This is a genomic window from Halanaerobium polyolivorans (assembly GCF_020711195.1).
GTDB classification, from domain to species: Bacteria; Bacillota; Halanaerobiia; order Halanaerobiales; family Halanaerobiaceae; genus Halanaerobium; species Halanaerobium polyolivorans.
This window is the reverse complement of sequence record NZ_JAJFAT010000010.1, coordinates 1-115,343: the sequence shown is the minus strand read 5'-3', so window position 1 is coordinate 115,343 and position 115,343 is coordinate 1. Positions and strand designations below refer to the sequence as shown.

The 115,343-nt window shown below is 35.3% G+C and carries 118 protein-coding genes, 2 tRNA genes, 1 other RNA gene, 1 riboswitch and 1 other annotated feature (1 of these 123 running past the window's edge); of the genes, 110 read left to right on the top strand and 11 right to left on the bottom strand.

All coding sequences use genetic code 11. The features are described 5' to 3' along the window. The 17 genes from LJ207_RS08415 to LJ207_RS08335 form a co-directional block, all read left to right on the top strand. A protein-coding gene (locus LJ207_RS08415; protein WP_229346002.1) for a plasmid pRiA4b ORF-3 family protein crosses the window boundary here: on the top strand, window positions 1–196 show its final stretch. It extends 962 nt beyond the left edge of the window; 196 of the gene's 1,158 nt are visible here — the last part of the coding sequence; its start codon lies beyond the left edge, outside the window; its stop codon occupies window positions 194–196. 45 nt (window positions 197–241) lie between these two features. Then, entirely contained in the window at window positions 242–823 is a 582-nt protein-coding gene (locus LJ207_RS08410; RefSeq protein ID WP_229346000.1) for a histidine phosphatase family protein, read from the top strand. Between the two features lie 25 nt (window positions 824–848). Continuing rightward, window positions 849–1,874 (top strand): branched-chain amino acid aminotransferase, encoded by a 1,026-nt coding sequence (locus tag LJ207_RS08405; protein WP_229345999.1) that lies wholly within the window; start codon window positions 849–851, stop codon window positions 1,872–1,874. Window positions 1,875–2,006: 132 nt separating this feature from the next. Then, window positions 2,007–3,107 carry a chorismate synthase gene (gene aroC, locus LJ207_RS08400; protein ID WP_229345997.1) on the top strand — a complete coding sequence of 367 codons (1,101 nt, stop codon included), beginning with the start codon at window positions 2,007–2,009 and terminating at the stop codon, window positions 3,105–3,107. Window positions 3,108–3,195: 88 nt separating this feature from the next. After that, window positions 3,196–3,426: riboswitch (cobalamin riboswitch) on the top strand. Between the two features lie 110 nt (window positions 3,427–3,536). Continuing rightward, a complete protein-coding gene (locus LJ207_RS08395) occupies window positions 3,537–4,568 on the top strand; it encodes an alcohol dehydrogenase catalytic domain-containing protein (protein ID WP_229345995.1) in 1,032 nt (343 codons plus the stop codon). Between the two features lie 16 nt (window positions 4,569–4,584). Then, window positions 4,585–5,697: an anthranilate phosphoribosyltransferase gene (trpD, locus tag LJ207_RS08390; RefSeq protein ID WP_229345994.1), complete on the top strand. Its 1,113-nt coding sequence runs from the start codon at window positions 4,585–4,587 to the stop codon at window positions 5,695–5,697. A 12-nt stretch (window positions 5,698–5,709) separates the two neighbouring features. Next, window positions 5,710–5,913, top strand: a complete 204-nt coding sequence (locus LJ207_RS08385) for a hypothetical protein (protein WP_229345992.1) — start codon at window positions 5,710–5,712, stop codon at window positions 5,911–5,913. Window positions 5,914–6,000: 87 nt separating this feature from the next. Then, window positions 6,001–6,867, top strand: a complete 867-nt coding sequence (locus LJ207_RS08380; protein ID WP_229345991.1) for an ADP-ribosylglycohydrolase family protein — start codon at window positions 6,001–6,003, stop codon at window positions 6,865–6,867. A gap of 198 nt (window positions 6,868–7,065) precedes the next feature. Further along, window positions 7,066–9,675, top strand: coding sequence for a PD-(D/E)XK nuclease family protein (locus LJ207_RS08375; RefSeq protein ID WP_229345989.1), 2,610 nt, complete (start codon window positions 7,066–7,068; stop codon window positions 9,673–9,675). After that, entirely contained in the window at window positions 9,672–12,791 is a 3,120-nt protein-coding gene (locus tag LJ207_RS08370; protein WP_229345988.1) for a UvrD-helicase domain-containing protein, read from the top strand. Before LJ207_RS08375 ends, LJ207_RS08370 begins: the two co-directional genes overlap by 4 nt. Before the next feature lie 181 nt (window positions 12,792–12,972). Then, a complete protein-coding gene (locus tag LJ207_RS08365) occupies window positions 12,973–14,037 on the top strand; it encodes a metal ABC transporter substrate-binding protein (RefSeq protein ID WP_229345986.1) in 1,065 nt (354 codons plus the stop codon). Window positions 14,038–14,176: 139 nt separating this feature from the next. Then, window positions 14,177–14,923: a metal ABC transporter ATP-binding protein gene (locus LJ207_RS08360; protein WP_229345980.1), complete on the top strand. Its 747-nt coding sequence runs from the start codon at window positions 14,177–14,179 to the stop codon at window positions 14,921–14,923. Between the two features lie 4 nt (window positions 14,924–14,927). Continuing rightward, entirely contained in the window at window positions 14,928–15,740 is an 813-nt protein-coding gene (locus LJ207_RS08355; RefSeq protein WP_229346005.1) for a metal ABC transporter permease, read from the top strand. Window positions 15,741–15,801: 61 nt separating this feature from the next. Beyond that, on the top strand, window positions 15,802–16,560 hold the full coding sequence (locus LJ207_RS08350) for a cryptochrome/photolyase family protein (protein WP_229345978.1): 759 nt from the start codon (window positions 15,802–15,804) through the stop codon (window positions 16,558–16,560). After that, entirely contained in the window at window positions 16,517–16,798 is a 282-nt protein-coding gene (locus tag LJ207_RS08345; protein ID WP_229345977.1) for a hypothetical protein, read from the top strand. The genes LJ207_RS08350 and LJ207_RS08345 overlap by 44 nt, the downstream gene beginning before the upstream one ends. 99 nt (window positions 16,799–16,897) lie before the next feature. Continuing rightward, window positions 16,898–17,044: a hypothetical protein gene (locus LJ207_RS08340; RefSeq protein WP_013404861.1), complete on the top strand. Its 147-nt coding sequence runs from the start codon at window positions 16,898–16,900 to the stop codon at window positions 17,042–17,044. A 10-nt stretch (window positions 17,045–17,054) separates the two neighbouring features. After that, window positions 17,055–17,240, top strand: a complete 186-nt coding sequence (locus tag LJ207_RS08335) for a hypothetical protein (RefSeq protein ID WP_229345975.1) — start codon at window positions 17,055–17,057, stop codon at window positions 17,238–17,240. 30 nt (window positions 17,241–17,270) lie between these two features. Here the strand turns inward: LJ207_RS08335 and LJ207_RS08330 are convergent, their stop codons facing one another. Continuing rightward, complete coding sequence (locus tag LJ207_RS08330; RefSeq protein ID WP_229345973.1) at window positions 17,271–17,831, bottom strand: HD domain-containing protein; 561 nt, start codon at window positions 17,829–17,831, stop codon at window positions 17,271–17,273. A gap of 211 nt (window positions 17,832–18,042) precedes the next feature. Here LJ207_RS08330 and LJ207_RS08325 point away from each other — a divergent pair, with 211 nt between their 5' ends. The 5 genes from LJ207_RS08325 (at window position 18,043) to LJ207_RS08305 (ending at window position 20,933) form a co-directional block, all read left to right on the top strand. Then, window positions 18,043–18,525 (top strand): cation:proton antiporter regulatory subunit, encoded by a 483-nt coding sequence (locus LJ207_RS08325; protein ID WP_229345972.1) that lies wholly within the window; start codon window positions 18,043–18,045, stop codon window positions 18,523–18,525. A gap of 2 nt (window positions 18,526–18,527) precedes the next feature. After that, window positions 18,528–19,676 (top strand): cation:proton antiporter, encoded by a 1,149-nt coding sequence (locus tag LJ207_RS08320; RefSeq protein ID WP_229345970.1) that lies wholly within the window; start codon window positions 18,528–18,530, stop codon window positions 19,674–19,676. A 145-nt stretch (window positions 19,677–19,821) separates the two neighbouring features. Next, complete coding sequence (locus LJ207_RS08315) at window positions 19,822–20,220, top strand: molybdenum cofactor biosynthesis protein MoaE (protein WP_229345968.1); 399 nt, start codon at window positions 19,822–19,824, stop codon at window positions 20,218–20,220. A gap of 28 nt (window positions 20,221–20,248) precedes the next feature. After that, entirely contained in the window at window positions 20,249–20,608 is a 360-nt protein-coding gene (locus tag LJ207_RS08310; RefSeq protein ID WP_229345966.1) for a putative signal transducing protein, read from the top strand. Between the two features lie 22 nt (window positions 20,609–20,630). Beyond that, window positions 20,631–20,933 (top strand): MTH1187 family thiamine-binding protein, encoded by a 303-nt coding sequence (locus LJ207_RS08305; protein WP_229345965.1) that lies wholly within the window; start codon window positions 20,631–20,633, stop codon window positions 20,931–20,933. Window positions 20,934–21,006: 73 nt separating this feature from the next. Here the strand turns inward: LJ207_RS08305 and LJ207_RS08300 are convergent, their stop codons facing one another. Next, complete coding sequence (locus tag LJ207_RS08300) at window positions 21,007–21,354, bottom strand: hypothetical protein (protein WP_229345963.1); 348 nt, start codon at window positions 21,352–21,354, stop codon at window positions 21,007–21,009. Between the two features lie 204 nt (window positions 21,355–21,558). Here LJ207_RS08300 and LJ207_RS08295 point away from each other — a divergent pair, with 204 nt between their 5' ends. The 4 genes from LJ207_RS08295 to LJ207_RS08280 are packed head-to-tail and all read left to right on the top strand — an operon-like array spanning window position 21,559 to window position 26,019. Further along, a complete protein-coding gene (locus LJ207_RS08295; RefSeq protein ID WP_229345961.1) occupies window positions 21,559–22,803 on the top strand; it encodes an ABC transporter permease in 1,245 nt (414 codons plus the stop codon). A gap of 20 nt (window positions 22,804–22,823) precedes the next feature. Next, window positions 22,824–24,086: an ABC transporter permease gene (locus tag LJ207_RS08290; RefSeq protein ID WP_229345956.1), complete on the top strand. Its 1,263-nt coding sequence runs from the start codon at window positions 22,824–22,826 to the stop codon at window positions 24,084–24,086. A 17-nt stretch (window positions 24,087–24,103) separates the two neighbouring features. After that, the gene (locus LJ207_RS08285) at window positions 24,104–24,871 is read left to right on the top strand and encodes an outer membrane lipoprotein-sorting protein (RefSeq protein WP_229345954.1); all 768 of its coding nucleotides are present in this window, start codon (window positions 24,104–24,106) and stop codon (window positions 24,869–24,871) included. 11 nt (window positions 24,872–24,882) lie between these two features. Beyond that, the gene (locus LJ207_RS08280; RefSeq protein ID WP_229345953.1) at window positions 24,883–26,019 is read left to right on the top strand and encodes a hypothetical protein; all 1,137 of its coding nucleotides are present in this window, start codon (window positions 24,883–24,885) and stop codon (window positions 26,017–26,019) included. A 79-nt stretch (window positions 26,020–26,098) separates the two neighbouring features. Here the strand turns inward: LJ207_RS08280 and LJ207_RS08275 are convergent, their stop codons facing one another. Genes LJ207_RS08275 through LJ207_RS08265 form a run of 3 tightly spaced genes read right to left on the bottom strand, consistent with a single transcriptional unit; the run spans window position 26,099 to window position 27,909 of the window. Further along, complete coding sequence (locus LJ207_RS08275) at window positions 26,099–27,052, bottom strand: aminopeptidase (protein WP_229345951.1); 954 nt, start codon at window positions 27,050–27,052, stop codon at window positions 26,099–26,101. 19 nt (window positions 27,053–27,071) lie between these two features. Continuing rightward, window positions 27,072–27,380, bottom strand: coding sequence for a DUF6092 family protein (locus tag LJ207_RS08270; RefSeq protein WP_229345949.1), 309 nt, complete (start codon window positions 27,378–27,380; stop codon window positions 27,072–27,074). Further along, window positions 27,373–27,909 carry a nitroreductase family protein gene (locus LJ207_RS08265; protein WP_229345948.1) on the bottom strand — a complete coding sequence of 179 codons (537 nt, stop codon included), beginning with the start codon at window positions 27,907–27,909 and terminating at the stop codon, window positions 27,373–27,375. Before LJ207_RS08265 ends, LJ207_RS08270 begins: the two co-directional genes overlap by 8 nt. A gap of 196 nt (window positions 27,910–28,105) precedes the next feature. Between LJ207_RS08265 and LJ207_RS08260 the strand changes: the two genes are divergently transcribed. The 21 genes from LJ207_RS08260 to LJ207_RS08160 all read left to right on the top strand — a co-directional run bounded on the left by LJ207_RS08260 (window position 28,106) and on the right by LJ207_RS08160 (window position 48,868). Further along, window positions 28,106–29,737 carry a PucR family transcriptional regulator gene (locus LJ207_RS08260; RefSeq protein WP_229345946.1) on the top strand — a complete coding sequence of 544 codons (1,632 nt, stop codon included), beginning with the start codon at window positions 28,106–28,108 and terminating at the stop codon, window positions 29,735–29,737. 132 nt (window positions 29,738–29,869) lie between these two features. Then, window positions 29,870–30,547, top strand: coding sequence for an aspartate/glutamate racemase family protein (locus tag LJ207_RS08255; protein ID WP_229345944.1), 678 nt, complete (start codon window positions 29,870–29,872; stop codon window positions 30,545–30,547). Continuing rightward, complete coding sequence (locus LJ207_RS08250; protein WP_229345943.1) at window positions 30,544–31,464, top strand: DUF1177 domain-containing protein; 921 nt, start codon at window positions 30,544–30,546, stop codon at window positions 31,462–31,464. Before LJ207_RS08255 ends, LJ207_RS08250 begins: the two co-directional genes overlap by 4 nt. A 102-nt stretch (window positions 31,465–31,566) precedes the next feature. After that, window positions 31,567–33,129 (top strand): ABC transporter substrate-binding protein, encoded by a 1,563-nt coding sequence (locus LJ207_RS08245; protein ID WP_229345941.1) that lies wholly within the window; start codon window positions 31,567–31,569, stop codon window positions 33,127–33,129. Between the two features lie 133 nt (window positions 33,130–33,262). After that, window positions 33,263–34,285, top strand: a complete 1,023-nt coding sequence (locus LJ207_RS08240) for an ABC transporter permease (RefSeq protein WP_229345939.1) — start codon at window positions 33,263–33,265, stop codon at window positions 34,283–34,285. A gap of 1 nt (window position 34,286) precedes the next feature. After that, window positions 34,287–35,144: an ABC transporter permease gene (locus LJ207_RS08235; protein WP_229345938.1), complete on the top strand. Its 858-nt coding sequence runs from the start codon at window positions 34,287–34,289 to the stop codon at window positions 35,142–35,144. 19 nt (window positions 35,145–35,163) lie between these two features. Next, complete coding sequence (locus tag LJ207_RS08230; RefSeq protein WP_229345936.1) at window positions 35,164–36,192, top strand: ABC transporter ATP-binding protein; 1,029 nt, start codon at window positions 35,164–35,166, stop codon at window positions 36,190–36,192. Next, window positions 36,185–37,180, top strand: coding sequence for an ABC transporter ATP-binding protein (locus LJ207_RS08225; RefSeq protein ID WP_229345935.1), 996 nt, complete (start codon window positions 36,185–36,187; stop codon window positions 37,178–37,180). Before LJ207_RS08230 ends, LJ207_RS08225 begins: the two co-directional genes overlap by 8 nt. After that, on the top strand, window positions 37,177–37,998 hold the full coding sequence (locus tag LJ207_RS08220; protein WP_229345933.1) for a nitrilase-related carbon-nitrogen hydrolase: 822 nt from the start codon (window positions 37,177–37,179) through the stop codon (window positions 37,996–37,998). The genes LJ207_RS08225 and LJ207_RS08220 overlap by 4 nt, the downstream gene beginning before the upstream one ends. 214 nt (window positions 37,999–38,212) lie before the next feature. Next, window positions 38,213–38,590, top strand: coding sequence for a RidA family protein (locus LJ207_RS08215; RefSeq protein WP_229345932.1), 378 nt, complete (start codon window positions 38,213–38,215; stop codon window positions 38,588–38,590). Between the two features lie 54 nt (window positions 38,591–38,644). Next, entirely contained in the window at window positions 38,645–40,027 is a 1,383-nt protein-coding gene (locus LJ207_RS08210) for a tryptophanase (protein WP_229345930.1), read from the top strand. A gap of 129 nt (window positions 40,028–40,156) precedes the next feature. Then, window positions 40,157–41,473: a sodium-dependent transporter gene (locus LJ207_RS08205; protein WP_229345928.1), complete on the top strand. Its 1,317-nt coding sequence runs from the start codon at window positions 40,157–40,159 to the stop codon at window positions 41,471–41,473. 154 nt (window positions 41,474–41,627) lie between these two features. Then, window positions 41,628–42,275 (top strand): helix-turn-helix transcriptional regulator, encoded by a 648-nt coding sequence (locus LJ207_RS08200; protein WP_229345927.1) that lies wholly within the window; start codon window positions 41,628–41,630, stop codon window positions 42,273–42,275. A 133-nt stretch (window positions 42,276–42,408) separates the two neighbouring features. Beyond that, a complete protein-coding gene (locus tag LJ207_RS08195; protein ID WP_229345926.1) occupies window positions 42,409–42,843 on the top strand; it encodes an NUDIX domain-containing protein in 435 nt (144 codons plus the stop codon). A gap of 200 nt (window positions 42,844–43,043) precedes the next feature. After that, the gene (locus tag LJ207_RS08190; protein WP_229345924.1) at window positions 43,044–44,270 is read left to right on the top strand and encodes a 6-phosphofructokinase; all 1,227 of its coding nucleotides are present in this window, start codon (window positions 43,044–43,046) and stop codon (window positions 44,268–44,270) included. A gap of 96 nt (window positions 44,271–44,366) precedes the next feature. Next, window positions 44,367–45,254 (top strand): fructose bisphosphate aldolase, encoded by an 888-nt coding sequence (locus tag LJ207_RS08185; RefSeq protein WP_229345923.1) that lies wholly within the window; start codon window positions 44,367–44,369, stop codon window positions 45,252–45,254. 203 nt (window positions 45,255–45,457) lie between these two features. Continuing rightward, window positions 45,458–46,216, top strand: coding sequence for an epoxyqueuosine reductase (locus tag LJ207_RS08180; protein WP_229345921.1), 759 nt, complete (start codon window positions 45,458–45,460; stop codon window positions 46,214–46,216). A 13-nt stretch (window positions 46,217–46,229) separates the two neighbouring features. Then, a complete protein-coding gene (locus LJ207_RS08175) occupies window positions 46,230–47,057 on the top strand; it encodes an arginase family protein (protein WP_229345920.1) in 828 nt (275 codons plus the stop codon). A gap of 7 nt (window positions 47,058–47,064) precedes the next feature. Next, entirely contained in the window at window positions 47,065–47,601 is a 537-nt protein-coding gene (locus tag LJ207_RS08170; protein WP_229345918.1) for a hypothetical protein, read from the top strand. A gap of 16 nt (window positions 47,602–47,617) precedes the next feature. Beyond that, window positions 47,618–47,869, top strand: coding sequence for an SDR family oxidoreductase (locus tag LJ207_RS08165; RefSeq protein WP_229345917.1), 252 nt, complete (start codon window positions 47,618–47,620; stop codon window positions 47,867–47,869). Between the two features lie 111 nt (window positions 47,870–47,980). Beyond that, window positions 47,981–48,868 (top strand): fructose bisphosphate aldolase, encoded by an 888-nt coding sequence (locus tag LJ207_RS08160; RefSeq protein ID WP_229345915.1) that lies wholly within the window; start codon window positions 47,981–47,983, stop codon window positions 48,866–48,868. 66 nt (window positions 48,869–48,934) lie between these two features. On the opposite strand, the gene LJ207_RS08155 is transcribed toward LJ207_RS08160, so the two are convergent. Together LJ207_RS08155 and LJ207_RS08150 are read right to left on the bottom strand one after the other, a co-directional pair. Further along, complete coding sequence (locus LJ207_RS08155; RefSeq protein WP_229345914.1) at window positions 48,935–49,261, bottom strand: DUF5684 domain-containing protein; 327 nt, start codon at window positions 49,259–49,261, stop codon at window positions 48,935–48,937. 38 nt (window positions 49,262–49,299) lie between these two features. After that, entirely contained in the window at window positions 49,300–51,120 is a 1,821-nt protein-coding gene (locus LJ207_RS08150; protein ID WP_229345912.1) for a helix-turn-helix domain-containing protein, read from the bottom strand. Between the two features lie 212 nt (window positions 51,121–51,332). Between LJ207_RS08150 and LJ207_RS08145 the strand changes: the two genes are divergently transcribed. From LJ207_RS08145 to LJ207_RS08120, 6 genes are all read left to right on the top strand, one after another. Beyond that, window positions 51,333–52,514, top strand: coding sequence for a hypothetical protein (locus tag LJ207_RS08145; protein WP_229345910.1), 1,182 nt, complete (start codon window positions 51,333–51,335; stop codon window positions 52,512–52,514). A 53-nt stretch (window positions 52,515–52,567) separates the two neighbouring features. After that, complete coding sequence (locus tag LJ207_RS08140; protein WP_229345908.1) at window positions 52,568–53,818, top strand: Zn-dependent hydrolase; 1,251 nt, start codon at window positions 52,568–52,570, stop codon at window positions 53,816–53,818. Further along, on the top strand, window positions 53,811–54,977 hold the full coding sequence (locus LJ207_RS08135; protein WP_229345907.1) for a M20 family metallopeptidase: 1,167 nt from the start codon (window positions 53,811–53,813) through the stop codon (window positions 54,975–54,977). Before LJ207_RS08140 ends, LJ207_RS08135 begins: the two co-directional genes overlap by 8 nt. Before the next feature lie 14 nt (window positions 54,978–54,991). Further along, window positions 54,992–56,155, top strand: coding sequence for a M20 family metallopeptidase (locus tag LJ207_RS08130; protein ID WP_229345905.1), 1,164 nt, complete (start codon window positions 54,992–54,994; stop codon window positions 56,153–56,155). Between the two features lie 314 nt (window positions 56,156–56,469). After that, the gene (locus LJ207_RS08125; protein ID WP_229345904.1) at window positions 56,470–56,661 is read left to right on the top strand and encodes a hypothetical protein; all 192 of its coding nucleotides are present in this window, start codon (window positions 56,470–56,472) and stop codon (window positions 56,659–56,661) included. Between the two features lie 20 nt (window positions 56,662–56,681). Continuing rightward, window positions 56,682–57,356, top strand: coding sequence for a CDGSH iron-sulfur domain-containing protein (locus LJ207_RS08120; protein ID WP_229345902.1), 675 nt, complete (start codon window positions 56,682–56,684; stop codon window positions 57,354–57,356). A 95-nt stretch (window positions 57,357–57,451) separates the two neighbouring features. On the opposite strand, the gene LJ207_RS08115 is transcribed toward LJ207_RS08120, so the two are convergent. Further along, complete coding sequence (locus LJ207_RS08115) at window positions 57,452–57,727, bottom strand: hypothetical protein (protein WP_229345900.1); 276 nt, start codon at window positions 57,725–57,727, stop codon at window positions 57,452–57,454. 150 nt (window positions 57,728–57,877) lie between these two features. On the opposite strand from LJ207_RS08115, the gene LJ207_RS08110 reads away from it, so the two are divergent. After that, window positions 57,878–58,606, top strand: coding sequence for a pirin family protein (locus tag LJ207_RS08110; protein ID WP_229345899.1), 729 nt, complete (start codon window positions 57,878–57,880; stop codon window positions 58,604–58,606). A 275-nt stretch (window positions 58,607–58,881) separates the two neighbouring features. Next, window positions 58,882–62,205 carry a PAS domain S-box protein gene (locus LJ207_RS08105; protein ID WP_229345897.1) on the top strand — a complete coding sequence of 1,108 codons (3,324 nt, stop codon included), beginning with the start codon at window positions 58,882–58,884 and terminating at the stop codon, window positions 62,203–62,205. Between the two features lie 133 nt (window positions 62,206–62,338). On the opposite strand, the gene LJ207_RS08100 is transcribed toward LJ207_RS08105, so the two are convergent. Continuing rightward, a complete protein-coding gene (locus tag LJ207_RS08100) occupies window positions 62,339–62,716 on the bottom strand; it encodes a CoA-binding protein (RefSeq protein WP_229345895.1) in 378 nt (125 codons plus the stop codon). An 87-nt stretch (window positions 62,717–62,803) separates the two neighbouring features. Further along, a complete protein-coding gene (gene htpX, locus LJ207_RS08095; RefSeq protein WP_229345893.1) occupies window positions 62,804–63,634 on the bottom strand; it encodes a zinc metalloprotease HtpX in 831 nt (276 codons plus the stop codon). A 235-nt stretch (window positions 63,635–63,869) separates the two neighbouring features. Here htpX and LJ207_RS08090 point away from each other — a divergent pair, with 235 nt between their 5' ends. The 28 genes from LJ207_RS08090 (at window position 63,870) to LJ207_RS07955 (ending at window position 86,953) form a co-directional block, all read left to right on the top strand. Continuing rightward, on the top strand, window positions 63,870–64,835 hold the full coding sequence (locus LJ207_RS08090; protein WP_229345892.1) for a Gfo/Idh/MocA family protein: 966 nt from the start codon (window positions 63,870–63,872) through the stop codon (window positions 64,833–64,835). 6 nt (window positions 64,836–64,841) lie between these two features. Continuing rightward, entirely contained in the window at window positions 64,842–65,927 is a 1,086-nt protein-coding gene (locus LJ207_RS08085) for a DegT/DnrJ/EryC1/StrS family aminotransferase (RefSeq protein WP_229345890.1), read from the top strand. Between the two features lie 289 nt (window positions 65,928–66,216). Continuing rightward, a complete protein-coding gene (locus LJ207_RS08080; protein WP_229345889.1) occupies window positions 66,217–66,483 on the top strand; it encodes a cysteine hydrolase family protein in 267 nt (88 codons plus the stop codon). 480 nt (window positions 66,484–66,963) lie between these two features. Next, entirely contained in the window at window positions 66,964–67,707 is a 744-nt protein-coding gene (locus tag LJ207_RS08075; RefSeq protein ID WP_229345887.1) for a SagB/ThcOx family dehydrogenase, read from the top strand. 102 nt (window positions 67,708–67,809) lie between these two features. Next, the gene (tadA, locus tag LJ207_RS08070) at window positions 67,810–68,274 is read left to right on the top strand and encodes a tRNA adenosine(34) deaminase TadA (RefSeq protein WP_229345886.1); all 465 of its coding nucleotides are present in this window, start codon (window positions 67,810–67,812) and stop codon (window positions 68,272–68,274) included. Continuing rightward, a tRNA-Ser gene (locus LJ207_RS08065) sits at window positions 68,261–68,351 on the top strand. The genes tadA and LJ207_RS08065 overlap by 14 nt, the downstream gene beginning before the upstream one ends. A 60-nt stretch (window positions 68,352–68,411) precedes the next feature. Then, window positions 68,412–68,503 (top strand) — tRNA-Ser (locus LJ207_RS08060). Window positions 68,504–68,532: 29 nt separating this feature from the next. Then, an RNA gene (gene ffs, locus LJ207_RS08055) (signal recognition particle sRNA large type) lies at window positions 68,533–68,798 on the top strand. A gap of 66 nt (window positions 68,799–68,864) precedes the next feature. Further along, window positions 68,865–70,655 carry a DNA polymerase III subunit gamma/tau gene (dnaX, locus tag LJ207_RS08050; protein WP_229345884.1) on the top strand — a complete coding sequence of 597 codons (1,791 nt, stop codon included), beginning with the start codon at window positions 68,865–68,867 and terminating at the stop codon, window positions 70,653–70,655. Between the two features lies 1 nt (window position 70,656). Then, complete coding sequence (locus tag LJ207_RS08045; RefSeq protein ID WP_229345882.1) at window positions 70,657–70,965, top strand: YbaB/EbfC family nucleoid-associated protein; 309 nt, start codon at window positions 70,657–70,659, stop codon at window positions 70,963–70,965. After that, on the top strand, window positions 70,965–71,564 hold the full coding sequence (recR, locus tag LJ207_RS08040) for a recombination mediator RecR (RefSeq protein WP_229345881.1): 600 nt from the start codon (window positions 70,965–70,967) through the stop codon (window positions 71,562–71,564). The genes LJ207_RS08045 and recR overlap by 1 nt, the downstream gene beginning before the upstream one ends. 249 nt (window positions 71,565–71,813) lie before the next feature. Next, window positions 71,814–73,280 (top strand): IMP dehydrogenase, encoded by a 1,467-nt coding sequence (gene guaB / locus LJ207_RS08035; RefSeq protein ID WP_229345880.1) that lies wholly within the window; start codon window positions 71,814–71,816, stop codon window positions 73,278–73,280. A 111-nt stretch (window positions 73,281–73,391) separates the two neighbouring features. Next, entirely contained in the window at window positions 73,392–74,342 is a 951-nt protein-coding gene (gene trxB / locus LJ207_RS08030) for a thioredoxin-disulfide reductase (RefSeq protein ID WP_229345877.1), read from the top strand. Between the two features lie 152 nt (window positions 74,343–74,494). Next, complete coding sequence (gene tmk, locus LJ207_RS08025) at window positions 74,495–75,121, top strand: dTMP kinase (protein WP_229345875.1); 627 nt, start codon at window positions 74,495–74,497, stop codon at window positions 75,119–75,121. Beyond that, on the top strand, window positions 75,121–75,480 hold the full coding sequence (locus LJ207_RS08020; RefSeq protein WP_229345874.1) for a cyclic-di-AMP receptor: 360 nt from the start codon (window positions 75,121–75,123) through the stop codon (window positions 75,478–75,480). The genes tmk and LJ207_RS08020 overlap by 1 nt, the downstream gene beginning before the upstream one ends. Window positions 75,481–75,492: 12 nt before the next feature. Further along, window positions 75,493–76,482, top strand: coding sequence for a DNA polymerase III subunit delta' (holB, locus tag LJ207_RS08015; RefSeq protein ID WP_229345872.1), 990 nt, complete (start codon window positions 75,493–75,495; stop codon window positions 76,480–76,482). Window positions 76,483–76,506: 24 nt separating this feature from the next. After that, complete coding sequence (locus LJ207_RS08010) at window positions 76,507–77,313, top strand: PSP1 domain-containing protein (RefSeq protein WP_229345870.1); 807 nt, start codon at window positions 76,507–76,509, stop codon at window positions 77,311–77,313. Between the two features lie 15 nt (window positions 77,314–77,328). Beyond that, window positions 77,329–77,649, top strand: coding sequence for an initiation control protein YabA (locus LJ207_RS08005; RefSeq protein WP_229345869.1), 321 nt, complete (start codon window positions 77,329–77,331; stop codon window positions 77,647–77,649). Window positions 77,650–77,654: 5 nt separating this feature from the next. Then, window positions 77,655–78,380, top strand: coding sequence for a tRNA1(Val) (adenine(37)-N6)-methyltransferase (locus LJ207_RS08000; RefSeq protein ID WP_229345867.1), 726 nt, complete (start codon window positions 77,655–77,657; stop codon window positions 78,378–78,380). Next, the gene (rsmI, locus tag LJ207_RS07995) at window positions 78,381–79,241 is read left to right on the top strand and encodes a 16S rRNA (cytidine(1402)-2'-O)-methyltransferase (protein ID WP_229345865.1); all 861 of its coding nucleotides are present in this window, start codon (window positions 78,381–78,383) and stop codon (window positions 79,239–79,241) included. A 30-nt stretch (window positions 79,242–79,271) separates the two neighbouring features. Beyond that, window positions 79,272–81,227: a methionine--tRNA ligase gene (gene metG / locus LJ207_RS07990; RefSeq protein WP_229345864.1), complete on the top strand. Its 1,956-nt coding sequence runs from the start codon at window positions 79,272–79,274 to the stop codon at window positions 81,225–81,227. A 47-nt stretch (window positions 81,228–81,274) separates the two neighbouring features. Beyond that, complete coding sequence (locus LJ207_RS07985) at window positions 81,275–81,922, top strand: redox-sensing transcriptional repressor Rex (protein WP_229345862.1); 648 nt, start codon at window positions 81,275–81,277, stop codon at window positions 81,920–81,922. 3 nt (window positions 81,923–81,925) lie between these two features. Continuing rightward, complete coding sequence (locus LJ207_RS07980; protein WP_229345860.1) at window positions 81,926–82,765, top strand: MBL fold metallo-hydrolase; 840 nt, start codon at window positions 81,926–81,928, stop codon at window positions 82,763–82,765. Then, on the top strand, window positions 82,762–83,241 hold the full coding sequence (rlmH, locus tag LJ207_RS07975) for a 23S rRNA (pseudouridine(1915)-N(3))-methyltransferase RlmH (protein WP_229345858.1): 480 nt from the start codon (window positions 82,762–82,764) through the stop codon (window positions 83,239–83,241). The genes LJ207_RS07980 and rlmH overlap by 4 nt, the downstream gene beginning before the upstream one ends. A gap of 229 nt (window positions 83,242–83,470) precedes the next feature. After that, window positions 83,471–84,595 (top strand): alanine dehydrogenase, encoded by a 1,125-nt coding sequence (gene ald / locus LJ207_RS07970; protein ID WP_229345856.1) that lies wholly within the window; start codon window positions 83,471–83,473, stop codon window positions 84,593–84,595. 39 nt (window positions 84,596–84,634) lie between these two features. Continuing rightward, window positions 84,635–85,768, top strand: coding sequence for an alanine racemase (gene alr, locus LJ207_RS07965; RefSeq protein ID WP_229345850.1), 1,134 nt, complete (start codon window positions 84,635–84,637; stop codon window positions 85,766–85,768). A gap of 85 nt (window positions 85,769–85,853) precedes the next feature. After that, on the top strand, window positions 85,854–86,489 hold the full coding sequence (locus LJ207_RS07960; protein ID WP_229345849.1) for a class I SAM-dependent methyltransferase: 636 nt from the start codon (window positions 85,854–85,856) through the stop codon (window positions 86,487–86,489). 50 nt (window positions 86,490–86,539) lie between these two features. Continuing rightward, complete coding sequence (locus LJ207_RS07955; protein ID WP_229345848.1) at window positions 86,540–86,953, top strand: hypothetical protein; 414 nt, start codon at window positions 86,540–86,542, stop codon at window positions 86,951–86,953. A 91-nt stretch (window positions 86,954–87,044) separates the two neighbouring features. Here the strand turns inward: LJ207_RS07955 and LJ207_RS07950 are convergent, their stop codons facing one another. Continuing rightward, window positions 87,045–87,482 carry an OsmC family protein gene (locus tag LJ207_RS07950; RefSeq protein ID WP_229345847.1) on the bottom strand — a complete coding sequence of 146 codons (438 nt, stop codon included), beginning with the start codon at window positions 87,480–87,482 and terminating at the stop codon, window positions 87,045–87,047. Window positions 87,483–87,643: 161 nt separating this feature from the next. Here LJ207_RS07950 and LJ207_RS07945 point away from each other — a divergent pair, with 161 nt between their 5' ends. The 27 genes from LJ207_RS07945 to LJ207_RS07815 form a co-directional block, all read left to right on the top strand. Further along, complete coding sequence (locus LJ207_RS07945) at window positions 87,644–88,177, top strand: transcription repressor NadR (RefSeq protein ID WP_369414176.1); 534 nt, start codon at window positions 87,644–87,646, stop codon at window positions 88,175–88,177. A 95-nt stretch (window positions 88,178–88,272) separates the two neighbouring features. Then, window positions 88,273–88,470 carry a hypothetical protein gene (locus LJ207_RS07940; RefSeq protein ID WP_229345845.1) on the top strand — a complete coding sequence of 66 codons (198 nt, stop codon included), beginning with the start codon at window positions 88,273–88,275 and terminating at the stop codon, window positions 88,468–88,470. A gap of 3 nt (window positions 88,471–88,473) precedes the next feature. Beyond that, on the top strand, window positions 88,474–89,949 hold the full coding sequence (locus tag LJ207_RS07935) for a sodium:solute symporter family protein (RefSeq protein ID WP_229345844.1): 1,476 nt from the start codon (window positions 88,474–88,476) through the stop codon (window positions 89,947–89,949). 32 nt (window positions 89,950–89,981) lie between these two features. Next, complete coding sequence (nadA, locus tag LJ207_RS07930) at window positions 89,982–90,887, top strand: quinolinate synthase NadA (protein WP_229345843.1); 906 nt, start codon at window positions 89,982–89,984, stop codon at window positions 90,885–90,887. 2 nt (window positions 90,888–90,889) lie between these two features. Next, a complete protein-coding gene (gene nadB / locus LJ207_RS07925; protein ID WP_229345842.1) occupies window positions 90,890–92,554 on the top strand; it encodes an L-aspartate oxidase in 1,665 nt (554 codons plus the stop codon). Then, the gene (nadC, locus tag LJ207_RS07920) at window positions 92,541–93,377 is read left to right on the top strand and encodes a carboxylating nicotinate-nucleotide diphosphorylase (RefSeq protein WP_229345841.1); all 837 of its coding nucleotides are present in this window, start codon (window positions 92,541–92,543) and stop codon (window positions 93,375–93,377) included. The genes nadB and nadC overlap by 14 nt, the downstream gene beginning before the upstream one ends. A gap of 93 nt (window positions 93,378–93,470) precedes the next feature. After that, the gene (gene nadA / locus LJ207_RS07915; protein ID WP_229345840.1) at window positions 93,471–94,382 is read left to right on the top strand and encodes a quinolinate synthase NadA; all 912 of its coding nucleotides are present in this window, start codon (window positions 93,471–93,473) and stop codon (window positions 94,380–94,382) included. A gap of 318 nt (window positions 94,383–94,700) precedes the next feature. Further along, window positions 94,701–94,948 (top strand) — a binding site (T-box leader). 59 nt (window positions 94,949–95,007) lie between these two features. Next, a complete protein-coding gene (gene pheA / locus LJ207_RS07910) occupies window positions 95,008–95,874 on the top strand; it encodes a prephenate dehydratase (RefSeq protein WP_229345839.1) in 867 nt (288 codons plus the stop codon). Window positions 95,875–96,306: 432 nt separating this feature from the next. Continuing rightward, window positions 96,307–97,356, top strand: coding sequence for a 3-deoxy-7-phosphoheptulonate synthase (gene aroF / locus LJ207_RS07905; protein WP_229345838.1), 1,050 nt, complete (start codon window positions 96,307–96,309; stop codon window positions 97,354–97,356). After that, window positions 97,349–98,266 (top strand): prephenate dehydrogenase, encoded by a 918-nt coding sequence (locus tag LJ207_RS07900; RefSeq protein WP_229345837.1) that lies wholly within the window; start codon window positions 97,349–97,351, stop codon window positions 98,264–98,266. Before aroF (LJ207_RS07905) ends, LJ207_RS07900 begins: the two co-directional genes overlap by 8 nt. 9 nt (window positions 98,267–98,275) lie before the next feature. After that, window positions 98,276–99,562 carry a 3-phosphoshikimate 1-carboxyvinyltransferase gene (gene aroA / locus LJ207_RS07895; protein WP_229345836.1) on the top strand — a complete coding sequence of 429 codons (1,287 nt, stop codon included), beginning with the start codon at window positions 98,276–98,278 and terminating at the stop codon, window positions 99,560–99,562. A gap of 47 nt (window positions 99,563–99,609) precedes the next feature. Continuing rightward, window positions 99,610–100,725: a histidinol-phosphate transaminase gene (gene hisC / locus LJ207_RS07890; protein ID WP_229345835.1), complete on the top strand. Its 1,116-nt coding sequence runs from the start codon at window positions 99,610–99,612 to the stop codon at window positions 100,723–100,725. Beyond that, window positions 100,722–101,771, top strand: coding sequence for a 3-deoxy-7-phosphoheptulonate synthase (gene aroF / locus LJ207_RS07885; RefSeq protein WP_229345834.1), 1,050 nt, complete (start codon window positions 100,722–100,724; stop codon window positions 101,769–101,771). The genes hisC and aroF (LJ207_RS07885) overlap by 4 nt, the downstream gene beginning before the upstream one ends. Window positions 101,772–101,885: 114 nt before the next feature. After that, complete coding sequence (gene aroC, locus LJ207_RS07880; protein WP_229345833.1) at window positions 101,886–103,085, top strand: chorismate synthase; 1,200 nt, start codon at window positions 101,886–101,888, stop codon at window positions 103,083–103,085. A 94-nt stretch (window positions 103,086–103,179) separates the two neighbouring features. After that, on the top strand, window positions 103,180–103,935 hold the full coding sequence (locus tag LJ207_RS07875) for a SurA N-terminal domain-containing protein (protein WP_229345832.1): 756 nt from the start codon (window positions 103,180–103,182) through the stop codon (window positions 103,933–103,935). A 131-nt stretch (window positions 103,936–104,066) separates the two neighbouring features. Further along, window positions 104,067–104,762 (top strand): response regulator transcription factor, encoded by a 696-nt coding sequence (locus tag LJ207_RS07870; RefSeq protein ID WP_229345831.1) that lies wholly within the window; start codon window positions 104,067–104,069, stop codon window positions 104,760–104,762. Continuing rightward, on the top strand, window positions 104,734–106,539 hold the full coding sequence (locus LJ207_RS07865; protein WP_229345830.1) for a sensor histidine kinase: 1,806 nt from the start codon (window positions 104,734–104,736) through the stop codon (window positions 106,537–106,539). The genes LJ207_RS07870 and LJ207_RS07865 overlap by 29 nt, the downstream gene beginning before the upstream one ends. 93 nt (window positions 106,540–106,632) lie before the next feature. Further along, the gene (locus LJ207_RS07860) at window positions 106,633–108,039 is read left to right on the top strand and encodes an aminopeptidase (protein WP_229345829.1); all 1,407 of its coding nucleotides are present in this window, start codon (window positions 106,633–106,635) and stop codon (window positions 108,037–108,039) included. Window positions 108,040–108,159: 120 nt separating this feature from the next. Then, a complete protein-coding gene (gene pdo / locus LJ207_RS07855) occupies window positions 108,160–108,831 on the top strand; it encodes a protein disulfide oxidoreductase (protein WP_229345828.1) in 672 nt (223 codons plus the stop codon). A 25-nt stretch (window positions 108,832–108,856) separates the two neighbouring features. Then, window positions 108,857–109,177 (top strand): thioredoxin, encoded by a 321-nt coding sequence (gene trxA / locus LJ207_RS07850; protein WP_229345827.1) that lies wholly within the window; start codon window positions 108,857–108,859, stop codon window positions 109,175–109,177. A 158-nt stretch (window positions 109,178–109,335) separates the two neighbouring features. Next, window positions 109,336–109,743 carry an NADPH-dependent FMN reductase family protein gene (locus tag LJ207_RS07845; RefSeq protein WP_229345826.1) on the top strand — a complete coding sequence of 136 codons (408 nt, stop codon included), beginning with the start codon at window positions 109,336–109,338 and terminating at the stop codon, window positions 109,741–109,743. Between the two features lie 92 nt (window positions 109,744–109,835). After that, window positions 109,836–110,276: a YwiB family protein gene (locus LJ207_RS07840; protein WP_229345825.1), complete on the top strand. Its 441-nt coding sequence runs from the start codon at window positions 109,836–109,838 to the stop codon at window positions 110,274–110,276. Window positions 110,277–110,331: 55 nt separating this feature from the next. Continuing rightward, window positions 110,332–111,993, top strand: coding sequence for an arginine--tRNA ligase (argS, locus tag LJ207_RS07835; RefSeq protein WP_229345824.1), 1,662 nt, complete (start codon window positions 110,332–110,334; stop codon window positions 111,991–111,993). 27 nt (window positions 111,994–112,020) lie between these two features. Then, window positions 112,021–113,631: a CTP synthase gene (gene pyrG / locus LJ207_RS07830; RefSeq protein ID WP_229345823.1), complete on the top strand. Its 1,611-nt coding sequence runs from the start codon at window positions 112,021–112,023 to the stop codon at window positions 113,629–113,631. A gap of 10 nt (window positions 113,632–113,641) precedes the next feature. Next, a complete protein-coding gene (locus LJ207_RS07825; protein WP_229345822.1) occupies window positions 113,642–114,415 on the top strand; it encodes an enoyl-CoA hydratase/isomerase family protein in 774 nt (257 codons plus the stop codon). A gap of 117 nt (window positions 114,416–114,532) precedes the next feature. Then, entirely contained in the window at window positions 114,533–115,153 is a 621-nt protein-coding gene (locus tag LJ207_RS07820) for a hypothetical protein (protein WP_229345821.1), read from the top strand. 47 nt (window positions 115,154–115,200) lie between these two features. Next, a partial coding sequence (locus LJ207_RS07815; RefSeq protein WP_369414175.1) for a class II fructose-bisphosphate aldolase occupies window positions 115,201–115,343 on the top strand: 143 nt, incomplete at its 3' end.

Here is a 115,343-nt window from a genome sequence, read left to right as displayed (position 1 = left end):
GTCAGAATTTTTAGAAGGAGCAGGTACTGCTCCACCTGAAGATGTAGGAGGAGTTCCAGGATTTAGCCGGTTTATGGAGATAATTTCTGATCCTGAGCATGAAGAACATGAGATGATGTCTGAGTGGGCAAAAAGTCAGGGCTTTGAAGAATATGATCCTGAGCAAATAAAAAGGAATTTAAGAATTCACCTGTAGTATTAAAAATTCCAAAGGAGTGTAAGGATTATCAAGCAGAAAAATTTGATAGATAACAATAAAAAATCTATAATCCAGGGCCAGACAGATACAGAGTTAAATGACACAGGTATCCAAAAAACTGTAGAAACAGCTTTATTTCTAGAAGATTACAGATTTGATCATATTTACAGCAGTAATCTTAAGCGGGCCAGAAAGACAGCATCATTTATTGCTGATAAACTGGATATTGAAATTATGGAGAGTAAAAAATTAAGAGAAATAGATTTTGCTGAATGGGAAGGTTTAAATTTCGAAGAAATAGCTGCTCAATATCCTGATAATATGGAAGTCTGGAAAAATGACCCGCTGAAAAATGGAGCACCTGGAGGAGAAAATATTAGCGAGTTTGCAGCCAGAATAAATTCTTTTTTCGATCAGCTCTTAGAAGAACATAAAGGAGAAAAACTAATAGTTGTGACCCATGGTGGAGTTATAAAAATGTACTTAAGAGAAATTCTAGCAGTACAATCAAAAAGTTTTAAACAATTCCAGATAGATAACACCTCTCTTACAGAAATCAAATTTTATGATGATTATGCTATTTTAACAAAAATGAACTATCTGGTTGGAGATAACTTTAAATAATTATATTATACGAGGAGAATTAAAGATGAAAAAGAAGAATCTAGATTGGGAAAACCTTGGTTTTGATTATCGGGCTATAGATAAAAGATATGTGGCAAATTATAAAAATGGAGAATGGGAAAAAGGAACTTTAAGTTCTGATTCGGATATTGTAATTAATGAGAGTGCAGGTGTCTTGCAGTATTGTCAGCAGGTATTTGAAGGATTAAAAGCTTTTACTACAAAAGATGGAAGTATTGTTACATTCAGGCCTGATTTGAATGCAGAAAGAATGATCGATTCTGCAGAGGTGCTTCAAATACCACCCTTTCCCAAAGAACGATTTTTGGAGGCAGTTGATAAGGTGGTAGAGGCTAATGCTGAATGGGTTCCTCCTTATGGAACCGGTGCAGCATTATATTTACGTCCCTTTATTTTTGCTTCAAAACCTGTGATCAGTATTGAGCCTGCAGCGGGATATCAGTTTAGACTTTTTGGAACACCGGTTGGACCCTATTTTAAAGGAGGGGTCAATCCACTAACTCTTTGTGTGAGTGAATATGATAGAGCTGCTCCCCGGGGCACAGGAAACATTAAAGCAGGTTTGAACTATGCAATGAGCTTAAGAGCACATATTGAAGCACATGAAAATGGATTTGATGAAAATCTATATTTAGATGCTGAAAGTAGAACATCCGTAGAAGAAACAGGTGGAGCTAACTTTATTTTTATAACAAAGGATAACGAACTTCTAACACCAAAGTCAGAATCTATTCTTCCTTCTATAACAAAGCGGTCAATCCTGTACATAGCTGAAAATAGGCTTGGTCTAAAGGTCATTGAAAGACCGGTTAAACTTGAAGAATTAGAAAACTTTGCCGAATGTGGGGTTTGTGGAACTGCAGCAGTTATCTCACCTGTGGGTAAGGTAGTAAATGGAGATCAAGAAATTATTTTCCCTAGTGGGATGGATAAAATGGGAGAAATTACAAAAAAATTATATGATAGCTTAACCAAAATACAGCTGGGAGATTTAGAAGCTCCTGAGGGCTGGATCAGAAAAATACTTTGATAAAGCTTGGCAAGAGTTTAAAAGCAGGTGAAAATATGTTGACAATAAAATGTGCTAGATGCAAAACTAAACTTTTTAAATACCAAAAGATTGCTAATTTAAATATAATAATTTCATAAGAGGTGTTTTAAGATGTCGGGTTCAATATTAGGTGATTTATTTAAAATATCAACTTGGGGTGAATCTCATGGTAAAGGACTGGGAGTAGTCATAGATGGCTGTCCTGCCGGGCTGGAATTGAGTGAAGAAGATATACAGTCTGATTTAGATAGAAGAAAACCTGGTCAATCTCCTTTTACAACCCCCAGAAAAGAAGGTGACAAGGTAGAGCTATTATCCGGAATATTTAAGGGGAAAACAACTGGCACCCCAATTTCTCTGATAATATTTAATAAAGATCAACGTTCAAAAGACTATTCTAAACTTAAAGATCTTTATCGACCTGGTCATTCTGATTATAGTTATGATCTAAAATATGGTTTTAGAGATTACCGTGGTAGTGGTCGTGCTTCAGGTAGAGAAACTGCAGCCAGGGTTGCAGCAGGAGCTGTAGCCAGGAAACTGCTTGCTGAATTGGGAGTTAAAATCAGAGCTTACACTGCATCTATAGGTCCTGTTAAAATAGAAGCTGAAAATACAAAAATTGAAACAAGGATGGATAATTTTCTTTATATGCCTGATCAAAAAGCTGCCAAAAAAGCTGAAGAATATTTAACAAAACTGATGGAAGAAAATAATTCTTCAGGTGGAACTATCGAATGTAGGGTTGATAATATCCCAAAAGGATTGGGAGAACCTGTATTTGATAAAAGTGATGCCTTATTAGCCAGGGCAATAATGTCGATTGGGGCAGTCAAAGGTGTTGAAATAGGCAGTGGTTTTAAAGCTGCAGAAATGACAGGTCATCAGCATAATGACTTTTTCCAGTTTAATGGGGATGGAAAAATAACTAAGCTGACAAATCATGCCGGAGGAACTTTAGGTGGAATAACTGATGGTAGTGAGTTGGTCTTAAGGGCTGCGGTTAAACCAACCCCTTCAATAGAAAAAACACAATCTACAGTCAATAAATCTGGGGAAAATATTGAAATTAATATCCAGGGCCGTCATGATCCTGTCATAGTGCCGAGAGCTGTTGTTGTGGTAGAAGCTATGACTGCTCTAATTTTAGTTGATCTGCTCTTAAAACAGATGACAACTAGATTAGATTATATTAAAAAAGTATTTGGCTAAGCAATTATGTCCTTTAAAAAGCTAAAGGTTATTGTAATACACTTTAAAATATGATAATATTTTCTTAGAATAAAATTATTTTTTGAAAATTAAATATAATTAAATAGGTGAGCAGTTAATTTAAAAAGAAAATTTTTCGATTGACTGCTTTAAAAGGGAAATCTGCATGAGTTAAGGCTGAGTTCTACTTGTGACAGTGCGGTCCCGCCACTGTAAGCGATAAAAGTTTCTTTCAATAACCACTTGATTATTAAAATAATCGGGGAAGGTGAAAGATGAAGTCGTGAGCCAGGAAACCTGCCTATTTAAACTGCAGTTTATTTAAATTGCTAGTGAATTATGGAAAAGTTCACGACTCCTTCGGGAGTTGTGGACTTTTTTTGCTTTTATTTTTGCTTTTATTAAACAAACTAAATGAGGAGGCTATTTATGCAAGCAGCAATTTTAAATGAAGAAAAGAAATTAGAACTTAGAGAGTTAGCCAAGCCAAAGATTTCTGCCGGGGGAATATTAATTAAAGTGGCAGCAAGTGGAATTTGTAATGCAGATTTAAAAATGATTGATAAAGGGCATCAAGCTCTAGACTACCCCAGAGTTTTAGGCCATGAGATCACAGGGATTATAGTTGAAAGTGAGAATGATAAATTCAAAAAGGGGGATAGAGTACAAGTAGCTCCAGGAATTGTTTGTGGAGAATGTAATTTTTGTCAGCAGGGAATTACAAATCACTGTCAGGAGATAGATATTTTTGGTTTTACTGTAGATGGTGGATTTACAGAATACATAGCTATTTCCGAAAAAGCTCTTAAAGCAAATATTTTAAATCCAATTCCAGCTAATTTGAGTTTTGCAGAAGCAGTATTTGCTGAACCATTAGCCTGTTGTATTAATGGGATGGAAATAGCTAACTTTTCTCCAAATGAGAGTATCTTGATTATTGGGGCTGGTCCAATCGGTTGTCTGCAGGCTATGCTGGCCAAAAGCTATGGAGCCAAAAAGATAATTTTAGTAGATAAATTAAAGCAGAGACTGGAATTTGCTGCTTCTTTAGGAGTGGATACCTTAGTTAAAAGTGAGCAGGAATCCTGGCAACAATTCTTAACAAACTATACTGCTGCTCAGGGGATAGATTTGATATTTTTAGCCTCAAGACAGATAAAGGTTGATCATTCTTTAATAGCAAGCTTAAACAAGAGGGGGCGGCTTTTATTATTTTCAGGTTTTGCTGAGGGAAAAGAAAAATTTGAAATTGATGCTAACCTACTTCATTATGGTGAGCGGGCTTTAATTGGAGCTTATGGATGTACATCTGAACAAAATAGAAAAGCATTACAGCTGATTGCAGAGCAAAAAGTAGTTGTGAAAAGATTGATAACAGAGCGGATATCCTTAAAAGAAATATTTGCAGGTATAGAAAAAGTCAGAAATAAAACAGCACTTAAAATAATTATTGAAAATTGAGAGGGAGGAATTAATTATGAGTAAATTAGCAGCAGGCAAAGAATTTGGTCAAAATATCAGCAGATTAATCGCAGGCAATAACTTTAGGCGGGCTGAAATGGAAGAGCTCTTTTCACAAGTCTTATTAGATCAACAATCAGAAATGCAGCAGGGAGCTTTTCTGGCGGCCCTAAAAGCTAAAGGAGAAACAGTAGAGGAAATAGCAGGCAGTTGGGATGCTATATATAATTTAGATACCATAAAGCTCTCTCCTCAACTAAAACAGCCTTTAGTAGAAAATTGTGGGACCGGAATGGATAAGGTTAATACTTTTAATATCAGCACCTCAGCTTCCATTGTTGCTGCAGCTGCAGGTGTAGCCATGGCCAGACATGGTTCAAGAGCAATAAGCTCTAACTGTGGGACAATCGATATTTTAGAGGAATTGGGGGTAGGAGTTGAGTGCCCACCAGAACTTATAGTAAAAAGTATTGAGGAGGTTGGAATTGGAGTCTTAAATGGTATGGATTCAAAAATTCATCCTACTGCTTTAGGCAGGATACTTGCTAAGATTTCTTTTGGCAGCACTTTAAATATTGCAGCCTCTTTGGCCAACCCTGTTTATCCTAAATATGGGGTTCGGGGTGTTTACAGCAGAGATCTATTAATACCTGTGGCAAAGGTGATGCATAAAATAGGCTATAAAAAGGCTATAGTTGTACATGGTTTAGCCGAAGATGGCATAAGCGGCATGGATGAAGCGTCAACTCTGGGCAGAAATTATCTTGTGGAAATTGATGAAAGTGCCCAGCTTAAAGAGTATTCTTTTGATCCCAGCAGTCTGGGGATAGAAAAAGCCAGCAGCAAAGATATACTTCCCTTTAAAGATAGAGAAAGTGAGGCTTTAGAGCTGCTTAGAAATCTCAAAGGAAAAGGGAAAAAGGCTCGAGTAGATATTATAGCTCTCAATACTGCTTTGATCCTCTATTTAATGGATTATCATAATCAGCTGCAAAGCTCTTATCAAGCTGCCCAGGAAATTATAAATTCTGGGAAAGCAATTGCTAAGCTTAAAGAATGGGTGCAGGTTCAAAATACAAAGCCGGGAGAGGGATTAAATAAATTAGAAGGATTATTAGCAAAAATTTAAAGGAGGTAGACAATGTATTTATATGCTCTTAAATCTGAAAATGGCTATTTGAAAAGAGCTAAAAAAGGTGGTTATCAGTTGGTTGGCTTAAACAAGGCTTCAGTATTTTCCAGTCTTGCTTCAGAACAACTAATTCAGCTTCATCAAAAAGCTAAAAGCGATAAATTAGCTAACTTGAGGGTGGTCGAATTAGAGATTAAAGAAAAAGAGCTTTAAATTGTAAAAAGCTTTATTTAACTTTATCTCTTAGCAGAGTATAATTCTATCTGAAAGAGCATAATTATTTAAGAGGAGGGTCCGAAAATGGATAAAAATAGATCAGCAGTATATCTAAGTTTAATTGGAGATGCAATCTCTTTAGGCTCACACTGGGTTTATGATACAGATAAAGTTAAAAAACATTTTCCGGGAGTAGTAAGTGAATATAGAGCACCTGAAATTGCAAAATTTCATCAAGGCAAAAAAGCCGGAGACTTTACTCAATATGGAGAACAAGCTTTTGCTTTACTGAAGTCTATTTACAATAACGGGGGTTTTGACTTAAAAAAATTTAGAGATGATTGGATGAAATATATAGAAGAAAATGAAATGTATATGGATCATTCGATGAAAGATTCCCTGCAGAAATTCAAAGAAAGTGAAAGTCTAATTGGCACCGAAAATGTAGAACTGGGTGGATTGGCCCGTAGTGCCCCGATGTTTATTGATAGCAGTATTACTAAAGATGATTTTCTAGCTCAAATTCATCTAACCCATAATGGGGAGATAGTAGATCAAAGTGCAGAATATATCTATCAAGTTATGCAGGACATCTTAGGTGCTAAAGATTATAGGAAGGCCTTAGTTGATAATAAAGATCTAAATGATTATATTAGTGGTCTTTTTGAAAATATAAGTTCAAAAGGTGAGGTTCTAGAAAGAGCAGATGAAAGAGGACAGGGCTGTTCTACAGCCCAGGGTTTTCCGATCGTATTAGATGTGCTCTTAAACTACTCTGATCCCTTAGAAGCATTTTCGGTAAATATCAGGGCAGGTGGCGATAATGCTGCCCGGGCAATGATAATTGGAATGGTTCTGGGAGCTGATCAGGGTTTGAAAAATCTGCCTAATAATTTAATTGATGGTTTTAACAAGGCTGAAGAGCTGAAAAATATGATAGGAGAATTATAACTTAGGCCAAAATAAGAGCAATTTAAAGAGCTTCTGCTGCTGGATTTTCTCCAGTAGTTGGGGCTCTATTTTAATTTAAAGAAATAAATTATAAGCTCTGACACCATGCTGTCAGAAGAATATGGTATAATATTATTAAATATAATTTTTTTCTTCAAAAACTAAGGGAATATAAGCTAAAAAAGGGAGATGTTTAGTTTGGAATTTAACTATTTAGACTATGGAGAAAATTTAATAGAGCAGAGTGTTTCTCTTAACAAAGCAGAGCTTTATGTTTTTACTAACTTTGCCAGTATGGTTGAAGCCCAGAACTATTATGATCGGAATAAGGAGCTTTTTAGTTCTGAAAGTTTATTCATAATGAAAGAAGATTTATGGGATAAATTATTTTTGAGTGATAAAACTTTAATCAAAGAAGATAAACTTAAACTTATATTTTACGGAGTTTTAAGCCAGTCAGATAAAGATTTTTTTAAGATAGATAATTATGCTGAAAGCATAGACACAGCTTACGAATTTTTCCACTTTTATGAGCTGATAAGTCAAAATAGGCTGGCTTTATCTGAGTTTGAGTTAAGGGTAAAATGGCAGCAGCAGAGATTAGAAAGGTTTGAAGCGATCAGAAAAAAGTATGAGAGCTATTTGAGAAATAATAATTTGGTCGATAGAAATCTCAAAAGAGATTTCAAGAACTTTTCTCCAGAATATGCAGCTGATTTTGATAGTATTAACTTTATCAACTGCCTTCATTTTAATGATTTTGATAAAGAAGTTTTAAAAAGATTAGAGGCAGCAGAGAAAAAAGTAAAAATCAAGCTGCAGCTAAAAGAGAATGATTTTGATGAAAGCAATTTAAGGATAAAATCTTTCACTTTTCCTGACTATCTTAATTCTGAGCTAAGAATTTATCAAAGCAAGGAAAAAATACTACAGCTCTTTAATCTTTTAGCAAAAATTAATAAGCAGAAAGAGACAACAGAGATAATAGATTTAAGTGAGCAGGAAAATGGGATAGAAAATATACTCTCTCCAGAATTGATTAAATTTGAAAAAAGTATTGCTTTTCAAGAGACTGCTATCTACAGTTTTTTAGAAGAGATCTTTAAAAACATGCTTAACTTTCAGTTCAATAGAGAAGGATTTAGACTTGATTTAAATCAACTGCTCAAGAGCAGCTATAGGCAAAATTTTCAGCTTTATTATAATTTAAAAGCTGAGGATCTGCAGCAGTTAAAATCTTTTGCTAATTATGAATATGTTTACCTTGATCAGGAGAAAATAAATAATTTAGCTAATCATAAGTTTGAGCGGATCATCTCTGATCTCAAGCACTTAAAAAATATCAAAGATATAGAGTCCCTTCTCAACTTCTTAAAAGATTTAGATATAAAGGTTCTGCAAGAAGATAAATATCAGAATGGCGATCTAGAGCAGTTTTATGATGCACTGCTTGAGCTTAATACTATCTCACTTTTAGAGCTTGATAATAATTTAAAGCAGGAGCGAGCTAAGTCAGAACAGATATTTAAATTGCTGTTAAATTATCTAGGCTTTAAAAAGCTTAGAAAAAATAGTAAAAAAGAAAATTTGCAGGCTGTGGTTAAAGACTTAGAAAAAGCCCCTTATAAAAAACGAGAGCAGCTGCTGATGATCAATGCTAATCAGGCTAACCTACCTAAAGAGTATAGAAGTAATAGCTTTTTGAGTGAGGCTGATTTAAAACGCTTAGGCCTGGAATTGAAAGAAGTTAATTATCTGAAACAGAAATATGATTTTTTCTCAACTATTTTTAATACAGCTCAGTGTGATTTATTCTACATTGAAAATGTAGATAATAATATTACTTCCAGTCCTTTTATCGAAGAACTTAAATTAAGATATGAGCTAGAAGATAGTGAGGTAGAATATCAGACTAAAGATCAAAAAAATCTTTTGGCAGAATTATTTATAGCAGCTAGTTCTAAAAAAGAGCAGGATCTGCTGGGTGAAGACTTAGTAAAAGAAGATCAAATGCTTTTAGAGAAAGAAGATTTTCCCCAAGCTAAACTTTCTCTGAGCCATTATCGATTTGAAAATTTAAAGCGCTGCCCTTTTAAGTTTTATATGAGTAATATCGCCAATATAGAATCAGAAAAACTTGAAATTGATAAAGAGCTGAGTATGTTGATGATCGGTTCTATTGCCCATGAATTTTTCGAGGAGTGTATAGAAAAATTTGCTATACCTTTAGAGAATTGCAGCAGAAGTATATTAGAAACAATCTTAAAAGAAAAGCTAGAAGAATATGAGCTGCAGATCCATGATTATTATAAAAAATATTATCATGCCATCTTATTTGAGAACTTAATTGATTCTCTTTTTAGTTTGGATAAAAGCATCCAAAAATTAGTTGATAAGATAGTTAAAGTTGAAACTGAAGTCAGCTTAAGAAAACATGATATTTTTAAAAGTGAAGAAGGTATCTCAGCCTATATAAATGGTCGTCCCGATATATTGATTGAGGCAGAAGCTGGCAGCAATTATATCATAGATCTTAAAACAGGGAGTGGGAGTATGGAACAGCTGGCCCTCTATTCCTTGATGTTGAACTTTGAAGACAGGGATTTTTCAAATACCATAAAAGCTATTTATAAGATTATGGAAAATGATCTGGATATCGACAACAGAGATCGCGAAGAAAAATTAGAGCTTAAAATAAAAGAAGAGCTTACTCAACTATTTGAAGAAAAAAGATATAAGACCATCTATAAATCTGACTGCAAGAAAAAGTGTGATTACTATGAAATATGTAGGGTTGTGGTAAAATGAATAAAATATTAAAAGCAAGTGCAGGTACCGGAAAAACATACAGGCTTTCTTTAGAATACCTTAATGCTGTCTTTCAAGGCGAAGATTTCAGGAATATCGTTGTGATGACCTTTACCCGTAAGGCAACAGCTGAGATCAGGGAAAGGATAATCGAGCATCTGAAAGAGCTAAAAAAGAAGAGAGTAGATTCTGAGCTTTATCAAGAACTTAATAAGCTCAGTCCTCTTGCAGGAGAAAAAATAATAGAACAGGTAGATGCTATCTATGAAGAAATACTAAGCAGCAAAGAAAAAATTAATGTTTTTACTATAGATAGTTTTGTTAATAGAATCTTTAAGCGTTCTATAGCTCCTTATTTAGGTATTAAAGCTTATGAGCTTAGTGATACAGATGAAGAAAGTGCAGAAAAGGTATTTAAAAAGATTTTAGAGGATGAAGCGGTTTTTGCCCAGATGGAAAATTTCCTAGCAGAAAATAGGAGCAGGAAGATAAAAGACTATACTGATCTTATTGCTGACATAATAAATCAACGCTGGAAATTCGAATTAATAGATTATCAAAGCAGAAAAGCAAAAGAAAACACTGATTTTATCAGTAAACTTGATAATTCTCTGCAGATTATTCAAGATATAGCAAGCAAAAAAGCTAAAGAATTTAATAGTAATTATTTTAGAAAAGATTATAAAAGAATTTTAGAAAAATATTTGGCTTTAAAATCTGAAGCCGAGAAAAAAGAACTGATCTATAATAACTATAAGCAATTTTTATCAACTCATTTTTGGAATGGGGGTAAATTAAGGGGCAAGTCTGTGGAAGAATTAAAATTTGCCTTAGAAGAGGAATATGCTCTGATGCAGGAAGCGCTGGCAAATGAAGCCTTTAATCAAGAAATTATTGCTTATGAAGATGAAATTTTTCGCTTTACAAAAAAGATTTTCGAATTCTATGATCAAATTAAATTTAAAGAAAAAACATTCACTTATAGTGATATCAGCAATTATACTTATCAATATTTAAGAGAAGAAGAGTTAAATCTTTTAGAAGGCAGAAAAACATCCCAGTATTTTAATGATTTATTGGGAATTGAGATAGAATATCTTTTGATAGATGAGTTTCAAGATACAAGTGTTCTGCAGTGGAAACTCTTAAAACCGATCATCAATAATACTGATCATAAGATTATTGTTGGTGATGAAAAACAGTCTATTTATGGTTGGCGAGGTGGAGAAAAAGAACTATTTGCAAATTTAGAAAATATCATAGCTGCTGAAGTTGATAACTTAAATATCTGTTACAGAAGTGATGGCAAAATACTTGATTTTGTCAATGCTTTTTTTAGCGATCTTCATCCAGATTGGGAATATGAAGCTGTAGACGTTCTTCCAGCAAGAACAGAGCTTGGCTATTTAAAGCTTTTGCTTGGTGGGAAAAGCAGTTTAAGTAATTTTAATAAAGATATTGAAAAAGCCAAATCTGCAGAAGAAAAGAGCCGCTTAGAATATATCCAAAATACAGTGGTTGAAGATCTTAAAGCTGAGATAGCCTCTCAAATTGCAGAAGATAGAGGTGATTTAGCCAATGTAGCGGTAATAGCTCGTAAAGGTGATGATTTAGAAGAAATAGCTGAAGAACTTGATAAGAGAAATATTAAATATATTCGGGGAAGTTCAAACAGCATCATAGAACATGAGGCTGTAAAACCTATCTATAATCTCTTTAAATATCTTTATACAGCAGACTATCTCAGCCTACTTAAATTTTTAAGAAGCGATCTTTTACAGCTTAATCACCAAAGTTTAAAATATCTGCTGAAAAATAAAGTGAAAATAGAAGCGGCCCTAGATTCTGAAAAAGTAATAGAAGCTCAGGCTATTAGAGAACTGCTCAGCTTGATTAAAAAGTTGAAAAAGATGAGCTATGCAGAACTTGTTCATCATTTATTTAATGAGATGGGCTTGTTTAGTATTTATGAGGATCAGGCTTCAGCTCTGAAAAACATCTATTTCTTTTATGAATTATTAAATCAGTTTAAGAGCTTAAGTTCACTGATGCAGTATATTGAAGAAAAGAAAGAATCAGAAGAGCTGCAGCAGCTGGGAATAGAAGCTGAAGATGCGGTACAATTATCAACTATTCATAAAGCAAAAGGACTAAGTTTTGAAAGTGTATTTTATTATTTTTCACCCAAACTTTCAAAAGGAAACAATTATAATAGTATTAAAATATACCTTGATTTTGATCAAAACTATGATGAGGTTAATGATTATCTCTTAACAAATACAAAATATAATTTTATTTTAGAAAGCTTAGCCTATAATTTCATAGAGGACGAAAAGCAAAAAGAACTAATGGAAGAAATTAATAATGATTATGTTGCTCTAACAAGGGCGGCAAAGAATCTTTTCGTTTATGTAGAAAACCCCCGCAAATTTAGATTAGATGAAGATTTATTCTGGTCTGGCAGTAATTATCAATTTTATGAAAAAGCTCTACTTAGGGCAGCTCAAAGTGATAATCTATTAGAGCTAATTAAAGCCAAAGAATTTGGTGAACTGCAGAGTGATGGTAGAGAAAGTTCTGAAAGCAAAGTTGATTTAAATGACTTAGCTAAATACTTTAAATATGAAGTTGAGCCAGAGAAAAAAGAAAAAAAGAGCTTAAATTATGAACAGCATAAATATAGATTATTGGGAACAATAGTTCATGATTATCTTCAGTATATTAAATATGATAGAAAAAAAGAACATCAATTAGCAGCAGCGATTATCAGAGATAAATATCTAAATATAGTCGGGAAAAAAGTAATCGATAAACTGATAAATTTACTGCAGGTATTCACAGCAGCCAAAAAAGACTTATTTGCTGACAAATATGAGGTATTTACGGAATACACCATTTTTGCTGGAGAAGAAATGAAAAGAATAGATAGATTAATGATAGATAAGAAAGCCAAAAAAATTAAAATTATAGATTATAAAACTGGAGATAAATATCAGTCTGAACAATTAGAAGCCTATGCTGAATTAATTGAGAGTAAAAGCAAAACAGGTTATGATATTGAAACAGAATTTATCGACGTTAAAATAGGCAAAGATTTAAAAGTTAAAGATCTGTAAGATATTTTACTGATAAATCAACTTATATATAATAAATTTGGACTATATTTGCAATTTAAATTAAAATATTCAAATAAAATGAATTAATCTACATTATTTGACAAAAATAATTTATTAGTATAAAATGGAAATAATAAATATTTTAACAAAAAAAATAATTATTGAAAGAGGAGCAGATAATATGAAAAAAATTATACTTTTTCTTTTCATTTTTTCAATGGCTGTTTTGCCTTTATTTAATACTGTTCAGGCAGCAGAGGCTGATGTACACATAAGTATTTATCCGATTTTTGAAATAGCAGAAAGGGTTGGAGGGGAAAGATTAAATATCAATCAGCTTACTCCTGATGGAGTAGAGGTACATGGATTTGAACCTTCACCTAGGGTCTTAGCCCAGCTGGAAAATTCTGATTTATTTATTTATATTGGTCAGCAGCTGCAGGGATGGACTGATAATGCAGCCGCTAATTTAAGAGAAGAAGGAATCAGGGTCATTGATTTAACTGAACATGTAGATTTAATTGAATATGATGGACACCACCATGATCACCATCATGACGACCACCATCATGAACATGAAGAAGACGGCCACCATCCTGACGACCACCATCACGAACATGAAGAAGACGGACACCATCATGAACATGAAGAAGACGGCCACCATCATGACGACCACCATCATGAACACGAAGAAGATGTACACCACCATGATCATGCTCATGGAGAATATGATAATCACATCTGGTTAGATTTTAATAATATGATATTGATAACCGAATTAATGATAGAAGAATTTTCTCAATTAGATCCCGCAGGTGAAGAAATATATAGAGCTAATGGAGATGAAGTCATTGCAGAACTTAAAGCATTAGATGAAGCCTACAAAGAGGGTCTTCAAGATTTAGAACATGATACTATTATTGTTTCACATGCTGCTTTTGGTTATTTAGCAGAAAATTATGGTTTAAGACAGGTAGCAGTAACAGGTTTGGATCCTCACTCAGAACCTTCATCACAAACAATTAGAGAGTTAATTGATCTTTCTCAGCAAACAGGGCTAGACTATATTTTCTTAGAAGTTCTTGCCAGCCCTAGGGCGGTAAATGTTATTGCTGAAGAAGCAGGTTTAGAAATATTAACTTTAAATCCTGCTGCTGGTTTAAGAGAAGAAGATCTTGAAAATGAGGAAAATTACTTTACAATAATGTATAGTAACCTTGAAAACTTGAAAAAAGCACTAAAATAATTTAATTATAAAGCCTGACTTGCTTTTTATAAGGTGAGTCAGGCGATTTTTTGTCATAAAGGAAAGCTTTTTTAAAGGAATGCAGCTAAGTTTATCGAAATTTAGATATAGCAGCTAAAGAAAATCTGGGGGAGATCATGTGAAAGTTCTTGAAATAAATAATGTTAGCTTTTCTTATGAAAAAGAAGTGGTGATCAATAATGTTTCACTAGAATTTGAGAAAAGTGATTTTGCAGCTTTTGTGGGGCCAAATGGCTCAGGTAAAAGCACTTTGATCAAAATGATAACCGGTAATTTAAAGCCTGATCAAGGGGAGATAAAGATTTTTGGTAAATCGATCAATAATTATAGTGATTGGAGTAGGATTGGTTATATATCCCAACAGGTTAGGGATTTTAATCAGAGTTTTCCTGCTACAGTAAGAGAAATAATTGCCAGCAATCTTTATAATAAAATGGGTTTTTTAAAAATAATGAATTCAAAATTAGAAGCAAAAATTATTAAAGCTTTAGAGTTGGTAGATATGAAAAACTATTTAAATAGAAAAATTGGTAACTTATCTGGTGGTCAGCAGCAGAGAGTTTTTATTGCTAGAATGATGGTTAATGATCCAGATTTAATTTTGCTTGATGAACCTCTGGTTGGGGTCGATATAAGGGCTCAAGATGATTTTTATCAGATCATTGGCGAGATTAACAATAATCTTCAAAAGACAGTTATTATGGTATCTCATGATGTTAATCTGATCAGCAAACAGGCAAATAAGGTCATCTGTTTTGATAATGGTGAAGCATATCCTCATGATTCAGGTGATTTTAGCTACCAAAATTATATAGAAGGATTAAGAGATACATCGATAAGAATAATTCCAGAACATGGTCATTAAGGAGGTGTTGTTGCTGGAGTTTTTAAATTATAGATTTATGAAAAGAGCTTTACTGGCTGGTAACCTTGTCGGCATAGTAGCTCCACTAGTGGGAGTCTTTTTGAACCTAAGAAGGCTTTCTTTAATCGGTCATGCTCTATCCCATGTAGCATTGGCAGGAGTAGCTATAGGACTTTTTGCAGGGTTTTTTCCTATTTATTCAGCAATTATTGTCTCTATAATCGCTGCCTTAGCAATAGAAAAATTACGCCGGGATTATGCTGATTATGCCGAATTATCACTTGCAATAATTTTGGCTGCTGGTTTGGGGATTGCAACAATTTTAATCAATCTTTCGCAAAGAAGTGCCGGTATTCAGAGTTATTTGTTTGGCAGTATTTCTCTGGTTGGTAGTAGAGATATATATATTATATTATTTTTAACTTTAATAATAATCGCAATTATAGTTAAGTATTATTATGGCTTTTTCTTTTTAGCATTTAATGAAGATGAAGCCAGGCTGGCTGGAGTTCCAGCAAAACCATTAAATATCATTTTTATGATTGTTACCTCACTTACAGTAGCATTATCAATTCAAATTGTGGGTACTTTATTAATCGCGTCTTTAATTACAATCCCTGTTGCAACAGGGATGCTTTTGGGTAAAAGCTTTAAAATGACCATTTTTTACAGTATCTTTTTTAGCCTGATTTCTGTAAATTCTGGTATAATATTATCTTTTTATTATGATCTTGCTTCAGGTGGAACTATTATTTTATTTAGTGTTCTACTTTTGCTAGTAGTGATTTTTATCAAAAAAGTTTTTAATATAAATTAGATCTTGATAATTTATTCTGTAGAGAGTGGGAAGAAAATATTCACTAAATAGGAGATTTAAAATGAGAGAATTAAAGCAAAATTTTTTGGTGCTCCCCAATCAGCTTTTTCAAGCTTTAAAAGAGCTTAAAATAAAGAATATTATTTTATATGAAGCTGAAGAATATTTTTGCAAATACAAATTTAATAAAAAGAAACTGCTCTTACATAGGGCTTCTATGCAGAATTTTGCTGAAGAACTAAAAGATGAATCTAAGTTCGCAAAAATTAAATATTTTGGTTATCAGGCTGATTTAAATGAAGTTCTTAAAGATATCAAAAAGCTTAGTCTCTTTGATCCTCCTGATAAAGAGATTAAAAAGCGAATTAAGCAGACTGCTGAACAAAAAGGAATAGAACTAGAGTTTTTAGAAAGCCCCAATTTTTTGAACAGCAGAAGTGAAAATAGAAGTTATTTTGCTGATAATGATTTTTTTCAGCATAAATATTATATTAGGCAGCGCAAAAAGCTTAATATTTTAGTTGATGAAGATAATAAGCCTGTGGGTGGGAAATGGAGTTTTGATGCTAAAAATAGAAAAAAATTTCCTCAAGAGATAACTATTCCAGACCCACCAGAGTTTGCTAACCCTTTTTTAGCTGAAGCAAAAAAATATGTAGAAAATCATTTTCCGGATAATCCGGGTAAGCTAGATAATTTTATTTACCCTCTTAACAGAACAGAGGCAGAAAAACTTTTGCAAGATTTTATAGAAAACAAATTGGAGCACTTTGGTTATGTATGCAAATATTTATGGGATGAGCCAGTATTCATATTCTAAAATGATGACTAAACCTTATATCTCTTCCAGTAATTATATTCATAAAATGAGCCATTATTCTAAAGGGGAATGGTCTGCTGTCTGGGATGGTCTTTACTGGCGTTTTATAAATAAGAATAAAGATAAATTTTCTGATAATCCAAGGATGTCTTTAATGCTTTCGATCCTTGATAGAATGGATGAGGATAAATTAGCTGAGCACCTAAAAAAAGCGGAAGAATTTTTAGCAGAGCTTTAAAAAACATTAGTTTGTGACATAATGCTGTCAGACTGCTCTGTTATAATACAATTAAGAGCTTTAAAGATCATAATCTTTTAATTACTGAGGTGAAAAGAGATGGCAAAATTGGTATCTTTTCTTTACAAGCTGGCAAGAAAGGCAAATGATGTGGAGACTTTGAGCAGTGGAGATCCTAAGCGGGTTGCAAAAAGAGCCAAAAATAAGGTTATTGGCAGGTCATTGATTAAAAAATTAATGAAATAGGGGGCTAAGAATGGAAGAAATTTTAGATGAACTCAAAATTGGTGAGAAATTAACTGTTGGGGTTAATGCTTCAGAAGATGAGATCGGACTTTATCTAGCATCTGAAGATGTTTCAGCTAGCTGTGCTTTTAGAAAAGAAGAATGGGATAATTTTGTAGCAGCAGTTAAAAAAGCAGATAAAAAAATTAATTCTTAAATTAATGGCCGGGATTTTTCCCGGCTATTTTCAGCTAAAAACTTGCTCTACCGATAGTTTAAATTCCCTGTACATCTCCATTCCTTCTAGAGATTTTAAGCTATTGACTAAAGCTTGATAATACCATTTTTGCGCTTCTTTTCCTGCATTAAATTTTGTCCAGAAAGCTTCTTTATCTACTCTATCTAAATTTCTCAACATACTTCTGATATTGCTTAACTTATCTGCACAGGCAATGGCTTTAACTTTAAAATTGGCTTCATTTTTTAGATACTTTACAGTCTCTTTTTTTCTTGTTTTCCAGGAGCGTTCTGCTCTACCTTCTAGTTTTTCAGAGGCTCCTATGACAAGTTCTAAAATTTCTTTACCAAATTTAGTTTTGATATCTTCTTTTTTGACCACTGTATCTTCTAAGAGATCATGGAGAAGGCCGGCAGCTATTACTTCCTCAGTAAAAGCATTTTCTTTTAAGATCATTGCCACTTCAAAAGGATGAACTATATAGGGTATTTCACTCCCTTTTCTATTGTCACCTTTATGCTTTAAAGCTGAATATTCTAAAGCTCTAATAACTAATTTATTTTTTAACATTGCCATCTTCCTTTCTTGAGATTATTTTGATTTTCTATGATTATGGATAAGACTTAGCTTATCATTTGCTTTAGATTGTGGTATAATTTTCATAATATTAAGCTCGAGTATGATATATTATTTTAATTATATCAAATACTAGGAGTTCATGCTATTTCAGTGAATAATTTTTAGGCTTTAAGTTTTAAAATTTACAAAAGGAGGGTTGATAATGAATATCAGGCATAGTGAAATACCTCGAGTTGGTCATAAATATACAATAAGCACAAAAAAGGGTTCCCAGTTGGTGCTGATTTTTTATCGCTCTGGAAAAAGAGAATTTTATTTTAACAAGGCTGAAGGTGACGAACCGGAATTAGCTTTAACTATAAATGATGAGGAAGCTAGAATTTTAGGAGCTTTACTTTTAGGAGTAGATTATGAAGCTGATAAAAGCAGTATTGATTCAAATATAAGTGACAATATTGTGGTTGAATGGATAGATCTTTCTCCTAACTCTAAACTTGCTAATAAGAGTATAATAGATTCACAAATCAGAAGTGAAACTGGAATAACTATTATTGGAATTAAAAGAGGTGATAAGGTGCATGGGAGTCCAAATATCACTGAAAAACTTCGCCCTAATGATAAATTAATGGTAACTGGAACTGAAGAAGATATCAAAGAGTTTGAAAAAATATGTGAAGGAGAATAAGAATGTTAGTCTTAGACTATCCGATTTTGCTTGACTTAGGCATTAAAACTTTAATATTTGCTTTTGTGCTTTTAGGCTGTCTAAAACTCAAAATAACAACTGTTCCTGTTTTTATTCTAGTGGGCTTGGTATTAAGTCCTGTAATTATTAGAGAAGGAGCACTGCTGGGAATAGCAGAGACTGGTATAGTTTTACTTTTCTTTTTGTTAGGTTTAGAGTATCCTCTATCTAAAATGATTAAAATAGCAAAAAAGATATGGTTTGGGGGAGTACTTGATCTTGGGATAAATTTAATTTTTCCAATGCTTGTAGCATACTTTTTTTCTTTAAGCTGGCCAGCAGCATTTTTGCTTGGTGGAGTAACATATGCCAGCAGTTCCTCCATAACCTTAAAAATGTTGGAAGATAAAAAACGTTTTGCTAATCCAGAATCTGATTATATGATAGCACTTTTAATTTTCGAAGATATTATAGCCCCGGTTGCAGTAACTTTAATTACTGTTTTATATGTTCAAGGAGATTTTACCTTAATTACAGGAGCAGGAGTAATTGCAAGGGTAATTGCTTTAATTGGATTTTCATTAATTTTAGCTAAATTTCTTTTTGCCCGTTTTGCCGATCAATTCGATCATAGGCTTAACGAACAATTTGTGCTTTTATTTGGTGCTTCAATGGCTTTGATATTTTCGGGTTTAGCTTTATTACTTGGCCTTTCTGAACTTTTAGGTGCTTTTTTAGCTGGGGTTATGCTTTCAGAACTTGAACATCCAGAAAAATTTGATAAGGTAATTTTGCCGGTTAGGAATATAACTTTACCCTTCTTTTTTGTTTGGTTTGGAGCAGGGATAGAACTGGGAGCAGGTATTTTATCAATTCCACTTTTAGCCTTTTTGCTTGTCTGGGCGATAATAGGTAAAATAATTGTTGGTATCATTGGAGGTAAAGCCTTTGGGCTAAGCAAAAAAGCTGCAATCAGAGGCGGTTTCTCTTTAGTACAGAGAGGAGAATTTTCTGTTGTTATTGCTGCTTTAGCTGCAGCTGAATTGAGAAGTTTTAGTGGTATTTATATTGTTTTAACAGCTTTTATTGGGATGCTATTTTTTACTAAGGCATCAAGCTGGACAAATTATATAACTGCAAAAACAAAATAATTTGCAATTTTTTTATAGATAATAGGTAAAAGAAATAAAAATAGCTTAAAATGGCAGGGAAAACAAGAGTATCAGAGAATATTAGAGTTAGTATTAGCTAATTTTGAATTAATAATACGATCTTTTTGGAGAGGAGCTGCAAATAATGAAGAAAAAAGAAACACCTTCAATAGATCAATGGCTAAAAGAAGCAAAAGCTGCCCCTGATGCTTTAGAAGAAGGGATGATTTTGCTTCACAATGGTGTTGTCCGCAAAACTCCCAGGGCCCAAGTGAGAGAAGGCATAGAGGATGGTTCAGAGGTCAAAGGAATGGAATTTGACTATGATCCCCTCAAGGTAGAAGAAGCAGTTGCGGAAACCTATAAAATGGATGGTATTTTCTATGTTAAAACCTGGCTGAATAAAGGCCAACTTGAAGTTGGAGATGATATAATGTATGTTTTAATTGGAGGAGATATCAGACCACATGTAATTGATGGCCTAGAGTATTTAGTTGGCAGGATTAAAAATGAATGTGTTAAAGAGATAGAACAGAAAAAATAACTGCTTTCAAAGGTGAGGAGCATCTTAAATGAGTAAACTTAAATTGAGACATCTCATAACTACAGGTGCACAGGAAGCAGAGATGATTAGAGCCCTACTTGAAGATAATGGAATAGCGGTAATAGAAAAACATCATGAAGTTGGAGCTTATGCCTCCATTTATATGGGCTTCTCTGCTTTCAATGTGGAACTCTACACTTCTATAGAAGATTATAAAAAAGCCCAAGAATTGGTTTCTGAGCTGGAATTTGTTGATAATCAGATGCTGAATGAAGAAACAGAAAGTTATGAGCAGGGCAAAGAAGCATCATATTATATGAAAACCGCTGCAAAAATCATTATAGTTTTGTTCTTATTGATCAGTCTTTTTATCTTTTTTTATTTTTAAGCTAAAAAGGGGGTAGTTAATTATGGCTATAGCTGAATTGACAGTTGTACCTTTAGGAACCAAGGAAACAAGTTTGAGCAATTATGTTGCCGGCTGCCATCAGATCTTAAAAAAACAGGATAAAGTTGAATACCAATTGACACCAATGGGTACAATTCTTGAAGGGAATTTAGAGGACATTTTTTTGATTACTAGAAAAATGCATGAAGTTCCATTTGAAAATGGAGCTTTAAGGGTTACTACCAGTTTGAAAATCGATGACCGCAGAGATAAAAAAGGCAGTATGAAACAGAAATTAGCTTCAGTTGAAAGCAAACTCAATTAAAGCAAAAAGCCAAATATTAATTTTAAAAGCTTCCTAAAGTACAGTATTTTTTCAAAGCTGGCTTTAGGAAGCTTTATTTTTTTAGAGCTGCAATTAAAAGAAGTAAAGAACCCAATATTAGAAAAATCCAGCCATATTCATAAACTAAAAGTTCAACATTTTCTCCAGCGCTTTCCTTAAGCTGAATAAAAGTATAGATATTGAAAGCTAAAGCACTTAGAGCTGTAATTGCTAAATGTTTAAAATATTTATTGATAGTTAAAATGAGTGAAATTAAAGCAAGCATAAAAATAAAAAGAGCTCCACCTTGAGCATCGGAGAAATATGAAATTTGGCCGATCATTGGAGCACTGACAAGGGGAGTAAAGATTCCAATAATTAAAGCAAATATTGCTATAAGAGAAATATATAATTTCTTCAAATTACCATTCCTTCCTTTAGATTAATGTCAGTATAATATATTTAACTAGAACTTGCAATTAAGAGCAGATTAAAGTTTGACTTAAATTGCTTAATTATTAATCTAATTATGATATAATAAACAATACATAATATTTTGATAATTTAAGCTATCTAAAATTTATTTTAACTTTTAGATTTTGAAGTAATGAAGGGAGCTAGTATAATGTTTTTATTCAAACTTGCCTTGAAAAATCTTAAACGCAGAAAAAAAAGAACCTTTATTATGGCACTTATTCTAGCAACAGCAGTTATATCTTTTCTGCTTTTAGACTCCCTTATGATTGGGATGATGGATTTATCTTTTGGTAATGTTATTGATTTTGAAACACCCCATATTGAAATTGCTCAAAAGGAATTTTTTGCCGAAATAGATGATGATGAAGAACCACCTTTAGAGCAAGCTTTTATTCCTGAACAATCAAAACTTGCTGAATTAAGAGAAATTGAAGGTTTTAGAGCCTTAACTTCTGTGATAGATTTTTCAGCTACATTTATTGCTGGCAGATATGATTTTCCCGTTCTTGTAAGAGCAATTGATGAAGAAAGTTTTAAAGCTGTCTTTAAACATCATGAACATTTAGAAAAAGGAGAATTTATAAGTGCTGGTGACTCAGGTGTTGTAATAGGGAAAGATCTAGCAGAGTTTTTTAATTTAGATATTGGAGATTATTATACCCTAAGATTTAGGGACAAAGATAATTATTATAGTACTTTAGAAGGAGAAATAAAAGGTATTATCTCAACTCCACATCCAGAGGTTAATCAAAGAACAGTATTAGCTGCCAGGGATCAGGCTGTAGGAAGATTGGCAGTTGCAGAAAATAGTATTACTCAATTGATGCTGAGATTGGAGAATCGGGATCAGGCTTTAAATAAGGCTGATTTATTAGCAGCTGATTTTGCTGAGACAGACTTTGAAGTTCGCTCTTATAGGGATGCTTCTGAGATGCTTGTAGCAATTGAGGCCTGGGGATATTTAGAAACTTATTTTATTCTAGCACTTATTTTATTAGTAGGAGCTATTGGTATAGTTAATGCCGTTGTATTATCTGCCCTAGAAAGAGTTGAAGAGATTGGAATGATGAAAGCAATGGGACTAAAAGAAAAAGAGATTGTAAAGGTCTTTGTTATTGAAGCAGGTGGAATAGGAGTAGTAGGAGCTCTGCTGGGAAGCTTCCTAGGAGGAATATTAAACTTTTTCTTTGTTAAATACGGTTTTTCTTTAGAAGGACTGTGGAATCCTGAAGCCCTTGGCCTGCCATTAAGTGGGAGGCTTTATGGCAGCTGGAGTCTATCTTCTTTTAGCTTTATATTTATTTTCGTGATCATTATAACTGTAATTGCCAGTATTATACCTGCATATTGGGCAGCTCGTAAAGATCCAGCTGATGCCATTCATCATAAATAATTTAGTTTTTGGAGGTGAGAATGATCTATTTATTCAAAGTTGCCTGGCGTAATCTCAGTCGAAATAAGGTTAGAACCTTTGTTTCGGTTCTGGCAATTACTGCAGTAGTAATGATTGTAATTTTTGCCAGAGGATTAATGCTCGGCTTTACCGAATCGAATTTCCAAACATATATAGATAATAATTATGGCCATCTAAGAATAACAGATAGAGAGTATGAAATTAGAGAAACTTTATTACCTCTTGATTATACTGTGGATGGTTTTGCAGGAGAAGGAAAAAGTGAGATGATTACTGAAATAAAGTCCCTTGATAGGGTTGAACATGTTCTGCCAAGGATTCGCTTTGGAGCTATGGCAAGTATTGATGATAGCTTAATAAGAATGGTAGGTGTAGGAATCGATTCAGCTGCTGAAAATGATTATGGAGCTTTAAAAGCAGACCTTAAAAGAGGGAGAATGCCTGAAAGAGAAAATGAAATATATCTTGGTAGTGGCTTATTGCAACGACTTAATGCTGAACTTGGTGATAGGGTTACCTTTTCTTTTGCTGATGCCTATCAATCATTAAGGGGGCGCAGCTTTCAGATTGTGGGGATCAGAGAATCAGGAGTAACTCAATTAGATGATAATTTCTTTTATCTACCTTTGAGCACAGTTCAGGATATGTTATGGATGGAAGATGAAGCAACTGAATTACTTGTTTTTGCAGCTGATACAGGAGAGGCAGCTGCTTTGCAGACTGAAATAAATGAGCTTTTAAGAGAAAGAAATGCTGATAATTATTCAACTGTGCTCTGGAATAAAGCTGACCCACTAATTGAAATGTACAATGAAGTCGGTAATCTGATGAATTTAGTCTATGTATTATTTATATTACTTGGTAGCATTGTTGTAATCAGCAGTTTAAATATGATTATTCGTGAAAGAACTTCTGAAATAGGGATGATGGCTGCCCTTGGTCTAAAAGAAAAAGAAATTATGAAAATATTTGTTTATGAAGGTGCTTTTATGGGAGTGCTTGGCAGTTTGATGGGAGTAATAGGTGGTGGTATAATAACATTTTACTACTCGCTTGAAGGGATTCAGGTTGAAGTATTTGCAGAACTTATGGAAGAATTAGATGTTCTGGTAGAACCAGTCTTTTACCTTATTTTTAACTTTGAAAACCTTATTCTAAGTTTTGTTTTGGGAGTCGTTGTGGTTACTTTAGCCTGTCTTTTTCCAGCTTATAAAGCTGCCAAAATGGATCCGGTAGACGCATTACATTATATTGATGATTAACAAAGGAGGCTTGTATTGTGTTTAAAAATCTAAATGTATATCTTCTTATTGCTCTTTTTCTATCATTTGCATTACTCTTGTGTTTTCCTTTGCATATAGCAGCTGAGGAGTTGAGTGCTGAAGAAATAATGCAGCGAGTTGATGAAAATGAATATATAGAATCAGGAAGAATGGAAGCTCAAATGATAATTGAAGATAGAGGTAGAGAGATCGTCAAAGAGATGTTTTCCTTTATTGAAGGGCATAACAGTTTAAGTGAATTTACAAATCCCAGAGATAGAGGGACTAGATACCTAAAATTAGATGATGATCTTTGGATGTATTTTCCCGATGCAGAAGATTTAGTTAGAATTTCCGGTCATATGATGAGAGAAGGAATGATGGGTAGTGATTTCTCTTATGAAGATGCTCTTGAATCGCAAAGACTGAGCGAATTATATGATTTTGAATTAGAAGGTATAGAAGAAATCAATTCTAGAGAAGCATTTGTTTTATCAGGGCTAGCACTTGAAGATGAAGATGTATCTTATTATGAGAGGAAAATCTGGGTTGATAAAGAACGCTTTGTTATTTTAAGAGATGAATATTACAGCACAGGGGGCAGAATGATTAAAGAATTAGATGTAAAAGAATTAAAAGAATTTGAATCAGGACGCTGGTTTCCGGTAAGGGCTGTAATGAATGACAAGTTAAAAGCAGAAAGTCAAACTACTTTAAAAGTTTTAGAATTAGAATTTGATTATGATATACCTGAAGGGAAAATTTCTTTAGAAGAACTGCAGTGAGAGGTGTTAACATGTTTTTTAAATTAAAGAACAATCATAAATTGCTTTTGACACTATTTTTGCTAATAGCTTTTCTCTTAGCTGCAGATAAGACGGCAGCAGTTGAGCTGGGAGGAAAACTGGAGCTTGAAAGTTCCATGTTTTATTTAGATTCTTTAGAGCTTTCTCTTAATGCTAGGAGTGAAGTAGAATTCTTTTTTGCTGACTATTCTAACTTCGAACCTCGCTTTGTTGTGCAGACAGCACTTGATGATAGTGGTGAAGCAGAATTGGAGATAAAATATTTATATCTTCGTCATCGCAGAGATAATAAGAATCTAACTATAGGACGTCAGCCTGTTTCCTGGTCATATGGTGCTCTTATCAACCTTTTAGATTATGGACTGGGAATAGATGATCTGGCAAGTGAGAGTAGACAAGCCGGTATTGATGGTTTTCGCTATCATTATTCTCTGGGGAGGGGAAGAAGTTTACAGTTGGTGACTTCTTTTTCTAAATTAAATATTGATGATTGGGAAGAACTTGGTTATGGAGCACGATTACGTCTGCCCGGAGCTGGTTATGACTTTAGTATTCAGGCAAGCTATCAACCTATTTCTGATTCAGAAAATGATAATCTTGATGATAATTTATTTAGGGCAGGAATGAGCTATAAAAGGGACATAAAAGACCTTGGAACTTATGGTTCACTGGGATATTTTTCTCTTGAAGATCAAGATGATATAATGCTGCAATTTGGTATTGATTACAGCTGGCTGGTTGGTGACCTCAGAAGAAGACAGGTTTTGCTGCAGGCTGAATATTATAGGTTTTTAAGAGATAATTTGAGTGCAGCTTATTTAACTGGTTTAGAGATAGGTGGTGCTGAAGAATTAGGCAGAGATAGTACCGCTGCAGAAGGTCTTTTAGCTGCTTTATTTGATAATAGGGATTTTTTCTTGCTTGATCTTTCAGTTCAACTTGATCACTTTTCTAAGCTTGGCTTTATATTAATGGGAGAAAGTGAAGATAGGAGGACTTTGCTCGGTTCTTATTATACAAGTGAATTAGGTGGAGGATTTGAAATAAGGTTTGATGGCAATTTAGCAAAAGATGAAGCTGATGATTATTTGTATGGAATTTCTTCAACTCTTAGTTATTATTTTTGATAAAAAAAGACATTGCCTCTTGCTCTCTGATAATTTTAGAGCTTTTGGGCAATGTCTTTTAATATCTTAATGTATTCATTTATATTAGATGTTCACCTTTTTCAATTACAAGCTCACCATCTAAATAGAGATTTGGCTCTAAAATAACTCCATCGATATGGATAGCTGCTTCTACATTGCCACCCATAGAAGCATTATCACCAAAGGCGATGTGAACAGTTCCAAAAACTTTTTCTGCTTCAAGCAGGCTGCTTGAAAGCTGAGCTTCCATATTTGTTCCAATTCCCAATTCGGCAATATTATAGACATTTTCATCATCAGCAGAACTTAAGAGTTCTCTAATCTCAGCTGCTGCTTTTCCACCTTCAATTTTTTCTACAAGGCCATCTTTGATGCTTACAATAATATCTTCATCCATATCATTGATACCTGCTATAGCACCATCTATAACCAGTGTACCGTTTGCACTGCCTTCAATGGGAGCTGTAAAAGCTTCACCTGCAGGGAGATTGCCGTATTCTCCTTTGTTGATTATTTTTCCAGTATCTGCTGTTGCTTTTCTGCCTTCAATTGAAAAGCTGAGCTCTGTTCCTTTGGCTGTGGTTATTTTAACTTCTTTTGTCTGATCTAATTTTTGAGCAAATTTTTTGCTTAATTTGCTGATTTTATCATAATCTGCTCCAAGGGTTCTGATCATTATATCCTCTGTTATACCTGGCATAGTCGCTATTCTGGCTCCATTTTTGCAGGCTTCTATTCTGGCCTGGGTATGTGATAAAGACTTAGTTGTAGGAGCTAGAACAACATCTGCATTTTTCATAGCAGCAGCAACAAATTCTGGTGGTTCTTCTCCATGGGTAGTACGTTCAATCATCTTAATTAGAGCTGCTTCTGAATTAACTTCCAGGCAGGCTTCTAAAAGGCTTTCTCCTATGGCTAAAGATTTTTGATCAACAATAACTAAAACAGCTTCTCCTTCTTTAATCTGTAGACAATCATTAACTACGGTTTTACTGGCATCTTTTACTGACATCAAATCTCTCCCTCATTGATTATATTTCTTTATTTAATTCTACAACAAGCTTATTAATAATAGCATCTAATTTTTCAGCACAATCTTCTTGACAGTCTTCTTCTAGGCAGTCTCTTTTTACAGCCTCAAGTTCTGAAATAATCTCATCAAAATCTGTCTCGCCATTTTCTTTTATCACATCTGCCTCTTCAAGGGTTTGATATAATTTGATAATTGAGTCAATAAGTCGAAAAGGACCATAACTTTTTGGCTCATAAATCAATCCCCTGGCACTGCTTGTCATATGTGAAATTAACTTTAAGACTTCTTTTTGACTGAGCTCACTCATTATTTTCTTCACCCCAATTGTTAAAATAGCATATTTCTTCAAGTTTATCTCTTTTTGGTGGAGGTGGTTCAACAAAAGAATAACCCACCGAAATCAATAACTCAGGTTCAATTTTATCCGGAAGCTTTAACAATTCTATTAAAGCACCTCTATTAAATGATTTAACCGGACAGCTGGCCAAAGCTTTTTCTGCGGCCAGCAGCATAATATTTTGGGCAGCCATAGAAATATCCATTCTGCTTAAAATGTCTCTGCCAAATTTACCACCTTTTTTATAGGCTAAATTTTTATCATAGCAAAGAATAATTAAAGCAGGAGGATTTCCTGACAGGCCAGGACTAAAGGCATCAATTTTTTCTAGTAAAACATCATCATCAACAATAATAAAGCGCCATGATTGTATATTGCCACCTGAAGGAGCCCAGATTGCAGCTTCTACAAGTTCTGCTAGATCATCTCTTGCTATTTTATCATTGCGAAAATTTCTTATACTTCTGCGTTTTTTTATTAGATTTAAAAGCTCTCCCATTTTATCACCTCTTTTAAGATGTAATTGTCTGATTTTTGGCGCTTAATAACCTTTATTCTTAAAAACATCTCTCTTTGTTAATTTAATTCTACAGCAGCTGAGAACTTTTGTCCAATAGAATTTTAATATTAAATATTTTCTAATATCTTTTCTAAATGGCTAAATATCTGATATAATGGTTTCGGAGGTGTTTGATTTGAACCTGACAGTTGAGGCGATTTTAAAATCTGAATTCATGGAAGGTGCCAGGCTACTAGCTGGTATATCTGCCTTAGAAAAAGAGATTAAATATGTTGATATTATAGAGGTTCCCGATGTTATAGACTGGATTAATGAAGGTGGTTTCTACTTAACCACAGGTTATTCTTTTAAGGATGATCTGCAGTCACAAAAAGAGCTTGTCCAGACTCTATCTGCAAAAAATAGTGCTGCTTTGTGTATCAAAAAAGGACGCTATTTTTCCGAGATTCCAGAAATAATAGTCAAAACTGCCAATGAACTTAATTATCCAATTATCGAATTACCAAAGGATAAATCTTATGTAGACATACTGCTGCCTTTAAGCAGTATGCTTTTGGATAAAAAAACCTATTTACTAAAACACTCAGAAAAAATACACCAGGATTTAACCGATGTCGTTTTAAGTGGAGGTGGTTTAGATCATCTGGCCCAAACTTTATATAAGTTGATCAATAAATCGGTTTTGATTCAAGATAGGGAACAAAAGAAGCTGGTTTTTGTTGGGGATAAAGAAGATGTTCTCAAGCATGAGGTATATATTCCAGAAGCTAAATTAAAAAAAATGCTGCTTAAAGATAATATAAATTTGATCAAAAGTGAAAAACAATCTAGATTGATGACTCCGGTTAAAGTTTCAGGCAGCATCTTGGGTTATGTTTCAATTTTTACTGGAGAAAATAGCGATATTGAAAAAATAGATTATCGAGCTTTACAGCATGCAGCAACGGTTATAGCTCTCGAGATGTTAAAAGAAAAAGAAAAAACTGAAGTAGAAAAAAGATTGAAAGTTGATCTTTTTAATGATTTAATACAGCAAAACTATAATTCCGAAGAAATAATAATCAACCGGGCTTTAAATCTTAATTGGGATTTAGAAAAGAACTATCTGGTCATAGTTTTTGAAATAGATGATTTTGAAAGCTATTATCGCAACTTAGAAGCTAGCCAGGAATATCAGATTAAAGATATTCAGGATAAAATAAAGCGTATAATTAAAAGGCGCCTGCTGCAGGAGCATAAAGATTTGATTGTGATCAATAAAAGTTCTTCTTTTATTGTTTTTTATAACTGTGAGGGGCTTGATCAGGAAAAGAGAAAAGAAAAAAGCCGTGCTTTTGCTGAAAAAATAGCTGCAGAAATAAAAAAAGAAATAGCCAGCACTAAATTATTTGCTGGTTTTGGCGGCCATTATCAGGGCTTAGATGGGATCAGAAAAAGCTATCATCAGGCCAGACAGGCTATAGAGATGGGTAAAAAAATAAATAAAGAGAGCAATCTTTTTCATTATGATGATCTTGGCATTTTTAAGGTCTTAGTAAAATTAGATAATAGAGAATGTTTAAATGAATTTAATAAGGAAATGCTTGGTCCGCTCTTAAAAGAGGAGAACAGTGATCTTTTAAAAACAATCGAAGCTCTCTTGAACTCTTTTAATAATAAAAGGGAAGCGGCTCGAAAGTTAAATATTCATCGAAATACCCTTGATTATAGGATCAAAAAAATTGCTAAATTACTTGATGTAGATCTACAAAATAGTGAAAATTGGCTTAACCTATATCTGGCTTTTAAAGTCAAACAGATGCTTTAGCTATGCATAGTGCATGAAAAACAAGTATAAAGTTTTGATAAATGCACATATAATTTGCTGCTCTGTTGTGGTAAAATAATTATTAAGAATATTTAAACACAAAAAATTAAAACTTAAAAGAGTTGATTTTAAATGCTGCAGAAAACAATTGCTGTAATCAGGGTGGTTACTTTAGATAATGCAATGGATCGGAATAAGCATGCTCTAATTTTAAAAAGGCACTATCCTCAATTTAATTTCGTAACTTTTACTATACCAGATCAACCAGAAGGTGTGCATGATTTCAAATCACATCAAAAATCAATTCCCAAAATAATCAAATTAGTAGAGCAGATAAAAGATGTAGTTGATGCAGTATTAATCAGCTGTGCTGCTGATCCAGCTGTTACAGAATTAGAACAGCTTTTGGATATACCTGTTTGTGGAACTGGTGCCAGTTCAGCTCATTATGCCCGAAGTTTAGCTGATCAAATAGCAGTAGTTGGTATGGGTGAATTTAAAATCAAGGAAATAATTGAAGTTTTAGGAGATAATTTAATTGATTATCAGCTGCTTAACAATATTAAAACAACCCAGCAATTAAATACCCCAAAAGGAAAAATAGAATTAATCAATGCAGTAAAAAACATACACAAACAAGCATCAGCAGTTATCCTGGCCTGTACTGGAATGTCAACAATGGAGATAGCAGATCATCTGGCAAAAAGTTTTGAACTTCCTGTTATAGATCCCTTAGTTACAGGAGCCTTGTTTTTAAAAAAAGAACTGCGGGCTGCTGAAGCTAAAGAACTTAGGGAGGAAAAGATATGATTTTAAAAGAAGTATTAGATATTTATGATCTCTTAGATAGAGCAGATGCCAGTGGTAAAATGGTGGCTGATTATTTAAGAGAGAATGGTGCCGACAAGGTAGAAATCACCAATATAGAGGGTGAAAAAGGCACTACAGATGGTTTAAAAATAACTATTAAAGGAAAAAAGAAAAATGCTCCGGTGTTAGGGATTATCGGCCGTCTGGGAGGTATAGGAGCCAGACCAGAAGTCAGTGGTTTTGTTTCTGATGGAGATGGAGCTTTAACAACTCTGGCAGCTGCCTTAAAACTGGCCAGAATGAAAAAAAGAGGAGATCAACTTCAGGGTGATATAGTATTAACAACCCATATTTGTCCAGATGCTCCGACAAGAGAACATGATCCAGTTCCTTTTATGGATTCACCGATCGATATGGAAGCCATGAATAAACATGAGGTTTGTGAAGAAATGGAAGCCATTTTGTCTATAGATACAACTAAAGGCAACAGGATTTTAAATAATAATGGTTTTGCAATTTCTCCAAGCATCAAAGAAGGTTACATATTAAAGGTCAGTGAAGATCTTTTGTCTATCATGGAAACAGTGACCGGGAAAAAAGCATATGTATTACCTGTTACCCAACAGGATATTACACCATATAGTAATGGTCTATTTCATATAAACAGTATTTTTCAACCTGCAGTTGCTACAACTGCACCTGTGGTGGGAGTTGCTATTACTACCGAAATGCCGGTTGCAGGTTGTGCAAGTGGGGCAAGCAATTTTTCAGATATAGAAAGTGCTGGTAGATTTGTAATTGAGGTTGCTAAAATGTATACAAAAAATAAATGCAGCTTTTATGATAAAAATGAATATAAAAAGCTAGTCAAACTTTATGGTGATTTAAAACAATTTCAAACCGTTGGGATTAAGTAAAATTTATTAATGAGGAAGTGATAACTTTTTAAAATTAATCCATTTTCAAAAAAACAAATTATTTATCGTTATTTATCCATTAAAAAACCGAGGAGGAAGAAAATGAGTAGAAAGAGTACCTTGATGCTGACATTTGTTTTTATCTTGTCAATTATAATTTTTTCGGCAGGCTTTGTAAGTGCTCAAAGAAATATTGTGAGTATGAGCATGAATCAGGATATCGATACTATAGACCCTTCTAAGACCACTGATTGGACCGAGGCGATGGCAATTCTAAATATCTATGATTCACTTGTGATTCCAAATCCTGATGGTACTATGGCTCCTCTTGTTGCCAGAGACTGGGATTATAGTGAAGATGGATTGAACTATACATTTTACTTAAACGAAGGGATTAAATTTCACGATGGCAGGGAATTGACCGCAGAGGATGTAGTGTTTTCTTTTGAGAGGATGCTTGATTTAGGACAGGGTTATTCCTGGCTTTGGTCTGATGTAGTGGAATCTGTTCAAGCAGCTGATCAATATACAGTTGAGATTAGAATGCAGGAACCATATGCACCCTTTATTTCAACCTTACCCTGGCTTGCTATTTTGAACAAAGAACTACTGCTTGAAAATGAAGTAGATGGTGATTCTGGTCAGGAATGGCTGCTGGAAAATGATGCTGGTTCAGGTCCTTACAAATTTAAAAGTTGGGATCGGGGAACAGAATTAGTTTTTGAAAGATTTGAAGATTATTTTAGAGGCTGGCCTGAAAATCCTGTAGATGAAGTTAGAGCCAGGATTATTTATCCAGATTCAACTGTTCTTTCAGAAATGAGAACCGGTAATTTAACTATAGGTGATCACTATAGAGAAATAGAAACCTATAACAGATTAGATGCTTTAGATGGGGTAAATATTGAAACTGCTCAGACTGGAGAAATCTTTTATCTGAAAATGAACACTCAAAAAGCACCTGTTGATGATATTCATGTGAGACGGGCACTTTCCTGGGCCTTTGATTATGAGACATTTAATGAATTTATTAGTCCGGGAACCGAACAGGCACAGGGGCCAGTACCACAGGTTATACCAGGTCATAATCCAGATGTTTTCCAATATGAATTTGATTTAGATAAAGCTAGAGAAGAACTGGCAAAAAGTGATTATGAACCCGGAGAGATTTCAATTGATTTTGTTTATGTAGAAGGTATGGAAAGGCAGCGCCGCTTGGGTCTGATGTTCAAGCAAGATTTAGAAGAAATAGGTATAGAGCTTAATATCAGTTCTGAAACCTGGGGTAGAATAACAGATCTAGCTTCTTCAGTAGAATCAACACCTCATATAACAAATATCTATAGTGCTGCAAATTATCCAGATCCTGATAACTATTTATTTAGTGCTTACCATTCTTCCGCAGCCGGAACCTGGATGTCTATGGAGTGGCTGCAGGATGAAGAAATTGATGAATTAATTTTGAAAGCCAGAAGGACAATGGATAGAGAAGAAAGAGAAGCAATATACCACGAAATACAAGATAAACTAGTAGATCAAGCACCCAGTATATATGTTTATTCATTACTGAAAAGATATGCCCTGCAGGATTATCTTGAAGGTTTTGAATTTGTACCAGTAATGTCCTTTGAATATGACTTCTATAAAATGAGCATTGCAGATTAAATCAAATTACTAATTAAATGAGGATTGAATCTGGCTTTCAATTTTTATTAATAAATGATATAATCTACTGGCCCTGGTGGTCAGTAGATTATATTTTGTTTTTTTATCTCCAATTATTTTGGGAGGCTAGTCGATGAAATATATAGAATATTTATTAAAAAGGTTAATCTATTCAGTGGTGGTTCTTTTTGGTCTTTCTGTAATTATCTTTATTATTTCTAGGGTTATACCTGGTGATCCGGCAAGGATGGCTTTGGGACCACATGCAACTCGGGAACAGGTTGAGGCTTTGAGACAGTCGATGGGGCTGCATCTTTCCTTGATAGAACAGTACATTATGTATATTACAAATTTATTCAGGGGAGATTTTGGAATGTCCCTTGTTTCAAGAAGAAATGTTTTAGTTGATTTAAAATTGTATTTTCCAGCAACACTTGAACTTATTATTTATACTATTATTTGGGTAGTAATAATCGGGGTTCCGATGGGAGTTGTTTCGGCGGCGAAAAAGGATAGTAAAGTTGATAACTTTTTTAAAACTCTTTCTTTTTCTGCGGTGGTAGCACCTGCCTTTATTATAGGTCTGGCATTTCAATTAATTTTTGGTTATGCTTTAAATATTATGCCTATTACAGGCCGTTTAAGTTCTGCTTTATCAGCTTCACCCAGGATTACAGGTATGCTTAGTTTTGATGCCTTAATCCAGGGAGATTTTCAAGTCTTTTTTAATTCCCTACGTCATCTTCTTTTACCTTCTCTTGCCCTTTCAATGCCTGGCATAGGTCAGGTTTCGAGAATTACAAGGGCCAGCATGCTTGAGGTTGGCACTAAAGACTATATCTCAGTCATGCATTCTTATGGAGTCCCAGATGGAATAATAAATTTTATCTATATGCTAAAACCAGCTTTTATACCCAGTCTAAACATTATTGGGATGACCTTTGCCTCACTCTTAGGTAATGCATTTTTGATAGAACAGGTTTTTTCCTGGCCGGGAGTGGCTAGATATGGGATTAATGCCCTACTCAAGGTTGATGTTAATGCCCTGATGGGGGTTGTACTGCTCATCGGAGCAGTCTTTTTAGCTACCAATTTCATTATAGATCTGCTGATGGGTCTGCTTGATCCCAGGGTCAGATTGAGTGAGGAGGATTAAGATGTCTTTTTTAAAAAATGAAAGAATAAAGGAAAACTGGTATAGATTTTCACAGAATAAGACCTCTGTGATCGGTCTTATTATTGTACTTACAATTATAATTTTAGCTATTTTTGCTCCCTATTTGACACCATATCCAGGTCATAGAGGGGCCCAAACTGATTTTAGAAATACCTTTCAGAGTCCGAGTAGAAGCCATATTTTTGGCACAGATGATGTGGGGAGAGATGTATTTACCAGGGTTATTTTTGGTTTTCGCTTTTCTCTACTCTTATCTGCAATAGTACTAATAATCGGGGTACCAATTGGAACCATTCTTGGTTTAACTGCAGGCTATTTTGGTGGCAGAATAGAAATGGTGATTCTTAGGTTTACAGATATGATGCTCAGCATACCTCCTCTGGTGATGGCCCTTTCGATCAGTGCTGTTTTAACTCCAAATTTAAGAAATATGATGATAGCCCTTGGTGCTATCTGGTGGACCTGGTATACTAGACTTGTAAGGTCAATTGTTGTTTCAATTAGAAATGAAAACTTTATCAAATCATTGAAGTTGATGGGAATTGGTCACCTTCATATTATGTTTAAAGAAATATTGCCTAACTGCATCTCTGAAATACTGGTTAAGGTAACCCTTGATATAGCTTTTATTATTCAGCTTGGAGCAGGTCTCAGCTTTTTAGGACTGGGAGCACAACCACCTACACCAGCTCTAGGAACTATGATTTCACAGGGTACCTTTCATCTACCGACAGATTGGTGGATGACCGTCTTTCCGGCCTTAGCTATACTATTATTAGTTTTTGGTTTTAACTGGCTGGGAGATGGTTTAAAGGATATGCTTGATGTAGAATTATAAGCAAAGGATGTGTCTTTTATTGCCAAATAATTATTTGCTGGAAGTTAAAGATCTTTATATAGAATTTGAAAGATATGCTGGTAGTGCTAAAGTATTGAACGGAGTTAGTTTAAATATTTCTGCCAGAGAAAGAGTTGGTTTGGTTGGAGAGAGTGGTTGTGGTAAATCTCTGACAGTTAAAACCATTATGGGTCTATTACCTGAGAAAAGAATAAAGATCTCAGGTGAGATCAAATATAAGGGGCAGGAGATACTTGAGGCTAATGATGCCCTGCGGAAAAAGATCACCGGTAAAGAAATGGTCATGATTTTTCAGGATCCGATGACCTCATTAAATCCTGTTTTCAGCATAGAGAAACAAATGATGGAAAATATCTGGTGGAATTACTATCCTGAAAGCAGTGGTTTTTCTCTTTTTAAAAAGAAAAGCAAAAAGAAAAAGGCTGAGCTTAAAGCTTTAATAGAAAAAACATTAAAAGAGGTAAGGCTTTCTGATACTGAAAGAATTCTGAATAGTTATCCTTTTCAACTTAGTGGTGGGATGAGACAAAGGGTATTAATCGCAATGGCACTGGCCAGTCAACCCAGCCTTTTAATTGCTGATGAACCTGGTACAGCTTTAGATGTTACCACTCAAAAACAAATAGTCAAATTACTTGATGAGCTGATCAGAAAAAAAGATTTAGCAACTTTAATGATCACTCATAATTTGGGTTTAGTAAGAGAAAATACAGATAAGGTATATATTATGTATGGTGGTAATATTGTTGAAAGTGCTGCTACAAAAAAAATATTTACAAATCCACTTCATCCCTATACAAGAGGCTTATTAGATTCTGTACCCAAATTAACGGCTGAAGGGGTAGGAAGTGGGATAGAAGGAACTGTCCCCAACTATTTTGAAGTTGGAGAAGGTTGTCGTTTTGAACCCCGCTGCAGTTACAGAATCGAAAAATGCAAATTACAGAATCCCGAACTCAAAGCAGAAGAGGAAGGTCATTTTGTAGCCTGTTATAATCTGCCGGGAAAGGAAGAAAACAATGGCTGAAAAAATATTAGAAGTTAAAAATCTCAAAAAACACTTTGTGCTTGAACAAGGATTTTTGAATAAAAAGAAAAAAATTATAAAAGCAGTTAATGATATTAGTTTTTCTATCAATAAGGGTGAAATATTTGGTCTGGTGGGAGAATCGGGTTCAGGTAAAAGTACTGTTGGTAATTGTATTGTTGGTTTATATAAGCCAAGCTCAGGTAAGATCTGCTATAAGTCAGAAAGAATTGAAAATATTGGCTTGCAGGATAAAGAGGCTGAAAAATATCGAGATGGGATCCAGATGGTTTTTCAAGACCCTACCTCTTCCTTAAACCCCAGACGGACGGTTAAACAGATCTTAGAAGTTCCCTTAAAAAAATATCGTCAGATCAAAGGCAGAAAAAATTTAGATAGAGAGATTGAGAAATTGGTCAAATTGGTAGAATTATCACCAGGGAATATTAAAAAATTTCCTCGTTCTTTGAGTGGTGGTCAAAAACAGCGGGTTTCAATTGCTCGAGTTTTGGCCTGTGATCCGGAGTTCATAGTTTTAGATGAACCTACTTCTGCTCTTGATGTTTCTGTTCAGGCTAAAGTGATCAAGATTTTAAATGAACTAAGAAGAAATATGGATTTATCTTATCTTTTTATCACCCATGATTTAAGCTTGATGAGAAATATAGCTAATCAGGTAATGGTTATGTATTTAGGCCAGGCCTGTGAATTAGCTGATAATGAAAGTCTATATAAAAATCCTTCTCATCCCTATACAAGAACATTATTAAGTGCTATTCCGGTTGTATCTGCAGAAGAAGAAAAACTGAAACCAAAAGATACAGAGGTAGAAGGTGAGATTCCTAATCCAAGCAATACTCCGGAAGGATGCAGTTTCCATAACCGCTGTGATAAAGCTTTTGCCAAATGTAGCCAGCTTGAACCGGAATTTATTGAGATAGAACCCGGTCATTTTGTAAAATGTCATCTATATAATAAAAAGGGGTGAATAATATTAATAAAAGACAGTTAAAAGTTGCGCTGATACAGCTAAAATGTGAATTAGGTAATTTAGAAAAGAACAAAGAGAAAATATTAAAACATCTTGCTGAGGCAAAATTGAAAGGGGCCGATATTGCCTGTCTGCCTGAGCTTGCCACTACAGGTTATAATCTCGACCTTTTAGGAAGCGATATTTATGATTTAAGTGTTAAAATTAAGGCTGATTATTTAAAGGATTTCTTTAATTTTGCTGAAGAGAAAAAGATTAATTTAATTTTACCTCTATCTTTAAAAGAAGAAAATGGAGATATTTATAATACTGCCTTAGTTATCAACAGGCAGGGGAAAATAGTGGGCAGGTATGATAAGGCTCATCTCTTTTTACATGAAAAAAGCTTTTATAATTCTGGAGAAAGCTATCATATATTTGAACTAGAAGGGGTTAAATTTGGGATTATTATTTGCTATGATCTAGGTTTCCCCGAAGCAGCAAGGAAAATGGCCCTAGAGGGGGCAGAAATATTATTTGTACCTTCAGCCTGGAGAATTCAGGATATAGATGTCTGGGATTTAAATACCCGCCAGCGAGCTCTAGAAAATAATTTCTTTTTATGTGGAGTTAACAGGGTTGGTTCAGAAGAAGACCTCTATTTATTTGGGGGTAGTAGAGTTGTCAATCCCCATGGTAAGCTTACAGCCAGTGCATCTGAAGGAAATGAAGAGGTGCTGGTCACCGAGATAGATCTTAAAGAAGTTGAAGCAGCTAGGGATTATTATCAGTATTTAAGTGCAAGACGAAAAGGTCTTGATGAAGATTTAAGTTAAAACAAAAATATATTATTTATTGACTCCTTAACCACAGTCTAAAAGCTGTGGTTTTTTCAATTTATAATAATTTTTTATAAAATTAATAAAATTTTATCAAAAAAACTATTGACAGAGCAATAATAAATTGTTATTATAATAATAAGTTATTATTACAATAAAAAAAGATTATTAATAAATCACAAATATTATTACTTTAGGGGGGTAATATTAAATGAAAAAACAGATCAAAAGCAAAAAAGCTCCGGCAGCTATTGGAGCTTACTCTCAGGCGATTAAAAAGGGAGATTTAATTTTTAGTTCAGGTCAAATTCCAATTGATCCCAATACTTCAGAAATGGTTGAGGATGATATCGAAAAACAGACTATTCAGGTTTTGGAAAATTTAAAACATGTTTTAGAAGCAGCTGGTTCAAATTTTGATAAGATAGTGAAAGCAACTATTTTTTTGAGTGACTTAAATAATTTTGCTCAGGTTAATGAAATTTATGAACAATATTTTGAGGGTGTTTATCCGGCAAGATCATGTGTTGAAGTGGCAAAATTACCTAAAAATTCTTTAATTGAGGTTGAAGTTATAGCCTTTGCTTAAAGCAATCTTAGACTAAAAAATTAAAAATCAAAACAACCTAGGGAGGAAGAAATAATGACTAAAGAATATGTAGCTGAACCGTTTAGAATAAAGATGGTAGAACCAATTAAGATGTTGACTAGAGAAGAGAGAGAAGAAAAAATTGCAGAAGCGGATTATAATTTATTTAATCTCAAAAGTGAAGATGTCTACATAGATTTATTAACAGACAGTGGGACAAATGCTATGAGTCAGGAACAGTGGGCAGGTGTGATGAGAGGTGATGAAGCATATGCCGGTGGTTCAAGTTATTTTAAATTATTAGAAACAGCAAGAGATATTTTTGCTTATCAATATATCCAGCCTGTTCACCAAGGTAGAGCTGCAGAAAAAGTATTATTTCCTGTTTTATTAGGTGATGGTAAATATTCAATCTCTAATATGCATTTTGATACTACTAGAGCTCATGTTGAACTTGCAGGTGCTAGAGCGATTGACTGTGTTGTAGAAGAAGCTTCAGAACCAGAACTTAGGGTTCCTTTCAAGGGCAATATGGATACTTCAAAATTAGAAAAACTTATCAACAAATATGGTAGTGAAAATATTGGGGTTGTTGTAATGACAATTACAAATAATTCAGCCGGTGGTCAACCTGTATCAATGGAAAATATTAAAGAAACTGCTGAAATTTGTCATAAATATAATATTCATTTAAATATTGATGCTGCTCGTTATGCAGAAAATGCATATTTTATTAAACAGAGAGAAGAAGGCTATGCAGATAAAAGCATTAAAGAGATAGTAAGTGAGATGTTCAGTTATGCAGAAACTTTTACCATGAGTGCTAAAAAAGATACCATAGTTAACATGGGTGGTCTTTTAGGGGTTAAAGATGATGAAGAACTTTTCCAGATTTTAAAAGCTAGAACAATTTCTAATGAAGGGTTTATAACTTATGGTGGCTTAGCAGGAAGAGATTTAGAAAGTCTTGCTATTGGTCTTAAAGAGGGTATTGATGAAAATTATCTTGAATATAGGATTGGTCAAATTGAATATCTAGCTGGCAGATTAGATGAAGCTGGAATTGCTTATCAGTCTCCAGCAGGTGGTCACGGTATTTTCGTTGATGCCAAAGATATGCTGCCTCATATTCCTTATTATGAATTCCCAGGTCAGGCTTTAGCGATTGAACTATATAAAGAAGCAGGCATTAGAACCTGTGATATAGGATCCTATATGTTGGGTAATAATCCCGATACAGGTGAACAGCTTGAAGCAGACTTTGAATTTACCAGACTTGCTATTCCAAGAAGAGTATATACTCAAGCCCATATCGATGTTATGGCAGATGCTTTAATTTCAATCAAAGAAAGAGCTGATGAAGTAGAAGGTTACCAAATAACTTGGGAGCCAGATATTTTGAGACATTTCCAGGCTAGTTTAAAACCTCTTGTTTAGTCATTTGACAATAATTACAACTTTAAGTCAGAGATCTAATAATAATTTAGGTCTCTGCTTGCTAAAGATTTAATAGTCAGAATAAATAAAATAATTATAATATTATATTACTATATTGGGGTGAAAATAATGGCAGAAAGAGAAAAATGGGATAGTAAATTAGGTTTTATATTAGCCTGTGTTGGGGCTGCAATCGGACTCGGTAATATTTGGATGTTTCCCTGGCGTTTGGGGGCTTATGGTGGAGCAGCATTTTTAGTTCCCTACTTATTATTTGTATTTACACTGGGTTGGACAGGACTGATGGAGGAATTTGCTTTTGGAAGAGATCAACAAACAGGTGCTATAAGTGCTTATGAAAATGTTTTTAATAAAAAAGGTTTAAAATATGGAGCAAAACTTGGTATAATACCTGTCTTAGGAGTTACAGGAGTTTTCACATTTTATTCTATAGTTGTTGGATGGATATTAAAATATTTCAGTTTATCAATAACAAATTCTTTTGCCAGAATAGATAATATTCCAGCCTATTTCGGAAATTTTGCCGGGAATTATCAATCTATTTTCTGGCATGGACTAGCAATCTTATTAACATTATTGATAGTAAGGTTGGGGGTTAAAGACGGTATAGAAAAAATGAATAAAATTATGATGCCCGGCTTATTCATTTTATTGATAATATTGCTATTTAGATCACTTACCCTGCCGGGAGCAGAAGAAGGCTTAGCTTTTCTTTTAGTTCCAGATTGGTCAAAATTAAGAGAACCTATTACTTGGGTAATGGCCTTAGGTCAGTCCTTTTTTACGGTATCACTGGGGGGAGCTGCAATGCTCGTTTATGGTAGTTACTTAGATAAGGATTCTGATATACCTACTTCAGCTTTTCAAACCGTTTTATTTAATACTTTTTCTTCATTGTTAGCTGCATTTGTAATAATTCCGGCAGTGTTTGCCTTTGGTTTGGATCCACAAGCAGGACCACCTTTACTTTTTATCACTATACCTCAGGTTTTCAGACAGATGCCGGCTGGAACTATTTTTAGTACTCTGTTTTTCCTAAGTATTGTTTTTGCAGGTTTATCTTCAGCTATTAATTTAATGGAAGTACCAGTTGAAGCGTTAATTGATAGACTAAATATAAGTAGAAAAAAGAGTTCCTTAATTGTTGGTTTAGGAGCATTTTTAGTTGGAATACCTTTAGATTTAAATATGGAGCTTTTTGGTGCTTTTGCTGATACAGTAACTATTTATCTGGTTCCACTAGGAGCGGTATTATCGGCTGTAATTTTCTTCTGGATTTACGGAATCAAAAATGCCAGGAATGCAATTAATGAGGGTGCAAAAAGACCATTAGCTAAGATTTGGGAGCCATATGCCAAATATATTTTCAGTTCAGTTGCTATACTTGTTTTAGTCTTGGGGGTAATGTTCGGTGGTATAGGTTAAAAAGTTATCTGCTGAGATATATTTTCTAGCTAGAGAATATATCTCGGCTTAATTAAAAACAATAAAATTTTGACTAAACAATAAAAAATTGTTATTATAAGATTAAGTTTTTTTAGTAATAAATATTTATTAACACTTATGAGGAGGAAGAATAGTGGAGAAAAGTTTTTTGAGTAGATATAAGTTGTTAGTGGAGTTTTTAGCTGAGGTTTTAGGAGAGAACTGTGAGATAGTACTTCATGATGTTAATGATTATGAAAATTCTATTGTGGCAATAGAGAATGGTCATATAAGTGGTAGGAAAGTTGGAGATTCTCTTACAGATCTTGCTTTAAATGTTTTGAAAGACCAAGAAAAATTAGAAAATGATTATTTAACTAATTATACTGGTAAAACTTACAATGATAAAAAATTAAGATCATCAACTTTTTTCATCAAAAATGAAGAAAATGAAGTAACAGCAATGCTTTGTGTAAATGTTGATTTGAGTAAATTTATTGAAGCCAGAGATTTGTTAAATAGTATTATTGGAGTTGATGATAATATCAATGAAGCAAAGCAGGAAGAGGATCTCTCTGAAAACTTTACTTCCTCAATCGAAGAACTTATCGATTCTATAATTGAAAGCTCGATTGGTAATGCTTCAATACCTCCTAAAAGGATGACAGCTGATGAGAAAAAGGCTATTACTAATAAATTAGATGAAAAAGGAGTATTTTTATTGAAAAATTCTGTTTCCAAAGTGGCGAATAAACTGGAAACATCTGAAGCGACAATTTACAGATATTTAAATCATAAATAAGATTAATGAAACCCGACTTTGTCGGGTTTTTACTTTTGAAATTGAATTAAAAAGACTTTATTTAATAAAGGATTTTGGCTATAAATAATTAATAATATAATTAGAAGCTTGAGATAAAAAAGGAGTTGATATTATGCAGTATCCAGAAGTAGTGGTGGGAGCAGTTATTTTAAACCCTGATGATGAAGTTTTAATCTGCCGCTCAACCAAATGGAATAATAAATATATAATTCCAGGAGGTCATATTGAACTTGGTGAAGGGATGGAAGAAGCTTTAAAACGAGAGGTAAAAGAAGAAACTGGGCTTGATGTTCATTCTTTAGAACTTTTAAGCCTCAAAGACAGCCTGCAGAGCAAAGATCTAGATAAACATTTTATATTTATCGATTATCTCTGTAGAAGTGATTCTTATCAAGTTGCTTTAAATGATGAGGCAGATATTTATGAGTGGGTAGATTTAAATGAAATTGAGAAATATGATCTTGGGCAATTTGTTAATTCTTTATTAATCGAGCTGCGGGATAAAAATGATCCAATTCATAAAACCTCTATATTTTATGGTTATTAATCTTAAAACAGCTTAAGTTTAAAATTTAATAATTGCTTTTTAAATTAACAAAATAATTAAAATATTAAATAAATTAAAGGAAATTATTTTCAAATCCTTAATTATAATAATAAGTGGAAAAATAAATTGGTGTAGGTTTGACTTCTGGCTTAAGACTTTATTGCTTTAAAAATCATAAAAACAGCAGTGGAGGGATTATTATGAAAAAAAGAAATTGTTTGCTTGGACAATCCGGTGGACCTACAGCAGTAATCAATTCCAGCTATAGGGGAATTTTAGACCAGGTAAAAAAATCTAAAGATTTAGATAGGATTTATGCAATGCGCTTTGGTTTGCAGGGGCTTTTGGCAGGAAAATATTTTGATCTGACAGATAAAAGCGAAAAAGAATTAGAATTATTGCAGAACACTCCATCTACTGTAATCGGTACTTCTAGATATAAAATTGACCATTACAATGAAAATGAAGAGGATTATATTAAATTTTTCAACTTTTTAGAAAAACATCAAATAGGCTATGTATTTTATGTTGGTGGAAATGATTCGATGGATACTGTAGCTAAATTGACCAGTTATGCTGAAGAAAAAGGAATTGATGTTACAATAATGGGGATTCCTAAAACAATTGATAATGATATAGTTATAACAGACCACTGTCCTGGTTTTGGTAGTGCTGCAAAATATATTGCTACTTCTGTTATGGAAATTGCCAGAGACAGCAGAGTTTATGACCTCAAAAATGTTCATATAATTGAAACTATGGGCCGCAGCAGTGGTTGGCTTGCAGCTGCCAGTGTTTTAGCAGCCAACGAAAAATTATATGCTCCTGATTTTATCTATTTACCTGAGGCAGTGTTTAGTCTTGATAAATTTTTTGCAGATGTTGAAAAGAAGATGAAAGAACAAAAGGCTATTACAGTGGTTGTTTCTGAAGGAATCAAGGATAAAAATGGAGAATATATTTCTGCAGGAAAAAGTACTGCCCATGATCAATTTGGACATAAAAAATTGGGAGGAGCAGCTTATACGTTAAAACCAATTATTAAAGAAAATCTCTGTGATCGGGTTAAGGCAATCAAGTTTGATGTTATGCAGAGAGCAGCAGCTCACTGTGCTTCGGGTAGAGATATAGTGGAAGCTTATCAGGTGGGCGCAGAAGCTGTAAAAGCAGCTCTGGCTGGTGAAACTGGTAAAATGACAGCAATCAAGAGAATATCTAATGATCCCTATCAGGTAGAGATAATTAAGGTTGAGGCTGAAAAGGTAGCTAATAGAGTAAAACTAGTTCCTGATAAATGGATTAATGAAGAGCAAAATGGGGTAACAGAAGGATTTAAAGATTATGTTTTACCCTTAATTCAGGGAGATATAAATATGGAAAAAGAGAATTCACTACCTGTATTTGCAGAACTAGAAACTGGAGAATAAGATCCAAATTGTGAAGTTTGTAATTAAGCTCAATCTTTAATATAATGTAAATAGGAAAAGGTAAATTTTAGTGGATTTAGTCAAAGGGGGGTATTTATGAATAAAAAGCAGTATGAAGTAATGAAAAATAAGGATGGTTTTATTGCGGCTTTAGATCAGAGTGGTGGTAGTACTCCCGGTGCTTTAGAAGGTTATGGAATTCCCGAATCAGAATATGAGAGCAGAGAAGAGATGTTTGAGCTTATTCATCAGATGCGGACAAGAGTTATAACGAGCCCTAGCTTTAGTTCTGACTATATAATAGGGGCAATTCTTTTCAAACACACTATGCGAAACAAGATGGAAGGTAAATATACAGCAGATTATCTCTGGGAAGATAAAGGGATAGTTCCCATTTTGAAAGTAGATGAGGGCAAAGAGAAAATAAAAAATGGGGTTCAGTTAATGAAAGAGATGACAGAGCTCGATGATTTGCTCAAAGAGGCTGAAAAGCACAACGTCTTTGCTACAAAAATGCGTTCTGTAATCCATGAAGCAAATCAAAAAGGAATTAAAGAGATTGTGGAACAGCAGTTTGAATATGGCAAAAAAATTGCCGCTGCTGGTTTTGTTCCTATTTTAGAGCCTGAAATCAATATTAACAGTGAAGAAAAAGCTGAATGTGAAAAGATAATGAAAAAAGAAATAATGAAAAATCTAGCGGAATTAGATGATGATGAGATAATAATGTTTAAACTTACCCTACCTGAAGAAGCTGACTTCTATCAAGAATTAATTAAAGATCCACATGTTTTAAGGGTAGCTGCTTTATCTGGAGGTTACAGCCGAGATGAAGCAACCACTAGACTCGCTAATAATCATAAGATGATAGCCAGTTTCTCCAGAGCCCTACTACAGGATCTCCATGTGGACCAGACAAATGAACAGTTCAATATAGCGATGAAAGATGCAGTAATGGAGATTTATCAAGCTTCAATAATTTAAAAATATAAAAAAATAGCTGAATCACTCGAATTTTGCCTGGCATTTTTGTCAGGCTTTCTTTTTTGTTTGTTCATAAGTATCTAAAATAGACAAAAATTTTTCAGCTAAGTTTAGACTTTGCTTGTTATATGATATAATCTAATTGAAATTTTAGCTAAGCTAGGAATTGAAATTAATTTAGCAATATAAATGGGGGATAAATAGTGAAAAAAAGACTAAAGAAGATAGTCAAAGAATATGTTTCAGAATATCAAAAAGACAAAGAAATTGAGAGTAACTGGAGGGAACCACTGCTTAAATTTGCAGCTGCAGATAACCCTTTATTTGAAGATTTTAAAAAGATTATCAGTCCCAGCCATCTTTTACCTGAGGATATACTTGCTGGTGCAGAGACTGTTTTAGCCTATTTCTTGCCTTTCAGCAAAGAGATTGTTAATTCTAATTTAGAAGGAGAATACAGTTCCAGAGAATGGGCAGCTGCTTATGTAGAAACAAATCGGTTGATTTCAGATTTAAATCAACATTTAGAGAAAGAACTGGCTGAAAAAGGCTGGCGGGCAAGTAGTGTACCGGCTACCCATCAATTTGATAAAAAACGTTTGCTTAGTGATTGGTCTCATCGTCATGCTGCTTATGCTGCTGGATTAGGTAAATTTGGAATCAATAACATGTTAATTACAGCAAAGGGATGTGCAGGTAGAGTTGGAACCCTAATCACTGATTTGAAAATAGAGCCATCTCAGCCAATAGATAAAGAGCTTTGTTTAAACAAAGCGGGTAAAAACTGTCAAAAATGTGTTGAAAACTGTGTTAATGATTCACTTCAAGTAGATTCTTTTGCTCGTTTTAAGTGTTATGAGCGGCTTTTAGAAAATGATGAACTTCACCCAGAGCTTGCTTTAACAGATGTTTGTGGAAAATGTTCGGTTGGATTACCCTGTTCTTTTAGAGCAGCAAATTAAGGGAGGCTGATTTATGGACATTGTTTTTTCTAAAACTGCTTTAGAATTTGAAAAGGCTGGTCATCCCGAATCACCAGAAAGACTTGAAAAAGCTTCAGATTATTTAAAAAATAAAGGCTATAATTTTATTGAAGCTGAAGCAGCAGCAGCCGAAGAGTTAAGCTTGGTTCATAACAAATCTCAGCTTATAAAAATAAAAGAAAATAATTTTTATAATTCTGATTGTCCAAACTATGAAAATATTTATGATTATGCAGCCCTGGCAGCTGGAGCAGCTCTGCAGGCAGCTTCTTGTAATGGCTTTTCTTTAATGAGGCCACCTGGCCATCATGCAGGTGCGGATTATTTAATGGGTTTTTGCTATTTTAATAATCTTGCAGTAGCAGTAGAAAAAGAAGAGAAAAAAACTCTGATTATTGATTTTGATGGCCACCATGGAAATGGTACTCAGGATATTTTTTTCGGTAGAAAAGATATTGTTTATCTATCTTTACACAAAGCAGTTTTTCCGGGTAGTGGTCTGCAGAGTAGAGCAAATTGTTTGAACCATGTTTTTAGAAAAATACCAGGTGAAGAAAAATATCTTAAGGAGCTGCAAAAACTGCTTCAAAAAGCATTAAGAGCTGGAGTAGATTTTGAATTAATAGCAGTTTCAGCCGGTTTTGATGCCTATCAAAACGATCCTTTAGCATCACTGGGAATCAGTTCTGAGGGTTATTACAAGATTGGTCAGCTCATAGCAGAACTTGGCCTGCCTAGCTTTGCCGTTTTAGAGGGAGGCTATAATGCAGCAATGCTGGGTAAAAATATAGATAATTTTATCACAGGGTTGGAAGCATAAGAAAGGGATGATTATAATTAAAAGTATAGATTATGCAAAATATTTAAATGAATATGATAATACCTCAGGTCTATATCCTGCTGCCCTAGCTGAGTTAGGAGAGAAATATCATCAGAAATCTTATTTAAATAAAGAAGAACTTTATGAACTCGCTCATTTAAATTCAACTAGAAGTTCCTATCATGTTAAAAAGAATCCCGAAGCTAGGGTGGAAAAGATAACAGCCTTGGCCTATGAGATTGATGATACCTTTGCCAGACTAGCTTTATACAGCAGTTTAATGGGAATTGGTATTCCAACTGCTTCTGCAATTTTAACTTCATTAGATCCTGAAAATCACTGTGTTATCGATACAAGGGTCTGGGCCAGCTTATGGAGGCTAGGCTATTTCGAGCAAGAAAAAGAAAGCTTTAAAGCAGATGATTATCTAAAAATAATCAAGATTGTTCGTAAAATGGCAGCAGAATCTAAGTATAATCCAGCTCAAATTGGCTATGCATTATTTGCTTATGATGTTGTTCATAGAGAAGGCAATTTACATTAAAAAGGAGTGTGAGAGCATGGATCTTGCAATCAGAGGTAATTCAGCAATAATTATTGCTTCCAGCAGTGGCTTGGGCAGGGCTGCAGCAGGAAAGTTTCAGAGCTATGCAGAAGCTTTAGATTCTAAGAGAAATAATATTCCTCTGCAAAAAATAGGGTCACCGGCTGAATTAGGAGATTTGGTTGCATTTTTATCTTCACCAAAATCAAGCTATATTAATGGTAGTTCGATTGTGATCGATGGAGGATCCAGCAGTTCTAACCTCTAAAAAGCTTTAATGCTAAAAGTTACTGCTATCATTTGTAATTTCGTTCAGATAATTATATAATAAAGTTTAGAATAAAAATCTGAGAAATATTAACAAATGGGGTGTATATTAATGAATAAAAAACAGTTCGAACGTATGATGAACGGTAGAGGCTTTATTGCAGCTCTTGATCAGAGTGGTGGTAGTACACCTGGTGCTCTTGAAGGCTATGGAATAGCAGAAGATGAATATGATAGTGAAGATGAAATGTTTGATCTTATTCATCAAATGCGGACTAGGGTAATAACCAGTCCTGCCTTTACTTCTCAAAAGATTCTGGGAGCGATTTTGTTTAAAGAAACCATGGAGCGCTCTATGGAAGGAATGCCTACCGGAGATTATCTTTGGGAAGAAAAAGGAGTTATTCCCTTCCTTAAGGTAGATGAGGGCAAAGAAGAGCTAGAAGATGGGGTTCAGCTGATGAAAGAAATGACAGAGCTTGATCAGCTGCTCGAAAGTGCCAAAGAAAATAATATTTTTGGTACCAAGATGCGTTCTGTTATCCATAGTGCCAATCCAGAAGGCATCAAGAAAATAGTTGAGCAGCAGTTTGAATATGGTAAAAAAATAGTTGAGGCTGGATTTGTTCCAATTTTAGAACCAGAAGTTAATATTGATATCGAAGATAAAGCAGAAGCCGAAGCAATCTTAAAAGATGAGATCTTAAAACAGCTGGAAAAGCTTGAATCAGATAAAATTTTGATGTTCAAACTTTCAATTCCGGATGAGGCTGATTTTTATACAGAATTGATAGAACATCCTCAGGTTCTGAGGGTTGTAGCATTATCTGGAGGTTACAGCCAAGAGGAAGCTGTTGATAAGTTAAGTGAGAATCATGGTTTAATCGCCAGTTTCTCCAGAGCTCTGCTTCAAGACTTACATGTTGAACAGAGTGATGAAGAATTTGATCAGGTTTTAAAAGATGCGGCTGATAAAATCTATCAGGCTTCAATAACTTAACTTCAATAACTTAATAAGAATAAATTAATCCCCTGCTTTTTAAGCAGGGGATTTTAAAATATAGCTTTAATTTTTATAGACTATTTTATCGCTAAAAGCTATATAAAAAACATAGAGGTGGGGAATAAAGAGCAGCAAAATTGCATGCCAGGCCGGCTGATTAAACTTTTTAATAAAATTAACAAATAAGATTAAAGCAATAATTACATTAGCTATCGGGATAAAAAGCAGTATCAACCACCAGGTAGGTTTATCGGCGATTTTGCTAATAATATAAATATTGTAGATAGGGATTAAAGATTTCCAGCCTTTTTCCCCAGCTTCAATAAATAAAAGCCAGAGACAGATAGTTCCAAAAAGATAATATGAAAGACGGATCAGTTCTTCATTCATAATTTCAACTCCTTAAATTAAGCCTGATTGATTAAAAATTAAATAATATCCTCGATTTCAAAGGCAAGCTGCAGTTTTAAGCGGTCATTATAATCATCAAAGTCAATATTTAAAATCTCCTTAATCCTGTTCAAGCGATAGCTTAAGGTATTACCATGGATATGGAGTTTTTCCTTGCTTGTTGTCCAGCTGCAGTTGCTCTGCAAATATACTTTTAGGGTTTTGATCAGATCATTTTTAGACGAATTACCATAATCTTTAAGTGGTTTTAGTATTTTTTCTGCAAATGCTGCCAGCTCTTCAGCATCATTTTTGCTGAGCAGTTTTTTGATTTCTAGTTGGTCATAAAAAGCATAGTTTTTATCCTGCTTTTTTTCAAGCATTGGCAGAGTATTTATTGCCTGAAAATATGCTTCTTTAAAATCATCAATCTTTTTAAAAGAACTGCTTACTACCATCTTATAGGAAAAATCATCTTCTTTAAAAGCAAAAATTGGAGAAAAGATCTTATTTAATTTTTGATTGAATTTTTTAATTTTGTCTTCAGCTTTATTATCAAGTTCTTCTATAATGATGATAATCATATTTCTTTTGATCAGAGCGATGGAATTTGGGAAAAATTCTTTACTCTTTTTATTAATAAGATGATAATATTTTTTGAGTAGCTTTTTATTCTGTTGTTCATTATTTGATTTAAGTGCAAACTCGATTACTATAATTTGATGATTTTTATCAAAGTTAAAACCATAACTTAAAGCTGATTTTTTGATAAAGGCACAGTCATTATTCAGCAGTAGGCTGTCTAGAAAATCACCTTTAAGTGATTGTTCCATATCTGAGATTTCCTGTTCTTTTATTAGTTCTAAAGCGATGATTGTTGTTGCTCTTTCAGCAGTTATTTTATCAAGCTCATCTAGTTTAGATTGCGAGTTATTTAATACACAAAACCAGCCCATAACCTCTTTTTTTACTATTATCGGGAATATGACAATGTTAATAGCCTCGGCTTTTTTTATGTAAGCTGTTTTTTCTTTTCTCAGATAAGGAATTAGTTCAGCTAAATTATCACTAATCTCTTTAAGTTGAGCATCTTCGGCAAAAGAATGATAGCGCAGATTATAAAAAATATCCAATATAAAAATATCTTTTCCTATCATATTTTTTAGTTCCTGTAGTATTTCTTTGATAGACGAACCACTTAAAATCATATTAGTTAGTTTGGTATGGAGGCTGTTTGTATATTTATACTTGTTTTTTTGTTCCTGAATAATACGATTATATTTCTGCAGTTTTTTATTTGCCTGCAGCTGTCTTTTATAATTTCTGGCATTGATGATGGCTATGGTAGCCTGAACAGAAATATCGTTTAAAAACTCTACATCTTCATCTTTAAGTGAATGTTCATCACTGGTATTATCAACTACAAGTACACCTATTGCTTCATTTTTATAGATCAGTGGACAGCAGATTGCACCCTGGATTTTTTCAGCTAATACTCTAGCTTCAAGGGCCAGCCTCTTATTCTTATTGCGCATTTTGTTCATTGCTTTTTGCACGGCTTTGCTGTCTCGAAAAAACATGGTCTCTTTTTTAGCATATGTTTGCCCAGTCATTGATTCACCTGCTTTTAACTGTACATCTTTAACAGCATCTCCCATACCATAGGAAGCATATACTTCTAAAAAGCCGCTAGCTTCGTTCATTAAAAAAATAGCTCCCATATCTCCACCAGGAGTAAGCTCAAGTGATTTTGTCATCAGAGTTTTTAAAATTGTATCTACGTTTTTTTCTGAATTCAATAGTTTGATTGTTTCCAATAATGAATGCATTTTTATTAATTTATTTTCTTTTACTTTCATGAGAAAACCCCTCTGTTTTTAAAGTAATAATTTAGATTTGGGCAAATATTTTGCCTTTATTTAAAAATATTATATAACCTTATTGAGATAAATTCAATGTTTAGAACTAATAACTGAGTCAAACTTTGGTGTATACAATATGGTCACAGCCAATTATTATTGTTATAATAATTGAAAAGTATCAGAGTAGAAGCAAAACGAGGAGGAAATTTATGAGTTTATTAATGGCATTTTCAATCGTACTAATTATTCTAGCAGTTGGAGACGTTATTTCGGCAAAAACCAAGGCATTTATTCCCTCGGTATTTGTAGCAGCACTATTATTTTTATTTGGCTTTTGGACATTTTTCCCTGGTGATATAGTTGCCCAGGCAGGTTTTCAGACCCCGGTAGTTTATTTATCAATGTATCTTTTGATAACCCATATGGGGACCCTGCTTTCTGTTAAAGAACTGGCAGCTCAGTGGAGAAGTGTGGTTATTGCCCTTGTTGGTATCGCGGGTATTATTTCTTTAACAATGACTATTGGTTCTGCAGTTTTTGGGTTTGAGGCAGCAGTTACTGCCACTCCACCATTAACTGGAGGAGTTGTAGCAGCAATTATCATGAATGAAGCTGCAGCAGGACTTGGCTTAGAACAGATGGCAGTTTTAGCTATTATTACTTATGTTATGCAGGGCTTTCTCGGTTATCCTTTAACTTCATTGATGCTTAAAATTGAAGGGACACGGTTGATCGAAGGTTATAGAAAAGGAGAAATAGAATACAAAGAGGTTGAGGCAGATACAGAAGAAGAGAATTCTAAGAAATTGATACCACCAGTTCCAGAAAAATATAGTACAACTTATGTGCTCTTAGCCAAATTAGGTTTAACAGCCTGGGCTGCTGTAGCAGTAGGTACTTTCTTAGATCCATATTTAGGTATTTCACCTTTTGTATACTGTTTGATTTTTGGTGTTATTGCCAATGCGATCGGTTTTGTGGAAAAAAGACCGCTTAATCTTTCTAATTCATTTGGCTTTTTGATTACTATTTTAATGGCCTTTATCTTTGCCGGTCTTTCTGATGCCACCCCGACAATGCTGGCTGAACTGGCTGGTCCACTAGTTGGGATTATAGTTTTTGGTGTAACAGGAATGGCTATCTTATCGATCTTAATTGGTAAATTATTGGGCTATACTAAAGAAATGTCTTTTGCAATCGCTTTGACAGCACTTTATGGTTTCCCACCAAACTATATATTAACAGAAGAAGGTGCAAAAGCACTGGCTGAAAATGAAGAAGAAAAGAAATTTTTAATGAGTGAAATGCTTCCCGAAATGCTTGTTGGTGGTTTTACCACAGTTACAATAGCTTCAGTAATTATCGCCGGTATTTTTGTTAACTTCCTCTAAAATAGAGGCTAGTCAGGGTGATATATAAACGGGAATAGCTTGGAGTAGGAAGGATGGAAAATATGGAAAGTAGTTTAATAAGAATTAAAAAGCATTTAACAAAGCTTTCAGAATTTAATACAGATTCAGGAGAAGGTTTAACTAGATTTAGCTTTACCAAAGAAGAACAAGCAGCAAGAAAATATTTAAAAAAGGAACTGAAAAAGATTGGGGTAGAAGCCTATGAAGATCAGGCTGGTAATTTATTCGGCAGAATTGAGGGAGAGAATCCAGAGGCTCCAGCAATTATGATCGGCTCTCACTATGACTCTGTGAAAAATGGAGGCCATTTTGATGGACCAGCAGGTGTAATAATGGCCTTAGAAGTCATGACATTACTTAAAGAAGAAGGTTTTAAAACTCAGCATCCGATTGAATTTGTAGCTTTAATCGAAGAAGAAGGAGGCAGATTTGGTTCCGGTCTTTATGGTAGTAGAGCTATGCTTGGAGCTATATCATATCAGGATCTGCTTAATTACAAAGATAAAGCTGGAATCTCCATGGCAGAAGAGCTTAAAAAACACGGTTTTGAGCCCAAAAAAATTAAAGATGCAGCTAGAGATCCAGAATCTATTAAAGCTTTTATCGAACTTCATATAGAACAGGGGCCGGTTTTAGAAAATGAAGGTACAGATCTTGGTCTGGTCGACTTTATAGTTGGAATCAATGAATTTAAAGTTAAGCTCACAGGAAGACCTGATCATGCCGGAACTACCCCGATGGATATGCGTAAGGATGCTCTTTTAAGTGCCACTAGAGTTGTTCAGGAGGTTGAAGCAGCAGCTGTTAGAGCTGGAGAAGGTACAGTTGCAACAGTTGGTGAACTGGAAGTAAAACCTGGGGCTGCGAATATAGTTCCTGGTGAAGTTGAATTTACGGTTGATATCAGGTCTAAATCAGCTGAACTTGTTGCAGAGGTTAAAAATGCCATTCAAAGTATTTTGGCAGAAGAAGAAAAAGAATCTGCTGTTGAATGGGAAATCAATGAATTATTAAGTGTAGATCCAATACCTCTGTCTGAAGAGATACTTGCTCTTTTTGAAGCAAATGCCAAAGAAAATGGTTTTAGCTATAAAAAAATGATCAGTGGAGCAGGTCATGATGCAATGGTTATGGCTGGGATGACAGATGTGGGACTTGTTTTTGTCCCCAGCAAAGGTGGTAGAAGTCACTGTCCTGAGGAATGGACAGATTATGAGGACCTACAAAAAGGTATAGAGGTAATTTATCAGTCTGTAAAGGATCTAGGTGGTCAGAATGGATAAAATTAAAGAATTGGCAGAAAAACATTTTGCTTATGCCGTAGAAATGCGCCGAGAATTTCATATGCATCCAGAGGCTAGTATGCAGGAAGAGAGAACTTCAGCCAGAGTGGCAGAAGAGTTAGAAAAACTAGGCTTAGCAACAGAAATCGTTGCTGGAACTGGTGTTGTAGCAACCATAGAAGGAAAAAAAGGTGATAAGACAATCGCTCTTAGAGCTGATATGGATGCTTTAGAACTTGAAGAAGAAAATGATCTAGAATATAAATCTCAAAATGATGGCTTGATGCACGGCTGTGGTCATGATGGGCACACTGCTTCTCTACTGACAGCTGCCAAGATAATTAATGAACTTAAAGAAGAATTCAGCGGTAAGGTTAAGCTGCTCTTTCAACCTGGAGAAGAAGTGGCAGAAGGTGCCAAAGCTATGGTTGAAGCTGGTGTTTTAGCTGATGTTGATTCTGTGATGGGAATCCACCTCTGGAATGAGCTGCAAACAGGTAAAGTTTCACTTGAAGCTGGTCCCAGGATGGCTGCGGTAAATCTATTTAAAATCGATGTCAAAGGTAAAGGGGGACACGGCTCAATGCCCCAGCAGGGTGTTGATGCTTTAACTGCAGGAGCAGCAGTGGTTATGAATCTACAGTCTATTGTCAGTAGAGAAATAAGTCCACTTGATCCTTCTGTTTTAAGTGTTGGTATATTTAAATCAGGTTCTAGATTTAATGTGCTGCCAGGTAAGGCCTATTTAGAAGGGACAACCCGCTGTTTTAGTAAGGAGCTAAATGATAAATTTCCCCAAATGATAGAAAGGGTAGCTTCGGAAACAGCTCAGGGTTATAGAGCTTCAATAGAGATGGAGTATAATAAGCTGACTCTTCCCTGTATAAATGATGAAGAGATGACAGAAATTGGTCAAAAATCGGTAGTCGATCTTTTTGGTGAAGAAAGTTTAGCCCATGTAGAAAAAACAACCGGTGGAGAAGATTTCTCATTTTATACTGCAGAGCTGCCAGGAGTTTTTGCCTTTGTTGGTTCTAAAAATGAGGATAAGGTCGAATATCATCCCCACCATCATCCGAAATTTAATATTGATGAAGCTGCATTAAAAGTATCAGCAGCTCTTTATGCAAAATTCGCCTTAGATTTTTTAAAGGCTTAAAAAAGGTGGTATAGATGGACTTTAAGGAAGTTTTAAGAGCAGAAAAAGAATATTTAATAGAACTTAGAAGAGAATTTCATAAAAATCCCGAAAAAAGTTGGGAGGAATACCGCACTTCTGAACGGATTAAAGAAGAGTTAGATAAAATAGGGGTTGAATATAAAAGTTGTGCTGGCACAGGAGTTGTGGCAGTAATCGAAGGTGCAAAAGAAGGTAAGACAGTTGCTTTAAGGGCTGATATTGATGCCTTAGAATTAGATGAAGAAACTGAACTCAGCTTTAAATCAGAAAATAAAGGTTTAATGCATGCCTGTGGACATGATGGACATACGGCAATGTTATTAACAGCAGCCAGAGCTCTTGTTAAAACAAAGGATCAATTATCGGGAAGAGTAAAACTTATCTTTCAGCCTGCTGAAGAGATGGTAGCAGGAGCCAAAGAGCTGGTTAAAGAGGGAGTACTTAAAGATGTTGAGGCAATTTTAGGTATTCATCTCTGGAGTGGTTTAAAAACAGGCAAAATTAATGTTGAGGCTGGTCCAAGAATGGCTTCTGGTGATTATGTGATGATTAATTTTATCGGTGCTGGCGGCCATGGTTCACTTCCTCAGCAGACTGTAGATCCGATTGCAGCTGCTTCGGCCTTTGTGATGGAATCACAGGCTGTTATGAGTAGAGAAAGCAGTCCTTTAGATCCGGTTGTCTTTACAATCGGTAAAATCGATTCTGGGAGTAGATTTAACATTATTCCCTCTCGAGCCGAATTAGAAGGAACCCTGCGCTGTTTTAGTGAGAAATCAAGAACTAATGCTTCAGAAGCTATTGAAAGATTTGCCAATAAAATTGCTGCAGCATATAGGGCAGAGGCTGAAGTTGAGATCAAAGAAGGGACACCACCTACAGTCAATGATGCTGAAATCGCTGCCTATGCTCAAAAAGCTGCGGCAGAGATAGTTGGTGAAGATAGTATAATTTCAATGGAGAAAACAACCGGTAGTGAAGATATGGCTTACTATCTAAATGAAATCCCTGGTTGTTTAGCTTTTGTAGGGGCTGGATTTGAGGATGATAGCAAAAACTTCCCTCATCACCATCCAGAATTTAACATAGATGAGGACAGCCTTTTAATTGGTGCCTCTCTTTACTTTAATTTTGCCTTTAATTATTTAAATCAGTGATAGAAGCTAAAGTCTACTCGCAAAGCTCGTGGGCTTGCCCCGAGGAGGGTCAATAATTTAATTTTAAGAAACTAAGCAAATATTTTATTAAGCTCTTCTCTTTTGAGAAGGGCTTTTTTCGATTATGACTTAGCCATAATTTAGAAATATAATAAAGGAAAAAGAAAAATTTAATAGAACTATTTAACTAAGCTAAAGAAAATAAATATTGATTATGCACAAGAAACTAAGGCCAAGCAGTGGTTTTAGCTTAAAAATAATACTTTTCTTTCTAAAAAATGAGTGAATAATAAGAACAAGTAAAGGGGGATATTATGTATAAAATTGAGAACGAAGAGCTTTTAGCTGAATTTGAGCTGCATGGTGCTCCCTTTGTCTGTATAGAACCATGGTATGGAATAGCTGATTCTGTTGACTCTACAGGTGATTTAAAAAATAAAGAAGGAATAATCAGGCTTAAAAGCGGAAAGGAATTTTCCTGTCAGCATAGTATAGAAATCAAATAATTAAAAAATGAGGTGTTAAAATGGCTAACAATGAAGCTAAAATTAAAATTATAAAAGATGGCCCCTATCTTGTCAGTGGTAATGTCCCACTGAAAGAGAAAATAATTGTTGAAGTAGGCAATCATTATGAATATCATCCTGGACGTGAATTACCCCAATCTGAAAGTTATTCACTCTGCCGCTGTGGTCAATCAAAGAACCCTCCTTTTTGTGATGGCTCTCATCAAGAAGTTGATTTTGATGGTACAGAAATAGCAGAAAAAGAATCATATAGGGAGCGGGCAGAACATATTGAAGGTGAAGAAATAGATCTTTTAGATGATCATAGATGTGCACTAGCCAGATTCTGTCATACAGAAAAGGGCAGCACCTGGGAAATGGTAAAAGAATCTTCTGATCAAGAAAAGAAAAAAGAGGCAATAAAATCTGCTGATGAGTGTCCAGCAGGCAGATTAACTGTTGTTGATAAAGAGGGGGAATTTGTAGAAAAAGATTATCAACCCCAAATAGAGATCTTACAGGATGGAGAATATGGTTTTGGAGCAGGTATTTATGTAAAAGGTAAGATTTTAATTGAATCTGCTGATGGAAGCCATTATCAGAAAAGAAATAGACTTACCCTCTGCCGCTGTGGTAAGTCCAGAAATAAACCGTTTTGTGATGGTTGTCATTTAAAATATAAATTTAAAGAATAAAAAAGGACTCCCTTGCAGAAGAAATTGTTCTAAGTTCCTCTGTTTGGGAGTTTTAAAGACTTAAAACTAAGGGAAGCTAATCTTAAGCCAAAATATTATCTAGCAAATCTCTGTCTTTGTGTTTGTTCAACCCGTTGATTAAAACGTCCGTTTTCTCCAGCTTCTTGTTTAAGCATTCTACCTTCCTGTCTCTGTTCTCTGAGCTGTAGTTCTTCTTCTGTACAGTCTTCATTTGCTCTGTATTGAGCTGTTTCGGTCTGGATGTTCATTCTCTCCTGCATATTTCTACCCTGATTGGCAGCAAATAATAAGGTAGTAGAACTAAAGATAAGAGCCAAGACAATAAGCATCACAACTGTCATCTTTCTCATTTTTTATTCCTCCTCTGCTATTCTATATTAAGCTTAACAACTAAATATGAAGAGATTATGAATTTAAAACTATTTTTGTAAAGTAATTTATTTTATTTTTAGATAAAATATATTATTTTTAAGCTAAGAGATCAAAAAGGAGGTAAGAAGATGAAAGCAGATAAAATTTCAGCAGTTAAAAAAGCTGAAGGTGCAGGTGCTGAAGTAAATAGACTCTTTCCAAATAGAAGCCGGAATGATTTTCACGATCCATTTGTTTTACTTGATGAATTTTTTGTGGAGCCGCCCAATGAATTTGCTCCTCATGAACATCGAGGATTTGAAGCAATAACTTATATGCTGGAAGGACATTTCATCCATGAAGATAATTTGGGTAATAAAGCTGAGGTTGGACCTGGAGGGATTCAGGCATTTAATGCTGGTAAAAGTATTACTCATTCAGAAAAGCCGGGTCCTGAAGGTTTAAGCCGGGGAATACAGCTTTGGATAAATCTCCCCCAAAAGCTAAAAAATTCTGATCCCAGTTATCAAACTGTCAAGGCTGAAGAGATTGAAGAAGAAAAAAGTTCTGATCTTTTGATCAGGAAAATAGCAGGTCCAAATTCAAAATTAGAACTGCAGACAGAAATAGAATACCTTGATATTAAGGTGAAAAATGATACTAAATTCCAGGAACAACTAAAGACAGATCAGGTAGGGATAATTTATTTGATTGAAGGACAAATAGAAGGTCAGTATAAGCTTGCTGCTAAAGAAGGTTTGTTGATAGAAGCAGGAGAAGAGATTTCTCTTGACTTTAAAGAGGGCAGCAGGTTAATTTTCTTAAAAGGAAAAGCTCATCAGCAAGAAATAAAGTTGAGAGGTTCTTTTGTAGAATAATTTTTAAAAAAATAAAAAAATATAATTTCATAAATATATTAGCAGGAAATTCTGCTTTTAGCGTGAAATATAATATTATAATCCCTTCATTTTGAGTTAATATTTTCTAAATTATAGCTGGACTAATAATGGCTCAAGTGAAGGAATATTTTTGTTTAATCAGCTCTATTTAATTTTACTTTTTTATCGATAACTGATATTATTAAAGATGCTAAAGAATAGAAAAAGAGCTGATTTAGCTAGAAAATCTTATTTAGAAAAGGAAGTTTAATTTAATGAAAGATAAAATTATAATAATAACTGCAGAAAAAAAGATGGAGCAGAAATTAGAGCCTTTAATTAGAGAGCTGGGGGATAGAGCTGTAGTCACTTTTTCTTCAGGCGAAAAAGCAGCTGAATATATTTCCTCTAAGGCTGGCCAAATAGATTTAATCATTTTAGGCAGTTTTTATGAAGCTGGAGTTTTTTCTTATCAATTTGCAGAAAAAATTAAATCTAAGTATCAACTGCCAATTATTTTTCTTAATAATAATACTCGGAGTTTTGACTCTAAACCAGAGTTTAAAGCTGCAGATCTCATACTCAGCCTGCCTGAAAATGAGCTCGAGCAGAAAATTTTTAAGCATAATCTAAAAGAATTTTTAAATAATCATCAAATAAAAAAGCATTGTCAGTTAAATCAATACTCACTTGACTCACTTTCAGCCCATATTGCTGTACTTGATGAAAATGGAGTAATTTGCTATACCAATAAGGCCTGGGAAGATTTTGCCCGGGAAAATGCTTTGACACCTGCAGAGAGTGGGCTGGGGATAAATTATCTTGAGCTTTTAAAAAATGCTGATGAGGCTGAAAATGCAGCAGATATTTTAGCTGGTATTAAAAAAGTAATGGCTCAGGAAAGTGATTTGTTTAGTTTTGAATATCCCTGCCATTCTCCTGAAAATGAAAGATGGTTTAAGCTTAGGGTGACACCTTATAAAGGTGAGGGCCCTTTTTCTGCAGTTGTTGCTCATGAAAATATCACCGAGCGCAAAAAAGCAGAAAAAGAATTGGAAGTTTTAAATCAGGAATATGAAAGTATATTTAATAATGTTCAAACCAGCATTTTCCTTTTAAATGTAGATAATGACCAAAAAATAACTTATCAAAGTTTGAATTCTATAGAAGAGAATTTAACAGGGATCAAATCAGAAAGCATTAAAGGTAAAACCCCTGTTGAAGCTTTTGGTAAAGAAATAGGTAGTGAAATCGAAAATAAATATAGAAGCTGTCTGGTTAAAAAAGAAAGTATAGAATATCAAGAAAAGATAGATCTACCGGGTGGATTGAAATACTGGCATACCAATTTAAGCCCGATAATTGTTGATGGTAAAATAGAAAAAATTGTTGGAACTTCACTTGATATTACAGAGTCGATAGAAAAAGAGAAAAAACTGGAAGCGATTTTTAAAGCCAGTCAAAATATTTCCTTTATAATTACTGAGGCAACTGATGATAAAAAAGAATCATTTATTAGAGAGTTTAGTCCCGGGGCAGAAAATATTTTTGGCTACAGTAGAGAAGAAGTAATTGATACTCCTGTTTCTAAGCTGCACTGCAAGTCTGAAATCCGTCAGTTTCCAAATATGCACACCCTTATCGAAGACAATAAAAGCTGGAGTGATGAGGTAACTTTAATCCGTAAAAATGGTGAGAAGTTTACAGCAATGTTTACCGTTTATCCTTTAAGTGATTATCAGGATGAAAAGCTCTTAACTTTAGGAGTAGCTATTGATATCTCTGAACGCAAAAAAGTTGAAGAAGAACTTAAAAAAAGCAAAAAATTGTATCAGGGTTTAATCGAATCTCAAAATGATTTGATAGTCAGGGTTGATAGTGAAAACCGCTTTATTTATGTAAATGATGCCTACTGTGAATTGTTTGGCAAAACAAGAGAAGAACTTATCGGGAGTAAATTTACTCCCTTAGTGCATGAGGATGATCTAGAAAGCACTTTAAAAGCAATGAAAGCTCTTAACAAAGCTCCTTATAGGGCACATATGGAACAAAGGGCAATGACCGTAGATGGCTGGCGCTGGATTTCCTGGGAAGATAACGCGATTTTAAATGAAATGGGAGAAATCACAGAAATACAAGGTGTGGGAAGAGATATAACTCATCTTAAAGAAACTGAACAGGCACTAAAAGAAAGTCAGCGAAAACTTGAACAGTTAATCTCTCAAACTACTGCTGTTATTTATTCCTATCAAGTAGTTGATGGAAAACATGAAATAACTTATTTAAATGAAAATGTAGAGAACATTTTGGGCTTTAAAGCTGAAGATTTTATTGGCAGAGAAGAATTTCATTTAAGCTGTGTTCACCCAGAAGATCGGGAGATATTGAAAGAGAAAATAGCCAAAGTTACTATCAAAGATGCCTCGGTTGATGAATATCGATTTAAAGATAAAGAGGGCAATTATCACTGGCTATATGATCAGCAAAAGGTAATCAGCAGGGAAGGTGGAGTAATTAAAGTTATTGGTTCCTGGCTCGATTATACTGCTGAACATAATAAACACAAAGCAAAAATTGACAAACTCCTTTATACTGATGTCTTAACAGGGCTTAATAATAGAAAATGCTTTGAAGAAAAAAATACAATTAATAAACTGAATCAAAAGAATAATTTACCCTTGAGTATTATTAAAGCAGATATTAATGGTTTAAAACTTATCAACGATAGTTATGGTGATGATCTGGGAGATCAATTTTTGATCAAAGCAGCTCGGATTTTAGAAAGTGCAACTCCTGAAAAGACATTAATCGCCCGCTGGGGTGGGGATGAATTTTTAGCTGTGCTTCCTCAAACTGATAAAACAGAAGCACAAAAAATAATGAATAAAATCAGGGATAAGATGGATCATAGTTATATTGAAAAAACCCCTGTTTCAATGGGGTTGGGTAAGGCAACAAAGTTTGAACTTGATCAGTCGATCGAAGCTGTTTTAAAAGAAGCTGATGATCTGATGTATCAAAATAAATTGTTAGAAAAAAGAAGTGAAAAAAGTAAGATTGTTGAAAGCATAATTAATGCTCTGGCAGCTAAAAGTGATGAAACCAAAGAACATGCAGTTCGGATGAGTAGAAATGCACGGAAGCTCGGACGAAGGCTTGGTCTTGATCACTCAGAATTAGACAAACTTTCTCTGCTGGCAAAACTACATGATATTGGTAAAACAACAATTTCTGAAGAGATTTTAAGCAAGCCTGGCAAACTTGATAAAAAAGAATGGGAGATAATGAAAAATCATCCCAGAGTTGGTTTTAAAATTGCCAATGCATCCAGCGAGTTTTCTGTGATAGCTGAAGATATTTTATCACATCATGAGCGCTGGGATGGGAGTGGTTATCCCAGGGGCCTAAAAGGAGAAGAGATCCCTTATTTAGCCAGGATAATATCAATTATAGATGCCTATGATGTAATGACAAATGAGCGGCCCTATACTGAGGCAATCAATAGAATTGAAGCCCTCGCTGAAATAAAACGCTGTGCCGGAAGCCAATTTGATCCTGAAATTGCTGAAGAATTTATTGCTATGCTTTCAGGTGAATAAAAATAATGCTCAGGCAATTTCAACAGCTTCTGATTATGGAATTCCTAACTATATCCTGATCTATCTCATCGTCTTCTGCATGTTCTGGATTGACTTTTAATCTGGGAATGATCTCTTTCTTAATATATTTAATTTAGTCTAAGTTTCTTAAAATACAGCTTTCAATTAAATTGATATTATTGTTTTTAGCAAAACTCCTTATTTGAGAGCTTCTTGTTCCCGGCTGCAGCCAGACATATTCTATACCTTCAGCTTTGATGTTTTCCATTATCTTAATAGCTATCTTAGGATTAACAACCATATCTACAACCTCTATTTTGGCAGGAATTGAGGCCAGGGCAGCATAGCATTTATCTCCATCAATATTTTCAAGATTTGGGTTAACAGGATAAACATTATAATTATGTTTTTTCAGCTTTTTATATATTTTATAACCGAATTTATTTTTTTTATCAGTAGCTCCAACCACCGCCCAGTTCTTCATTTCTAATGTCTTAGCTTTATCATTCATTTGATTTTCCTCCTAATTATTAAATAATTTAAATTAAAAATACTCTACCCTGACCCAAAATGAGCCGGAGTAGAGCACTTTTTTAGTTTAGATTCCTCTTTGTCTTAGTCTCTTAATTCTTTCTTCTGTTGGTGGATGGGTACTGAACAATCTTGCCATTCCTTCACTGGAAAGAGGATTCATAATAAACATATGGGCAGCTGCCTCATTAACCTGCATCGAGCTTCTCTGTGAATAATGCTGCATTTTTTCTAGAGCACTTGCAAGCCCTTCTGGATTACCAGAAATCTGACCACCACTTTGATCGGCATAATATTCTCGCGAACGAGAAATAGCCATTTTGATCATTATAGCAGCAAGGGGAGCAAAAATAATTGCTAAGAGCTGAACCAGGCCACCACCTTTACCGCGTCTGCGGCCAAAAATCATTCTATAGCGTCCCATTCTGGCAAGAAAAGCTAAAGCACCTGCCATTGTTGCAGCCATTGTTTGAATTAAAGTATCACGATTCTTAACATGGGCAAGCTCATGGGCGATTACTCCCTCTAATTCCTCTTCATTTAGCAGATTTAAAATACCTTCTGTAACTGCAACTGCTGCATGGGAAGGATTTCTACCTGTAGCAAAAGCATTAGGCTGCTGTGAAGGAGTAAGATAAATATCAGGCATAGGAATATTAGCCTTTCTGCTTAACTTCCTTACTATTTTATAAACTTGAGGTGCTTGCTCCTCACTTAAAGGTTTGGACTTTGTCATTTTAATAGCTATTTTATCACTTTTCCAGTAGCTGATAAAGTTTATGGCCATGGCAAAAACAAATGCCATTATAAGTCCATTTTCACCAGCTATTAATCCTCCCAGGAAAAGAAAGATAAGGGTTAAAGTAAACATCAATAAAAATGTTTTTATACGGTGCATAATTAAACCTCCTTTTAAATCGAATTTATCTAAATATCATCAATTTCCATTAATACCAAATCAATATATTTTTGTCTAATATAATTTTAACTCAAAAATGCTAATAATACAAATTAGAATCTGATTAAAAAAAGCCTAAAAGTTCTATCAATTAGGACTATTTTTTGCTATAATTAGCTTAGTTAAGCTTAAAATACTGAAATTTGAGTTTTTTATCTCTAAAGGGAGGATATATATGACAGAAAAATTAAAAGTTGGTGTAATTGGTGTAGGTAGTATGGGAGAACATCATGTTAGAAATTATCTCTCCTTAAAACATTTATGTGAATTTATCGGCATCTATGATGATGATCAGGAGCGGGTAGAAGAGATCGCTCAAAGCTATGGAGTGAAAAGCTATGCTGATATGGAAAGCTTATTTGCCGATGTTGATATTATAAATATTGCTACTCCAACTACTACCCATTATGATATTGCAATGATGGCTTTAGAAAGAAATATTCACGTTTTGATAGAAAAACCTATTACAGCTGAGATTGAAGAAGCTGAGAAAATTATAAAAAAAGCTGAGCAAAAAGGCTTGGTGGTTCAGGTAGGTCATATAGAAAGATTTAATCCGGCAGTATTGGCTTTACCGGAAGTTCTAAAAGATAAAAAAGTAATTGCTCTTGATAGTAAAAGACTGGGGCCCTATGATCCCCGGATCAGTGATACAGATGTAATTCAAGATTTAATGATCCATGACATAGATGTAATTAATTCTATAGTTTCAGGACCGATTTCTGATATCGAAGCTTATGGAAGAATTACTCGTTCTGCTGGATTGATCGATTATGCTGTAGCTAATATGGTGATGAGCAATGGTGCGGTTGCCACCCTTACTGCAAGCAGAATAACGCAAAAAAAGGTTAGACAGCTTACAATTACAACTGAAGATTCATATATTGAGCTGGATTATCTGCAGCGGAAAATACTGCTAACCAAAAAGAGAGAATTGTTGGGCGGCAAGAAAAAACAGCCCAAAACAGAGCTGGAAGAAATAATTGTTGAAGAAAAAGAACCGCTTAAAAGCCAGCTAAAACATTTTATCAATTCGATTAGAAATGGAACCAGACCTTTGATAAATGCTAATGATGCTTTAGAAGCACTTAGTTTAACTAAAAAAATTCAAAAAAGAATCTACAATAAAGAAAGGAAGTAGCTATAAATGATATCAATCGCTCAACCTCTGGTAAATAAAAAAGAAAAAGAGCTAGTTTTAGAAGTAATGGATAGTGGTATGTTAGCTTCTGGTTCATATGTGAATAATTTCTCCAAAAAATTTGCTGATTTTATAGGCAGCAAATATGGAGCTGCAGTTTCAAGTGGGACAACAGCTTTACATACAGCACTGCTTGCAGCAGGTATTGGAGAAGGTGACAAAGTATTAACAACTCCTTTTACCTTTATTGCCAGTTCTAACTCTATTCTCTATACAGGAGCAGAACCTGTTTTCGTTGATATTAAAGAAGACAGCTATAACATAGATCCGGAAGAAATAGAGGCTGCCCTTAAAAAAGATCCAGCTATTAAGGCTTTATTAATAGTTCATCTTTTTGGCTTAAGCTGTGATATGGATAAAATAATGGAGCTGGTAGAAAAATATGAATTAATTTTAATCGAAGATTGTGCTCAGTCACATGGAGCAGAATTTAACGGCAAAAAAGCGGGTAGTTTTGGTGATCTTTCGACCTTTAGTTTTTATCCAACCAAAAATATGACTACTGGTGAAGGAGGAATGGTCTTAACTGATCAGGAAGAATTATATAATAAAGCTGCAAAAATAATTAATCATGGTCAGGCAAAAAAATATTTACATGATAGCCTAGGTTATAACTTTAGAATGACAAATCTGGCTGCTGCAATAGGTTTAGTTCAACTAGATAAACTGGCAGCCTTTAATCAAAAAAGAATAGAAAATGCAGAGTTTTTTAATCAAAACTTAGCCGATTTAAAATGGCTTAAAATACCTTCTAAGCCTGCTAACAAAAAGCATGTTTATCATCAATATACATTAAGAGTAAAAGATCGTGATCAATTTGCTGCTTATTTAAGTGAAAATGGGGTAGGGAATAGTATTCATTATCCTGCTCCGGTTACCCAACAACCCTATTACAAGAAATTGGGTTATGGTGAGCTCAGCTTTGCTGTCACAGAAAAAGTGGCAGAAGAAATTATCTCTATTCCGGTTCACCCTGCTTTAAGTGATCAGGAACTGGAGAAGATTGTCAAGGTAATCAAAGCCTACAAATAGATCAACTTATAAGCAACAACAGTTTATTTCAGCTTAAATGACATATAAATTATATAAATTAGCAAAAAGATTATATTTTTCGTCTTTTTCTCTATATTTTTGGGTTTAACTATGCTATAATATATTTACAGCTAAATAATTATATACTAATTAAGAGATTAAAGAACAGGGTAATTTCAGATTATAAGGCAGAGGATTCGATTAATTTGAAAAAGCCCTGTTTTTATTTATCAACTTTGTGAAAAATGTCTTAAAATGGAATTATCAATAAAAATTGGAGGGGATTTAAATGGATTTTAGCTTAAAAAAAGTAAATGAGATCAGTAGAGAGCTTGCTGAGTTTGCAGAATTGTTAGAGGAAATGCAAAAAAAATCCGAATTTGATAAACTGAAAGAAGATTCAAATTATTCTCTCGAAGAAAAACTAAAAAAAGTTGAGACAGATATTGAAATTTTACGCACCGGTCTTATGAATGATAATATTAGCAAAAAAGTTAATGCTCTTAAATTAGAACAGCTAAAAAAACAGCATCAGAAAATTCATAATTATCAATAATCACTTCTGTTAAAAGCTTAAATTAGACAAAAAAAATAAAAAGGTGGACACAAATAAAACAAGGTTCTGACGAATCTTTTTCAACTTCTTGTTCGTAGTGTAGCATTTTTTACTTTTCTTATTTTTCTTTTTACCGTTATTTAGTCCTCCTTTACTATTTTTGATTTCCTCAAGCTATATTACTAAAGAAAGCTATACCTTAGTAATATTCTTTTGGTCATCTCCAATAGTAAATTCATAGGCTTTGATTTTCCGCCTAAATGCTGGTAAATTTACTTAAATAAGAATTTCAAAACACTGCTTCCGAACAATCCGTTTTAGGACTTCCTCAGAACCTTGTACCTATATTATAGAGCTAAACTGACTAAAAGTCAATTCCTAAAAATGAGCATATGTTTAAATTAGCTATTATATTTGTCGAATTACTCACTGATGCTTTAAATATTTGCAAAATTTAAAATCTTTAAAGGAGGGCCTGTTATGGAGCTTAAATTTATCTTTGAGAAATTTAAGGGGATTGGCTACTACTTTTTAATTGCGGTTCTTTTATTTGCGGTAATATTTATCTATTTTTATCTCTATGGAGCAGGAACTCAAAGGGCAAACAGTCTTTCTTATGGAGAAAGGGTAGAATTAGCAGAAGTTGAAATCAGGGAGTCTGAATTTGCAGAGCTAATCTATAATCGGAGGTCGATTAGAGATTATCAGGCTGAAGAAATATCTTTTAATAATATTTCTAAACTGCTCTGGTCTACAGTTGGAACAACAGTTGATGGTATAAGTGGGCCAACCAGAGCTGCTCCATCTGCTGGGGCAACAGATGCAGTAGAAGTTTTTATTTCTGCCAAAGATGTTGAAAACTTAGCAAGTGGGATCTATCATTATCAAGCAGCCGAAAACACCCTGCTGGAAGTTAGTTCAGAAGCCAAAACAGCTGAGTTAGAAGCAGCTGCCCTAAATCAAGCTGCTGTTGGTGATGGAAGTGCGGTAGTTATTATCACTGCAGTTTACGATAGAACTCTCAGGCGTTATGGAGAAAGAGGAGAGCGTTATGTTCACATGGAGGCAGGACATGCTGCTCAAAATCTGCTTTTAATGGCGGAAAATTTAGGTTTAGGCAGTGTAATAATCGGTGCTTTTGATGATAATGAGCTGAGCTCTATTCTGGGCAGCGAAAAATATGAGCCACTGCTTTTGCTGCCGATTGGAGTGCTTGAAAATTAGTTTCTTTCTTAATTGAAAAAAGCACTTGCAAAATGCAAAATCAACTGTTATAATGGTTTGTGTTGCAGGAAAAATTGGATCAATTAATATAGGAGATATTCTATGAACTTTGATCAGAAGTATATGCAGATGGCCCTGGCAGAAGCCAGGAAAGCTTATCAAAGGGCAGAAGTTCCAATCGGTGCAGTTGTAGTGTGTGATGATCGAGTAGTTGGTCGCGGGTTTAATCTCCGGGAGCAAACTCAAGATCCAACTTCTCATGCCGAAATTATTGCCCTTAAAGAGGCTGCCAAAGAACAGGCTAGCTGGCGTTTGGAAAATTGCCAGCTTTATGTGACTCTAGAGCCCTGTCCGATGTGTGCAGGTGCTATTTTGCAGTCAAGGCTAAAAAGGCTTGTTTATGCAGCAGATGATCCTAAAGCAGGAGCTGTTAAAAGCCTTTATCAACTACTAGGTGATAATCGTTTTAATCATCAAGTAGAAGTTGTATCTGGAGTTATGGAAGCAGAAGCCGCTCAGCTATTAAAAGATTTTTTCCGTGAGTTAAGAGAACGGAAGGATGGGTGAGTCTGGCTGAAACCGCTCGACTCGAAATCGAGTAGGCATAATTTGCCTCGGGGGTTCGAATCCCTCTCCTTCCGCCAAAAGGCAGCTGAATTCTGAACACTCATAGAATTAGAGATAAATTTTAAAGTATAGACTAAGGAGAGGTGTCCGAGTCTGGCTTAAGGGGCCCGCCTGGAAAGCGGGTGTAGGCTTTCACCTACCGAGGGTTCGAATCCCTCCCTCTCCGCCATTAAAATTTTATAGATTTTTAAAGTTTGGCCGTACTAAATGGGGTGTTAGCGGTGCCCTGTAACCTGCAAACCGCTACAGCAGGATTGAAGCCTCATTGAGGGTTTTCGCTTTCAGGGTCTGGCCTTGATAAGTAGTGTTGACAATTGGGTCTCGCGCAATGAAGTCTTATGAACCCCGTCAGGTCCGGGAGGAAGCAGCGGTAAGTAAGTCGCTTCATGTGCCGCGAGGGTGCCTGGTTCGAGCCAACTGTCAGGGTAACGCCTGGGAGGGGGAACTCGATTTGAGGTGTGCGGCCACCTTTTTCTAACACCCGGAATAGGGTGTTTTTGTTATATAATAATAATTTAGGGGTGAATTAAATGTCCTTTCTCTCTCTTTACAGAAAATACCGGCCGGAAGATTTTACAGATTTGATCGGTCAGGATCATGTGGTCCAGACCTTAAAAAATGCCTTGAAAAATGATAGGGTTGCCCATGCTTATCTCTTTGCCGGACCACGTGGTACAGGGAAGACATCGACTGCCAAGGTTTTTGCCAAAGCTCTAAATTGTGCAGAGCCAGCAGCTGATTTAGAACCCTGTGGAGAGTGTAATTCCTGTCAGAGAATAACTAATGGTAGTTCACTTGATGTGATTGAAATCGATGCTGCTTCAAATCGGGGTATTGATGAGATTAGAGAATTAAGAGAAAAGGTTAAATTTTATCCTGGAGAAGGACAATATAAGGTATATATAATTGATGAGGTACATATGTTAACAACTGGAGCTTTTAATGCACTGTTAAAAACCCTGGAAGAACCACCTGATAGTGTTGTCTTTATCCTGGCCACTACAGAACCTCATAAGGTTATTACAACAATTATGTCCAGATGTCAGCGCTTTGATTTTACTTTGCTGAGTTTGGGAGATATAAAAAAGAGGTTAAAGCATATTGCTGAAGAGGAAGGATACAAGATCAGTGTTGAGGCTCTTGATATTTTAGCCCGCAGTGCTCGGGGTGGTATGAGAGATGGGATCAGCCTTTTAGATCAGGCCATATCTTTTAGTGATGGTCAGCTGGCTGCTGAAGAAATAGCTCGAATGTTGGGCAGGGTGAATAAAGATAAATTAAAAGAATTTTTGTTTTATTTAAGCCAAAATCAGAGCCAAAAAGCTCTGCAGTTATTGGATAAACAGCTTGAGGCTGGACTGGGTATAGAAAGATTTAGTGATGAATTGGTAGCTTACTGTAGAGAACTACTTCTAATCAAGGAATGTGGGGTTGACTCCGGCATTTTAGAGTATTCTCAAAGCTATTTAGATGAACTGGCAGCTGCTGCAGCTAATTTAAGCACAGCTCGGATCACCAATATCATAGATGAGTTTGCCCAATTAAAGCAAAAACTGCGCTCTAGTGCAAGGCCCCGTTTACAATTGGAGATAAGTGTTATAAAATTAAGTAGTAAGCAGAGTTCTGAATCTTCGCTTGAGGCCAGGCTTTCTCAGCTGGAATTCAAATTAAATGAGCTGCAAAATAGAGCTAAAGTCCCTGCTGAAGAATTAGAAGCACAAAAGCCGGTGCAAAAAGAAATTGAAAAAAGGGCACAAAAGTCAAGCAGCAGAGAAAAAGAGGAGCTTCCAGCTCAAAATAAGGCTAAAGCTGCTGCAGATAAAAAACAAAGCAGAAGTGATGCTGCTGGTGGATCTCTCAGCTTAGAAAAGCTTAAAAATTACTGGGCAAAGGTCTTAAGTGAGATTAGAAAAAGAGATATCTCAGTTCAGGCCTTATTAAGAGAAGCTGAACCGACTGCTGTTGAAGGGAAAAAAATTATCATTGTATTTCCTGAAGATAAAAAATTTCATTTTAAGGGAGCAAGATCAAATCAATCAATGATCACTAATGTGATCAGCAGTCTTTTAAATCAATATGTGGAATTAGAATTTGTACTTGGTGATTATAAAAAAAAATCACTAAGTGAAGAACAAAGTACTCAAACTGAAGTAAATGAAGCAAGCAGAGCAAAATCTGAGCTGCAAAACTCTACTTCAGCTAAGAAAAAATCTCAAAGCAAGAAAAAGCAAAGTTTTGGCATAGAAGAAATTGCCAGGATTTTTTCTGGAGAGATAATTGAGGTTGATGAGTCAATTTTAGAAAAAAAAGGAGGCAATTAAAATGGATATGAAAAAATTAATGAAACAGGCACAGCAAATGCAGTCAAAGATGGCTAAGATGCAGGAAGAACTTGAAGACAAAACTTTAGAATCAACTGCCGGTGGTGGAGCAGTTAAAGTTGTTGTTAATGGTAAACAGGAATTAGTTGATCTGCAGATAGATCCTGATGCAGTAGATCCAGATGATGTAGAAATGCTGGAAGATCTTATTTTAGCAGCTGTAAATCAGGCAATGCGTGAAATGCAGGAAATGGTAAACGAAGAAATGGGTAAGGTAACTGGTGGGATGAATCTACCAGGGATGCCGTAATGAATCCCTATCCCAGGCCGATGGGAAAATTGATAGGCGAGCTGAGTAAACTGCCCGGTATTGGGCCAAAAACTGCCCGCCGACTTGCTTTTTATATTCTCGGTCAGAATAAAAATGAGGTAAAAAACCTTTCTGATGCTTTAATAGAAGCCAGGGATAAGATTAATTATTGTTCAAGCTGTAATCATTTAACAGAAGGTGATACCTGTTCTTTTTGCCGCTCAGATGAGCGTGATCTTTCAGTAATCTGTGTTGTAGAAAGTCCTCGGGATGTTGTCGCCATGGAAAAAACCGGAGAATACAATGGTCTTTATCATGTTTTACATGGAGCTATATCACCTATGGATGGGATTGGACCTGATCAGATTAAAATCCGCAGTTTAATGCCCCGTTTAGAAAAAGGAGAGGTAGAAGAAATAATTATAGCTACTGATCCTAATGCAGAAGGGGATGCAACTGCTATGTATCTGGCCAAGCTGATCAAACCATTGGGGGTAAAAGTGACCAGAATCGCTCACGGGATACCTGTTGGTGGAGATTTAGAATATGCAGATGAGGTAACCCTTTCTAAAGCTTTAGAAGGCCGCCGAGAAATATAATTGTAGATAACAGATTTGAGGAGCCTTTAGTCGGGCTCTTTTTCTATATTGACATTTTTTAGCTTAGAGTTAAATTACCCTGCTTGACATTGGAGCCGGGCTTTGTTAAAATACATAAAATATTAGATTAAAGCACAGTAGTAATTATTGATAAATTAGGCAGTAATTTCATTAAATTTCAAGTATTCTGCAGTGTTCTGATGGATGGTACTTAATGAACTTTTTAAAAATACTACAGGGGGTAGAGTAATGGAAAAAATAATTAAAGAAGCTTTAACTTTTGATGATGTTTTATTACAACCACAGAAATCTGATGTAGTTCCCAAAGATATTGACACAAGAACCAAGTTAACAGATGATATTTATTTAAACACACCCATAATTTCGGCTGGAATGGACACGGTTACCGAAGCTGATATGGCTATTGCAATGGCCAGAGAGGGTGGTTTGGGTGTTATCCATAAGAACATGTCGATTAGAAGACAGGCTTCAGAAGTTGATCGGGTAAAAAGATCAGAAAGTGGAGTTATTATTGATCCCTTTTCTCTTTCACCAGATGCCTTGATCAGTGAGGCAGAAGAATTGATGTCTAAATATCATATTTCTGGAGTACCCATAGTTGATGAAGAAAATGTTTTGGTCGGTATTTTAACCAACAGAGATCTGCGCTTTGTAGAAGATTATAATCGACCTGTTTCAGAGGTAATGACAGATGAAAAGCTTGTTACTGCACCTCTAGGAACAGATCTTGAAGGGGCAAAGGCTAAATTAAGAAAGCATAAAATAGAAAAACTACCAATTGTTGATGAAGAAGGTAAACTGAGTGGTTTGATTACTATTAAAGATATAGAAAAGGCTAAAAAGCACCCTAATGCTTCCAAAGATAAGCAGGGTAGGCTGCTCGTTGCAGCAGCTGTAGGAACCGGAGATGATACCTTAGACAGAGTTGCTGCTCTAGTGGATGCTAAGGTAGATATTATCGTAATAGATACTGCTCACGGTCATTCTCAGGGAGTTATTAATGTAGTTAAGCTTATCAAAGAGGAATATCCAGACTTAACAGTTATAGCAGGTAATGTTGCTACTGCAGAAGCTACAGAAGATCTTATCAAAGCTGGAGCAGATGTAGTAAAGGTAGGGATTGGACCTGGTTCTATATGTACAACTAGGGTTGTAGCAGGAGTAGGTGTTCCTCAAATAACTGCTATTCATGATGCTGCCAAAGTAGCCGATAAATATGGCAAAACTGTTATTGCTGATGGTGGTATCAAATATTCAGGTGATATAACAAAGGCTATTGCTGTTGGAGCTCATTCGGTGATGATCGGTAGTCTTTTAGCAGGAACTGAAGAAAGTCCTGGTGAACTGGAAATTTATAAAGGAAGAAGTTTTAAAGTCTATAGAGGTATGGGTTCTGTAAGTGCTATGAAACAGGGAAGTAAGGATCGTTACTTCCAGGAAGAAAAAACTGAAACAGAAAAATTTGTTCCAGAAGGTATAGAAGGTAGGGTACCATATAAAGGTACACTAGCTGAAACCATTTATCAATTAGTAGGTGGCTTAAAATCAGGGATGGGTTATTGTGGCACCCCTGATATAGAGAGCTTAATCAGTGATGCCAAGCTGCTGAGAATATCTTCGGCAGGTTTAAGAGAAAGTCACCCTCATGATGTTAAAGTTACTAAAGAAGCTCCTAACTACAGTTTTAATGACTAAACTCTAAGTTTTGGTCCATTGTTATTAACTTAACAGAAATTTTTTGCAAAGAGTATTATTCTTATAGCTGTGGTTTATTATTATATTTGTTAATTACAGGGGGCGTTAGTAATGAGTGAAGAAAAGAGAAAAAAAGAAAAGTTGATTATAATCGGTGGGGGTCCGGCAGGAATTACAGCTTCAATTTATGGAGCCAGGGCTGGGCTTAATCCTTTGATTTTAGTAGGCCCTGAACCAGGAGGCCAGATTACTACTACTTCTGAACTAGAAAATTATCCCGGGTTTCCCGAACCGATTGGGGGCTTTGAATTAACTCAAAAGATGACTGAACAGGCGCAAAATTTTGATGTTCGTTTAGAATACGAAAGTGTTGAAGATTTAATCCCTGAAGGTGATAACTATATTGTTAAAACAGATATGGAAGAATATGAAACAGAAACAGTTATCATAACTACAGGTGCAGAGCCAAAAACACTCGGTCTGGAAAAAGAAGATAAATTGCGGGGTAATGGTGTATCCTATTGTGCTACCTGTGATGCAGCCTTCTTTAAAGATAAGGATGTTGCAATAGTTGGGGGAGGAGACACAGCTTTATGGGAGGCAACTTTTCTAGCTAAATTTGCTTCTAAAGTATATATTATTCACCGTCGGGATAAATTTAGAGGAGCTAAAAGACTTGGTGATAGGGTCAAAAACATGGATAATATAGAGATAATCTGGGATACAGAAGTTAAAGCCCTTCATGGTGAAGATAAATTAGAGGGAATAAGAGTTTTCAATAATAAAACTGGCGAAGAATCTGATTTAGATGTAGATGGATTTTTCGTTGCTATCGGCCATAAACCAAGGACAAAATGTTTAAATGGGTTTGTAAAATTAGATGATTATGGCTATATAATTACAGATGATAAACAGCGCACCAATCTCAAAGGTGTATTTGCAGCTGGTGATGTACAGGATCCGGATTATAGACAGGTTGTAATCGCAGCAGGTAGTGGGGCAAAAGCTGCTATCGAAGCTGCTGAATATCTGGAAGACAAACATGATAAAAAAGCAAAATAATTCTTAGCAATGAGCTCGACTTTAGCTGCTGTCAGATTAATGACAGCTGGACTGAAGCGGGCTTTTCTTTTATTGCAATAAATGGCATCATATTGTATAATTATTATACAATGAGATAATATTAACAAAGCTTTAGAGAGGAGCTGGCTGTTTTGGGAGAAGGTTTTTTTATTACTTTTGAGGGGATAGAAGGTTCGGGTAAATCAACCCAGATTAAACTGCTTGGTGATTATTTGAAAAATAAAGGTAAAGAAGTTGTAATTACCAGAGAACCAGGTGGAACAGAATTGGGTAAAAAAATTCGCCAATTATTACTTGATCCCGCTCATGAAAATATGGATTATAGAACGGAGATTCTCCTATATACTGCAGACCGAGCTCAGCATTTTAAAGATCTAATCAAACCTGCTCTAAAAGCCGGTAAAATAGTGATTTCAGATAGATTTGCAGATTCTAATTTAGCTTATCAAGCAGCTGGAAGAGGCTTAAATTATGAGCTGGTATATAAGATTAATGACTGGGTTATTGATTCTCGCTGGCCTGATCTGACCTTTATTTTAGATGTTAGTATTAGTGAGGGTTTAAAAAGAGCAAGGGCTTCTAGTTTTGATTTAAATGGAGACCGACTGGAAAGAGAAGCAGATTCTTTTCATCAGCGGGTTAGAAAAGCCTATTTGGATATGGCCGCTGGAGAAAGATTTGCCCTTATCGATGGAAATGCAGCTGAAGAAAAGGTTCATCAGGAGGTCAAAAAAATAATTACCAGGAGGTTATTCTAATGGCAAAAAGAGCAGAAACAGGTAAAACCATCAAAATGGTAATTGCTGTGGTTCATGACAATGATGCTGCAGATTTGTTGGAGGCTTTGACAGCTGAAGGTTTTCAGGCCACAAAACTTGCTTCTACAGGTGGTTTTTTAAGAGAGGGTAACACCACCTTTATAATTGGCTCTGACAGAGAACATGTTGATGATGTATTGGCGATTATAAAAGAGCAGTGTGAGGCAAGGAGCAAAACCGTTGCCCCTATGTCACCTGTGGCTAACTCACTGGAAGGCTATTATTCTTTTCCCATGGAAATAAAAATTGGTGGAGCAACAGTCTTTATTATAGATGTTGAGCAATTTGTGAAGCTGTAGAGGAGTTGGATTATGAGCTTTGATTCTGTTTTAGGACAAGAAGATGCTGTAGAAATACTGCAGGATGAGATAGAAAAAGAAAGAATTAGTCATGCCTATTTATTTAGCGGCCAGTCTGGAATCGGAAAATCCAAACTTGGCTATGAGTTTGCAAAGGCGGTTTTCTGTCAGGAATTAAAAATTGACAGTTGTGGTAAATGTATTAGCTGTCGTAAAATGGAGCATCAAAATCATCCTGATTTTAAGATAATCTCTATTCTAGAGAACAAAAATAATATTTCTATAGATCAAATTAGAGAACTGAAAAAAGAAATAGCATATAAACCTTATGAAAGCGAAAAAAAGATATATATCATCGAGTCAGCAGATCAGATGAGCAAAGAAGCTGCCAACAGTCTTTTAAAAACTTTGGAAGAACCACCTTCTTTTGCAACAATTATCCTGCTGGCCGAAGACACTAGTCGGCTGCTGCCAACGATAATATCTCGTTGTCAGCAGTTAAAACTTAAAAATTTAGCCCTGAGTGAAATTAAAAAGCTGCTGCTTGAAAAAGGTATAGCAGCAGATAAGGCAGAAATCTTGAGCAGAACCGCCCACGGCAGTCCGGGTAAAGCCCTGGCTGCAGCAGAAAAAGAAAACTTTTTTGCAAGTAGAAAAGAAATTTATGATTTTTTAACTGAGATAGAGAAAAAAAACAGCATCGAGATTTTTAAACTGACAAAAAAATTAACTTCTTTACTCAAAGCAGACTTCCCCTGCTTTGATTTGCTATCAGACTGGTATCGCGATATAATGATGATTAAGCAAGATTATTTAGCAACGGTAAAAAATAAGGATTATCTCAAAGAATTAAAAAGGCTAGCAGCTAAAATGACTTTAAATGAGATCATTAATAAACTGGCTTTAATAGCCAGAACAGAGGAATATATCAGCAGAAATGTACGGGCAAAGCTTAGTCTGCAGGTATTATTCTTTAAACTGCGCCAGCCTGATTCAAAATAGATAATAATTGAGGTGTATAATTTAATGTATACGGTAGTTGGAGTAAGTTTTAAACAGGCCGGCAAAATCTACTATTTTGATCCAGGAGATCTGGAAATAGAGGCCGGGGACAACGTTATAGTTGAGACTGCCCGGGGAATAGAATATGCCGAAGTAGTTGTAGGAAAAAAAGAAATAACAGAAGAAGAGGTTGTTGCACCTCTTAAAGATGTAATTAGAAAGGCAACTTTAAAAGATAGAGAAAAACACGAAAAAAATCAGGAACTTGAAGAAGAAGCCTATGATATTTGCTATAGAAAAATTGATGAACATGGACTGCCCATGAAACTAATTGATGTAGAATATACTTTTGATCACAATAAGATCATCTTCTATTTTACAGCTGATGGCAGGGTTGATTTTAGAGAATTGGTTAAAGATTTAGCAGCAATCTTTAAAACCAGAATCGAATTAAGACAGATTGGGGTTAGAGATGAAGCAAAAATGCTGGGTGGATTAGGTCCCTGTGGACTTCCGGTCTGCTGTGCAACATTTTTGCGTGATTTTCAGCCTATATCTATTAAAATGGCAAAAAAACAAAATCTTTCCTTAAATCCTTCCAAAATTTCAGGGCTGTGTGGACGTTTAATGTGCTGTCTTCAGTATGAAGCCACAACCTACCGCAAGCTAAAAAAAGAAATGCCGAATATTGGTGAAAAGGTAGAACTTGAAATGGGTAAAGCAGAAGTGGTAGACCGTAATTTAGTTAAACACACAGTGACTGTTGATGTTGGAAGAGAAGATGACCTGGAAATCAGTGTAGAAGACTTAGAAAATTATGAGATAGATTGAAAGGAAGGGTAATTGATGGATCAGGAAATTCTTGAAACCCTTGCCCATTTTCAGGAACAGATAGAGGCACTCTCACTTCGTTTTCACAAACTTAAGGATATTACCTATCAACTTTATAAGGAAAATGAAGAACTAGAGCGAGAAAATGAAGAACTAAAAAGTCTGCTTTTTAAAGAAAAGGCAGAAGAAGCTGTGGTTAAAAAAGAGGGTTACAGTAATTTGATCAGGATCTATGATGAAGGCTATCATGTCTGTCCTTTAAGTTTTGGTGAAAAAAGAAAGGGAGATTGTCTTTTTTGTTTGAATTTGCTGGAAAATCAGGGTAAGGAGAAATAATTTTTATGGAAGAAACCCATTATTTAATTGAAGAAGAACTTGAAATAATTCAGGATAATCGTTTTTTTAAATTTGGTACTGATTCTGTCTTACTTGCAAATTTTGTTAAACTGCGGCGGGGAGATAAGGTAATCGATCTTGGTACAGGAAGTGGAGTTATTCCCCTGCTTTTAGCCTATAAAAACAAAGGGATAAAGCTGAGTGGAGTTGAAATTCAAAAACCACTGGCAGATTTAGCTCAGCGCAATGTAGAGCTTAACCAAATGAATGATAAAATAGAAATAATAAATAAGGATCTCTGCCGGCTTAAGGAAGAAATGGAAGCTGGCTCATTTGATGTTGTTGTTTCTAATCCACCTTATCTGCCCGTTGATGCAGGGAAGATCAAAGCTAATAAATATTTAGCTGCGGCCAGACATGAGATTCACGCTGAACTGGAAGATGTTATTGCAGCAGCAGCCCATCTTTTGAAATTTGGTGGACTTTTCTATCTTGTTTACAGAGTAGAGAGGTTGACCGAGGTAATTGAAAGCTTGGCTAAATACAATTGTCAGGCTAAAAAAATACGCTTTGTTCAGTCACGCCGAGATAAAGAAGCAGATATTTTTTTGCTGCAGGCAAAACTTGGTGCAAAACCAGGCTTAAGAGTTGAGCCTGTTTTAATTATCTACAAAGAAGACAGCAGTGAGTATACAGCAGAATTAAAAGAGATTTATGGGGAGGATTCTTAGTTGACAAAAGGTAAATTATATATTTGTGGTACACCGATCGGTAATTTAGCAGACAGCAGTCAGCGTTTAATTTCTACTCTGAAAAAAGTAGACTTAATTGCCTGTGAGGATACCAGACGCAGTCAAAAACTTTTAAATCATTTTTCAATTGAGAAAAAAATGCTCAGTTATCATGAGCATAATGAAGAAACAAGAAGCAAGGAATTAATAGAATATTTACAATCAGCTAAGGATATAGCCCTTTTAAGTGATGCCGGGATGCCCGCAATTTCTGACCCCGGGCAAATATTGATTAAAGCAGCAGTTGCAGCAGGAATTGAAGTGATACCGATTCCTGGTCCCAGTGCTTTTTTGGCAGCTTTGGTGGTTTCAGGTCTTGATATTTCTGCTTTTGTTTTTAGAGCTTTTATACCTCGTTCTGGAAAAGAAAGAGCTGAATTTATAGAGGAGCTTTCCCTTGAAAGTAAAACCACTGTTTTTTATGAATCACCTTATCGCTTAAAAGATACTTTAAAAGATTTAAAAGAATTTAGTTCTGAACTTGCTGCAAGAGAGGCTGTAGTAGCCAGAGAACTAAGCAAAGTTCATGAAGAAAAATATTATGGTACAACAGCAGAACTCTATTCCAGGCTTAAAGACCAGGAGATTAAAGGGGAAATCGTACTTGTTATAGCTGGGCGCCAGGAGATCAAAGAAGAAAGTGAAGGCTGGGAAGAGCTCAGTGTCTTAGAACACCTTAAACTTTTAATGGCAAGTGGGATCAGTAAAAAAGAAGCCATAAAAAAAGTGGCAAAATTGCGTGATATGCAAAAAAGTGAAGTCTATAAAATAGCGATCGCAATTTCTGTTGATAAAGATTAGCAGTTAATATTAGAGAGAGGATGATAAAATTTGAGTAAAGATACATATTATGTAACAACACCCATTTACTATCCAAGTGATAAACTACATATTGGTCATGCCTATACTACAGTTGCCGCTGATACAATAGCCCGCTATAAGAAGATGCATGGTTATGATACCATGTTTTTAACTGGTTCTGATGAACACGGGCAGAAAATTGAACGTAAAGCAGCAGCAGAAGGTAAAGACACCAAAAAATATGTAGATGAAATAGTAGCAAGTTTTAAAGAACTCTGGAAGCTATTAGATATAGATTATGATTATTTTATTAGAACAACCGAAGAGCGTCACGAAAAAGTTGTGCAGAAAATTTTCGAAAAACTTTATGATAAAGGTGATATTTACAAAGGTAAATATGAAGGCTGGTACTGTACTCCCTGTGAATCATTCTGGTCTGAAAGACAGCTAGAAGAAGATGAAGGAGAAAAGGTCTGTCCTGACTGTCATCGTCCGGTAGAATGGGTAGAAGAACAGAGCTATTTCTTTAAAATGAGCAAATATGCAGATCGACTGCTTGAACATATAAAAGAACATCCACAATTTATTGAACCTGAAAGCAGAAGAAATGAGATGATCAGCTTTATAGAAAATGGGCTTGATGATCTCAGTGTTTCTAGAACAACCTTTGATTGGGGAATCCCGGTTCCGATCGATGAGGACCATGTTATTTATGTTTGGATAGATGCCCTAAGCAACTATATTACAGCTATTGGTTATCAAACAGATCAAGAAAAATTTGAGCATTATTGGCCTGCTGATCTGCATCTTGTTGGTAAGGATATTTTGCGTTTTCACACCGTGATCTGGCCGATTATTTTGATGGCCCTGGATTTGGAGCTGCCTAAACAGGTTTTTGGTCATGGTTGGCTTTTAAGTAAATCAGGCAAAATGTCTAAATCAAAAGGAAATGTTGTAGATCCTGTTGTTTTAGTGAATGATTTTGGTAAAGATGCTATCCGCTATTATCTGCTGCGGGAGGTTGCTTTTGGTACTGATGGTACTTATTCTACAGAAGCTTTAATTCAGAGAATCAATTCTGATCTGGCAAATGATCTTGGTAATCTGCTGAATAGAACAGTATCTATGGTTGAACAGTATTTTGATAGTAATATTCCTGTTGTAGGAGAAAAAGAAGCGGTTGATCAAGAATTGATAGATTTAGCTGCTAAAACAAAGCTTGAAGTTGAAAAAGAGATGGAAGAATTAAAATATACGGTAGCTCTGGAGAGAATCTGGGATTTAGTCAGGAGAACAAATAAATATATTGACCAGACTACACCCTGGATACTGGGTAGAGATGAAAGCAATAAATCAAGACTGGGTACAGTCCTTTACAATTTGCTGGAATCTTTAAGAATAATTGCTATTATGTTAAAACCATTTTTAACAGAAACACCACTTAAAATTGGTGAACAGATCGGTCATTTAGCTGAAATCAAAAATGCCGATTGGGAAGCTCTTAAATGGGGTGGCTTAAAATCTGGTATCAAAATTGTTAATGGAGATGCTATTTTCCCGAGAATAGATTTAGAAGAATATTACGAGAAAGTTGAGGCCAGAAAAGAAGAAAAGCAAAAATCTGAGGAGGTTAATAACTTGGACTTAGCTGAAATAAAAGATAGGATCACCTTTGAGGAGTTCATGAATGCTGATATCAGAGTGGCAGAGATATTAGAAGCAGAAAAAATTGAAGGTAGTGATAAACTACTTAAATTGATAGTTGATATTGGTTTAGAAAAAAGACAGCTGGTAGCTGGTATAGCAGAACATTTCAGTGCTGAAGATCTAATTGGTGAACAAATCATGGTTGTAGCAAATCTTGAGCCCGCAACTATTTTTGGTGTTAAATCAGAAGGAATGATTCTGGCAGCAAGTGATCCAGATGGTAAGATGGTTTTATCTGCACTTAGTGATGAGATCGCTAATGGTAGTCAGGTAAAATAATATTTTAATAATCAATTTAATAACTATTCTAAAGGGAGGAATCCAAAGTGAAAGATAGAGAAAAAATACCTAAGGCCACTATAGAAAGGCTCCCCCTCTACTACAGATGTCTTGATAAGATGGCTACCTTTGAAGATGTAGAGGTTGTTTCATCTAAGGATTTAGGGGGTAAACTTGATATCCCTTCAACTCAAGTTCGTAAAGATCTCTCCTATTACGGAGAATTTGGTAGAAGAGGTGTAGGTTATAATGTCAATGAATTAAAACGTTCGGTAGGGAAGATATTGGGGGTAAACCGCACCTGGCCTGCAGCTTTAGTTGGAGCTGGAAACTTAGGCAGGGCTTTAGTTAATTATGGTAGTTTTGAGATGATGGGTCTTGAAATCACCTGTGTTTTTGATAATGATCTCGATAAAATAGGTAATCTAATCAATGAGCGTGAAGTTAAAAGTGTCCAGGAAATGAGCCAAAAGGTAATGAAAAATGAGATAAAACTGGGCATAATCTCTGTCCCTGCTGAGGCGGCTCAGGCAGTAGCAGATCAGATGATAGAGGCTGGAATAAAAGCAATTTGGAATTTTGCTCCAACCAGACTTTATGTTCCAGAAGATGTCTCAGTTAAAAACGAAGATCTGGCAGTTGGAATAGTTTCTTTAATTTATCATTTAAGCTGGCAGGAAGAAACGGATGTGTAAACTTTGAGGGTAGAAACAGCAGTTTTAGCAAGCGGCAGTGATGGTAATTCAACATATATAAGAGCCGGTAATTTTTCGGTCTTGATTGATGCCGGTTTAAGTGGTAAAGAACTGGAAAGAAGGATGAAATCCTTAGGGATTGATCCCTCTTCAATAGATGCTTTATTAATAACTCATGAACATAATGATCATATTAAAGGGGTAGGTGTTTTATCTCGCCGCTATAATATTCCCATTTTTGCTAATCAGGGAACCTGGACAGCAGCAGAAAAAAAGCTGGGTAAAATAAAAAAGCAGAACAGACAGGTTTTTAAAGGAGATTTTATGATCGGAGATCTGGGTTTTATCCCTTATCAAATCTCCCATGATGCAGAAGATCCGGTAGGTTATATCTGTCGTGCAGCTGATAAGAAAATAGTATTGGCAACAGATACGGGTGTTTTAGCAGCAAAAACAGCAAGCAAACTAAAGGGAGCTGACCTTTTTATACTTGAATCAAATCATGATTTAGAGATGCTGATGACAGGTAGTTATCCCTATTTTTTAAAAAATAGGATCAAAAGTGATGATGGTCATCTTTCTAATGATGCTGCTGCAGAATTATTACCTGAGCTGCTTGAAGATAATTTCCCTACTGTCATTTTAGCTCACCTGAGCAAGGAAAATAATAATCCTAAGGTTGCCTATATAACAGTTAATAATGTGCTTAGAGAGGCCGGTTTTGAAGTAGATAAAGATTTAAGAATGGGCTGTGCTGCTCAGGATAAAACCACTCCTCTCTTCAGATTGGACAAAGATTGTAAAGCAGTTAAAAAGAAAAGCACTGGTGGTTTGCAAAGATGAAGATCAATATAATTGCTGTCGGAAAGCTGAGTTCTGATTTTTTGGAAGCTGCCTTAATAGAATTCAAAACAAGATTGAGCCACTACTGTGATTTAAATATTATTGAAGTAGAGGCAGAAAAGCTGCCTAAAAATCCATCTGCAAAGGATATAGAAAATCTACAGGCTCTTGAAGGGGAAAGAATTTTAAAGAAGATTGAAGCTAGATCTTATGTTTTTGCCCTTGATGTTAAGGGGAAACCAATGACTTCTAAAGGTTTTGCTAAATCAATCAATAACCTCAAACTTAGAGGTTATAGCTCATTTACTTTTTTAATTGGGGGAGCTACTGGTTTAAGTGATTTTCTTTTAGAAGAAGCAGATTACAGGTTATCTTTATCTCATATGACCTTTACCCACCAGATGATTCGCTTGATTTTATTAGAACAGATTTATCGGGCCTTTAAGATAAATAATAATGAGCCCTATCATTTATAATTTGAATATAATTTTACAAATAATATTTTATTAATTTAGAAGCTAAGAGGCTCCCAGTTTTTTGGGAGCCTTAATTGATTTAAAGCATTTATAATTTTAAAAGTGTTTAATTATCGCTAAAGCTGTGATACTATTAAATTAATATTTTTAATCAGCTTTTAAAATAAATTTAATATTAATTAAGTTTATCTTGTTTTAACTTTTAAATAAATTAAGTGGAGGAATTACAATGATTATAGGAGTTCCAGGAGAAATAAAGAACAATGAGAATCGAGTAGCAGCAGCTCCAGCAGGTGTGGAAAAATTAACTAATCATGGCCATCAGATTATAATCGAAAAAGGTGCAGGTCTGGGCAGTGGTTTTAAAGATCAAGAGTATCTTCAGGCAGGGGCAGAAATAGAGGCAGATAAGGAAAAACTTTTTCAAAAGGCAGATATGATAATGAAGGTTAAAGAGCCTCTTAAAGAAGAATATGATTTATTCAAATCAGGCCAGCTGCTTTATACATATCTTCACCTGGCTGCAGAAAAAGAATTAACCCAAGCTTTAATTGATAAAAAAATTACTGCTATTGCCTATGAAACCGTGGAAAAAGAAGATGGTTCACTACCACTATTAACACCGATGAGTGAGGTTGCCGGCAGATTGGCTGTGCAGGCTGGAGCCAAATTTCTAGAAAGTCCCCAGGGAGGTAGAGGAGTACTGCTGGGTGGTGTGCCTGGAGTGCTGCCTGCTAAAGTTGTTATCATTGGAGGAGGTACCGTAGGTCTTAATGCTGCTAAAATGGCAAGGGGCTTAGGGGCTGATGTAACCATTTTGGATATTGATCCAGATCAGATGAGATATTTAGATGACATCTTCCAATCAGCTGTCAAAACAAGAATGTCCAATAAATATAATATTTATGAGGAGGTTTGTGCTGCTGACCTTGTTATTGGGGCAGTTTTAATTCCTGGAGCTAAATCTCCTAAACTAGTTACAGAAGAGATGGTAAAAGATATGATCAAGGGAGCGGTTATTGTTGATGTTGCTGTTGACCAGGGTGGTTGTATAGAAACAACCTATCCAACAACTCATGATAATCCAACCTTTATCAAACATGGGGTTGTTCACTATTCTGTTGCTAATATGCCGGGAGCAGTTGCCAGAACTTCAACCTATGCATTAACTAATGTAACAATAAAATATGCCTTAGAAATTGCCAATCAGGGTTACAAAAAGGCTCTTTTAAATGATCCTGCATTATTAAAAGGTTTAAATACTTATTCAGGCAAAGTATGTTATCAGGCAGTAGCAGATGATTTAGATTATAAATATTATGATCCAGAATATCTTCTCAGGGACAATCTATAATTAGCTATTTTAAAGAATTAGTGAATAAGGGGTTAGCAAATGATAAAAGAGTTTAAAAAATCTAAAAGACCGGTTTGGTTGGAAATAGATTTAAATAATCTAAAATTTAATATTAAAGAAATAAAAAAGAATTTAAGTGCAGAGACAATTTTTACAGCAGTTGTTAAAGCAGATGCCTATGGCCATGGTGCTGTGGCGATTTCTCAAGCTGCTCTGGAAGCAGGAGCTAATAGGTTGGCGGTGGCTATTCCAGAAGAAGGGATAGAATTAAGAGAAGCAGGAATTACAGCTCCAATTGAGGTCCTGGGTGAATTGTTAGCTGAGCAGCTAATTGATTTAGTAAAATATGATTTGATTCCCACAATTTCTAAATTTAAGACAGCAGAGAGACTAAACAACTTGTGTGCTGCCTATAAACTGAAGAAAAAAATTCATCTTAATGTAGATACAGGTATGAATAGAGTTGGAGTAAATTATAAAAAGGCATTAGCACTGCTTAAAAAAATTAATAAGCTGCCTAATCTTGAAATAGAGGGAATTATGACCCATTTTGCCAGGGCAGATGAACTTGAAAAAGAATATACCTTAATCCAGTGGGAGCGCTTCAATAATTTATTAGAAGAATTGAAAAAAGAAGAGATTGAAATTCCAATTAAGCACTGTGCTAACAGTGCTGCTGTGATTGATTTTCCCGAATTTGCCCTGGATATGGTAAGAGTAGGGATCATGATCTATGGTTTAAAGCCATCTCCAGATTTAAAAAATAATTTCAATTTGAAGCCAGTTTTAACTTGGAAGTGCAGGATAGTTCGCTTAAAAGATGTTCCTGCAGGTGAGGGAGTCAGTTATGGTTCGGATTATATTACTCCCCAAAAAGAAAAAATTGCTACCCTGCCCTTAGGTTATGCTGATGGTTATGCAAGAATTTTGGGGAATAAGGCCAGTGTTTTAATTAAAGCTAAAAGAGCACCGATCAGAGGTAGAATTTGTATGGATCAATTTATGGTCGATGTAAGTGGAATCGAGGGAGTAGAGCTAGGTGAAGAAGTAGTTTTGATCGGTAGGCAAAATGATTCAATTATTACTGCTGATCAGCTAGCTGAACTGGCAGCTACGATCAATTATGAGATAGTTTCCAGGATCAGCAAAAGGGTTGCTAGAATTTATCTTTAAGCAGGCTGTAAAAAGCAGATATTGATTTACAGCAAGAGCTTATTATAATATAATAATAAAAAGGGTAGAAAAAGGAGTATTGATAGTGGAGTGTATACTTTGTAAGAGTGAAAAACTTGAAGTTTTAAATTTAAAAAATAACTATTATTTTTGTAAAAACTGTGAGCTTATTTTTGTTGATAGAGAAAAGATTCCCGCTGCAGAAGAAGAGAAAGAAAGGTATCTCGACCATGATAATAGTCATCAAAACGAAGGTTATGTTGAGATGTTTGAAGACTTTATAAAAAAGGTGATTGATCCTTATCTTAAGGGAAAAGCAAAGGTTTTAGAATTCGGCTGTGGACCAGGACCTGTGCTGGCTGATCTCTTAGCTGAAAAAGGCTTTAGGGTCGATAAATATGACCCATATTTTTATCCAGAGCTTGATTTTAAAGAAAAAAAATATGATTTAATTACATCTACCGAAGTTTTCGAACATTTTTCTGATCCCGGCAAAGAAATTGATTTTTTATATAAGCTGCTTAAAGTTGGCGGCTATCTGGCTGTAATGACTTCTTTTCACCCCGGGCCAGAAGAGTTTGCTGATTGGTGGTATAGCTGGGATCCAACTCACATAGTTTTTTATAATCTCAAAACTTTTCAAAAACTAATTGAGGATTATAATTTAGAAATTATTTTTAGCGATCAAGAAAAATATATACTATTTAGAAAAACAGCTTAGCAATTTAGTAGTTTAAATCAAGTCATTAATTAAAGAGGAGGGATTGAGTTTTGAAAAAGCTTGTATCGATTATAGCTTTAGCTCTGATTTTAATTTCTTTTTCCTTTGTTACAGCTGCAGAAAGTTCTGACCCCTGGCAGCGGGCTAAAGAGAGAGGGGTAGAATTTAGAGCAGTTGGTAATGAGCCAGGTTGGCATGTAGAAATTACTGAGGATAAGAGGATTAATTTTGTCAATGATTATGGTTCTTTTGAGTTAAAGCTGCCTATTGATGATGTCTGGTATGGACCTGAAGGTGAGGATAAGATCTATTATGTAGAAAATCATCTGATTCAGTTTCAGGTAATAGTTATGAAAAAAGCCTATCAGGATACTATGAGTGGTGAAGAATTCCCCTATCAGGTTAGGGTGCTCTTTCCCAATGCAAGCTATCTTGGTGGAGGAAGGCTTTTAATTGATGACTAATAATTTTAAATATAGAACATAAAAACTCTGCAGAGAAAGCGAAAATGCCAATCTGCAGAGTTGTTTAGTTTTATTTTCTTTTAAAGAGAAATTATTTTACAGTAATCTTAACAGGGGTTTCATTAGCAAGATTATCACTAACCGGACATCTTTCTTCTACAGCTTCAACCCATTTAGCCAGAGTTTCTTCATCAGCATCACAATCAGCCTCTATTTCAACATTGATTGCCTGATAACCTGCTCTTCCTTCTTCACTTTGACCGGTGAATTTAGCTGGATCGAGATCTCCATTTAATTTAAAAGAAAGATCTCTCATCTCAATACCCATTTCTTTAGCAACCATATGACCAACTACATTTAAGCAGCCAGCAAGGGCAGCTAAAACATATTCGACTGGGTTTGGACCATCATTTGTTCCACCAAGATTTTCCGGTTCATCAACAGTGATCTTAAAACCACCCGGTGTTTCCACAACAACTTTGGTTGGATTTTCACTATTTGCACTTACAGAAAAATTTACTGCGGGCATCTTATCATCCTCCTATAAATTTTAGTTATTAACTTATGCTCTTAATTATTTAATTCTATATTAAACTACAAAATCCTGCTTCTGCAAAAAAATAACTTTAATTATTGAGCAAACTTTGATAAAATAAGTACATAACTCATTTTCAAGAGTTAATTAAGGTGGTGATAAAAATTAAAGCTGAAGAAAGGAGAAAAAAACTTTTAGAAATCTTAAGAAATTCAGAGCAGGCGGTAATAGGTTCCAAACTTGCAGAAGAACTTGGAGTCAGCAGACAGGTTATAGTTCAGGATGTTGCTCTTTTAAGGGCAAAAGGAGAAAATATTGTAGCTTCTTCTCAGGGCTATTTTTGTAGAGATAATTTTGGGATTAAGACCGTTAAGACAACTATAGCTTCCAAACATGATGATGGTTATGGCTTAAAAGATGAGTTGATGACAGTTGTCAATTATGGTGGTCGGATTGTTGATGTTAAGGTTGAACATCCGATTTATGGAGAGATAAGTGGTAATCTTCTTATCTCCAGCAGAGATGATGTGGAGAAATTTATCGATAGTTATCAGGAAAATAAAACTGCACTCCTTTCTGAACTGACAGATGGAGTCCATATTCATACAATTGAAGCGGTAAATGAAGAAGTATTAAATAAGATAAAGGAAGAATTAAGAAACAAGGGCTATCTTTTAGATGAAAAATAAATTCACTAATATATTTTTTTAGATTTGCTGTAAAGACAGCTGTAAACAAACAGGTGTAAAATTATGGCTGTTTAGATAATGGAGGGGTTGTTAAATTGAATAAAGAAGAACTAAAAAAATTGAGGATTTTTTGGCTAACTTTAATTTTTATGCTCGTAGTTTCTGCTTTTGCTGTCCCCTATCTTTTTTTCAGGGATAGCGGCAGCTTTTTTGGCTCATTTTTATACTGGATTATTTTTGCTTTGCTTGTTATTTTAGCGGCGATAAAAGTTACGGCTTACTGGAGGGATTAGACTATGGCAAGTATTTATCTTTATGGGGCCGTAATAATTTATATAATTGTGGGTTCTATAGTTGCTTTTTTGGCTAGAAAAGATATGGAAATGGGAGTAATGGAATACTTTTTAGATGACAGGAAAACAAGTGGTTTTGTAGCTGCCTTATCCTATAGTGCTACAACCTTTAGTGCCTTTATGATGATCGGTTTAGCTGGCTTTACTTATTCAGGTGGAGTTGGTGCTCTTGGTTTTGAACTGATCTATCTTTCAGGCCTTTCCTTGGTGGTGTTTTTTGGTCCCCGTTTTTGGTTGATTGGTAAAAAGAATAATTATGTCTCTCCCTATGAAATGCTGGGAGATCGCTATCAAAATCAATGGATAGCAGCTGCTTCTGCTATTTCAGCCTGTTTTTTTCTGATTCCTTACCTGGCTGTTCAGCTAATGGGAGTTGGCTATCTTTTAAGTTCTTTATCAGCAGGGGAAATACCCTTTATCAGTGGAGTTATTATTGCTGTTGTGCTGGCAATTGCCTGGGCTTTGATCGCTGGGATGAAATCTGTCACCTGGACAGATTCACTGCAGTCTTTAATCATGATGGTGGTTAGTCTTTTAATACTTTTTTTTGTGGTATATCAGCATTTAGGTGGTTTTAGAGCTTTTTTTGCTAGAATAAGCAGTGAACATCCGGAATTTTTAAATGTACCTGGCCCTGGCTTTTTTGATTTTAATACATTTTTAGCTTTGAGTTTACCCTGGTTTTTCTTTTCAATTTCTAATCCCCAGGTAAGTCAAAGGCTTTTTATACCTAAAGATTTAAAAGCAATGCGAACAATGATTATCGGCTTTTTGGGTTTTGGTTTTATTTATACAATAGTTTCAGTTGTCTGGGGCTTTTCTGCCAAGCTTTTGATTCCCGGCTTGGCAAATGCTGATCTGGCAACTCCCCAGCTGCTTGCCTCAGAATATGTTCCTACAATACTGGCTTTAACAGCTATGATTGGTATTACAGCAGCAGCAATTTCAACAATTGATTCGATCATGCTGACCTTATCTTCGATAGTTGTAAGAGATCTTTTTAAAAATTTAAGTGAAGAAAGAGATATTAAGCAGCTTAGAATAGCTAAAATAGCGATTATAGTGATAGCTATCTTTGGTTTTCTATTTGCCATCCAGGAATTAGATTTAATTGCCGCCCTTTCGGTGGCTTCATCAGTAGGTTTGCTGGTTGTAGTCCCCTCTATATTTGGCGCATTTTTCTGGAAAGGTGCAACAGCAGCTGGCTCCTTAAGCAGTATTATAATAGCTTCTTTTACTGCTGTTTATCTGCAGTTTAGTGGTTGGCAGCCTTTTGGCCAAGGAGCGGGGATCTGGACATTAATCGTCAGCACTTTGATTTTCGTGGGAGTTAGTTTAGTTACTGAAGCGCCAAGTGAAAAGGCAGATCAATTTATAGATTATTTAAATAAAGAATGTGAAGCAAAAAATATATTATAGTAAGTTAATTTTTAGAGGAGGTGCTTAATTAAATGTTTGAGCAATTAGATAAAATTGCTAAATACAAAAAAGAAAGAAATGCTGTTATTTTGGCCCATAATTATCAAGCTGATCTAATTCAAGATATTGCTGATTATGTAGGTGATTCTTTTGGCTTAAGTCAAAAAGCGGCCCAATTAGAAAATGATCTTATAGTTTTTTGTGGGGTCAACTTTATGGCAGAAAGTGCAAAAATTCTCTCTCCAGATAAAATTGTTTTAAACCCTGAGATCAATGCAGATTGTCCGATGGCAAGGATGGCAGGGGTAGAAAAATTAAGAGAATTAAAGGCAAAACATCCCCAAGCAGCTGTGGTTACTTATGTAAATTCCACTGCCGCAGTTAAAGCAGAAAGTGATGTCTGCTGTACATCTTCTAATGCTGTTAAAATTGTGGAGTCATTACCTCAAAAGAAAATAATATTCTTGCCGGATAAAAATTTGGCTGATTATGTTAACAAAAGAACAAATAAGGAAATAATTTACTGGGAGGGTTTTTGTCCTACCCACCACAGTGTAACTTTAGAAGATCTTAAAAAAAGCAGAGAGCTTTTTCCGAACACAGAAATTCTTGCTCATCCAGAATGTAGGGCTGAGGTTTTAGCAGAGGCAGACTATATTGGCAGTACTGCTGGGATTTTAAATTATGCCAGAGAAAGCAGTGCTCAAAGTTTTATCATTGGTACAGAGATGGGGCTCCTGCACAGACTTAAAAAAGAAAACCCGGCTAAAGAATTCCATCTTTTAAGTTCTCAGTTGATCTGTAGAGATATGAAAAAAACCAGTCTGGAAAAGGTAGCTAGAGCTTTAGAAAATATGGAAACTAAGGTAGAAATAGATGAAAAGATAAGACTTAAAGCAGCAAAAGCTCTGCAGGCGATGCTTGAAATAGGTGGTTAAAAATGAAATCCAAAAAGTATCCAGCTATACACAAAAGTGATTTTTTAGTGATAGGCAGTGGTATTGCCGGTCTTTATACTGCTTTGCAGTTGAGCGAATTTGGAAAAGTTGAAATAGTAACTAAAGAAAATATCGCTGAAAGCAACAGTCATTATGCCCAGGGAGGAATAGCAGCGGTGACCTCTGTTTTTGATTCTTTTGAGCTCCACATCGAGGATACACTTAAGGCAGGTGCTGGTCTCTGCCGCAGAGAAGCTGTGGAGCTTATGGTCAAAGAGGGACCAGAAAGGATCAAGGATCTCTTAGCAATAGGCTGTGAATTTGATCGGCAGGCTGGAGAGCTTGATTTAACTAAAGAAGGAGCTCACAGCAGAAGAAGAATCCTTCATGCCGGAGGTGATGCAACAGGTAGAGAGATCAGTCAGTCTTTAGTAGAGCAAGTTTTGAGTTCTAAAAAAATAAGGGTCAGAGAAAACACTTTTATGATCGATTTAATTAGAGAAGAAGTAGAGAAGGGCGAAAAAGTAGTCAAAGGAGCTCTGCTTGTAGAAGAAGAGAATAATCAGCAGCTCATTATTTTAGCTGAAGCGGTAATTATTGCAGCTGGTGGGTGTGGTCAATTATATAAAAACACCAGTAATCCTCAAGTTACCACAGGAGATGGTATAGCTGCAGCCTATAGGGCAGGAGCAGAAATTATGGATATGGAATTTATGCAGTTTCACCCTACTATTCTCTATAATCCAGAGGGAAGCAAATTTTTGCTTTCAGAAAGTCTTAGAGGTGAAGGAGCTGTACTGCTTAATGCTGAAGGAGAACGTTTTATGGAATCCTACCATGATTTAGCTGAACTGGCACCACGGGATATAGTTTCTCGAGCTATTACTGCAGAAATAAAAAAATCATCAGCTCCCTGTGTATATTTAGATCTAAGGCAAAAAGATAAAAAATATTTAAAAAAACGTTTTCCCACCATATATCAAGAACTTAGAAAAGAAGGTATTCAAATGGAAGAGGATTTAATACCCGTTATTCCAGCAGCCCATTATTTAATGGGGGGAATAAAAACTGATTTAAATGGTTTAAGTTCTCTAAAAGGCTTATACTGCTGTGGAGAAGCTGCCTGTACAGGTGCTCATGGAGCCAACAGATTGGCCAGCAATTCACTGCTGGAAGCACTTGTCTTTGCCAATAGGATCTGTCAATATCTTAAAGCTAAAAATGAAGAAAAAACTAAATCAGCTGCTGAAGAAAGTTATGATTTTGCCCTTGATTTTATGAAAAAACGGCAGAAAGAATATTATCCCATAGATGATTTAGAGGCAGAAGCTTTAGCGAAATTGAAAGCAGAACTCAAAACAATGATGGAAAACTTGGTCGGGATAGAAAGAGATAAAACAGGCTTATTAGAGTTAAAACAATGGCTGAAAGAAAAAAGCCTTTATTTAGAAACAGAATTAACAAAAGAGATATTTTCTAAAAAAAGCTGGGAGTTAAAAAACCTCTTTCAAACTGCAGAATTAATAACTAAATCAGCTTTAATTAGAGAAGAAAGCAGAGGTGCCCATTATAGAAGTGATTTTCCCAAGAGCAGAAAAAAATGGGCAAAAAAACACATAATTCACAGCAGAGAAGAAGCGGAGGCCAGAATAGATGTTATTAAATAAATTTACTTTAAATGATATTATAGAAAGAGCGATTCAAGAAGATCTTGGTTATGGTGATCTGACAACTGATAATTTAATTGCAGCATCAGCCAGCAGCAAAGCCCAAATAACTAGCAAAGAAGAAGGAGTAACAGCAGGACTTGAAATTGCCAGAGCTGTTTTTCATCAATATGATCCAGATCTAAAGTTCAAGGCTCTGCAAAAAGAAGGAGATAAACTGCAGGCAGGTACTGTAATAGCAGAGGTTGAGGGCTCAACTAGAAGTATTTTAAAAGCTGAACGTTTGGCCTTAAACTTTTTGCAGCGTTTGTCGGGAATAGCCACTAAAAGCAGAGAATATGTTGAGCTTGTTGAAGCCTATCCAGCTCAAATAGCTGATACAAGAAAAACAACCCCTACTTTAAGAATGCTGGAAAAGTATGCAGTTAAGGTGGGAGGAGCCAAAAATCACAGAATGGGGCTTGATGATTGTGTGATGATCAAAGACAATCATCTCAAAGCAGCAGGAAGTATAAAAAAAGCAGTAAAAAAAATTAAAGCAAATATATCTCACACCACAAAAATAGAGATTGAAATAGATCAACTACCCCTATTAGAGGAAGCCTTAGCAGCAGAAGTAGATATTATACTGCTGGATAATATGAGTCCTGAAGAATTAAAAAAAGCTGTGCAAATTGTTGATGGTAGAGTAATCTTAGAAGCTTCAGGTGGTATAACAAAGGAAAATGTAGCAGCAATAGCTGCTTCAGGAGTGGATATTATATCTGTGGGTGCTTTAACTCATCAGATAAATTCGATCGATATTGCTCTTGATTTAGAATAAGCTTGGTTAATCAGTATTGAAGGCTAGCTGAGCTTAGTTAATTGAGATGAGAGTTGAGTAAAGATTTAGAACACAAAATTGGGGGTATTCTAAATGAATAATTCAAGAGAAAAAATTGCTAAGTATAAAAAGCAACAAGACGCGGAGGTTTTGGCCCACTATTACCAGCCGGAAGAGATTCAGGATATTGCTGATTTTGTCGGCTATAGTGAAGAATTAAACCAAAGAGCTTTAAAAAGTAGAGCTCAGATACTGCTTTTGTGTGGGGTTAATTTTATGGCCCAAAATGCAAAAATTGTAGCCCCAGATAAGCGGATAATAATTCCTGAGATTATGGCAGACTGTCCGATGGTTAAAAAGGCAAATCTTCAATGTTTAAATGAAATGAGAGAAAAACATCCTCAGGCAGCAGTAGTTAGTTTTATCAACTCATCTGCCGAGGTAAAAGCAGAAAGTGATATTTGTTGTACAGCAAATAATGCTTTAAAGATAATTAACTCACTTTCCCAGTCAGAAATAATATTAGTGCCCAATAAAAATTTAGGTGAATATATCAGCCAGAAAACAAAAAAGAAAATATACAGCTGTGCCCATCCCTGTCCAACCCATAATGAGGTCACTATTGATGATTTAAAGAGGATTAAAAAACAGTATGCAGATGCTCCAATCCTTGTCAATTTAGACTGCAGAGCGGAAGTTAGAGAAAAAGCAGATTTTGTTGGTGATCCAGATCAAATTATAAAATATGCAAATAGCAGTAAAGCTAAAAAAATGATCATTGGTGCAGAAAGAGGTCTGCTTTTTAGATTGAAGAGGCAAAATCCCAGAAAAAGATTTTATCTTTTAAGTCCCCACTTGATTTGTCAGAGCATGAAAATTAATAATCTCTATAAAACTTCTCAAGCCTTAGAGAATTTAGAAATAGAAGTTAAAATAGATGAATACATCAGATTAAAAGCAGAACATGCTCTTAAAAAAATGAAGTATTATGAAAAACTCCATTGATTTTTAACTAATCCCTGTATGCAGTTATATAAACTTTAAAATCATTGCAATAAGAGAAAACTTAGAATATACTTTAGGCAAGTAATAATTAATCTCTAAAAATTAGAATGATTTTAAAGGAGCAAAAAAGATGATTAAAATAATACTGCAAAAATATGAGGAGTTTGTTTTTAGTCTAATTGCTTAATAATTAAATATAGATACTGTTTAAAAAGTTTTAAAGTTAATTCCAATTTAACCCTGCCGAGCTAATTTTGAAAAAAGCTTGACAAGAGCATAATTTTAAGATAAACTAAAAAAAATCGAAGAATATAAAATATAAAAACTTTGATCAGGGAAAGTAATTAAATTTTATCTATTTCAGCGAAGCAGGGTTAGTGAGAGCCTGCCAATGGGTAATTTGGTGAAGTTCCCCTGTGAGTTGTCGGCTGAACACAAAAGTAAGCTGGACCGGTTTTCTACCGTTAACTAGATAGGTTATTGGAATAATTAAGATTCCTGTAGCTGATGAGTGGGCTTTTTAGCCAAAAAGATTGGTACCACGAGATTATAACCCTCGTTCTTTAATTAGAACGGGGGATTTTTGCATTTATAACTATAAAATTATTTTATGAGGAGGAGATCGATGAAGAATTTGGATTATGCTTATTTAGGACCACCAGGGACTTTTAGTGAACAGGCTATTTCTGCTTACTGCAGCAGTTATGGTGGTAGAACACATGCTTGTGATTCAATTCGAGATATTGTAGAAGCTATTGTTAAGGATGAGTTTGATCTTGGACTATTACCCTTAGAGAACTCTCTAGAAGGTTCGGTTAATTTGAGTCTGGATCTCTTGTATAAGCATTCAGAATTAAAACTTTACAGAGAGATAGTTTTACCGATTGCTCATTATTTACTGGCAGCTCCAGGGGTCAAAAAAGCGGATATTAAAAAAATATATAGTCATCCTCAAGCAATTGCTCAATCTGGAGATTATATCAACCAGCATTTAAGTGAAGCAAAAATAGTTTATACTGATAGTACTGCTGCAGCTGCTGCAGAAGCTTTAAAACATGATGATAGAGCTGTAATCGGTTCAATCAGATTGGCCGATATTTATCAGCTTAATATTCTGGCAGAAAACCTGCAGGGAGACCTACCCAATGCAACTCGTTTTGTGCTGGCAGCTAGAGCAGATAAAGACTTCAGTGATAAAAAACATCTGGGTAATAATGCAGAAAGTCAATTTAAGACTTCAATTATTTGTGCACCAGAGGTTAATCGAGCAGGTGTTTTACATGAGATCTTAGGGGAGTTTGCCAAAAAAGAGATTGATTTAAGCAGAATAGAATCCAGACCGACAAGACAGAGGTTGGGCGAGTATTTATTTTATATTGATCTAATGGGATGTAGTGAAGATCCCGAATTAAAAGAGGCATTAGCTGAGGTTGAAGCTATGTCAGGCTATTTTAGGCTTTTAGGTTCATATCCCAAAACAGTTATAGAATAATTTTACTGCACCTTGAAAAATAAATATTTGGGCGAAAGCGGAACTTTAATTTGACAAATTAAAATTCTCCTGCTATAATACTGATTAATAAATTAAAACTCTTAAAAACTTTGAAAGAGGATCCAGTAAGCTATAAGCTGAAATACACCTCTTGAGTTGCCAGCTGAAAGTGAAAACGATTAAGCTAAGGACGTTTACCGGCGTTACTCGGTGCGGAAGTGTTGGCTTCCAGTAGAGATGATCTTGAGAGATTTTTATACTTTTTGAGATTAAAACAGGTGGTACCGCGATTATAATCGCCCTGAGATGGGGCGATTTTTTGTATTTGTAGAGTAAATTATTGGAAATAGTTTTGGCTTAAAATTTAAAAGGCTAATAATTAATTATTTTTAAAAATTAAAGGATTTAAAGAGAAGAGAGGAGTTATAAATTATGATAGCAGTACTAAAAAGAAATGCAAGTGAGGCTGACAAAGACAAGGTAATCGAGGTAATTAAAAGTGAAAATTTTGATGTACACCCTATTCAGGGAGTAGAAAAGACCATTATTGGGGTACTTGGTAATCAAGATAATAGGGTAAAACTAAAAGAAAAATTGATGACAATGGGATGTGTAGAAAAGGTAGTTGTAATCTTAGAACCATATAAACTTACAAGCTGGAACTTTAAACAGCATAAAACCGTGATCGATTTAGGTGATGGGGTCAAAGTTGGTGGAGATGAGCTGACAGTAATGGCAGGCCCCTGTTCAGTAGAAAGCAGAGAACAGATCTTAGAAACAGCCAGGATTGTAAAAGCCGGTGGAGCTCAACTGCTTCGCGGTGGAGCATTTAAACCGAGAACCTCACCCTATTCTTTCCAGGGTTTAGGAGAAGAAGGTTTAAAATATATGGCAGAAGCAAGAGAAGAAACAGGCTTAAAGATAATCACAGAATTGATGGATATCGAACACATAGATGTGATCATGAAATATACAGATGTGATTCAAATTGGAGCCCGTAATATGCAGAACTATTCTCTTTTAAAAGCGATCGGTAAATTAGATAAACCGGTAATGCTAAAAAGAGGGATGTCAGCAACGATTAAAGAATGGTTGTTAGCTGCTGAATATGTGATGAATGAAGGTAATCATGATGTGATTTTATGTGAGAGAGGGGTTAGAACCTTTGGTGAAGAAACAAGAAACACCATGGATTTAAGTTCAATTCCTTTAGTACAGCAGATCAGTCACTTGCCTATAATTGCAGATCCAAGTCATGGTACAGGCCGCTGGGAGCTGGTAACCCCTGTTGCCAGAGCAGCAGCTGCAGTTGGAGCAGATGGAATCATGGTTGAGGTTCATCCTGAACCACAAAATGCTTTATCTGATGGACATCAATCCTTAAAACCTGCTAATTATCACCTGATGATGGATGAACTGAGGGCCATTCACAGTTCTATTCATCGCTTTGATTCCCGGGAGAAGAAAATCGCTTATGCCTAGTTTTAAAAAAATAGCTGTTGTCGGGGTGGGCTTGATTGGTGCCTCCCTGGCAGCAGCTTTTAAAAAATATCTTGAAAATGTGAAAGTTTTAGCAGTTGATAAGGATAAAGAGGTGATAAAAAAGGCAGAAGAGCTTGCAATAATAGACAGGGGATTTACAGAAATAGCTGCCAATTTGAATCAAGCAGATCTGATTTTTATTGCTGTACCTGTTGCTAAAATAGGAACAGTGGTCAGAGAAATTGCCGAAAATTCTTCTCAAAGTCAGCTCATAGTTGATGCAGGCAGCACCAAAAAAGCTGTTATGCTGGAAGCAAGAGAAATCCTGAAAAATAAGCCGCAGAGATTTATTGGGGGCCATCCGATGGCAGGTTCTCATAACTCAGGTATAGACTGGCATCAGGCAGATTTATTTATTGATGCCCCATTTATCTTAACCCCAATGCTTGAAGCTCCAGCTCTTGAAACTGAGCTTTGTACTCAAAAAGAAGGAATTTTAAAAGCTTTAAGCAGCAGAGAAAAAGAAGATTTAAAAGTATTAGAGGAGATTATAGAAAAAATCGGGGCAAAAAGTTATTTGATGTCTGCAGAAGCCCATGACCATAAAACAGCATTTGTCAGCCACTTACCCCATCTTTTATCTTCAGGTCTGGTAAATCTAATTGAACAGCAGCAAAACAAAGGTGATTTTTTAGAATTATCAGGGAGTGGATTTAAAGATATGACGAGGATTGCAGGGGGTTCTGCAGAATTATGGCAGGATATTATTCTCAGTAATAAAGCAAATATCATTCAGGCTCTCGATGAATATCAGCAGCTTTTAGGAGAGTTAAAAACAGCTTTAAAAGCTGGAGAGCAGCAAAAAATATATGATTTTTTAGCAAGAGCAGCAGAACTAAAGAAAAATTAGGAGGAGATTATGGATTTAATAGTAGAAAGAAAAAGAAAAGTTAGTGGAGAAATTAAGGTGCCGGGAGATAAATCGATTTCCCATCGATCTTTGATTTTAGCTTCTATTGCAGAAGGTGTCAGCAAAATTGAAGGTTTACTGGAAGCAGAAGATTGTTTAAGTACAATGCAGATTATGAAAGATTTAGGAATAAAAATAGAGAAAAAAGCAGCAGGTAGTTATCAGGTTTATGGTAAGGGTTTAGATGGGCTCGAAGAAGCAGATGATGTTCTAGATTGCGGTAATTCGGGAACTTCGATGAGACTTTTAACAGGCCTTTTGGCTTCTCAGGATTTCTATTCTGTGCTGACTGGGGACCATTCACTGCGTAAAAGACCAATGCAGAGAATTATTGGACCTCTTTCAAGAATGGGAGCTCAGATCTGGGCTCGCAAAAATGGATTGGCTCCAATGAGCATTAGAGGACAAAAACTTGCTGCCCTAGAATATACCTTACCGGTGGCCAGTGCTCAACTTAAATCTTCAATCCTGCTGGCAGCTTTAAAATCAGAGGGAGAAACAATTGTTAATGAGCCTGCAGTATCCCGTGATCATACAGAAAGGATGCTTAAAGGAGCAGGGGTTGAGATAGATATTGAAGCAGATAGAATAGTTTTAAAAGCAGCAAAAAAAAGAAAATTAAATTCTTTTGAGATAAAAGTACCTGGTGACATATCTTCAGCTGCATTTTTTATCACTGCTGCCTTAACAGCAGATCAAGGAGAGCTCTTGATTAAAAATGTTGGCTTAAACAAGACCAGAAGTGGTTTTATAGAAGTTGTTCAAGCAATGGGAGGCGAGATTAGCCTTATAAATAAAAAAGATCAAGGTGGAGAACCAACTGCTGATATACTTGTTAAAGCTTCAGACTTAAAAGGTTGTGAGGTCAGTGGAGAGATAATTCCCAGATTGATCGATGAGATTCCAATTATTGCTGTTTTAGCAGCAGCTGCAGAAGGTAAAACAGTAATTAAAGATGCAGAAGAACTGCGGGTCAAAGAAACTGATCGGATTTCTGCGGTTGTTAATGAATTTAAGAAATTAGGAATAGATATAGAAGAATATCCAGATGGGATGATAATAAAGGGGCCGGTTGAAGTTGAAGGTGGAATAGAAGTAGAAAGTTATCATGACCACAGAATTGCCATGTCTTTAGCAGTGTTGGCCTTAAGAACTAAAAAAGGTTTAACAATTAAGGGAAGTGAAATTATAAATACTTCTTTTCCCGGTTTCAAAGAGCTTTTAGCTTCACTTTAATTAAAACTTATTTAAAAGAATATTTAGGACAAAGGGAAGGTGAGTTGATGAAAAGTTTATTTGATGGAGTAACTGAGGGTGTAAAAAATATGAAACGATATCAGGCAGGTAAAAGCATAGAAGAGGTCAAAAGAGAATTTGGCCTGGATAAAATTGTTAAGCTTGCTTCAAATGAAAACCCCCTGGGACCTGCTCCAGAGGTAATAGAGACAATTAAAAACGAGGCAGAAAATGTTTATCTTTATCCAGATTCAGACAGCAGAATCTTAAAAGAGAATTTAAGCAAACATTATTCACTGCCCCTTGAAAATATATTTATCGGTAATGGCTCAGATGAAATTTTGGATCTTTTGATGACCCTGCTTTTAAATGAGGGTGATCAAATAGTTCAGGGAGACCCTTCATTTATAAAATATGAACTGGCAGCTAAGTCTAGGGGTGGAGAAAGTATTAAAATAGAATTAGATGAAAATCACCGCCTACAGCCAGAAAAAATGTTAGAGGCAATCACAGATCAGACCAGGGCCATTTTTATCTGTAACCCCAATAATCCAACCGGAACTATGCTGGAAAAAAAAGAAATCGAGGCACTTTTAAAAAAGGTGCCTGAAGAAGTGCTTTTTGTGGTTGACCAAGCCTATTATGAATATATGACAGCAGAAGAGTATTTTGATGGAATAGAATTGCTTGCACAATATCCTAATCTCTTTTTGATGCGGACTTTTTCTAAGGCTTATGGAATGGCAGGTTTAAGGGTAGGTTATGGATTAGGCAACCCTAAACTTGTTGATTATTTAAACAGGATTAGAGGACCTTTTAATGTCAACAGAATAGCTCAGGTGGCTGCGGCTGCAGCCCTTGAGGCAGATGATCATCTGCAAAAATGTTATCAGTTAAATAAAAAGGGGAAGGCATATCTTTATCAGCAGTTTTCAGAACTTGATCTGGAATATATAGAGACCCAAAGTAATTTTATGATGGTAGATACCGGAATAGCGGCAGAAAAAGTTTTTAAAGAACTACAGCAAAAAGGTGTAATTATTAGACCAGGTCATCAATTTGGCATGGAAAGCTGGATTAGGTTAACAATCGGCACCCAGGCAGAAAATGAATTTTTTATAGAAAAGTTAAAAGACTTATTAAAAGGAGAAGATAAATTATGATTGCGGTATTAAAAAATAATGCAACAGAGGAAGACAAGCAGAAAGTTATAGATCTGATAGAAGAGCTTAATTTTGAAGCTCATCCTAATACAGGAGTTCAAAAAACAATAGTTGGTGTTATTGGCTCACCTGATAACAGAACCTTTTTAAAGGAAAAGCTGATGACCATGAACTGTGTAGAAAAAGTCGTTGTGATCTCAGATCCATATAAGCTTACAAGCTGGAACTTTAAACAGCATAAAACGGTGATCGATTTAGGTGATGGGGTCAAAGTTGGTGGAGATGAGCTGACAGTAATGGCAGGCCCCTGTTCTGTAGAAGGTAGAGAACAGATCTTAGAAACAGCCAGGATTGTAAAAGCCGGTGGAGCTCAACTGCTTCGCGGTGGAGCATTTAAACCGAGAACCTCACCCTATTCTTTTCAGGGGTTAGGAGAAGAAGGTTTAAAATATATGGCAGAAGCAAGAGAAGAAACTGGTTTAAAGATAATCACAGAGCTGATGGATATCGAACACATAGATGTGATCATGGAATACACAGATGTGATTCAAATTGGAGCCCGTAATATGCAGAATTATTCTCTTTTAAAAGCGATCGGTAAATTAGATAAACCGGTAATGTTAAAAAGAGGGATGGCAGCAACGATTAAAGAATGGCTTTTGGCTGCCGAATATGTGATGAATGAAGGTAACCACAATGTGATTTTATGTGAGAGAGGGGTTAGAACCTTTGGTGAGGAAACAAGAAACACCATGGATTTAAGTTCAATTCCTTTAGTACAGCAGATCAGTCATTTACCGGTTATTGCAGATCCAAGTCATGGTACAGGCCGCTGGGAGCTGGTAACCCCTGTTGCCAGAGCTGCAGTAGCAGTGGGAGCAGATGGAATCATGGTCGAGGTTCATCCCGAACCACAGAATGCTCTATCTGATGGACCCCAGTCTTTAAAACCTGCTAACTATAATCTGATGATGGATGAACTGAGGGCAATTCATAAAACTCTGGATACTTTTAAGGCTAGAGAAAAGAAAGTTGCCTTTGCTTAAAATAGTTTAGCTTAGAGAAGATCAATGAATATAAAGCAGATAAAACAGCCCTTTAGCATAAGCTTTAAAAGCAGCAGCTGAGGGCTGGATTATTATTGAGGGAGGTTAATTATAATGTTTGAATATTTAACAGCTGGAGAATCTCATGGGCCGCGTTTAACTGCAATTATTAAAAGCCTGCCAGCAGGTTTAAAAATAGAGCTAGATCAAATAAATGAACAATTATATAGAAGACAACAGGGTTATGGTAGAGGTGGCCGGATGAAAATTGAGAGTGATAAGGTAATTATCAATTCCGGACTGCGGCATAAAAAAACCCTTGGTTCTCCACTCAGTATGACGGTGGAAAACAAGGATTGGCAGAATTGGCTGGAAATAATGGCCCCTGATAAAGAAAGAGCAGAAGCAGTTGAGGCTCTTACAAATCCCAGACCAGGACATGCAGATCTACCAGGTGCCTTAAAATATAATCAGCTCGATCTGCGCAATATTTTAGAAAGAGCCAGTGCCAGAGAAACAGCTGCCAGAACAGCTGTGGGAGCAGTAGCCAGGCAATTTTTAAATGAACTTGATATCAATATCTATAGTCATGTAGTTCAGGTTGGCAATATAAAAAGCAAAACTTGGAATCAAATTAAAGCTGACTCTCCAGAGAGATTTAGTTCAGAAGCTGCCAAAGAGCAGTATTTTGCTGAACTTGATAAAACACCCCTCCGCTGTGGAGATGGGCAAAAAACAGCAGAAATGATAGAATTAATCGACAGCTGGAAAGAAAATGGGGATTCTGTAGGTGGAGTTTTTGAAATAGTTGTAAGTGGAGTTCCGGTAGGAATAGGCAGTCATGTTCACTGGGATTTAAAACTAGAAAGCAGGCTTGCTGCCCAATTAATGGGACTTCAGGCTATTAAAGGAGTTGAAATAGGAGCTGGGTTTAAAGGTGCTGCCATGCCTGGTTCAGAGGTTCATGATGAAATCTATTATGATAAAGAAAAAGGCTTTTTCCGCAGTTCTAATCAGGCAGGTGGTATTGAAGGTGGGATGTCAAATGGTGAAGAAATAGTGATCAGACTTGCCATGAAGCCGATTCCAACCCTTGCTAAAGCCTTAGAAACTGCAGATTTGATCTCTAAAGAAAAGCGCACAGCAGCCAAAGAACGCTCAGATGTTTGTGCAGTTCCAGCTGCTTCAATAGTTGGTGAGGCAGTAACAGCATCTGTAATTGCTCAAAGCTGCAGCAGTAAATTTGGCGGAGATAGTATGGAAGAAATCAGGCGTAATTATGAGAGCTATTTAGAATATCTAAGCAATTTTTAAGCTTAAATATATAGTTTTTTAAACTTTCTCTCACATTTTCATCACATTCATTCTCTATACTGTATTTAAGAAATGAGAAAGGAAGTGGATAATAATGAAGAAAATATTAATATCACTATTAGTTATAACTGTTCTGATTGTACCGACATCTGTTTTCGCCCAGGAAATGGATATGACTCCTGAGGAACCGGTTGATCCTAACATAGAGGAAGAAATCGGTGGCAATATTGTTGCTGAGGTTAATGGGGAAGAAATTACAGGTGAACAGTTAGCCCAACAGGCTAATGTAAATCAATTGCTGCAGGAGGTTGCTCAAATAGACCAGCAGTTAGCTCAGGTTTTAGTAGATACTGAAAGTGGTAATGCTGTTTTAGATGAATTTCAGGAACTTAAGCTTGATGCTTTAATTGACAATGTACTGCTTTCACAGCAGGCTGAAGAACTTGCTATAGAGTTAACTGATGAAGAGGTTGACGAAATTTATCAAAGTCAAAAAGAATCAATTAAAGAACAGAACAATCTTAGTGAAGAGGAATTCCTAGCTGTACTGGAAAATCAAGGTTTTGAATCTGAAGAAGAATATAAGCAGGCTTTTGCAGATAATCCTAGCTTAAAGGTAAATAAGCTGATTGAACAGGAAGTGTTAGGAAATATAGAAATTACTGAAGAAGAACTGCGTCAGGAATATGAAGAAAATGAAGAACAATTTGCTCAGGGTGGAGAAACCATTCCTTTTGAGCAGATTAAACCTCAGTTAGAACAAATGATGATGCAGCAGAGACAAAATGAAGTTATCAATGATTATATAGAAGGATTAAGAGATGATGCAAATATAGAAATTATGATTTAACTACTCCCTATATATTTGGATATGAACTGAGAACACCCTGCTGATTTGTGGCAGGGTGTTTTCTTTTTAAAGCTCAGATGATAAAATGTTATTTAGAAATAAAAAATCTCTCAGAAGAAAGGTGGCTGAAGATGAATAAAAAAAAGGTTTTAATCATAGATGATGATCCACATATTAGAGAAATATTGGATGACTACTTAAACTTTGAGGGTTTTGATGCCTTTTTAGCAGAAGATACAGAAAAAGGATTAAAAATACTGCAGGAAGAAATAATAGATATTTTAATTCTGGATATAATGCTTCCTGATGAAGATGGTTGGGAGTTCTGCCAGAAAATAAGGCCAGAATATGATCTTCCCATTATTTTTTTAAGTGCTAAAGACAAATCGGTCGATAAAATAACCGGTTTAGAATTGGGAGCAGATGATTATATAACTAAACCCTTCAGCCCCCGAGAGGTTGTAGCTAGAATTAAAGCTGTATTAAGGAGATATAATAAAGGTGCAGAAGCTGAAAAAACAATTAAATATGGTGAGTTAGTAATAAATCGCGAACAACATTTAATTAGTTTTAAAGGAGAAAAAATTGATTTAACTCCAAAAGAATTTTCTCTGCTCTGGCATCTGGCCGAAAATCCAAAAAAGGTCTTTAGAAGAGAAAGACTGCTTAAAGCTGTCTGGGGTTATGATTATTATGGTGATGTTAGAACAGTAGATACTCATATCAAATCTCTGCGTAAAAAGTTGGGGGAAGAAGCAGCAGAGGCAGTAGAAACGGTCTGGGGGGTGGGATATAAATTTGATAATCAAAAATTGGAAGAGCAATAGCCTTTTTACAAAATTATTATTCAGATTTATAGTTTTAGCTCTGATTTTAATCTCTGTTTTCGGTTTTATAATGATTTATTATCTTGAGGATTTCTTTTTCAATAGCAAAGAAAATGAAGTTTTGTCAAATTTAAATGAAATCAAAGCAGATCTTGAAGAACCTCTGCTGAGAGCTGATGATGATGAGGTTAATCAGATTTTAAATCTGACTGCCAGGATGAATAGAGGTCAAATTTGGTTAACAGATAGGACAGGTAATATACTTTATTCCTATCCTTCTCCTGAAGATGAACAGGTTAATATAGAGGGATTTGCTAATATTTTTGATAATAAAATACTTTCCAGTCGGGTTGAACCAGAGGGTTTTGATAATCCGATGGTCTTAAATGCCATTTCTATGGAGGCTGGTAATGAACAATATGGTCTGCTATTTTTTAGTTCAGTTGATGGGATTACTTCAACTATCAATCAGGTGAAACAGATTATGCTTTACCTTTCAGTTTTTTCAGCTTTTTTGGCCCTGTTGATAGCCTATTTATGGTCTAAGAGTATTGCAAAACCTTTAAAAAATATTACTACTGCTGCAGAGGAGATAAGTAGGGGTAATTTTACCGAACTTCCGGCTGAACAAAATACCAGAGAACTTAAAAACCTAGCTATAAGTATCAATAATATGTCCCGAAAGTTAAAAAAGAACCTTAATAATTTAAGGGAGGAAAAAAATAAGCTTAATCATATCTTATCAGGTATGGATGAGGGTGTGCTGGCTTTAAATAAAGAAAGAAAAATTATACTCTTAAATGATGCCTTTAAAAAGCTTTTTGCTGTTGATGGAGAAGAAAGTGCAGGTCTGCTCGATCAGTATAGAACTGAAGGTGAGAATCTAAGCGAAGAAAATTTAAGCGATATTATTCCTAATCGGGAGATAATGGACTTTATAGAAAGTACAATTGCTGATCAAGAAAGCAAGGTTATGGAGTTGAAACTGCAGACTCCAGAAGAAAAATATCTCCTCATTCACAGTACGGCAATTTTTAGAGGAGATGAGTTTTGGGGTGTTGTCCTGATCTTCCAGGATATAAGTGAGAGGTGGCGTTTCGAAAAATTACAAAATGATTTTGTTGCTAATGTATCACATGAATTAAAAACTCCCCTTTCTTCTATTAGAGGAGCGGCAGAGGTTGTTTTTGATGGTGCTGTAAGCAGTGAAAAAGCAAAGAATAAATATTTAAATATGATCATCAAAGAGGCAAATCATTTGGAGAAAATGGTCAACAATATTTTAAGCTTATCTGAACTTAAATCTGATTCTTTAAATAAAATTGAAGTTGAGTTTTCTGATTTTGTCTATAATTTAAGTCAAAACTACCGAGAGGTGAATAATATTAAACAAAACTTTAAGTATGAAATAGAAAAAGATATCAGATTAAAAGTTGATAGTGATAAAATAAAAAGGGTAATTATCAATCTCTTAGATAATGCTGTTAAATATTCTCCAGATCAGGGGGAGATAAAATTAAAGCTTAAAGACCTAGGATCTCAGATCAAATTTGCAATTGAAGATCAGGGCCCCGGTATTCCAGATGCAGAAGCCAAAAATATCTGGGAGAGGTTCTATAAAATCAACAAAAAAGATTATAATAATAAAAAGTCAGGTAGTGGTTTAGGTTTAGCTATTGCCAAAGATATAATTGAGCTTCATGGTGGAGAAATCTATCAAAAAAACACCGAAACAGGTTCAGAATTTGTCTTTTTACTCAACAAAGATAAAGAATAATTAAATTCTGATTTTGTTAATAGTTTACTTCTAATTTTTTATTTAGCCTGCTATAATATTTAAGACAGGATGTTTTTAAAAGGAGGTAGTTCGATGTCAGAAGAAAAAAAGCAAAAAGATAAATTCAGCTATGAGGCCAAAAATGCCTGGCTGGAAATGGGAGAAGAGGAAAGAAAAGAGGTTTTTTCTTTTAATAAAGAATATGCAGATTTTTTAACTGCTAATAAAACCGAAAGAGAATTCGTCAAAGCAGCAGTTAAGAAACTAGAAGCAGCCGGCTTTAAAAATATAGAGCAATTTGAAGAATTAAAAAAAGGTGATAAAGTTTATGCTCTTAATCGTTCTCGAGCCTTAATGGCTGCTGTAATAGGGGAAAAAGAACTAACAGAAGGTTTAAAGATTGTAGGTAGTCATATTGATTCACCCCGGCTTGATCTTAAACCAAATCCACTCTATGAAGAGGGAGAAATTGCTCTTTTTAAAACCCATTATTATGGGGGAGTTAAAAAATATCAGTGGGTTACTATGCCCCTGGCTTTACATGGTATAGTGGTTAAAGATGATGGAACAGAAGTAGAGATAAATATTGGGGAAAAGGATTCTGAGCCCATATTTTTCATCAGTGATCTTTTACCTCACCTCGGTAAAAGCCAGATGAAAAAATCAATGAAAGAGGGAATAACCGGTGAAAAGCTTAACTTAGTTGTCGGTAGTATTCCTGTTTCTGATCAGGATGCCAAAGCTAAAATAAAAACTGCAATCTTAGAGCATTTAAATAAAGAATATGGAATCAAAGAAGAGGACTTTATGAGTGCTGATCTGCAGGCTGTACCTGCTTTTAAAACCCGTGATGCAGGTTTTGATAGAGGTCTTTTAGCAGGTTATGGCCATGATGACAGGGTCTGTAGTTTTACAGCTCTAGAAGCTATTTTAGATCTTGGCCAACCCAAATCCACCTCAATGGTTCTGCTGATGGATAGAGAAGAAGTTGGCAGTATGGGCAGTACTGGAATGCAGTCTCACTTTTTTGAGGATCAGGTTGCTAATTTAGTGGACCTTTATTATGCTGATTACAGTGAACTACTTGTCCGCAGGGTAATGCAGAATTCTAAGGTTATCTCTGCTGATGTAAATGCAGCCTATGATCCAGATTTTGCTGATGTTTATGCAAAACATAATTCAGCTTATCTGGGTAAGGGAATAGTGATTTCTAAATATACTGGAGCCCGTGGTAAAGCTGGAGCTTCAGAAGCCAGGGCTGAATTTATGGCTGAGATAAGAGGACTCTTTAACAATAAAGGGGTAATCTGGCAGACAGCCGAATTGGGCAAAATTGATGAAGGTGGAGGAGGAACCATCGCCAAGTTTCTTGCTAATTACAGTATGGATGTAGTTGACTCCGGACCACCGGTGCTTTCTATGCATTCTCCTTATGAAGTAGTCAGTAAGGTAGATGTCTATAATAGTTATCTTGCCTATAATGTATTTCTAGAAAATTAATTTTGAGCTAATGTTAATTACTTTACTTTATTTATCAATATATCTTGTATAATAGATATAGTGCAAATTTGCTGCAGCCAATTTTATAATATTTTAGCTTAAATTAAGGAGTGATTTTTAATGGCAAAGATTGACCAAGAAGAAAAAGGGAAAATAAAAGATCTTTTTTCTGCAAACCTGAAAAACGAGGTAAAACTTCTTTTCTTTGCAAAAGAAAATGATTGTGAATATTGTGGAGATACAGAAGAAATTTTAAATGAAGTAACAGCTATTGATAAAAGAGTAAATTTTGAGAAATATTTTTTAGATAGTAAAAAAGCAGAAGAATTTAAGGTTGATAAAGCACCAGCAATAATATTTTTAGATGAAGAAGGTAAAGACATGGGAGTTCATTTTTATGGTATTCCTTCTGGTTATGAATTTACCTCTTTAATAGAAGATATTCTTGATGCTTCAGATAAGAGCCGAATCGATTTTTCTAAAAAGATCAAAACAGAAGTAGAGGCAATTGATTTTGCTGTTTCACTTCAGGTTTTTGTTACACCAACCTGCCCCTATTGTCCTAGAGCGGTAAGGGTTGCCCATCAGATGGCAATGTTGAATCCGAAAATTAAGGCAGCAATGATAGAGGCGGTAGAATTTGAAGAATTATCAGCCAGTTATGGTGTTTCTGGAGTACCAAAAACAGTAATTAATGATGGTGCAGCAGAACAGGTAGGGGCTGTTCCTGCCAAGACAATTCTTAAAAAGCTCCAAAGTTTAGCCGAAGATGCAGCAGTAGCTGCCGAATAATTATATATTAAGGGGGAAATTCAAAATGAGTAAAGCAGTAAAAGTAACAGATGTGACATTTCAAGATGAAGTAATAGGTGCCGATAAACCGGTAGTTGTTGATTTTTGGGCAGAATGGTGTGGTCCCTGTAAAATGGTAGCACCTGTGGTAGAAGAGATAGCCCAGGAATATGATGATACTATTAAGGTTGCCAAATTAAATGTTGATGAAAATCAAGCAATAGCTTCTCAATATGGAATTATGAGTATTCCAACCATGTTGGTTTTTGAAAACGGAGAAGTTAAAGATAAACTTGTTGGCTATATGCCAAAAGATAAGCTTGTCAGCAAATTGGGCCTAAAATAATTTAATAAATTTTATAGACCCCTCCTCTACCTAGAGTATTAGAAAATGAGTGGGGTCTTTTTTTTGTTTAAATCTAATTTGATAAATAATTCTTAAATTGCCCTGTAAAAAGCCATTTTTTTATGATAGAATTAAGAATGAAAAAAGGAGGGCTTAATTTGCAGCGGATATTAATTATTCATACATCTGATGAAGATTTAAAAGAAATTGCAGAAGGCATAAAAGAGGGTGCAGAAAAAAATGGTTTTCGGGTAGAGTTAAGAAATACAGCTGATGGAGCCGGAGGAGTTTCCTTTTATCCCTATGACCTCATAATTGCAGGTAGTCCAACCCTTGGCATATTTAAAGGGAAGATTGACAACTCATTAAGAAAATTTCTGACAGATGTTAAAAGAACTACCGGTCAGGTTGCCTATGCTTATGTTAAGCCCAGATTTTTTGCAACAAAAAAAGCACTTAAAGAAGTTATGGCTGCCCTTGAAGAACAGGGCTGTATAGTCAAGAATTTTAAAGCTATTAAAGACCATCAATCAGCTGTAGAATTTGGCGAGAATATTAAAATATAGTATTTTCTTGACCGCAGTTAATTTTAGCTGTGGTTTTTTCAAGTTAAATCTTTTTCTTTTTAAGTTTAAGCAATTTTGGAGTGATAGAAGATATGAGCAAAAAAGTTTTGATAAAATTAGAAAATAAGCAGGATTTTAGTGGTAAACAGCCTGCTGTAGATATTAAGCATGAATTTAATGGTGAGCTCTATATAAAAAAAGAAAAATATTATCTCAGCTATAATGACCATTCTGAAGGTATAGATGGAGCTAGAACTATTTTGAAAATCGATCCAGAAAGAGAAAGGGTTTTGCTGCTGCGGGAGGAACCCGCCGAGATGAAGCAGACCTTCAAAAAGGCCGAAAAAATCAAAGGCTATTTTAAAACAGCCTATGGAAAATTAGAGTTAGCTGTTAAAACCAGTGACTTAAAAATTGATATTGAGGATAATAATGGTATAATAAAGATTGAGTATCATCTTTTTTTGGGGGGAGAACTGAGTTCAAACCATAAATTAAAACTTAGTTATAGTAAAGAAGGAATTGAAAATTAAGTATTAAATAAAAGTATTATAAATATTAAGCAATAAATATAGGAGGTTAAGTGTTTTGTATAAAAATTTACAGGCTTTAGTAGAGGCTAAATTAATTAGTGCTCTGGCCGAAAGTGTAAAAAAAGCTATTTATGAAAGTGAACTTGAATTAGAGGGAGTACCGGAGATTTCTATTGAACAGCCCCGGGAAAAAGAACATGGAGATTATGCCAGCAATCTTGCGATGACAGCAGCTTCTCAAGCTGGGATGAATCCTCGTAAAATTGCAGAAATAATCGTCGAAAACTTTGCAGGGGAAGGTGTAGAAGAGATTTCTATTGCTGGCCCTGGTTTTATTAATTTTAAGTTAAAAAAGAACTGGCTTTATGAGAATCTTAAACTGATCAATAAACTTGAAGCTGACTATGGGAAAATAGATACAGGTCAGGGTAAAAAGGTGCAGATAGAATTTGTCTCTGCCAATCCAACCGGACCACTTCATGTCGGCCACAGCAGGGGAGCTGTAGTTGGAGATGTATGTGCTTCGATTATGGAAGCTGCAGGTTATGATGTAGAAAGAGAATACTATATCAATGATGCAGGTAATCAGATGGACATCCTAGCTGAATCAACCCTGCTCCGCTATCAGGAACTTTGTGGTAAAGAAGTAGAGCTGCCTGAAGATCTTTATGCAGGTGATTATGTAATAGAAATTGCTGAAGACCTCTATCAGGAATATGGTCAAGAAATACTGGAAAAAGATAAAGAAAGACAACTTGATATCTGTAGAGAATTTGCCTATCAGGATATGCTGGCAAAAATCAAAGCAGATTTAAATAAATTTGGAATAGAATTTGATAACTGGTTTAGTGAGAGAACTCTCCATCCAGATAAAATAAATGAAGCTGTTGAGCTTTTAAGAGATAAAGGCTATATCTATGAAAAAGAAGCAGCACTCTGGTTTAAATCAAGTCAATTTGGAGATGATAAAGATAGAGTTGTAATCAAATCAGATGGTTCACCAACCTATTTAGCTGCTGATATAGCTTATCACCTCGATAAATTAGAAAGAGGATTTGATAAGTTGATCAATGTCTGGGGTGCAGATCATCACGGTTACATACCTAGGATGAAAGCAGTTATAGAAGCTTTTGGTTATGATAGAGATACCTTAGAAATAATAGTGGTTCAGATGGTAAATCTGCTTCGAAACGGAGAAAAAATGCAGATGTCCAAAAGAGCAGGTAGTTTTGTAACCATGAATGAGGTTAACGAAGAAGTAGGAAGAGATGCTGCCCGCTATTATTATATAATGAGAAGTTCGGACAGTCATTTGGACTTTGATTTGGAGCTTGCCAAAGAAGAATCAAGTAATAACCCTGTTTATTATGTTCAATACGCTCATGCCAGGATTCATAGTATCATAGATAATGCAGAACTCCAGCCTGAATCTGATAATTTAGAACTGCTAACTGATCCTGCAGAAGTAGATTTGATGAAAATGCTGGCTAGTTTTCCAGAAGAAATAAAATTAAGTGCAGAGTCCAGACAGCCCCATCACCTGACAGCTTATGCCTATGATCTGGCCACAGCCTTTCATGCTTTTTATAATAATTGTCGGGTTAATACAGATAATAGCCAGCTCTCAGGGGCCAGACTTTATCTTGTTGATGCTGCCCGCCAGGTGCTTAAAAATGTTTTAACACTGCTGGGGATTAGTGCCCCTGCAGAAATGTAATCAATTTAATTGGAGGAGATAGTAAAAATGACCAAATATATCTTTATAACAGGAGGAGTTGTTTCTGCCCTTGGCAAAGGTATTACAGCTGCCTCACTGGGCCGTCTGCTTAAAAGCAGGGGTTTAAAAATAAGTATTCAAAAATTTGACCCTTATATTAACTATGATCCCGGAACAATGAGCCCTTATCAGCACGGAGAAGTTTTTGTAACAGATGATGGGGCCGAAACCGACCTTGATTTAGGTCATTACGAGCGTTTTATCGATACAAATTTGAGTCAGAGTAATAATGTAACTACAGGTAAGATCTATGGCTCGGTAATCCGCAAAGAACGGCGGGGAGAATATTTAGGAGCCACTGTTCAGGTTATTCCCCATATCACTGATGAAATCAAAGAGAGAATAACCAGAGTTGGAAGGGAAACAAATGCTGATGTAGTATTAACCGAAATAGGTGGTACGGTTGGTGATATAGAAAGTCTTCCTTTTCTAGAAGCAATAAGACAATTAAAAAATGATCTTGGTAAAGACAATATCCTCTATATTCACTGTACTTTAGTTCCCTATTTGAAAACGGCCGGAGAGCTCAAAACCAAACCTACTCAGCACAGCATCAAAGAAATGCGCAGTATTGGTATTCAACCTGATGTTGTTGTCTGCCGCTCTGATCGACAATTAACCCAGGAGGTTAAGGATAAGATCTCCCTTTTTGGTAATGTAGAAAAAGAAGATGTTGTGCAGCTGGTTGATGCAGAACATATTTATGAAGTTCCGCTGATGCTGGAAAAAGAGGGTTTAGCTGATAATGCTGTTAGTAAATTAAAATTAGAAGATAGAATTGAAGCGGTTGACCTTGCAGAATGGAAAAACCTGGTTGATAAAATAAAAAATCTTGATCATACTGTCAGAATCGGTATTGTTGGTAAATATGTTGAACTTCCAGATGCTTACATAAGTATAGCAGAATCTTTCACTCATGCAGGGGTGGCAAACAATTCCGAGGTTGAGATTGAATATATTTATGCTGAAGAACTTGAAGATGAAGCCAATCTCAAAAATATTCTTGATAAATTAGATGGTATTTTAGTACCCGGTGGCTTTGGTGATCGTGGTATTGAAGGTAAGCTTAAAGCAGTAAAATATGCCAGAGAAAATAAGATTCCCTATTTTGGAATCTGTTTGGGGATGCAGTGTGCTGTAATAGAATATGCCCGTAATGTTCTAGGACTTGAAGATGCAAATAGTTCCGAATTTGATCCTAAAACAGATCATCCTGTGATTGCACTGATGCCAGACCAGCATGATGTGGAGGATATGGGAGGAACAATGAGACTGGGCCTTTATCCCTGTAAACTTGCCGAAGAGAGTATCAGCCGAAAATCATATAATGAAGAAGTTATTTATGAACGCCACCGCCATCGTTATGAATTCAACAATCAATATCGTGAGCAAGTAAAAGGGGCAGGAATGATTTTGAGTGGTTTATCACCAGATGAGAGACTGGTAGAGATCATAGAGATTCCCGCTCATCCCTGGTTTGTTGGTGTACAGTTCCATCCAGAATTTAAATCACGACCCAATAGACCACATCCACTATTTGTTAGTTTTATTGCAGCTGCTCTTGAGAACAAAAATTAGGGGGTAAATCATGTCAGGAAAATATATCACATCTAAGTATGAAGCTTCAATTGCAACAGTTACTTTTGATCGAGCTGAGGTTTTAAATGCCTATAATGAAGAATTTTTAGATGAGCTTCTTCAAACTTTAAAAGAAGTTTTTAGCAGAGATGAGCTTGGAGCTGTAATTCTTACAGCAGCAGGCAAAAAAGCATTCTCTGTAGGTGGTGATATAGACTATTTAGAAAAATTGGATAGTCAGGAGGCTAAAGAGCTTTCCCAAAAAGGACATCAGATTTGCAATTTAATTGAAGAAAGTTGTCCGGTTGTGATTGCTGCTGTAGACGGATATGCTTTAGGTGGAGGTATGGAAATTGCTCTGGCCTGTGATATCAGGATAGCTTCTACTAGAGCTCGCTTTGGTCAACCAGAAGTTAAGTTGGGGATCATACCTGCTTTTGGAGGTACCCAGCGTTTACCCAGGTTAATTGGGGTCGGTGAGGCTAAAGAGCTACTTTATACAGGTGATATTATTGATGCTAATTTAGCTTATGAACTTGGTTTGATCAATAAAGTTGTAACCCCGCGCTCCCTCTATTCTTCTGCTAGAGAGCTTGCTTTACAGATCACAGATCGTTCTGCTCAAGCTGTGACAATGATCAAAAGAGCTATCAACAAAGGTTATAGGCAGGGAATAGATGCTGGCAGTAAATATGAAAGCAATGCCTTTGCTGAGTGTTTTAAAAATGAAGAGCACAGCAAAAGGATTAGAGAAATCAAAAGAATAGTCAAAGATGACAATTAAAACTGGTAGCTCCTTAATCTAATTTTGAAGTTAAAAAAGGATTTTTAATTGAAATGAAGAATAGTTAGATTAAGGAGGTGAAGACCTGACCTTAAACAGTACGGTCGGGCTCTAATTATGATTATTGATTATTCTACTACCATAGCTCTAAACTGCCCTGCTTGTGGCCGTCTGGAAAGAGATGAGTTAAACATCTTTGCTTTACCACTTGCAGAAATTAAAAAAATTCACTGCAGTTGTGGTGCTCTTAAGTTAACAGTTAAGAGAAAAGAGAGTTCAAAAATAGAGATAGATTATTTCTGTCTGCACTGTGATACCAGTCATCAAATGCTGTTGTCTTCAGATCTTTTCTGGCATTCAGATTCAATTATTTCTCTTCCCTGTGAGGAAACAGGTCTTAACCCGGGCTTTTTTGGGCCTACCGAAAAAGTTAATCATGAAATCAAGGCAGAAAAAAAAGATTTAGATTTAATGGCTGCAGAACTGGGATTTGATGATTTTAAATCTCCAGAAATTATGCTGCAGGCTTTAGATATCCTTGATGATATTGCTGCTGCAGGTTCACTAAGCTGTGAATGCGGCAGTCAGGATTTGAATATAAAATTATTTTCTGATAAAATTCAGATTGTATGCAATCAATGTGGTACTCATCTAAATATTCCAGCTGCCAGAAATTCTGATTTACATACTTTAAGGCAGTTAAATGTGGTGAGGCTGCATCGTGTTCAGGGAAAATAATCTTTTCTCCCTGAATATTAAACAAAAAAACAGGAGGTTTATTAATTATGAATTTAGTTCCAATGGCTGACATTCTTCAGGATGCCCACAAAAGAACTTATGGTGTAGGTGGTTTTAACATTAATAACATGGAGTTTCTCCAGGGTATAATAAGGGGTGCTGAAGAACTTAATTCGCCATTAATTCTCCA

Coding starts and splice junctions, on each gene's coding strand:
- LJ207_RS08405 (WP_229345999.1), top strand. CDS start 849: ATGAAAAAGAAGAATCTAGATTGGGAAAACCTTGGTTTTGATTATCGG.
- aroC (WP_229345997.1), top strand. CDS start 2,007: ATGTCGGGTTCAATATTAGGTGATTTATTTAAAATATCAACTTGGGGT.
- LJ207_RS08395 (WP_229345995.1), top strand. CDS start 3,537: ATGCAAGCAGCAATTTTAAATGAAGAAAAGAAATTAGAACTTAGAGAG.
- trpD (WP_229345994.1), top strand. CDS start 4,585: ATGAGTAAATTAGCAGCAGGCAAAGAATTTGGTCAAAATATCAGCAGA.
- LJ207_RS08385 (WP_229345992.1), top strand. CDS start 5,710: ATGTATTTATATGCTCTTAAATCTGAAAATGGCTATTTGAAAAGAGCT.
- LJ207_RS08380 (WP_229345991.1), top strand. CDS start 6,001: ATGGATAAAAATAGATCAGCAGTATATCTAAGTTTAATTGGAGATGCA.
- LJ207_RS08370 (WP_229345988.1), top strand. CDS start 9,672: ATGAATAAAATATTAAAAGCAAGTGCAGGTACCGGAAAAACATACAGG.
- LJ207_RS08365 (WP_229345986.1), top strand. CDS start 12,973: ATGAAAAAAATTATACTTTTTCTTTTCATTTTTTCAATGGCTGTTTTG.
- LJ207_RS08350 (WP_229345978.1), top strand. CDS start 15,802: ATGAGAGAATTAAAGCAAAATTTTTTGGTGCTCCCCAATCAGCTTTTT.
- LJ207_RS08345 (WP_229345977.1), top strand. CDS start 16,517: ATGTATGCAAATATTTATGGGATGAGCCAGTATTCATATTCTAAAATG.
- LJ207_RS08340 (WP_013404861.1), top strand. CDS start 16,898: ATGGCAAAATTGGTATCTTTTCTTTACAAGCTGGCAAGAAAGGCAAAT.
- LJ207_RS08335 (WP_229345975.1), top strand. CDS start 17,055: ATGGAAGAAATTTTAGATGAACTCAAAATTGGTGAGAAATTAACTGTT.
- LJ207_RS08330 (WP_229345973.1), bottom strand. CDS start 17,831: ATGTTAAAAAATAAATTAGTTATTAGAGCTTTAGAATATTCAGCTTTA.
- LJ207_RS08325 (WP_229345972.1), top strand. CDS start 18,043: ATGAATATCAGGCATAGTGAAATACCTCGAGTTGGTCATAAATATACA.
- LJ207_RS08320 (WP_229345970.1), top strand. CDS start 18,528: ATGTTAGTCTTAGACTATCCGATTTTGCTTGACTTAGGCATTAAAACT.
- LJ207_RS08315 (WP_229345968.1), top strand. CDS start 19,822: ATGAAGAAAAAAGAAACACCTTCAATAGATCAATGGCTAAAAGAAGCA.
- LJ207_RS08310 (WP_229345966.1), top strand. CDS start 20,249: ATGAGTAAACTTAAATTGAGACATCTCATAACTACAGGTGCACAGGAA.
- LJ207_RS08305 (WP_229345965.1), top strand. CDS start 20,631: ATGGCTATAGCTGAATTGACAGTTGTACCTTTAGGAACCAAGGAAACA.
- LJ207_RS08295 (WP_229345961.1), top strand. CDS start 21,559: ATGTTTTTATTCAAACTTGCCTTGAAAAATCTTAAACGCAGAAAAAAA.
- LJ207_RS08290 (WP_229345956.1), top strand. CDS start 22,824: ATGATCTATTTATTCAAAGTTGCCTGGCGTAATCTCAGTCGAAATAAG.
- LJ207_RS08280 (WP_229345953.1), top strand. CDS start 24,883: ATGTTTTTTAAATTAAAGAACAATCATAAATTGCTTTTGACACTATTT.
- LJ207_RS08275 (WP_229345951.1), bottom strand. CDS start 27,052: ATGTCAGTAAAAGATGCCAGTAAAACCGTAGTTAATGATTGTCTACAG.
- LJ207_RS08270 (WP_229345949.1), bottom strand. CDS start 27,380: ATGAGTGAGCTCAGTCAAAAAGAAGTCTTAAAGTTAATTTCACATATG.
- LJ207_RS08265 (WP_229345948.1), bottom strand. CDS start 27,909: ATGGGAGAGCTTTTAAATCTAATAAAAAAACGCAGAAGTATAAGAAAT.
- LJ207_RS08255 (WP_229345944.1), top strand. CDS start 29,870: ATGCTGCAGAAAACAATTGCTGTAATCAGGGTGGTTACTTTAGATAAT.
- LJ207_RS08250 (WP_229345943.1), top strand. CDS start 30,544: ATGATTTTAAAAGAAGTATTAGATATTTATGATCTCTTAGATAGAGCA.
- LJ207_RS08245 (WP_229345941.1), top strand. CDS start 31,567: ATGAGTAGAAAGAGTACCTTGATGCTGACATTTGTTTTTATCTTGTCA.
- LJ207_RS08240 (WP_229345939.1), top strand. CDS start 33,263: ATGAAATATATAGAATATTTATTAAAAAGGTTAATCTATTCAGTGGTG.
- LJ207_RS08235 (WP_229345938.1), top strand. CDS start 34,287: ATGTCTTTTTTAAAAAATGAAAGAATAAAGGAAAACTGGTATAGATTT.
- LJ207_RS08225 (WP_229345935.1), top strand. CDS start 36,185: ATGGCTGAAAAAATATTAGAAGTTAAAAATCTCAAAAAACACTTTGTG.
- LJ207_RS08215 (WP_229345932.1), top strand. CDS start 38,213: ATGAAAAAACAGATCAAAAGCAAAAAAGCTCCGGCAGCTATTGGAGCT.
- LJ207_RS08210 (WP_229345930.1), top strand. CDS start 38,645: ATGACTAAAGAATATGTAGCTGAACCGTTTAGAATAAAGATGGTAGAA.
- LJ207_RS08205 (WP_229345928.1), top strand. CDS start 40,157: ATGGCAGAAAGAGAAAAATGGGATAGTAAATTAGGTTTTATATTAGCC.
- LJ207_RS08195 (WP_229345926.1), top strand. CDS start 42,409: ATGCAGTATCCAGAAGTAGTGGTGGGAGCAGTTATTTTAAACCCTGAT.
- LJ207_RS08190 (WP_229345924.1), top strand. CDS start 43,044: ATGAAAAAAAGAAATTGTTTGCTTGGACAATCCGGTGGACCTACAGCA.
- LJ207_RS08185 (WP_229345923.1), top strand. CDS start 44,367: ATGAATAAAAAGCAGTATGAAGTAATGAAAAATAAGGATGGTTTTATT.
- LJ207_RS08175 (WP_229345920.1), top strand. CDS start 46,230: ATGGACATTGTTTTTTCTAAAACTGCTTTAGAATTTGAAAAGGCTGGT.
- LJ207_RS08170 (WP_229345918.1), top strand. CDS start 47,065: ATGATTATAATTAAAAGTATAGATTATGCAAAATATTTAAATGAATAT.
- LJ207_RS08165 (WP_229345917.1), top strand. CDS start 47,618: ATGGATCTTGCAATCAGAGGTAATTCAGCAATAATTATTGCTTCCAGC.
- LJ207_RS08160 (WP_229345915.1), top strand. CDS start 47,981: ATGAATAAAAAACAGTTCGAACGTATGATGAACGGTAGAGGCTTTATT.
- LJ207_RS08155 (WP_229345914.1), bottom strand. CDS start 49,261: ATGAATGAAGAACTGATCCGTCTTTCATATTATCTTTTTGGAACTATC.
- LJ207_RS08150 (WP_229345912.1), bottom strand. CDS start 51,120: ATGAAAGTAAAAGAAAATAAATTAATAAAAATGCATTCATTATTGGAA.
- LJ207_RS08145 (WP_229345910.1), top strand. CDS start 51,333: ATGAGTTTATTAATGGCATTTTCAATCGTACTAATTATTCTAGCAGTT.
- LJ207_RS08140 (WP_229345908.1), top strand. CDS start 52,568: ATGGAAAATATGGAAAGTAGTTTAATAAGAATTAAAAAGCATTTAACA.
- LJ207_RS08135 (WP_229345907.1), top strand. CDS start 53,811: ATGGATAAAATTAAAGAATTGGCAGAAAAACATTTTGCTTATGCCGTA.
- LJ207_RS08130 (WP_229345905.1), top strand. CDS start 54,992: ATGGACTTTAAGGAAGTTTTAAGAGCAGAAAAAGAATATTTAATAGAA.
- LJ207_RS08125 (WP_229345904.1), top strand. CDS start 56,470: ATGTATAAAATTGAGAACGAAGAGCTTTTAGCTGAATTTGAGCTGCAT.
- LJ207_RS08120 (WP_229345902.1), top strand. CDS start 56,682: ATGGCTAACAATGAAGCTAAAATTAAAATTATAAAAGATGGCCCCTAT.
- LJ207_RS08115 (WP_229345900.1), bottom strand. CDS start 57,727: ATGAGAAAGATGACAGTTGTGATGCTTATTGTCTTGGCTCTTATCTTT.
- LJ207_RS08110 (WP_229345899.1), top strand. CDS start 57,878: ATGAAAGCAGATAAAATTTCAGCAGTTAAAAAAGCTGAAGGTGCAGGT.
- LJ207_RS08105 (WP_229345897.1), top strand. CDS start 58,882: ATGAAAGATAAAATTATAATAATAACTGCAGAAAAAAAGATGGAGCAG.
- LJ207_RS08100 (WP_229345895.1), bottom strand. CDS start 62,716: ATGAATGATAAAGCTAAGACATTAGAAATGAAGAACTGGGCGGTGGTT.
- htpX (WP_229345893.1), bottom strand. CDS start 63,634: ATGCACCGTATAAAAACATTTTTATTGATGTTTACTTTAACCCTTATC.
- LJ207_RS08090 (WP_229345892.1), top strand. CDS start 63,870: ATGACAGAAAAATTAAAAGTTGGTGTAATTGGTGTAGGTAGTATGGGA.
- LJ207_RS08085 (WP_229345890.1), top strand. CDS start 64,842: ATGATATCAATCGCTCAACCTCTGGTAAATAAAAAAGAAAAAGAGCTA.
- LJ207_RS08080 (WP_229345889.1), top strand. CDS start 66,217: ATGGATTTTAGCTTAAAAAAAGTAAATGAGATCAGTAGAGAGCTTGCT.
- LJ207_RS08075 (WP_229345887.1), top strand. CDS start 66,964: ATGGAGCTTAAATTTATCTTTGAGAAATTTAAGGGGATTGGCTACTAC.
- tadA (WP_229345886.1), top strand. CDS start 67,810: ATGAACTTTGATCAGAAGTATATGCAGATGGCCCTGGCAGAAGCCAGG.
- dnaX (WP_229345884.1), top strand. CDS start 68,865: ATGTCCTTTCTCTCTCTTTACAGAAAATACCGGCCGGAAGATTTTACA.
- LJ207_RS08045 (WP_229345882.1), top strand. CDS start 70,657: ATGGATATGAAAAAATTAATGAAACAGGCACAGCAAATGCAGTCAAAG.
- recR (WP_229345881.1), top strand. CDS start 70,965: ATGAATCCCTATCCCAGGCCGATGGGAAAATTGATAGGCGAGCTGAGT.
- guaB (WP_229345880.1), top strand. CDS start 71,814: ATGGAAAAAATAATTAAAGAAGCTTTAACTTTTGATGATGTTTTATTA.
- trxB (WP_229345877.1), top strand. CDS start 73,392: ATGAGTGAAGAAAAGAGAAAAAAAGAAAAGTTGATTATAATCGGTGGG.
- LJ207_RS08020 (WP_229345874.1), top strand. CDS start 75,121: ATGGCAAAAAGAGCAGAAACAGGTAAAACCATCAAAATGGTAATTGCT.
- holB (WP_229345872.1), top strand. CDS start 75,493: ATGAGCTTTGATTCTGTTTTAGGACAAGAAGATGCTGTAGAAATACTG.
- LJ207_RS08010 (WP_229345870.1), top strand. CDS start 76,507: ATGTATACGGTAGTTGGAGTAAGTTTTAAACAGGCCGGCAAAATCTAC.
- LJ207_RS08005 (WP_229345869.1), top strand. CDS start 77,329: ATGGATCAGGAAATTCTTGAAACCCTTGCCCATTTTCAGGAACAGATA.
- LJ207_RS08000 (WP_229345867.1), top strand. CDS start 77,655: ATGGAAGAAACCCATTATTTAATTGAAGAAGAACTTGAAATAATTCAG.
- rlmH (WP_229345858.1), top strand. CDS start 82,762: ATGAAGATCAATATAATTGCTGTCGGAAAGCTGAGTTCTGATTTTTTG.
- ald (WP_229345856.1), top strand. CDS start 83,471: ATGATTATAGGAGTTCCAGGAGAAATAAAGAACAATGAGAATCGAGTA.
- alr (WP_229345850.1), top strand. CDS start 84,635: ATGATAAAAGAGTTTAAAAAATCTAAAAGACCGGTTTGGTTGGAAATA.
- LJ207_RS07950 (WP_229345847.1), bottom strand. CDS start 87,482: ATGCCCGCAGTAAATTTTTCTGTAAGTGCAAATAGTGAAAATCCAACC.
- LJ207_RS07935 (WP_229345844.1), top strand. CDS start 88,474: ATGGCAAGTATTTATCTTTATGGGGCCGTAATAATTTATATAATTGTG.
- nadA (WP_229345843.1), top strand. CDS start 89,982: ATGTTTGAGCAATTAGATAAAATTGCTAAATACAAAAAAGAAAGAAAT.
- nadB (WP_229345842.1), top strand. CDS start 90,890: ATGAAATCCAAAAAGTATCCAGCTATACACAAAAGTGATTTTTTAGTG.
- nadC (WP_229345841.1), top strand. CDS start 92,541: ATGTTATTAAATAAATTTACTTTAAATGATATTATAGAAAGAGCGATT.
- nadA (WP_229345840.1), top strand. CDS start 93,471: ATGAATAATTCAAGAGAAAAAATTGCTAAGTATAAAAAGCAACAAGAC.
- pheA (WP_229345839.1), top strand. CDS start 95,008: ATGAAGAATTTGGATTATGCTTATTTAGGACCACCAGGGACTTTTAGT.
- aroF (WP_229345838.1), top strand. CDS start 96,307: ATGATAGCAGTACTAAAAAGAAATGCAAGTGAGGCTGACAAAGACAAG.
- LJ207_RS07900 (WP_229345837.1), top strand. CDS start 97,349: ATGCCTAGTTTTAAAAAAATAGCTGTTGTCGGGGTGGGCTTGATTGGT.
- aroA (WP_229345836.1), top strand. CDS start 98,276: ATGGATTTAATAGTAGAAAGAAAAAGAAAAGTTAGTGGAGAAATTAAG.
- hisC (WP_229345835.1), top strand. CDS start 99,610: ATGAAAAGTTTATTTGATGGAGTAACTGAGGGTGTAAAAAATATGAAA.
- aroF (WP_229345834.1), top strand. CDS start 100,722: ATGATTGCGGTATTAAAAAATAATGCAACAGAGGAAGACAAGCAGAAA.
- aroC (WP_229345833.1), top strand. CDS start 101,886: ATGTTTGAATATTTAACAGCTGGAGAATCTCATGGGCCGCGTTTAACT.
- LJ207_RS07875 (WP_229345832.1), top strand. CDS start 103,180: ATGAAGAAAATATTAATATCACTATTAGTTATAACTGTTCTGATTGTA.
- LJ207_RS07870 (WP_229345831.1), top strand. CDS start 104,067: ATGAATAAAAAAAAGGTTTTAATCATAGATGATGATCCACATATTAGA.
- LJ207_RS07860 (WP_229345829.1), top strand. CDS start 106,633: ATGTCAGAAGAAAAAAAGCAAAAAGATAAATTCAGCTATGAGGCCAAA.
- pdo (WP_229345828.1), top strand. CDS start 108,160: ATGGCAAAGATTGACCAAGAAGAAAAAGGGAAAATAAAAGATCTTTTT.
- trxA (WP_229345827.1), top strand. CDS start 108,857: ATGAGTAAAGCAGTAAAAGTAACAGATGTGACATTTCAAGATGAAGTA.
- LJ207_RS07840 (WP_229345825.1), top strand. CDS start 109,836: ATGAGCAAAAAAGTTTTGATAAAATTAGAAAATAAGCAGGATTTTAGT.
- pyrG (WP_229345823.1), top strand. CDS start 112,021: ATGACCAAATATATCTTTATAACAGGAGGAGTTGTTTCTGCCCTTGGC.
- LJ207_RS07825 (WP_229345822.1), top strand. CDS start 113,642: ATGTCAGGAAAATATATCACATCTAAGTATGAAGCTTCAATTGCAACA.
- LJ207_RS07820 (WP_229345821.1), top strand. CDS start 114,533: ATGATTATTGATTATTCTACTACCATAGCTCTAAACTGCCCTGCTTGT.